This is a genomic window from Cellulomonas cellasea (genome assembly GCF_006538745.1).
In the GTDB taxonomy this organism is placed as follows: domain Bacteria; phylum Actinomycetota; class Actinomycetes; order Actinomycetales; family Cellulomonadaceae; genus Cellulomonas_A; species Cellulomonas_A cellasea.
Genome location: NZ_BJLR01000018.1, coordinates 1 through 113,896, shown reverse-complemented (window position 1 = coordinate 113,896; position 113,896 = coordinate 1). Strand labels below are relative to the sequence as shown.

The 113,896-nt window shown below is 75.2% G+C and carries 101 protein-coding genes and 1 tRNA gene (1 of these 102 cut by a window edge); 27 read left to right on the top strand and 75 right to left on the bottom strand.

Going from position 1 to position 113,896, the window contains the following annotated elements; all coding sequences use genetic code 11:
* The 6 genes from CCE01nite_RS10680 to CCE01nite_RS10655 all read right to left on the bottom strand — a co-directional run.
* On the bottom strand, positions 1 to 186 hold the 5' portion of the coding sequence (locus CCE01nite_RS10680) for an HPr family phosphocarrier protein (RefSeq protein ID WP_034629146.1). The gene continues 90 nt to the left of window position 1, outside the view; 186 of the gene's 276 nt are visible here — the first part of the coding sequence; its start codon is at positions 184 to 186; its stop codon lies beyond the left edge, outside the window.
* A 107-nt stretch (positions 187 to 293) separates the two neighbouring features.
* Complete coding sequence (gene pfkB / locus CCE01nite_RS10675) at positions 294 to 1,244, bottom strand: 1-phosphofructokinase (RefSeq protein ID WP_034629148.1); 951 nt, start codon at positions 1,242 to 1,244, stop codon at positions 294 to 296.
* A gap of 85 nt (positions 1,245 to 1,329) precedes the next feature.
* Positions 1,330 to 1,767 (bottom strand): PTS mannitol transporter subunit IIA, encoded by a 438-nt coding sequence (locus CCE01nite_RS10670; protein WP_034629151.1) that lies wholly within the window; start codon positions 1,765 to 1,767, stop codon positions 1,330 to 1,332.
* A complete protein-coding gene (locus CCE01nite_RS10665) occupies positions 1,764 to 3,263 on the bottom strand; it encodes a PTS mannitol transporter subunit IIBC (protein ID WP_084142650.1) in 1,500 nt (499 codons plus the stop codon). Before CCE01nite_RS10665 ends, CCE01nite_RS10670 begins: the two co-directional genes overlap by 4 nt.
* A 252-nt stretch (positions 3,264 to 3,515) precedes the next feature.
* The gene (locus CCE01nite_RS10660; protein ID WP_034629157.1) at positions 3,516 to 4,556 is read right to left on the bottom strand and encodes a zinc-dependent dehydrogenase; all 1,041 of its coding nucleotides are present in this window, start codon (positions 4,554 to 4,556) and stop codon (positions 3,516 to 3,518) included.
* A 77-nt stretch (positions 4,557 to 4,633) separates the two neighbouring features.
* Positions 4,634 to 5,395, bottom strand: a complete 762-nt coding sequence (locus tag CCE01nite_RS10655; RefSeq protein ID WP_034629160.1) for a DeoR/GlpR family DNA-binding transcription regulator — start codon at positions 5,393 to 5,395, stop codon at positions 4,634 to 4,636.
* Between the two features lie 213 nt (positions 5,396 to 5,608).
* Here CCE01nite_RS10655 and CCE01nite_RS10650 point away from each other — a divergent pair, with 213 nt between their 5' ends.
* The gene (locus tag CCE01nite_RS10650; RefSeq protein WP_034629165.1) at positions 5,609 to 5,878 is read left to right on the top strand and encodes a DUF4031 domain-containing protein; all 270 of its coding nucleotides are present in this window, start codon (positions 5,609 to 5,611) and stop codon (positions 5,876 to 5,878) included.
* 13 nt (positions 5,879 to 5,891) lie between these two features.
* On the opposite strand, the gene atzF is transcribed toward CCE01nite_RS10650, so the two are convergent.
* The 11 genes from atzF to napA form a co-directional block, all read right to left on the bottom strand.
* The gene (gene atzF / locus CCE01nite_RS10645; protein WP_034629170.1) at positions 5,892 to 7,679 is read right to left on the bottom strand and encodes an allophanate hydrolase; all 1,788 of its coding nucleotides are present in this window, start codon (positions 7,677 to 7,679) and stop codon (positions 5,892 to 5,894) included.
* The gene (gene uca, locus CCE01nite_RS10640) at positions 7,676 to 11,383 is read right to left on the bottom strand and encodes an urea carboxylase (protein WP_034629175.1); all 3,708 of its coding nucleotides are present in this window, start codon (positions 11,381 to 11,383) and stop codon (positions 7,676 to 7,678) included. The genes atzF and uca overlap by 4 nt, the downstream gene beginning before the upstream one ends.
* Positions 11,384 to 11,602: 219 nt before the next feature.
* Positions 11,603 to 12,319, bottom strand: a complete 717-nt coding sequence (locus CCE01nite_RS10635; protein WP_034629180.1) for a GntR family transcriptional regulator — start codon at positions 12,317 to 12,319, stop codon at positions 11,603 to 11,605.
* Positions 12,320 to 12,407: 88 nt separating this feature from the next.
* The gene (gene urtE / locus CCE01nite_RS10630; protein ID WP_034629186.1) at positions 12,408 to 13,103 is read right to left on the bottom strand and encodes an urea ABC transporter ATP-binding subunit UrtE; all 696 of its coding nucleotides are present in this window, start codon (positions 13,101 to 13,103) and stop codon (positions 12,408 to 12,410) included.
* Positions 13,103 to 13,924 (bottom strand): urea ABC transporter ATP-binding protein UrtD, encoded by an 822-nt coding sequence (gene urtD, locus CCE01nite_RS10625; RefSeq protein ID WP_084142645.1) that lies wholly within the window; start codon positions 13,922 to 13,924, stop codon positions 13,103 to 13,105. The genes urtE and urtD overlap by 1 nt, the downstream gene beginning before the upstream one ends.
* Positions 13,921 to 15,102: an urea ABC transporter permease subunit UrtC gene (gene urtC / locus CCE01nite_RS10620; protein WP_084142646.1), complete on the bottom strand. Its 1,182-nt coding sequence runs from the start codon at positions 15,100 to 15,102 to the stop codon at positions 13,921 to 13,923. The genes urtD and urtC overlap by 4 nt, the downstream gene beginning before the upstream one ends.
* The gene (urtB, locus tag CCE01nite_RS10615; RefSeq protein ID WP_034629190.1) at positions 15,099 to 15,983 is read right to left on the bottom strand and encodes an urea ABC transporter permease subunit UrtB; all 885 of its coding nucleotides are present in this window, start codon (positions 15,981 to 15,983) and stop codon (positions 15,099 to 15,101) included. The genes urtC and urtB overlap by 4 nt, the downstream gene beginning before the upstream one ends.
* A 133-nt stretch (positions 15,984 to 16,116) precedes the next feature.
* Positions 16,117 to 17,352 carry an urea ABC transporter substrate-binding protein gene (gene urtA, locus CCE01nite_RS10610; protein ID WP_246056438.1) on the bottom strand — a complete coding sequence of 412 codons (1,236 nt, stop codon included), beginning with the start codon at positions 17,350 to 17,352 and terminating at the stop codon, positions 16,117 to 16,119.
* 341 nt (positions 17,353 to 17,693) lie between these two features.
* A complete protein-coding gene (gene groL / locus CCE01nite_RS10605; protein ID WP_034629198.1) occupies positions 17,694 to 19,319 on the bottom strand; it encodes a chaperonin GroEL in 1,626 nt (541 codons plus the stop codon).
* A gap of 270 nt (positions 19,320 to 19,589) precedes the next feature.
* Positions 19,590 to 20,222: a LytR C-terminal domain-containing protein gene (locus CCE01nite_RS10600; RefSeq protein WP_034629201.1), complete on the bottom strand. Its 633-nt coding sequence runs from the start codon at positions 20,220 to 20,222 to the stop codon at positions 19,590 to 19,592.
* Positions 20,223 to 20,330: 108 nt separating this feature from the next.
* Positions 20,331 to 20,663 (bottom strand): nucleoid-associated protein NapA, encoded by a 333-nt coding sequence (gene napA, locus CCE01nite_RS10595; RefSeq protein WP_034629204.1) that lies wholly within the window; start codon positions 20,661 to 20,663, stop codon positions 20,331 to 20,333.
* Positions 20,664 to 20,841: 178 nt separating this feature from the next.
* On the opposite strand from napA, the gene CCE01nite_RS10590 reads away from it, so the two are divergent.
* Together CCE01nite_RS10590 and CCE01nite_RS10585 are read left to right on the top strand one after the other, a co-directional pair.
* Positions 20,842 to 21,519 (top strand): uracil-DNA glycosylase, encoded by a 678-nt coding sequence (locus CCE01nite_RS10590; protein ID WP_034629208.1) that lies wholly within the window; start codon positions 20,842 to 20,844, stop codon positions 21,517 to 21,519.
* Between the two features lie 136 nt (positions 21,520 to 21,655).
* The gene (locus tag CCE01nite_RS10585) at positions 21,656 to 22,510 is read left to right on the top strand and encodes an SGNH/GDSL hydrolase family protein (RefSeq protein WP_034629211.1); all 855 of its coding nucleotides are present in this window, start codon (positions 21,656 to 21,658) and stop codon (positions 22,508 to 22,510) included.
* Positions 22,511 to 22,533: 23 nt separating this feature from the next.
* On the opposite strand, the gene CCE01nite_RS10580 is transcribed toward CCE01nite_RS10585, so the two are convergent.
* The 5 genes from CCE01nite_RS10580 to CCE01nite_RS10560 all read right to left on the bottom strand — a co-directional run bounded on the left by CCE01nite_RS10580 (position 22,534) and on the right by CCE01nite_RS10560 (position 26,798).
* On the bottom strand, positions 22,534 to 22,953 hold the full coding sequence (locus tag CCE01nite_RS10580; protein WP_034629214.1) for a hypothetical protein: 420 nt from the start codon (positions 22,951 to 22,953) through the stop codon (positions 22,534 to 22,536).
* Between the two features lie 141 nt (positions 22,954 to 23,094).
* Positions 23,095 to 23,946, bottom strand: a complete 852-nt coding sequence (locus tag CCE01nite_RS10575; RefSeq protein WP_141372326.1) for a hypothetical protein — start codon at positions 23,944 to 23,946, stop codon at positions 23,095 to 23,097.
* Positions 23,943 to 24,479 carry a signal peptidase I gene (locus CCE01nite_RS10570; protein ID WP_034629221.1) on the bottom strand — a complete coding sequence of 179 codons (537 nt, stop codon included), beginning with the start codon at positions 24,477 to 24,479 and terminating at the stop codon, positions 23,943 to 23,945. The genes CCE01nite_RS10575 and CCE01nite_RS10570 overlap by 4 nt, the downstream gene beginning before the upstream one ends.
* 251 nt (positions 24,480 to 24,730) lie before the next feature.
* On the bottom strand, positions 24,731 to 25,144 hold the full coding sequence (locus CCE01nite_RS10565; protein ID WP_141372325.1) for a hypothetical protein: 414 nt from the start codon (positions 25,142 to 25,144) through the stop codon (positions 24,731 to 24,733).
* A gap of 427 nt (positions 25,145 to 25,571) precedes the next feature.
* Positions 25,572 to 26,798 (bottom strand): sensor histidine kinase, encoded by a 1,227-nt coding sequence (locus CCE01nite_RS10560; protein WP_141372324.1) that lies wholly within the window; start codon positions 26,796 to 26,798, stop codon positions 25,572 to 25,574.
* A 76-nt stretch (positions 26,799 to 26,874) separates the two neighbouring features.
* Here CCE01nite_RS10560 and CCE01nite_RS10555 point away from each other — a divergent pair, with 76 nt between their 5' ends.
* Both CCE01nite_RS10555 and CCE01nite_RS10550 read left to right on the top strand, forming a co-directional pair.
* On the top strand, positions 26,875 to 27,546 hold the full coding sequence (locus CCE01nite_RS10555; protein ID WP_141372323.1) for a response regulator transcription factor: 672 nt from the start codon (positions 26,875 to 26,877) through the stop codon (positions 27,544 to 27,546).
* A 115-nt stretch (positions 27,547 to 27,661) separates the two neighbouring features.
* On the top strand, positions 27,662 to 28,063 hold the full coding sequence (locus tag CCE01nite_RS10550; RefSeq protein WP_141372322.1) for a hypothetical protein: 402 nt from the start codon (positions 27,662 to 27,664) through the stop codon (positions 28,061 to 28,063).
* A gap of 11 nt (positions 28,064 to 28,074) precedes the next feature.
* Here the strand turns inward: CCE01nite_RS10550 and CCE01nite_RS10545 are convergent, their stop codons facing one another.
* The 5 genes from CCE01nite_RS10545 to CCE01nite_RS21650 all read right to left on the bottom strand — a co-directional run bounded on the left by CCE01nite_RS10545 (position 28,075) and on the right by CCE01nite_RS21650 (position 32,632).
* Positions 28,075 to 28,578, bottom strand: coding sequence for a cupin domain-containing protein (locus CCE01nite_RS10545; RefSeq protein WP_141372321.1), 504 nt, complete (start codon positions 28,576 to 28,578; stop codon positions 28,075 to 28,077).
* Positions 28,579 to 28,712: 134 nt separating this feature from the next.
* Positions 28,713 to 28,789: transfer RNA gene (locus tag CCE01nite_RS10540), tRNA-Thr, on the bottom strand.
* Between the two features lie 41 nt (positions 28,790 to 28,830).
* Entirely contained in the window at positions 28,831 to 29,694 is an 864-nt protein-coding gene (locus CCE01nite_RS10535) for a DsbA family protein (RefSeq protein WP_141372320.1), read from the bottom strand.
* Between the two features lie 38 nt (positions 29,695 to 29,732).
* Complete coding sequence (locus CCE01nite_RS10530) at positions 29,733 to 30,368, bottom strand: hypothetical protein (protein WP_141372319.1); 636 nt, start codon at positions 30,366 to 30,368, stop codon at positions 29,733 to 29,735.
* Positions 30,369 to 30,517: 149 nt separating this feature from the next.
* Complete coding sequence (locus CCE01nite_RS21650) at positions 30,518 to 32,632, bottom strand: protein kinase domain-containing protein (RefSeq protein WP_084143001.1); 2,115 nt, start codon at positions 32,630 to 32,632, stop codon at positions 30,518 to 30,520.
* 139 nt (positions 32,633 to 32,771) lie between these two features.
* Here CCE01nite_RS21650 and CCE01nite_RS10520 point away from each other — a divergent pair, with 139 nt between their 5' ends.
* From CCE01nite_RS10520 to CCE01nite_RS10490, 7 genes are all read left to right on the top strand, one after another.
* On the top strand, positions 32,772 to 34,238 hold the full coding sequence (locus CCE01nite_RS10520) for an alpha,alpha-trehalose-phosphate synthase (UDP-forming) (RefSeq protein WP_371861031.1): 1,467 nt from the start codon (positions 32,772 to 32,774) through the stop codon (positions 34,236 to 34,238).
* On the top strand, positions 34,231 to 35,082 hold the full coding sequence (gene otsB / locus CCE01nite_RS10515) for a trehalose-phosphatase (RefSeq protein WP_084142999.1): 852 nt from the start codon (positions 34,231 to 34,233) through the stop codon (positions 35,080 to 35,082). The genes CCE01nite_RS10520 and otsB overlap by 8 nt, the downstream gene beginning before the upstream one ends.
* Positions 35,083 to 35,169: 87 nt before the next feature.
* Positions 35,170 to 36,639, top strand: coding sequence for an outer membrane protein assembly factor BamB family protein (locus CCE01nite_RS10510; RefSeq protein WP_034635410.1), 1,470 nt, complete (start codon positions 35,170 to 35,172; stop codon positions 36,637 to 36,639).
* Positions 36,640 to 36,779: 140 nt separating this feature from the next.
* Positions 36,780 to 38,366, top strand: a complete 1,587-nt coding sequence (locus CCE01nite_RS10505) for an outer membrane protein assembly factor BamB family protein (RefSeq protein ID WP_034635408.1) — start codon at positions 36,780 to 36,782, stop codon at positions 38,364 to 38,366.
* 74 nt (positions 38,367 to 38,440) lie between these two features.
* On the top strand, positions 38,441 to 40,036 hold the full coding sequence (locus tag CCE01nite_RS10500; protein ID WP_141372318.1) for an outer membrane protein assembly factor BamB family protein: 1,596 nt from the start codon (positions 38,441 to 38,443) through the stop codon (positions 40,034 to 40,036).
* A 248-nt stretch (positions 40,037 to 40,284) separates the two neighbouring features.
* Positions 40,285 to 41,415, top strand: coding sequence for an ABC transporter ATP-binding protein (locus tag CCE01nite_RS10495; protein WP_034634041.1), 1,131 nt, complete (start codon positions 40,285 to 40,287; stop codon positions 41,413 to 41,415).
* A gap of 152 nt (positions 41,416 to 41,567) precedes the next feature.
* Positions 41,568 to 42,848, top strand: a complete 1,281-nt coding sequence (locus tag CCE01nite_RS10490; RefSeq protein WP_034634039.1) for a DUF4032 domain-containing protein — start codon at positions 41,568 to 41,570, stop codon at positions 42,846 to 42,848.
* A gap of 25 nt (positions 42,849 to 42,873) precedes the next feature.
* Here the strand turns inward: CCE01nite_RS10490 and CCE01nite_RS10485 are convergent, their stop codons facing one another.
* From CCE01nite_RS10485 to CCE01nite_RS22110, 8 genes are all read right to left on the bottom strand, one after another.
* Positions 42,874 to 43,446, bottom strand: coding sequence for a GNAT family N-acetyltransferase (locus CCE01nite_RS10485; RefSeq protein ID WP_034634037.1), 573 nt, complete (start codon positions 43,444 to 43,446; stop codon positions 42,874 to 42,876).
* Between the two features lie 74 nt (positions 43,447 to 43,520).
* Entirely contained in the window at positions 43,521 to 44,054 is a 534-nt protein-coding gene (locus CCE01nite_RS10480; protein WP_034634034.1) for a GNAT family N-acetyltransferase, read from the bottom strand.
* A 74-nt stretch (positions 44,055 to 44,128) separates the two neighbouring features.
* Complete coding sequence (gene rlmB, locus CCE01nite_RS10475; RefSeq protein ID WP_034634031.1) at positions 44,129 to 45,157, bottom strand: 23S rRNA (guanosine(2251)-2'-O)-methyltransferase RlmB; 1,029 nt, start codon at positions 45,155 to 45,157, stop codon at positions 44,129 to 44,131.
* Positions 45,157 to 46,626 (bottom strand): cysteine--tRNA ligase, encoded by a 1,470-nt coding sequence (cysS, locus tag CCE01nite_RS10470; RefSeq protein ID WP_034634028.1) that lies wholly within the window; start codon positions 46,624 to 46,626, stop codon positions 45,157 to 45,159. The genes rlmB and cysS overlap by 1 nt, the downstream gene beginning before the upstream one ends.
* A gap of 195 nt (positions 46,627 to 46,821) precedes the next feature.
* On the bottom strand, positions 46,822 to 48,006 hold the full coding sequence (locus tag CCE01nite_RS10465; protein WP_034634026.1) for an alanine racemase: 1,185 nt from the start codon (positions 48,004 to 48,006) through the stop codon (positions 46,822 to 46,824).
* Complete coding sequence (locus CCE01nite_RS10460; protein WP_084142903.1) at positions 48,003 to 49,238, bottom strand: MFS transporter; 1,236 nt, start codon at positions 49,236 to 49,238, stop codon at positions 48,003 to 48,005. Before CCE01nite_RS10460 ends, CCE01nite_RS10465 begins: the two co-directional genes overlap by 4 nt.
* 73 nt (positions 49,239 to 49,311) lie before the next feature.
* Positions 49,312 to 49,632, bottom strand: a complete 321-nt coding sequence (locus CCE01nite_RS22115) for a hypothetical protein (RefSeq protein WP_052104401.1) — start codon at positions 49,630 to 49,632, stop codon at positions 49,312 to 49,314.
* A gap of 12 nt (positions 49,633 to 49,644) precedes the next feature.
* Positions 49,645 to 50,037, bottom strand: a complete 393-nt coding sequence (locus tag CCE01nite_RS22110; RefSeq protein WP_052104400.1) for a TetR/AcrR family transcriptional regulator — start codon at positions 50,035 to 50,037, stop codon at positions 49,645 to 49,647.
* 158 nt (positions 50,038 to 50,195) lie between these two features.
* On the opposite strand from CCE01nite_RS22110, the gene CCE01nite_RS10450 reads away from it, so the two are divergent.
* Complete coding sequence (locus CCE01nite_RS10450) at positions 50,196 to 51,542, top strand: D-arabinono-1,4-lactone oxidase (protein WP_034634022.1); 1,347 nt, start codon at positions 50,196 to 50,198, stop codon at positions 51,540 to 51,542.
* Between the two features lie 193 nt (positions 51,543 to 51,735).
* On the opposite strand, the gene CCE01nite_RS10445 is transcribed toward CCE01nite_RS10450, so the two are convergent.
* Positions 51,736 to 52,647, bottom strand: a complete 912-nt coding sequence (locus CCE01nite_RS10445) for a LysR family transcriptional regulator (RefSeq protein ID WP_141372317.1) — start codon at positions 52,645 to 52,647, stop codon at positions 51,736 to 51,738.
* Between the two features lie 72 nt (positions 52,648 to 52,719).
* Between CCE01nite_RS10445 and CCE01nite_RS10440 the strand changes: the two genes are divergently transcribed.
* Positions 52,720 to 53,814: an EamA family transporter gene (locus CCE01nite_RS10440; RefSeq protein ID WP_141372316.1), complete on the top strand. Its 1,095-nt coding sequence runs from the start codon at positions 52,720 to 52,722 to the stop codon at positions 53,812 to 53,814.
* A 39-nt stretch (positions 53,815 to 53,853) separates the two neighbouring features.
* Here the strand turns inward: CCE01nite_RS10440 and CCE01nite_RS10435 are convergent, their stop codons facing one another.
* From CCE01nite_RS10435 to CCE01nite_RS10425, 3 genes are all read right to left on the bottom strand, one after another.
* A complete protein-coding gene (locus CCE01nite_RS10435; RefSeq protein WP_034628857.1) occupies positions 53,854 to 54,165 on the bottom strand; it encodes a hypothetical protein in 312 nt (103 codons plus the stop codon).
* 128 nt (positions 54,166 to 54,293) lie between these two features.
* Positions 54,294 to 55,478, bottom strand: coding sequence for a 2-C-methyl-D-erythritol 2,4-cyclodiphosphate synthase (gene ispF / locus CCE01nite_RS10430; RefSeq protein ID WP_211254543.1), 1,185 nt, complete (start codon positions 55,476 to 55,478; stop codon positions 54,294 to 54,296).
* Positions 55,479 to 55,847: 369 nt separating this feature from the next.
* The gene (locus tag CCE01nite_RS10425; protein WP_013769765.1) at positions 55,848 to 56,330 is read right to left on the bottom strand and encodes a CarD family transcriptional regulator; all 483 of its coding nucleotides are present in this window, start codon (positions 56,328 to 56,330) and stop codon (positions 55,848 to 55,850) included.
* Between the two features lie 337 nt (positions 56,331 to 56,667).
* On the opposite strand from CCE01nite_RS10425, the gene CCE01nite_RS10420 reads away from it, so the two are divergent.
* A complete protein-coding gene (locus CCE01nite_RS10420) occupies positions 56,668 to 57,234 on the top strand; it encodes a hypothetical protein (RefSeq protein WP_034628860.1) in 567 nt (188 codons plus the stop codon).
* Positions 57,235 to 57,355: 121 nt separating this feature from the next.
* Here CCE01nite_RS10420 and pstS (CCE01nite_RS10415) read toward each other — a convergent pair whose 3' ends face one another.
* The 7 genes from pstS (CCE01nite_RS10415) to CCE01nite_RS10385 all read right to left on the bottom strand — a co-directional run bounded on the left by pstS (CCE01nite_RS10415) (position 57,356) and on the right by CCE01nite_RS10385 (position 64,965).
* Positions 57,356 to 58,495: a phosphate ABC transporter substrate-binding protein PstS gene (pstS, locus tag CCE01nite_RS10415; RefSeq protein ID WP_246056436.1), complete on the bottom strand. Its 1,140-nt coding sequence runs from the start codon at positions 58,493 to 58,495 to the stop codon at positions 57,356 to 57,358.
* A 169-nt stretch (positions 58,496 to 58,664) separates the two neighbouring features.
* Positions 58,665 to 59,441 carry a phosphate ABC transporter ATP-binding protein PstB gene (gene pstB / locus CCE01nite_RS10410; protein WP_034628862.1) on the bottom strand — a complete coding sequence of 259 codons (777 nt, stop codon included), beginning with the start codon at positions 59,439 to 59,441 and terminating at the stop codon, positions 58,665 to 58,667.
* A 55-nt stretch (positions 59,442 to 59,496) separates the two neighbouring features.
* Entirely contained in the window at positions 59,497 to 60,438 is a 942-nt protein-coding gene (gene pstA / locus CCE01nite_RS10405) for a phosphate ABC transporter permease PstA (RefSeq protein WP_084142625.1), read from the bottom strand.
* A complete protein-coding gene (gene pstC, locus CCE01nite_RS10400) occupies positions 60,435 to 61,424 on the bottom strand; it encodes a phosphate ABC transporter permease subunit PstC (RefSeq protein ID WP_034628863.1) in 990 nt (329 codons plus the stop codon). Before pstC ends, pstA begins: the two co-directional genes overlap by 4 nt.
* A gap of 180 nt (positions 61,425 to 61,604) precedes the next feature.
* The gene (gene pstS, locus CCE01nite_RS10395; protein ID WP_034628864.1) at positions 61,605 to 62,741 is read right to left on the bottom strand and encodes a phosphate ABC transporter substrate-binding protein PstS; all 1,137 of its coding nucleotides are present in this window, start codon (positions 62,739 to 62,741) and stop codon (positions 61,605 to 61,607) included.
* 161 nt (positions 62,742 to 62,902) lie between these two features.
* The gene (locus CCE01nite_RS10390; protein WP_034628865.1) at positions 62,903 to 63,622 is read right to left on the bottom strand and encodes a response regulator transcription factor; all 720 of its coding nucleotides are present in this window, start codon (positions 63,620 to 63,622) and stop codon (positions 62,903 to 62,905) included.
* Positions 63,619 to 64,965 (bottom strand): sensor histidine kinase, encoded by a 1,347-nt coding sequence (locus CCE01nite_RS10385; RefSeq protein WP_084142626.1) that lies wholly within the window; start codon positions 64,963 to 64,965, stop codon positions 63,619 to 63,621. Before CCE01nite_RS10385 ends, CCE01nite_RS10390 begins: the two co-directional genes overlap by 4 nt.
* 163 nt (positions 64,966 to 65,128) lie before the next feature.
* Between CCE01nite_RS10385 and phoU the strand changes: the two genes are divergently transcribed.
* Complete coding sequence (gene phoU, locus CCE01nite_RS10380) at positions 65,129 to 65,788, top strand: phosphate signaling complex protein PhoU (RefSeq protein WP_034628866.1); 660 nt, start codon at positions 65,129 to 65,131, stop codon at positions 65,786 to 65,788.
* Positions 65,789 to 65,915: 127 nt separating this feature from the next.
* Here the strand turns inward: phoU and CCE01nite_RS10375 are convergent, their stop codons facing one another.
* The 8 genes from CCE01nite_RS10375 to CCE01nite_RS10340 form a co-directional block, all read right to left on the bottom strand.
* Entirely contained in the window at positions 65,916 to 66,656 is a 741-nt protein-coding gene (locus CCE01nite_RS10375; RefSeq protein ID WP_034628867.1) for a phosphoglyceromutase, read from the bottom strand.
* A gap of 60 nt (positions 66,657 to 66,716) precedes the next feature.
* Positions 66,717 to 68,033 carry a D-inositol-3-phosphate glycosyltransferase gene (gene mshA, locus CCE01nite_RS10370; RefSeq protein ID WP_034628906.1) on the bottom strand — a complete coding sequence of 439 codons (1,317 nt, stop codon included), beginning with the start codon at positions 68,031 to 68,033 and terminating at the stop codon, positions 66,717 to 66,719.
* A 359-nt stretch (positions 68,034 to 68,392) separates the two neighbouring features.
* The gene (locus CCE01nite_RS10365; RefSeq protein ID WP_084142627.1) at positions 68,393 to 69,568 is read right to left on the bottom strand and encodes a lactonase family protein; all 1,176 of its coding nucleotides are present in this window, start codon (positions 69,566 to 69,568) and stop codon (positions 68,393 to 68,395) included.
* A gap of 158 nt (positions 69,569 to 69,726) precedes the next feature.
* Positions 69,727 to 70,263 carry a glycosyl-4,4'-diaponeurosporenoate acyltransferase CrtO family protein gene (locus CCE01nite_RS10360; RefSeq protein WP_034628868.1) on the bottom strand — a complete coding sequence of 179 codons (537 nt, stop codon included), beginning with the start codon at positions 70,261 to 70,263 and terminating at the stop codon, positions 69,727 to 69,729.
* A gap of 153 nt (positions 70,264 to 70,416) precedes the next feature.
* Positions 70,417 to 71,640, bottom strand: a complete 1,224-nt coding sequence (gene mmsB / locus CCE01nite_RS10355) for a multiple monosaccharide ABC transporter permease (RefSeq protein WP_034628871.1) — start codon at positions 71,638 to 71,640, stop codon at positions 70,417 to 70,419.
* Positions 71,637 to 73,187 (bottom strand): multiple monosaccharide ABC transporter ATP-binding protein, encoded by a 1,551-nt coding sequence (gene mmsA / locus CCE01nite_RS10350; RefSeq protein WP_034628873.1) that lies wholly within the window; start codon positions 73,185 to 73,187, stop codon positions 71,637 to 71,639. Before mmsA ends, mmsB begins: the two co-directional genes overlap by 4 nt.
* Positions 73,188 to 73,297: 110 nt before the next feature.
* Positions 73,298 to 74,431 (bottom strand): multiple monosaccharide ABC transporter substrate-binding protein, encoded by a 1,134-nt coding sequence (gene chvE / locus CCE01nite_RS10345; RefSeq protein ID WP_034628875.1) that lies wholly within the window; start codon positions 74,429 to 74,431, stop codon positions 73,298 to 73,300.
* Positions 74,432 to 74,776: 345 nt separating this feature from the next.
* Complete coding sequence (locus CCE01nite_RS10340; RefSeq protein ID WP_169744013.1) at positions 74,777 to 76,123, bottom strand: ROK family transcriptional regulator; 1,347 nt, start codon at positions 76,121 to 76,123, stop codon at positions 74,777 to 74,779.
* A 76-nt stretch (positions 76,124 to 76,199) separates the two neighbouring features.
* Here CCE01nite_RS10340 and xylA point away from each other — a divergent pair, with 76 nt between their 5' ends.
* Positions 76,200 to 77,387 (top strand): xylose isomerase, encoded by a 1,188-nt coding sequence (gene xylA, locus CCE01nite_RS10335; protein WP_034628877.1) that lies wholly within the window; start codon positions 76,200 to 76,202, stop codon positions 77,385 to 77,387.
* 119 nt (positions 77,388 to 77,506) lie between these two features.
* On the top strand, positions 77,507 to 78,991 hold the full coding sequence (locus tag CCE01nite_RS10330; RefSeq protein ID WP_034628880.1) for a xylulokinase: 1,485 nt from the start codon (positions 77,507 to 77,509) through the stop codon (positions 78,989 to 78,991).
* Positions 78,992 to 79,157: 166 nt separating this feature from the next.
* Here the strand turns inward: CCE01nite_RS10330 and CCE01nite_RS10325 are convergent, their stop codons facing one another.
* The 4 genes from CCE01nite_RS10325 to nadC all read right to left on the bottom strand — a co-directional run bounded on the left by CCE01nite_RS10325 (position 79,158) and on the right by nadC (position 82,432).
* Positions 79,158 to 79,511 carry a histone-like nucleoid-structuring protein Lsr2 gene (locus CCE01nite_RS10325; protein WP_034628881.1) on the bottom strand — a complete coding sequence of 118 codons (354 nt, stop codon included), beginning with the start codon at positions 79,509 to 79,511 and terminating at the stop codon, positions 79,158 to 79,160.
* A gap of 131 nt (positions 79,512 to 79,642) precedes the next feature.
* Complete coding sequence (locus tag CCE01nite_RS10320) at positions 79,643 to 79,831, bottom strand: hypothetical protein (protein WP_034628885.1); 189 nt, start codon at positions 79,829 to 79,831, stop codon at positions 79,643 to 79,645.
* Between the two features lie 50 nt (positions 79,832 to 79,881).
* Positions 79,882 to 81,339 carry a lysine--tRNA ligase gene (gene lysS, locus CCE01nite_RS10315; RefSeq protein ID WP_084142628.1) on the bottom strand — a complete coding sequence of 486 codons (1,458 nt, stop codon included), beginning with the start codon at positions 81,337 to 81,339 and terminating at the stop codon, positions 79,882 to 79,884.
* 154 nt (positions 81,340 to 81,493) lie between these two features.
* On the bottom strand, positions 81,494 to 82,432 hold the full coding sequence (gene nadC, locus CCE01nite_RS10310; protein ID WP_141372315.1) for a carboxylating nicotinate-nucleotide diphosphorylase: 939 nt from the start codon (positions 82,430 to 82,432) through the stop codon (positions 81,494 to 81,496).
* A 202-nt stretch (positions 82,433 to 82,634) separates the two neighbouring features.
* Here nadC and CCE01nite_RS10305 point away from each other — a divergent pair, with 202 nt between their 5' ends.
* Complete coding sequence (locus CCE01nite_RS10305; protein ID WP_141372314.1) at positions 82,635 to 82,955, top strand: rhodanese-like domain-containing protein; 321 nt, start codon at positions 82,635 to 82,637, stop codon at positions 82,953 to 82,955.
* Between the two features lie 131 nt (positions 82,956 to 83,086).
* Here the strand turns inward: CCE01nite_RS10305 and CCE01nite_RS10300 are convergent, their stop codons facing one another.
* The 15 genes from CCE01nite_RS10300 to dacB all read right to left on the bottom strand — a co-directional run bounded on the left by CCE01nite_RS10300 (position 83,087) and on the right by dacB (position 99,883).
* Positions 83,087 to 84,859, bottom strand: coding sequence for an L-aspartate oxidase (locus tag CCE01nite_RS10300; RefSeq protein WP_141372313.1), 1,773 nt, complete (start codon positions 84,857 to 84,859; stop codon positions 83,087 to 83,089).
* On the bottom strand, positions 84,856 to 85,347 hold the full coding sequence (gene panD / locus CCE01nite_RS10295; RefSeq protein ID WP_141372312.1) for an aspartate 1-decarboxylase: 492 nt from the start codon (positions 85,345 to 85,347) through the stop codon (positions 84,856 to 84,858). Before panD ends, CCE01nite_RS10300 begins: the two co-directional genes overlap by 4 nt.
* Complete coding sequence (gene panC, locus CCE01nite_RS10290; protein ID WP_141372311.1) at positions 85,344 to 86,306, bottom strand: pantoate--beta-alanine ligase; 963 nt, start codon at positions 86,304 to 86,306, stop codon at positions 85,344 to 85,346. The genes panD and panC overlap by 4 nt, the downstream gene beginning before the upstream one ends.
* Positions 86,303 to 87,394, bottom strand: a complete 1,092-nt coding sequence (locus tag CCE01nite_RS10285; protein WP_141372310.1) for a Rossmann-like and DUF2520 domain-containing protein — start codon at positions 87,392 to 87,394, stop codon at positions 86,303 to 86,305. The genes panC and CCE01nite_RS10285 overlap by 4 nt, the downstream gene beginning before the upstream one ends.
* Positions 87,391 to 89,040: a PH domain-containing protein gene (locus CCE01nite_RS10280; RefSeq protein ID WP_246056435.1), complete on the bottom strand. Its 1,650-nt coding sequence runs from the start codon at positions 89,038 to 89,040 to the stop codon at positions 87,391 to 87,393. Before CCE01nite_RS10280 ends, CCE01nite_RS10285 begins: the two co-directional genes overlap by 4 nt.
* The gene (locus CCE01nite_RS10275) at positions 89,037 to 89,546 is read right to left on the bottom strand and encodes a PH domain-containing protein (protein ID WP_141372309.1); all 510 of its coding nucleotides are present in this window, start codon (positions 89,544 to 89,546) and stop codon (positions 89,037 to 89,039) included. Before CCE01nite_RS10275 ends, CCE01nite_RS10280 begins: the two co-directional genes overlap by 4 nt.
* A gap of 138 nt (positions 89,547 to 89,684) precedes the next feature.
* Entirely contained in the window at positions 89,685 to 90,185 is a 501-nt protein-coding gene (locus CCE01nite_RS10270; RefSeq protein ID WP_141372308.1) for a DUF3180 domain-containing protein, read from the bottom strand.
* On the bottom strand, positions 90,185 to 91,804 hold the full coding sequence (gene folK, locus CCE01nite_RS10265) for a 2-amino-4-hydroxy-6-hydroxymethyldihydropteridine diphosphokinase (RefSeq protein WP_246056432.1): 1,620 nt from the start codon (positions 91,802 to 91,804) through the stop codon (positions 90,185 to 90,187). Before folK ends, CCE01nite_RS10270 begins: the two co-directional genes overlap by 1 nt.
* Complete coding sequence (folP, locus tag CCE01nite_RS10260; RefSeq protein ID WP_246056430.1) at positions 91,801 to 92,709, bottom strand: dihydropteroate synthase; 909 nt, start codon at positions 92,707 to 92,709, stop codon at positions 91,801 to 91,803. The genes folK and folP overlap by 4 nt, the downstream gene beginning before the upstream one ends.
* 21 nt (positions 92,710 to 92,730) lie before the next feature.
* Complete coding sequence (folE, locus tag CCE01nite_RS10255; protein ID WP_141372307.1) at positions 92,731 to 93,375, bottom strand: GTP cyclohydrolase I FolE; 645 nt, start codon at positions 93,373 to 93,375, stop codon at positions 92,731 to 92,733.
* Between the two features lie 5 nt (positions 93,376 to 93,380).
* Entirely contained in the window at positions 93,381 to 95,426 is a 2,046-nt protein-coding gene (gene ftsH / locus CCE01nite_RS10250) for an ATP-dependent zinc metalloprotease FtsH (protein WP_141372306.1), read from the bottom strand.
* Between the two features lie 117 nt (positions 95,427 to 95,543).
* Positions 95,544 to 96,098 (bottom strand): hypoxanthine phosphoribosyltransferase, encoded by a 555-nt coding sequence (gene hpt / locus CCE01nite_RS10245; RefSeq protein WP_141372305.1) that lies wholly within the window; start codon positions 96,096 to 96,098, stop codon positions 95,544 to 95,546.
* A 5-nt stretch (positions 96,099 to 96,103) separates the two neighbouring features.
* On the bottom strand, positions 96,104 to 97,261 hold the full coding sequence (tilS, locus tag CCE01nite_RS10240; protein WP_141372304.1) for a tRNA lysidine(34) synthetase TilS: 1,158 nt from the start codon (positions 97,259 to 97,261) through the stop codon (positions 96,104 to 96,106).
* Between the two features lie 5 nt (positions 97,262 to 97,266).
* On the bottom strand, positions 97,267 to 98,415 hold the full coding sequence (locus CCE01nite_RS10235) for an Rv3626c family coenzyme F420 biosynthesis-associated protein (RefSeq protein WP_141372303.1): 1,149 nt from the start codon (positions 98,413 to 98,415) through the stop codon (positions 97,267 to 97,269).
* 55 nt (positions 98,416 to 98,470) lie between these two features.
* Complete coding sequence (gene dacB, locus CCE01nite_RS10230; RefSeq protein WP_141372302.1) at positions 98,471 to 99,883, bottom strand: D-alanyl-D-alanine carboxypeptidase/D-alanyl-D-alanine endopeptidase; 1,413 nt, start codon at positions 99,881 to 99,883, stop codon at positions 98,471 to 98,473.
* 230 nt (positions 99,884 to 100,113) lie between these two features.
* Between dacB and CCE01nite_RS10225 the strand changes: the two genes are divergently transcribed.
* On the top strand, positions 100,114 to 100,611 hold the full coding sequence (locus CCE01nite_RS10225) for an inorganic diphosphatase (protein WP_141372301.1): 498 nt from the start codon (positions 100,114 to 100,116) through the stop codon (positions 100,609 to 100,611).
* Between the two features lie 96 nt (positions 100,612 to 100,707).
* On the opposite strand, the gene CCE01nite_RS10220 is transcribed toward CCE01nite_RS10225, so the two are convergent.
* A complete protein-coding gene (locus CCE01nite_RS10220) occupies positions 100,708 to 102,177 on the bottom strand; it encodes a C40 family peptidase (RefSeq protein ID WP_141372300.1) in 1,470 nt (489 codons plus the stop codon).
* Between the two features lie 489 nt (positions 102,178 to 102,666).
* On the opposite strand from CCE01nite_RS10220, the gene CCE01nite_RS10215 reads away from it, so the two are divergent.
* The 7 genes from CCE01nite_RS10215 (at position 102,667) to CCE01nite_RS10185 (ending at position 112,563) form a co-directional block, all read left to right on the top strand.
* Positions 102,667 to 103,983, top strand: coding sequence for a bifunctional o-acetylhomoserine/o-acetylserine sulfhydrylase (locus CCE01nite_RS10215; protein WP_034634549.1), 1,317 nt, complete (start codon positions 102,667 to 102,669; stop codon positions 103,981 to 103,983).
* A gap of 83 nt (positions 103,984 to 104,066) precedes the next feature.
* Positions 104,067 to 105,317 (top strand): homoserine O-acetyltransferase MetX, encoded by a 1,251-nt coding sequence (gene metX, locus CCE01nite_RS10210; protein WP_084142942.1) that lies wholly within the window; start codon positions 104,067 to 104,069, stop codon positions 105,315 to 105,317.
* A gap of 123 nt (positions 105,318 to 105,440) precedes the next feature.
* Positions 105,441 to 107,966 (top strand): glycoside hydrolase family 3 N-terminal domain-containing protein, encoded by a 2,526-nt coding sequence (locus CCE01nite_RS10205; RefSeq protein WP_084142941.1) that lies wholly within the window; start codon positions 105,441 to 105,443, stop codon positions 107,964 to 107,966.
* A 145-nt stretch (positions 107,967 to 108,111) separates the two neighbouring features.
* Positions 108,112 to 108,849 (top strand): maleylpyruvate isomerase N-terminal domain-containing protein, encoded by a 738-nt coding sequence (locus tag CCE01nite_RS10200; RefSeq protein WP_034634548.1) that lies wholly within the window; start codon positions 108,112 to 108,114, stop codon positions 108,847 to 108,849.
* A 91-nt stretch (positions 108,850 to 108,940) separates the two neighbouring features.
* Positions 108,941 to 110,509, top strand: a complete 1,569-nt coding sequence (locus CCE01nite_RS10195; RefSeq protein WP_034634547.1) for a histidine kinase N-terminal 7TM domain-containing diguanylate cyclase — start codon at positions 108,941 to 108,943, stop codon at positions 110,507 to 110,509.
* 36 nt (positions 110,510 to 110,545) lie between these two features.
* On the top strand, positions 110,546 to 111,514 hold the full coding sequence (locus CCE01nite_RS10190; protein ID WP_141372299.1) for a zinc-binding dehydrogenase: 969 nt from the start codon (positions 110,546 to 110,548) through the stop codon (positions 111,512 to 111,514).
* Positions 111,515 to 111,609: 95 nt separating this feature from the next.
* Complete coding sequence (locus CCE01nite_RS10185; protein WP_307722738.1) at positions 111,610 to 112,563, top strand: alpha/beta hydrolase; 954 nt, start codon at positions 111,610 to 111,612, stop codon at positions 112,561 to 112,563.
* A gap of 156 nt (positions 112,564 to 112,719) precedes the next feature.
* Here CCE01nite_RS10185 and CCE01nite_RS21325 read toward each other — a convergent pair.
* A partial coding sequence (locus CCE01nite_RS21325; protein WP_503826229.1) for a restriction system modified-DNA reader domain-containing protein occupies positions 112,720 to 113,896 on the bottom strand: 1,177 nt, incomplete at its 5' end.

Genomic DNA, 113,896 nt, shown 5'->3' with positions numbered 1-113,896 from the left:
GACCTCCTCGCCGAACTTCGCGCCGAGCGTCATGACGCGCAGGATGCTCGACGCGTCGACGGGCGTGCCGCCGTTCTTGGCGATGAGCACCTTGGTGCCGGTCGCGGCAGCGGCGGCCGTGAAGAGCTTCGCGGGCCGGGCATGCAGGCCGACCTTCGATCCGATGGTGACGGTGCGCTGGGACATCAGGGAGTTCCTTCCGGGTGACGCCGCAACGGTGCGGCGAACGGGTGCGGCGAACGGGTGCGGCGAACGGGTGCGGCGAACGAGTGCGGCGAACCGGTGCGGGTCGGTCACAGCTCCTTGAGCGCGACGTTCGGCGGGGGCGACTCGACGACGCGCACCTCGTCGAGGCGCACGTCAGCCGGGGTCGGCACGGCGGTGCCGGGGAGCAGGACGGCGGCGCGTCCCCAGGCGACGGCGGTCGCGAGCCGGACCTGCGGCTCCTCGTCGACCGCGGAGAGGAAGCCCGCGAGGGTCGCGTCGCCGGCGCCCACCGTGGACGCGGGCACGAGCGGCGGGCCGCCGGCCCACCACACGGACGTCGCGTCGACGAGCAGCGCCCCGTGCGCCCCGAGGCTCACGAGCACCTGCCGCGTGCCGCGGTCCACGACGGACCGGGCGGCGTCGACCACGTCGCCGACGACGACCATGTCGCGGCCGACGAGGGCGCCGAGCTCCTCGTCGTTGGGCTTGACCACGTCGAGCCCGCCGGCGTCGACCGCCGCGACGAGCGGCTCGCCCGAGGTGTCGAGCGCGCACGGCACCCCGTGCCGACCCGCGAGCGCCGAGAGCCGCACGAAGAAGTCGGCCCCGGCCCCGGCGGGGAGGCTCCCGGCACCGACCACGAGCCGCGCGCCCGCGGCGACCTCGGCCTCGACCGCGTCGAGCAGCGCCGTGACGTCGTCGGGCCCGAGCGCCGGGCCGGGGGCGTTGACCTTGGTCGTGACGCCCGTCCGCTCGACGAGCGTGATGTTCGAGCGCGTCTCCCCGGTCACCGGCACGGCGTGCGCGGGGACACCCTGCTCCTCGAGCAGCCGGACCAGGAGCTCACCGTCGGGACCGCCGGCGGGCAGGACGGCCCGGGTCGGGTACCCGTGGGCGACGAGCGCCCGGGACACGTTGATGCCCTTGCCGCCCGCGTGCACGTGGGTGTCGTGCGCCCGGTTGACCTCACCCACCGCGAGCTGGTCGAGGTCCAGCGCACGGTCGACGCTGGGGTTGGGGGTGACCGTGACGATCATCGGTGTCTCCTGGCTGCTGTCGGCGTTCGGCGGGTCGGGGCGACGGCCCTCGGTGGTGTTGTGCGCACCACCGAGGGCCGCGTCCTCACTCCTCGTTCACCTGCTGGAGGACGGCGTACAGCTCGGCGGCCGTCGGCGCGTCGAGCACGCGCTGCACCTGCTCCATGTCGGCGAAGACCAGGGCGATCTTCGACAGGATCTCCAGGTGCTCGTCCCCCACCCCGGCGATGCCGACGACGACGCGGACGGGTTCGCCGTCCCAGTCGACCGGCTCGTCGTAGCGCACGAGGCACAGCGCCGAGCGCGTGATGGCGCCCTTCGCCTCCTCGGTGCCGTGCGGGATGGCGAGGAAGTTGCCCATGTACGTGGACATCGACCGCTCGCGCTCGAGCATCGCGTCGACGTACGCCGGCTCGACGGCGCCGGCCCGGACCAGGACCGCGCCCGCCTCCCGGACGGCGTCGGTCTTGGTGGCCGCGGACGCCGCGAGGACGACGTCCCCGGGCGCGAGGATCTCCGTCATGCCTTCGCCCCCTCGCTGTCGACGGCGAGCTCGCGCACGATGTCGTCGTACACGGGGCTCGAGAGGAAGTTCTCGACCGAGACGTGCCGCGCCGTCGGAGCGTGACCCCGGGCCCGGTCGGTGAGCTCGCGGTGCGTGATCACGAGGTCGGCGGAGTCGTCGAGCTTGGCGACCGCGCGGTTGACCACGGTGATGTCGGTGCGGCCGGCCTTCTTGAGCTTGTCGCGCAGGATGCTCGCGCCCATCGCCGAGGAGCCCATGCCCGCGTCGCACGCGAACACGATGGAGTGGACGGTCCGAGCGGGGTCGGCCGCGGTGGCCGACGTCGCGCCGGTGGAACCGGCGAGCGCGCCGAGCGCCGAGCTCGACTTGCCCTTGTTGGCCTCGGTCTGCGCGATGGCCGCCGCGAGCCGGTCCGCGTCGTCGCCCTTCGCGAGGTCACGTGCCCGCGAGGCGCGCAGGATGACCGCCGCGATCACGAACGTCACGGCGAACGAGAAGAGGACGGAGGCCGTGACCCCGAGGTAGGAGTCACGCGAGGTGTTGGCGAACACCGCGATGATCGACCCCGGTGCAGCGGGGGCCGTGAGGCCGCTGCCGAACGCCGCGTTGGTCGCGACGCCGGTGGCCCCGCCCGCGATGGCCGCGATGATGAGCGCCGGCTTCATGAGGACGAACGGGAAGTACACCTCGTGGATGCCGCCGAAGAACTGGATGAGCGCGGCGCCGGGGGCGCTGCTCCTGGCGGCACCGATGCCGAAGAACGTGTACGCCAAGAGGATGCCCAGGCCCGGGCCGGGGTTGGCCTCGACGAGGAAGAGCAGCGACTTGCCGCTCTCCACGACCTGCTGCGCGCCGAGCGGGACGAGTGCGCCGTTGCCGATCGCGTTGTTGAGGAACAGCACCTTGGCGGGCTCGACGATGATGCTCATGACCGGCAGGAGGCCGCGGTCCGCGAGCCAGCCGACCTGCTCCCCGAGCCAGGTCGAGACGTTGGTGATGATCGGCGCGAAGCCGAAGAACGCCAGCACGGCCATCGCCGCGGCCGCGATGCCCGCAGAGAACATGCTGACGAGCATCTCGAAGCCCGCCTTGATCTTGCCCTCCCAGAGGGCGTCGATCTTCTTCATGACCCAGGCCGAGAGCGGGCCGACGATCATCGCGCCGAGGAACATCGGGATGGTGCTGCCGGTGATCATGCCGACGGCGACGATCGAGCCGACCACGGCACCGCGCTCGCCGTAGACGACGCGCCCGCCGGCGTTCGCGATGAGGAGCGGCAGCAGGTAGGTGATCATCGGGCCGACGAGGCCCAGGTACTGGCGGAACGTCGTGCCGTCCTCGGCCTCGACGAGCTGCGTCGCCGCGCCCTGCCAGCTGCCGGTGTCGGCATTGCCGTAGCCACCGAGGATCTCGTTGGGCCACCAGCCCACGGCGATGAACAGGCTGGTGATGAAGCCCCAGGCCAGGAAGGCCGGGAGGTTGGGCATGATCATGCTGCTGGCGAAGGCGCCGAACTTCTGGAGCTTGACCTGGATGGCCTTGCCCCGGGTGGCGGTGCCGGCGGCCGGTGCCGTCGTAGCGGACACGGGCTCACACTCCCATCGTGGTGGTGCGCGTCCGGGCGTCGGTGCCCGGGTGGCGCTGATCGTCGTTGACCTGGTTCTTCGCCCCTGCGACCGGCCCGCCGGGTGGCGGGCCGGGTCCTCGTCAGCCGCCGGCCGGTGGGTGGTGGCCGGCGTCGTGCGTCACGGCTCGACCGTGACCTTGATCCCCGCGCCGGACCGCACGATCTCGATGCCCTCGACGATCTGGTCGAGCGGCAGGCGGTGGGTGATGAGGTCGGCGACGGGCACGCTGCCGTCGGCGATGTAGGCGAGCGCCTGGCGGTTGTGCGCCGGGCTGGAGCCGTTGGCGCCCACGATCGTGAGCTCCTTGTAGTGCACGAGGTTCGAGTCGAGCGTGATCGTCGGCTTGTCCTTGGGCAGCCCGCCGAAGAAGCTGATGCGGCCCTGCGGCGCGAGCATGAGCAGCCCCTGCTCCTGTGCGGCGCCCGACGCGGCGGCGGTGATGACGACCGTCGCGCCCTTGCCGTCGAAGAACGCCTTGACGGCCTCGATCGGGTCCTCCTCCGCCGAGCACACGGCCAGGTCGGGGTTCACGACGGCCGAGGCGAGGTCGAGGCGCGACCGGCTCAGCTCGACGAGGACGACGCGCTTGGCGCCGCGGGCCCGGGCGAGGCGCACGTGCAGGCAGCCGATCGGGCCGGAGCCGACGACGACGACGTCGTCGCCCTCGTGCACGTCGACGATCTCCTGGGCGTTGATCGCGCAGGCGAACGGCTCGGCGACGCTGGCCTCGGCGAACGAGACGTTCTCGGGGATCCGGTTGAGGCCGTCGACCGCGAGGACCTCCTTGGGGACGATCGTGTACGGCGCGAAGCCGCCCTCGAAGTCGTAGCCCATCGAGACCTGGTTCGGGCAGATCGTCATGGCGCCCGCGGTGCAGAAGTCGCAGGTGCCGCACGGGATCGCGGCGATGACCTGGACGCGGTCGCCCGGGACCCAGCCGTCGACGCCCTCGCCGACCTCGACGACCTCGCCCGCGATCTCGTGGCCCATGATGCGCGGGGGCACGATCCGCTGGTGGCCGGCGGTCGAGATCTTGACGTCGGTGCCGCACATCGAGCAGGCGCGCACACGGAGCTTGACCTCGCCGGGCCCGACCTGGGGCTCCGGGGCGTCCTCGAGGCGGACGTCGCCGGGGGCGTAGAAGCGGAAGACGTTCATCGTTCTCCTTCGTGTGACGTCGGGGGACGTCGGGGTGGGGTCGGTCGCCGGGGGCGCCGCCGGACCGGTGGCGGCGCTCATGCGCGCACCACCCGCGGGCCGGCGGCCTCGATCTCCTCGGCGAGGTCGGGCTCGAGCTGGGAGTCGGTGATGAGGGTGTCGACCGCAGAGAGCGGTGCGACCTGGGCGAAGTCGACGCGGCCGAACTTCGTGTGGTCCGTGAGGACGACGGTGCGGCGCGCGGCGGCCACGAGCGCGCGCTTGACGCGGGCCTCGACGAGGTCCGGGGTCGTGAGCCCGCGCTCGGTCGTGATGCCGTTGGTGCCGAGGAACGCGACGTCGGCGTAGACGTCGGCCATGGCGCTCTCGGCCCACGGGCCGACGGCGGCGAGGGTGCGTCCGCGGACGGTCCCGCCCAGCAGGTGCAGCGTGATGTTGGGGCGCGTGGCGAGGAGCATCGCGACGGGCAGGCTGTGCGTGACGACGGTCAGCTCGCGCTCGGTGGGCAGCATCTCGGCGAGGCGGATGGTCGTGGTGCCGGCGTCGAGGATGATCGAGCCGCCGTCGGGCAGCTCGTCGAGCGCGGCCTTGGCGATCCGCTCCTTCTGGCCGGCCATGCGGGCCTCGCGGTCGGCGACGGCGGGCTCGATGCCGAGGCGCTCGACGGGGATCGCGCCGCCGTGCACCCGGCGCAGCAGGCCCCGGCGCTCGAGCGCGGTCAGGTCGCGGCGCACCGTCTCCGGCGTGACGTCCAGCGCGTCGGCGAGGTCCTTGACCTCCGCGCGGCCGTCACGGCGTGCCCAGGCCAGGATCTCCTGCTGACGCTCCGTCGCGTACACGAGTGCCCCTCACCGCGCTGTGGGATGGTCCGTTTCCGCCGGATCCATCTGTGTAAGGGCTTGTCTAGTTCCGTTTCAGCCTGAAGTCAACATTCCGAAGGCTCCGTTTGGGCTTGGACATGTCCGGATGTGTGGTTTCACGCCTATGCGGACCGTGCGGGCGGGACGAAGGACCCACGAACGCCGTCCGCGGCGCGGACGTAGGCTCGGGGCGTGACCGTGCTCGTCGACCCGCCCATGTGGCCGCAGCACGGCCGCCTCTGGGGCCACCTCGTGAGCGACACGTCGCTCGAGGAGCTGCACGCGTTCGCCGAGCGCGCCGGCATCCCGCGCCGCGGGTTCGACCGCGACCACTACGACATCCCCGACGAGCGCTACGACGAGCTCGTCGCGCTCGGCGCCGAGCCCGTGGGGCCGCAGGAGCTCGTCCGGCGGCTGCGCGCGTCCGGCCTGCGCGTCACCGCACGCGAGCGCCGCGGCTGACCCGCGGCGGGCGTCACGGCGTCGGCGCGGCGCTCCCGACCGGGGTCCGGCTCGCGAGGTAGGCCGGCCAGCTCACGTGCTCGGTGATGTCCTGCCCGGCCGACGCGGCGTCGAGCGCGCAGCCGAAGCCGACGACCCACGTGCCGTCGTCGAGCTCGACCGGCCCGAGGAGCATCGGCGCGGGCAGCGTCGCGAGCAGGCGCCCGAGGCCCGCGAACGACACGAGCCACGCCTCCCCGGCGATCGACGCGCCCTCCCCCGGACCCGCGCGGACGAGCCCGGGCTTCGGCGGGACGGTGTCGAGGGCGGCGAGGCGGTAGGCGTCGGACGTCGCGACCCCCCGGACGAACCGCGCGCCGAGCTCGTGGAGCTGGCCGTTGAGCGGCTGCCCGCGCAGGTGCGCGCCGAACACGGCGACCTCGACGCCGGTGTCCACGACCAGCCCGTCGCCGGCTCGACCCGGGGACCCGACCGCCACCGACACCCCGGGGCCTGAGTCCGCCTGCGCGTCGAGCACCCGCGCCGCGAGGTCGAGCGCGAGCTGGTCGTCGAACGCGCGGGCCAGCACCGTGACCCCGAACGGCCCGCCGTCGGCCTCGCCCGCGGGCACCGCCACGGCCGCGAGGTCGAGCAGGTTGACGAAGTTCGTGTACGTCCCGAGGCGCCGGTTGATCCCGACGGGGTCGGCCTGCACCGCGGCGATCGTCGGGTGCTCGGTCGTCGTGGGCAGCAGCAGGAGGTCGGAGCCCGCGAGGGTCGCGAGCGCGTCCGCGCGGGCGCGGTCGAGGGCCTCCCGGTCGTGCACGTACGCGGCGGCGAGCACCTCGCGTCCGCCGAGCACGATGCGGGCCACCACGGGGTCGACGCCCGGGTCGCCCGCCGCGTGCGCGCGCTCGAGGAACTCCCCCACGGCGGCGTACCGCTCGGCGACGATCGCGCCGTCGTACAGCAGCCGGGCGGCCTCGAGCATCGGGGACACGTCGACCTCGACGACGCGCGCCCCGGTGCGCCGGACGGCGTCGACCGCCTCCGCGAACGCGGCCCGCCACCCGGCGGACAGCGGGGTCAGGTCGGCCGGGCGGGGGACGGCCACGACCGGGTCCGGCCGCAGCCCGAGGCGCACGTCGGCGGGCCACACCCGTCCGGTGGGGTCGGCGGCGTCGGGGCCGACCATGAGGCGCGTCGCGAGCGCACCCAGGCCGAGGTCGCGCGTGAACGTCGTGACCACGTCGTAGGACCGGCACGCGGGGACGACGCCCGCGGTCGGGACGAGGCCGAGCGTCGTCTTGATCCCGACGATGCCGTGGAACGCCGCCGGGACCCGGCCCGAGCCGGCGGTGTCGGTGCCGATCGCGACGTCCGCGACGCCCAGCGCGACGGCGACGGCCGACCCCGAGCTCGACCCGCCCGAGACCCGCTCGGGCAGCGTCGCGTGCCGCACGGCGCCGTACGGCGAGCGGGTGCCGACGAGGCCGGTCGCGAACTGGTCGAGGTTGGTCTTGCCGAGCACGACGGCCCCGGCGTCGACGAGCCGCTGGACGGCGGGGGCGGTCCGGGTCGCGGGCGCGACGCCGTACGACGGGCACCCCGCGGTCGTCGGGAGGCCCGCGACGTCGACGTTGTCCTTGACCGCGAGCGTCGTCCCGGCGAGCGGCAGGTCCTCCCCGGCGCGGACGCGGGCGTCGACCTCGGCCGCCGCGGCGAGCGCCTCCGCCTCGGGCCGCAGGGCGATCCACACCTCAGGGCGGTCGACCTCGTCGATCCGCCGGTACGCCGCACGGACCCGCTCGACGGCGCTCACGCCCCCACCTCCACCACGACGAGCGGCGCACCGGGGGCGACGTGCTGCCCCGGTTCGACGAGCACCTGCCGGACGCGTCCCGTGACCGGCGCGTCGACCGCGAGCTCGAGCTTCATGGCCTCGAGCGCGACGAGCGGGTCGCCGGCGTGCACCTGCTCGCCCGCGCGCACCTCGACGCGCCACACGCTCCCGACCATGGGCGCCTCGACGAGGACGCAGCCGTCGGGCACCGCGAACGCCGGGCCGCCCGCCGCCCCGCCCGGCGCGTGCGCCCCCCCGGCCTCGTCCGCGGGCTCCTCGACCGCGAACTCCCCCGCGGCCTCCCACGCGGCGCGCTCGGCGGCGAACGCCTCCGCCTGCCGGGCCTGGAACTCGGCGATCGAGTCGTGCTCGGCCGCGAGCATCGCGAGGTGCTCGGCGTAGGAGAACGTGCCGTGCTCGACCTCGACGTCGAGCCGCCCGGCGGCGAACGCGGCGCGCTGCTCGAGCAGCTCCTCGGGGCCGACCGGGTGCCACACGATGCGGTCGAAGAACCGCAGCAGCCACGGCGTGCCCGGCTCGAAGACCCCGCGCTGGCGGTGCCCCGACCAGATGGGCACCGTGCGCCCGACGAGCTGGTAGCCGCCCGGGGAGTCCATGCCGTAGACGCACAGGTACGTGCCGCCGAGCCCGACGGTGTCCGCCGCGGTCCACGTGCGCGCCGGGTTGTACTTCGTGGTCATGAGCCGGTGGCGCGGGTCGAGCGGCACCGCGAGCGGCGCCCCGAGGTAGACGTCCCCGAGGCCCAGCACGAGGTACTCCGCGTCGAACATGGTCCGGTGCACGTCGTCGGCCGAGCGCAGGCCGTTGACGCGGCGGACGAACTCGATGTTCGACGGCAGCCACGGCGCCTCCGCCCGCACCCCGGCGGCGTACCGGGACGTGGCCTCGGCGATGACCGGGTCGTCGAACGACATCGGCAGGTGGATGCGCCGGCTGGGCACGACGAGGTCCGCCGTGGGCGGCAGCGTCGCCTCGAGCTCCGCGAGCACCGCGACGAGCGCGCGCACGCCGAGCACGTCCGGGTCGACGTGCACGTGCAGGCTCCGCACGCCGGGCGTGATGTCGACGACCCCGGCGAGCCCGGCGTCGGTGCGCGCCCGGAGCGCCTCGCCCAGCGCGTGCACGCGCAGCCGCAGCCCGAGGTCGAGCGTCATCGGGCCGTACTCGACGAGCACGTTGTCGTCCGCGCCGCGCAGGTAGACGACCTCCGGGCGGCCGAGCGGGTCGGCCGGGTCGCCGGCGATCCGGTGCAGCACGCCGTCGTCGCCGTCGGGCCCGGTCGCGAGCGCGGCGCCGGCGGCCGCGGTTCCCGGCCCGTCGGGCGCTGCGCCCGCCTCCGCGCCGATGCGGTCGAGCCCGCGCAGCGCGTCGGACCTCCGCAGCGCGTCCGCGGTCCCCTCGGGCACCGGGACGAGCCGCACGGTGTCGCCGGGCCGGATCTGGCCCATCTTCCAGCGGTGCCCGGCGACCACGGTGACCGGGCACGCGAAGCCGCCGAGGCTCGGGCCGTCGGGCCCGAGCAGGATCGGGGTGTCGCCGCTGACGTTCAGCGCGCCGACCGAGTACGGGTTGTCGTGCAGGTTCGACGGGTGCAGGCCGGCCTCGCCGCCGTCGGGCCGCGCCCACTGCGGCTTCGGGCCGGTGAGCCGGATGCCGGTGCGGTTCGCGTGCGTCTGCACCTGCCACGTCGCGGCGTAGAGCATCGCCATGTCCTCGGGCGTGAAGTACGACGGCGCGGGCTGCGGGCCCTCCTGCACCGCGACGTGCCACTCGTGCACGAGCTCGGGCCGCAGCTCCGCGGCGACGGCCACCGCGGCCGGCGCGTCGTCGGCCACGGCCGCGGGGACCAGGACGTCGCCGACGACGAGCGCGCGGCCGGTGTACCCGCCGAAGCCGCCGAGCGAGAACGTCGACGCCGAGCCGAGGTACAGCGGCACGTCGAGCCCGCCGCGCAGCAGCACGTACGTCCGCAGGCCCGCGCCGTGCGGCGCGCCGACGTCGAGCACCGCGCCCGCGGGGACGGTCACGGGCTCCCACTGCGGGACGGGCTCGCCGTCGACCGTCACCGGCGCGGGCGCGCCCGTCACGCACACGACCGCCTCGTGGCTGAACCGCAGGCGCGGGCCGGTCAGCGTGCACTCGAGCCCCGGCGCGCCCTCGGGGTTGCCGAGCGCGCGGTTGCCGAGCCGGAACGACAGGTCGTCCATGGGGCCCGACGGGGAGATGCCGACGTCCCAGTGCCCGAGCCGCCCGGGCCAGTCCTGCACCGTCGTCATGACCCCGCCGCGCAGGACCTCGACGTGCGGCTCGTCGTCGGTGACACCCGCGAGCGTCGCGGTGGTGTGCGTCGCCGCGACGACCTCGGGGACGGCGACGGCGGCCCGCAGCAGCGGCAGGTTCGTCTGCACGCCCGTCACGCGGGTCCCGGCGAGCGCGTCGGCGGCGGCCACGAGCGCGGCGTCCCGGTCCGCGCCGTGCACGATCACCTTGGCGAGCATCGGGTCGTAGTGGGTCGTGACCTCCTGCCCGGTCTCGGCCCACGCGTCGACGCGCACGCCCGCGGGGTACCGGACGTCGGTGAGCAACCCGGCGCTGGGCCGGTAGTCGTGCCGCGGGTCCTCGGCGTACACCCGGGCCTCGACGGCGTGCCCGCGCAGCTCCGGGCCGGTCTCCGGCAGCGCCGCGAGCTCGTCGCGGAAGTCGGCGTCGCCCTGCGCGAGCCGCAGCATCCAGGCCACGAGGTCGACGCCGGTGACCTCCTCGGTCACGGGGTGCTCGACCTGGAGGCGCGTGTTGACCTCGAGGAACGAGACGTCGCCCCGGTCGACGTCGTACACGTACTCGACCGTGCCGGCCGAGCGGTACCCGACCGACGCGGTGAGCGCCCGCGCCGAGGACTGCATGCGCATCCGCACGTCGTCGGGCAGGTTCGGCGCCGGGGCCTCCTCGAGCACCTTCTGGTGCCGGCGCTGGAGCGAGCAGTCGCGGTCGCCGAGGCTCACGACGCGCCCGTCCCCGTCGCCGAAGACCTGGACCTCAAGGTGCCGGGCCCGCGCGACGAACCGTTCGAGGAAGACCCCGGCGCTGCCGAAGTTGGCCGCGGCGATGCGCTGCACCTTCTCGTAGGCGCCCGCGAGCCCGGTCGCGTCCGCGCATGCCTGCATCCCGATGCCCCCGCCACCGCCCACGGCCTTGAGCATCACGGGGTACCCGACGGCGTCGGCCGCGGCGAGCGCGTCCGGCAGGGACCCGAGCAGCCCGCTGCCCGGCACGAGCGGCACCCCGGCCGCCTCGGCCGCGACGCGCGCCCGGTGCTTGTCGCCGAACACGTGCAGGTGCGCCGGGGTCGGGCCGACGAACGCGAGCCCGGCGGCCTCGACCTCGGCGGCGAAGACCTCGTTCTCGGACAGGAACCCGTAGCCGGGGTGGATCGCGCCGGCGCCGGTGGTCAGCGCGGCGTCGAGCACGAGCTCGGAGCGCAGGTAGCTCTCGGCCGCGGGGGCGGGCCCGAGGCGCACCGCGACGTCGGCCATGCGGACGTGGGGGGCCGCGGCGTCGGCGTCGGAGTACACCGCGACCGTCTTGAGGCCGAGTCCCTTCGCCGTGCGCAGGATGCGGCAGGCGATCTCGCCTCGGTTGGCGACGAGCAGCGTCTCGAACACGGGGGCTCCCACGGGCGTGAGGGGCGGTCGGGCGGTGGGCCGCCGGGTCCGGGTCCCGAGCCGTCCGGCCCGGGTCGTCGTGGCGCTCCACCGCCGGATGCGGAGGTGTATACACGTCCGTATCCGCTCTCGAACCGTAGGGAGGCGGTGTTTCCCGCAGCGGGTGCGGGCGTAAACGCTGAGTTACGCGAGCGCCCTGCGCGCGCCCCGGCGGGGCCGTCAGCCCGCGAGCGCCATCCGCGTCATCGCGCTCGTCGCGCGCTCCATGACGACCTCGAGCGACTCCCCCACGTGCTTGTGCAGCGCGGTCAGCGCCGCCGCGAGGTCCCGTGCCAGCACGAGGTCGAGGATCTCGATGTGCTCGTCGATCGTCGTGACGATGCGCCCGGTCTCGACGAAGTCGTGCATGCGGACCGCGCGGATCTTCTGGTTGACGGTCACGAGCGCGTCGGTCAGCTGGGCGTTGCCCGACGAGCGGGACAGCGCCAGGTGGAAGCCTTCGTCGAGCAGCACGAACGCCGGGTCGGGCTCGGGCGGGGTGTCGCGCAGCTCCTGCCAGCGGGCCAGCTCGGCGCGGACCTGGTCCTCGTCGTGGCGCACGCCCGGGTTCTCGATCGCCCGGGCGATGCCGCGCAGCTCGAGCGTGACGCGCAGCTCGTAGAGGTTGCGCAGGTCCTCGAGGCTCGGCACGACGACCGCGTAGCCGTAGTCGGTGCGCTCGACGAGCCCGTCAGACAGCAGCCGGGACAGCGCCTCGCGGACCGGGGTGCGCGAGACCTCGAACGCCTTGCCGAGCTTGGGCTCGGTGAGGCGCTCGCGCGGGGAGACGCGGCCGTTGAGGATGTCGTCGCGCAGGCGCTCGTAGACCACGTCCCGCAGCGACCGCGACGCGCCCGCCGACACCGTCGCGGTGCCCGGGTCCACGTCAGCGCTCATACCCACGGAGCGTATCCCTCCCGGCGGGGCGTCCCGGGCGCCCCCCTCGGCGTCGGGCCGCTTCCGGCGCTCGCCCGCGCGCCCGGTGTCAGAGCGCCATCGCGGCACGGACCTGCGCCTCCTGCTCGATGCCGCCCTCGCCGGACGCCACGACCCGTCCGGACTCGAGCACCGCGAAGTGCGACGCCGCCCCGAGGGCGAACCCGACGTGCTGCTCGACGAGCAGGACCGCGAGCCCGCCCGCCGCGGTGAGCGCGAGGACCGCGTCCTCGATCTCGGCGACGACCGACGGCTGGATGCCCTCGGTCGGCTCGTCGAGCACGAGCACCCTCGGGCCGGTGATGAGGGCCCGGGCGATCGCGAGCTGCTGGCGCTGACCGCCCGAGAGCAGCCCCGCGCGCCGCCCGAGCAGGCCGCGCAGCGCCGGGAACAGGTCGAGCGCCTCGTCGGTGCGCCGGCCGCCTGCGGCGCCCTGGCCGTCGGCGACGAGCTGGAGGTTCTCCCGCGCGGTGAGCTGCCCGAACGACTGCTGCCCCTGCGGCACGTACGCGAGCCCGCGCCGGACCCGCTCGTGCGGGCGCAGCCGCGTGACGTCCTCGCCCGCGAGCCGGACCGTCCCCGCCCGGACGGGGAGCAGGCCGACGGCCGCGCGCAGCAGCGTCGTCTTGCCCGCGCCGTTGTGGCCCATCACGGCGGCGATCCCGCCGTCCGGCACCCGCACGTCGACGCCGTGGACGACGGACGTGCGCCCGTACCCGACGTGCACCCCCTCGAGCTCGAGCATCACCGCTCCTTCCGTCCGCTGCCCAGGTACACCTCGACGACGCGCGGGTCCGCCTGGACCTGCGCGACCGTCCCCTCGCTCAGCACGCGGCCCTGGTGCAGCACCGTGACCGACGACGCGAACGAGCGCAGGAACTCCATGTCGTGCTCGACGACGACGACCGTCCGCTGCGCGCCGATCCGCTGCAGCAGCAGGCCGGTCTGCTCACGCTCGGCGTGGCTCATCCCCGCGACGGGCTCGTCGAGCAGGAGCAGCCGCGAGTCCTGCACCAGGAGCATCCCGATCTCGAGCCACTGCTTCTGCCCGTGCGCGAGCACGCCCGCGGGCGCGTCCCGCAGCGCGGTGAGCCCGACCGTCTCGAGCGCCTGCTCGACGACCTCGGGGACCGCCGACCGGCGCCGCAGGAGCGTGCGGGCCTTCCGCCGGGACCCTGCGGCGATGTCGAGGTTCTGCAGGACGCTGAGCTCGTCGAAGACGCTCGCGGTCTGGAAGGTGCGCCCGACGCCGGCCCGGGCGACGCGGTGCGACGCCTTGCCGAGCAGCTCGACGCCGCCGAACCGGACCGAGCCGCTCGCGCGGGCGAGGCCGGTGATCGCGTCGACGATCGTGGTCTTGCCGGCGCCGTTCGGCCCGATGAGGAACCGCAGGTCGCCCTGGGTGACCGTGAGGTCGACCCCGTCGACGGCCACGAAGCCGTCGAACTCGACGCGCAGGCCCCGGACCTCGAGGTAGTCGTGCCGGAACCGGTCGCCGGGCCCCGCGAGCACCTGCTCGAGCGCGTCGGGGTCGAGCACCTGCTCCGGCTGGGGGATGTCGGTCATGGGGTGCTCCCGGACGTGACGGTCTCGGACGGCGTGGTGGGTGCCTGCGCCGCGCGCGCCGGGACCTCGTCGGGCACGTCGTCCCGCTCCGCCCGGCCGGCGCGCCACCGCCGCCGAACGCCCCCGAGCGACGCGAGGCCACCCGGCAGGAACGCGACGACGACGATGAACAGCGCGCCCTGGAAGTAGGTCCAGAACGACGGGAACTGCTCCGACAGCGAGGTCTGCGCCCACGAGACGGCGAGCGCCCCGAGCACGGGCCCGAGCAGCGTCGCGCGGCCGCCGATCGCGACGCCGACGAGGAAACCGATGGACGGCACGACGCCGACGTCCGCGGGCGAGATGATCCCGACGATCGGCACGAACAGCGCCCCGCCGATCCCCGCGAACGCCGCCGCGACCGCGTACGCGACGACCTTGACGGCCGCGGGGTCGTAGCCGAGGAACCGGACGCGGTTCTCCTGGTCGCGCACCGCGACGAGCAGCTCGCCGAAGCGCGAGCGCATCAGGAGGCGCACGATCGCGACCATCGCGAGCAGCGTCCCGGCGGCGATGAGGTACAGCATCTCCTTGTTCACCGGGTCGGCGAGGTCGTACCCGAAGAACGACCGGAACCCGTTGAGCCCGTTCGTCCCGCCGGTGACCTTCTGCTGCCCGACGAGCAGGATCGCGAACGCCGCCGCGAGCGCCTGCGACAGGATCGCGAAGTACGCCCCGCGCACGCGCCGCGTGAACACCGCGAACCCGAGCGCCGAGGCCAGCGCGACCGGCACGAGCACGATCGCGACGACCGTGACGACCGGGCTGCGCAGCGGCTCCCACCAGCCCGGCACGGTCCCGTCGCCGTAGAGCAGCATGAAGTCGGGCACCCCGCCCGGCCCGGCGTCGGCGAGCTTGAGGTGCATGGCCATGAGGTAGCCGCCGAGCCCGAAGTAGACGCCCTGGCCCAGCGTGAGCATCCCGCCGCGCCCCCACGCGAGCCCGATGCCGACCGCGACCATCGCGAGGCAGCAGAACTTGGCGAGCAGCCCGAGCCGGAAGTCGGAGAGCAGCGCGGGCGCGACGCCGAACAGCGCGACCGCGGCGACGGCGAACCCGGCGAGGGTGCGGACGCGCTCGCCGGTCAGCAGCCGGCCCACCGCACCGCCGCGGCGCTCCGCGGTCCCCGCCGGGCTCACGCGAGGCTCCGCGTGCGCAGCGACACGAGCCCCTGCGGCCGCACCTGGAGGAACGCGACGATGACGACGAACAGCAGCACCTTGGCGATGCTCGCGGTCGTCGAGTACTCGAACGTCGCCTGCAGCAGCCCGAGCGAGAACGCCGCGATCACGGTCCCCTTGAGCTGCCCGATGCCGCCCGCGACCACGACGAGGAACGCGTCGACGATGTAGGCCGTGCCGAGCGTCGGGCCGATCGACCCGAGCAGCGTGAGCGCGACGCCCGCGACCCCGGCGATCCCGGAGCCGACGAAGAACGTGAGCCGGTCCGTCGCGCGCGTCGAGATGCCCGACGTCTCCGCGAGGTCGCGGTTCTGCACGGTCGCGCGGATCCGACGACCGAGCGGCGTGAGCTTGAGGACGAGCGCCAGCGCGGTCACGCACACGACCGCGACCAGCAGGATGAACAGCCGCGTCCGGGGCACCCCGAGCCCGAACAGCTCGACCGCCCCGGACAGCCACGCCGGCGCCCGGACGTCGACGTTCGGCGCGCCGAAGATGTCGCGCGCCGCCTGCTGGAGCACGAGCGCGACGCCCCACGTGACGAGCAGCGTGTCGAGCGGCCGCCGGTACATCCGCGAGACGAGCGTGACCTCGAGCACGAGCCCGAGCAGCCCGCCGACGAGGAAGCCGACGACGAGCGAGACGAGCAGCGAGACCCCGGCGTCCGCGATCAGGCTCTGCACGACGTACGCGGTGTACGCGCCCGCCATCATGAACTCCCCGTGCGCCATGTTGATGACGCCCATCTGACCGAACGTGAGCGCGAGCCCGAGCGCCGCGAGCAGCAGCACCGACCCGAGGCTCAGCCCGGCGAAGAGCTGCGAGAACAGGGCATCCATCCCGGCCCCCTTCCGTGCGGGCCCCGCCGGCGGCCGGCGCTCCGGGCGAGGGAGCGCCGGCCGGCGTGCGGGGCGGGCTGGTCGTGCCGCGTCGGTCGTCCGCCGGTGGCGGTGGCGCGGCCCGCTGGTCAGGTCAGGACAGGCCCTCGGCCCAGTCGTAGCCCTCGAGGAACGGGTCGGGCTCGATCGCCTCGTCCGAGCTCCACTCGGTGTAGATGAGGCCGTCGGCGCCGATCTTGCCGATGAGCGCCGTCTTGGCGATGTGGTGGTTCTCGCCGTTCACGGTCACGGTGCCCTCGGGCGCCTCGAACGTGACGCCGTCGGCCGCGTCCTGCACCGCCGCGACGTCGAACGACTCGGCCTTCTCGACCATGCCCTTCCACAGGTAGAGCGACGTGTACGCGGCCTCCATCGGGTCGGACGTCACGCGGTCCTCCCCGTACTTGGCCTTGAACGCCTCCACGAACGTGGTGTTCGCGGGGCTCTCGACCGTCTGGTAGTAGTTCCACGCCGTGAGCTGGCCCTCGATGTTCTCGACGCCGATGCCGCCGACCTCCTCCTCGGCGATCGAGACCGAGACGACCGGGGTCGTGTCGACCCCGAGGCCGACGTTCTTGTACTCCTTGAAGAACGCCACGTTGGAGTCGCCGTTGAGCGTGTTGAACACCGCGTCGGCGCCCGACGCCTTGAGCTTGTTGACGATCGTCGAGAAGTCGGTGTGCCCGAGCGGCGCGTACTCCTCGCCGACGATCTCGATGCCGTTCGCCTCGGCGTAGGCGTTGATGATCTTGTTCGCCGTCCGCGGGAACACGTAGTCGGAGCCGACGAGGAAGACCTTCGTCTTGCCCTGCTCCTTGAGGTAGTCCATGCCCGGGACGATCTGCTGGTTCGTCGTCGCGCCCGTGTAGAAGATGTTCGGCGACGCCTCCAGGCCCTCGTACTGCACCGGGTAGAACAGCAGCGCGTCCTTGCTCTCGAACACCGGGAGCATCGCCTTGCGCGACGACGAGGTCCAGCCGCCGAACACCGCGGCGACGCAGTCGGACGAGACGAGCTTCTCGGCCTTCTCCGCGAAGACCGTCGGCTCCGAGGCGCCGTCCTCGCCGACGACCTCGAGCTGCTTGCCGAGCACCCCGCCGTCCGCGTTGATCTCCTCGGCGGCGAGGTCGAGCGCGTCGCGGACGGTCTGCTCCGAGATCGCCATGGTGCCCGACAGCGAGTTGAGGAAGCCGATCTTCACGGAGTCGCCCGACGTGTCGACGCACGAGGCGGCCGCGTCGCCGGACGAGGTGCTGCCACCGGAGGACCCGGCGTCGGTGCGCGCTCCGCCGCAGCCGGTGAGGCCGAGCGCGACGGCGAGTGCCGCCACGGGGAGAGCGAGTGCGCGCGTGCGTGATGTGGTCAACGGGGTGCCTTTCGCTGCGGTTCGCGGGAGGGGTTCGCTCCCCTGGCTCCGGGCCGCAGGACCGCGTGACACCGCACTGTGTCCCGCTGTGTATACATCCCTGTGCCCATGACCGAGGACGCTAGGGACCGGGTGTTTCCACGGGGCACGCGCAGCCGTGAACGGTGTGTTTCGCCTCGGTCTCGATCCGCCTCACCCGCGGCGAGCCCGGACGCACGAACGGCGACGGGCCGGCCACCCGAAGGTGACCGGCCCGTCGCCGTGTGCTGTCAGCGGCTCATCGCCGCCGGGTGAGGCTCAGCGGATCAGAACCCGCCGCCGAAGTCCTCGCCGCCACCGCCGGCCGGAGCAGCGTGCTTCTCCGGCTTGTCGGCCACGACGGCCTCGGTGGTGAGGAACAGCGCCGCGATCGACGCCGCGTTCTGCAGCGCGGAGCGCGTGACCTTGACCGGGTCGTTGACGCCCGCGAGGAGCAGGTCCTCGTAGGTGTTCGTCGCGGCGTTCAGGCCGTGACCCGTCGGGAGGTTGCGCACCTTCTCGGCGACGACGCCACCCTCGAGGCCCGCGTTGATCGCGATCTGCTTGAGCGGCGCGTCCAGCGCGATGCGGACGATGTTCGCACCGGTCGCCTCGTCACCCTCGAGCTTGAGGCCCTCGAACGCGAGCTTGCCGGCCTGGATGAGCGCGACGCCACCACCGGCGACGATGCCCTCCTCGACGGCGGCCTTCGCGTTGCGGACGGCGTCCTCGATGCGGTGCTTGCGCTCCTTGAGCTCGACCTCGGTCGCCGCGCCGGCCTTGATGACGGCCACGCCGCCGGCCAGCTTCGCGAGGCGCTCCTGGAGCTTCTCGCGGTCGTAGTCCGAGTCCGAGTTCTCGATCTCGGCGCGGATCTGGGACACGCGGCCCGCGATCTGCGACGCGTCGCCCGAGCCCTCGACGATCGTGGTCTCGTCCTTCGTCACGACGATCTTGCGCGCCGTGCCGAGGACCTCGAGGCCCACCGTGTCGAGCTTGAGGCCGACGGTCTCCGAGACGACCTGACCGCCCGTGAGGATGGCCATGTCCTGCAGCATCGCCTTGCGGCGGTCGCCGAAGCCGGGCGCCTTGACGGCGATCGACTTGAACGTGCCACGGATCTTGTTGACGACGAGCGTGGCCAGGGCCTCGCCCTCGACGTCCTCGGCGACGATGAACAGCGGCTTGCCCGACTGGATGACCTTCTCCAGCAGCGGCAGCAGGTCCTTGACGTTCGAGATCTTCGACTCGACGAGCAGCACGTAGGCGTCCTCGAGGACGGCCTCCTGGCGCTCGGGGTCCGTGACCATGTACGCCGACAGGTAGCCCTTGTCGAAGCGCATGCCCTCGGTCAGCTCGAGCTCGAGGCCCAGCGCGCTGGACTCCTCGACCGTGATGACGCCTTCCTTGCCGACCTTGTCGAGCGCCTCGGCGATGAGCTCGCCGATCGCCGTGTCGCCGGCCGAGATCGAGGCGGTCGCGGCGATCTGCTCCTTCGTCTCGACCTCCTTGGCCTGCGAGAGGAGCTGGGCCGTGACGGCCTCGACGGCGGCCTCGATGCCCTTCTTCAGGGCGATCGGGTTGGCGCCGGCGGCGACGTTGCGCAGGCCCTCGCGCACGAGCGCCTGGGCGAGCACGGTGGCGGTCGTGGTGCCGTCACCCGCGACGTCGTCCGTCTTCTTGGCGACCTCCTTGACGAGCTCGGCACCGATCTTCTCGAACGGGTCCTCGAGCTCGATCTCCTTGGCGATGGAGACGCCGTCGTTCGTGATCGTGGGGGCACCCCACTTCTTGTCGAGGACGACGTTGCGGCCCTTCGGGCCGAGCGTGACCTTGACGGTGTCGGCGAGGACGTTGAGTCCGCGCTCGATACCGCGACGGGCCTCCTCGTTGAAGGCAATGATCTTGGCCATGGGGCGGTGATCCTTCACTGTGCTCGTGGGTGGCCGGTCGGTGCCCGCGACGGACGGCCCACCTCGCGCGGTCATGTCCCGTGCGGCGTGGACCTCACCGGTCGGCCGGTTGATCCTGTCACTCTCCACCGGAGAGTGCTAAGTCAATGGTTAGCACTCGACCCCGGAGAGTGCAAGACGCAACCCGCCGCCCTGGGGACGCGCACGCACCTCCGGGCAGCCCTGGACCACCCGGTCGCGCGGGTCCGCGGGCGCGCGCGGCGGCCCGCGTCAGGACTGGTAGTCGGCCTCGAGGACGACCGCGATGCCGGCGGCCGCCTCGGTCGCCGACGGCAGCACCTGGGTGATGCCGAGGGCCTGCGCGACCGCGTCCGCCGTCGCCTTCTGCGCCTCGCCGGCGTAGAAGACGGTCGTGCCGTTGACGCCCGCACCGGTGTGGTTGCCCGTGTCGACGTTGGTGAACCCGGCGCCCGTGAGCTTCTCGGCCGTCTCGCCCGCGAGGCCCGCGACCTTGGCGGCGTTGAACACCGTGACCGCCGTCGCGAGGTCCGGCTCGGGGGCCGCAGGCTCGGTCGCGGGGGGCTCCGCAGCGCCGCCGTCCGCGGGGTCGGTGGGCGCGGCACCGTCGTCCGGGGCGGCGTCGCCCTCGCCCTCGGTCGCGCCGTCCCCGCCGTCGTCGCCCGCCGTCGTGCCGCTGCCGAGACCGGCGGGCAGCGTGACGTCCGAGTTCGCGAGGTAGAGCAGGACGCCCGCACCGAGCCCGGCGAACACGACGAGCACGACCGCGAACGGCAGCAGCGCCCGCCACCGTGAGCGGGGAGCACGGTGCACGCCGCGGGGGCCGTCGAGGTCCTCCGCAGCGTCGAACTCGTCCTCGGGGTACGGGTAGCTGCCCTTGCTCACGGCGGACAGGCTAACGGCTGAGGCTGGGCGCAGAGGCCGGATCACCCGCGTGCCGCCCGAAAGGTGCGATCAGCACCGGGTCGAGCGCACGGGTCCCGGGGCCTCGGCTCAGGAGTCGCCGCCGAGGCGGCGGGCCGTGCGGGCGCGCTGGCGCGTCGAGCGCATCCGTCGCAGGCGCTTGATGAGCATCGGGTCGTGCGCGAGGGCGGCCGGGGAGTCGATGAGGCTGTTGAGCACCTGGTAGTACCGGGTCGCCGACATGTCGAACAGCTCCCGGATCGCCTGCTCCTTGGCGCCCGCGTACTTCCACCACTGGCGCTCGAACGCGAGGACCTGCTGGTCGCGCTCGGACAGGCCGGCGGCCTCGGCGTCGTGCGCGGTCGTGGCGGCGGTCTCGGGGGTCTCCTGCGCCGAGGAGCCCGTCAGCGTGGCGGCATCCATCGCGTCCTCCGGGGGGGCTCAGGCTCCGCATGGGGAGGGCTGGGGGCGGGCTGGGGGTGCTTCGTGAACCTCGCCATCGTAGGCGCGAATGACACGCGTGTCATTCAGCACCCCCGCCCGCGGACCCGCTCCTGCGGCGCTTCACCCGGACCCGCGCGCGCTCGGTACCCTCGCCCCCGTGAACCCCGCTCCCCTGGACCAGCTCGTCGCACCCGACTGGGCGCAGGCGCTCGCCCCCGTCGAGCCGCAGCTGCGCGCGGCCGGCGACTTCCTGCGCGCCGAGGTCGCCGCGGGGCGCGGGTACCTGCCCGACGGGCCCTCGGTGCTGCGCGCGTTCCAGCGCCCGCTCGCGGACGTGCGCGTGCTCGTCGTCGGCCAGGACCCGTACCCGACGCCCGGGCACGCGATGGGGCTGTCGTTCTCGGTGCAGCCCGACGTGCGCCCCGTGCCGCGCTCGCTCGCCAACATCTTCACCGAGCTCGTGGCGGACGTCGGCGCCGCTCCCCCGACGTCCGGCGACCTCACGCCGTGGGCAGACCAGGGCGTCATGCTGCTCAACCGGGTCCTCACCGTGCGGCCGGGCGCACCGGCGTCGCACCGCGGGAAGGGCTGGGAGGCCGTGACCGACCGGGCCATCGAGGCGCTGGTCGAGCGCGGCGGACCGCTCGTCGCGGTGCTGTGGGGGCGCGACGCGCAGTCGCTGCGCGGCGCCCTCGGGAGCGTCCCGCGCGTCGAGAGCGTGCACCCGAGCCCGCTGTCCGCGCACCGCGGCTTCCTCGGGTCGCGCCCGTTCTCGACCGTCAACGCGCTGCTCGTCGAGCAGGGGGCCGAGCCCGTCGACTGGTCCCTGCACTGAGCGCGGGCGCGGGACGACGAGCGGCGGCGGGCGCGGCACCGGCCTCGACCGCGCGCCGGCCGACGGGTCGGGCGGCGGGGCCCGCGACGGGACGGGCGGACCTGGACGCGTCGGTGGCCGGCGGCACAATGGGACGGTGAGCACCCCCGCGCAGAGCACCTCACCCGCCACCCCCACCGCCGTCGCTCCCGTCCCCTGGCGGAGCTACGTCGCGATCGGCGACTCGTTCACCGAGGGCCTGTGGGACCAGCCCGCACCCGACGGCGAGTGCCGCGGCTGGGCGGACGTGCTCGCGCTCCACCTGTCGACCCGCCGCACGGCCGCGGGCGACGACCCGCTCGTGTACGCGAACCTCGCGATCCGCGGCCGGCTGCTGCGCCCGATCCTCGCCGAGCAGCTGCCCGAGGCGCTCGCGATGCAGCCGGACCTCGTGAGCCTCGTCGGCGGCGGCAACGACATCCTGCGCCCGCAGGCCGACGTCGACGCGCTCGCCCGCTCGCTCGAGGACGCCGTCGTGCGGATCCGGGCCACGGGCGCGGACGTGCTGCTCTCGACGGGCGTCGACGCCGCCGACAGCCCCATCGTGCGCCGCACCCGCGGACGCGTCGGGATCTACAACACGCACGTGTGGTCGATCGCGCGGCGCCACGGCGGGCACGTGCTTGACCTGTGGGGCATGCGCTCGCTCAAGGACTGGCGCATGTGGGCCCCGGACCGCATCCACCTGACCTCCGACGGCCACGCCCGGGTCGCGCAGGCCGCGCTCGTCGGGCTCGGGCTCGCGCCCGACGACGCCGCGTGGGACGACCCGCTCGCGCCGCTGCCCTCGCCGCCACGCCTGCAGAAGGCCCGCGAGGACGCGCAGTGGCTGCGCGAGCACGTCTACCCGTGGGCGACGCGGCGGCTGCGCGGGCGCTCGTCGGGCGACGCGCGCGCGGCGAAGCGGCCGCACCTCGAGCCCGTCGAGCAGCGGGGCGAGCAGGCCGGCTGACCTCGGGGCGCGGCGACGCCCGCCTACGGCGCGTCGCGCAGCACGGCGGAGACCCCCGCGACCGCCGAGGCGGGGACCGCCGGGTCGAGCGGCCCGCCCACGCGCACGCCTGGCGACCCAGGTGTGGTCCGCACCTCGGCGAGCGTCGAGCCGTCGTCGGCGGTCAGGGCCACCCACAGCTCGCGGTCCGCGCACGACGCGGGGAGTCCCGAGACGCGCACGCCCGAGACGGCGTACCCGCCGAGCGCGGGCTCGAGGACGACGTCGTAGGAGACGTCGAGGGGCGCGCCGGCGCACGCGTCGGCCAGGCCGAGCCGCGCGGCGGCGGACGGGAGCAGGCCCGCGGCAGGCGGCAGCAGCCCCGCGGCGGGCGCGAGCACGCCGGAGCCGGACATGACCGCGACGACGACAGCCGTCACGACGCTCCACCGCATCATCCCCATGGGCACCCGCTTCCTGCGCACGCCGTGGTCGATCCTTCGACCTGTCCCTCTGATCGACCGGGGGCCGGCGCAGATGACGCGCGCGCGGGTGTGCCACCCGATCGGCGCACGTCACCCGCGCGGGCGGGGGGCCGGGACGGGTCAGGGGCAGGTGAGCAGGCTGCCGGTGCCCCGGGTCTGGCCGGAGACCTCGAGGCGGTCGCTGCGGCCGGCGTGGACCGTGCCGTACGAGCCCCACGCGGTCGTCCCGCGCACGGTCACCGTGCGCGGCGTCGCGGCACATCCGCTCGTCGAGACCAGCACGAGGCCGCCCTGGACGTCGGAGAACGCGGAGGCGACGAACGGGAACTGCGCGCCGTCCGACAGGTCGAACGTGAGCTCCCACGTCACGGGCGTGCGCGACGGCGTCGTGACCTCGAAGCGCCGCTGGTAGTTCCCCGCCCAGTCGGCCGAGCCGCCCGGGAGCAGCGTCGCGGTGCAGGTCGCGGCCGGGTCCGCCGGGACACGGCACGCCACGCCGGGCGAGCTCGCCGACCACGCGGTGCGCAGCCCCCACGTCGAGACGGTCAGCGCGACGCCGCTCGCCGCGCGCACCTCGTAGGCGGGCACGCGCACGGTTGCCGTCGTGCCGGACGACGGGAGCGTCCCCGTGGTGTCGGTGGCCGCGAGCGCCGCCTGGACCCCGTGCACCCGCAGCGCGAACGGCCGGCCGAGGCACGCCGGCGGCAGGCCGGTCAGCACGACCTCCTGCGAGGTGCCGTTGTCGACGGCCCCGGGGCGCACCGCGAGCGGCGTGGTCGTGCAGCGGTCGGCGGCGACGAACGCCGTCAGCGAGCCCGCGCGCAGGGGGACGCCGGCCGCCTGCGCGACCGAGAGCCCGGCGCCGAGCACCACGAGCAGCCCGCACACCGCCACGGCCAGCGCACGCCGCGCGGCGCACCCGGGCTCGGCCGTCAGTCGCGCGGCGCACCCGGGCCGAGCCGGGAGTCTCACGGCGCACCCGGGCCCGGGCGGGAGTCGAGGCGCGGCAGCGTGAGGAGGACGGCGAGGCCGCGAGCGTCGTCGGGCTCGTCGTCGGGCACCGGCTCGTCGCGCCCGGGCCACAGCAGCAGCGCGCCGCCGAGCACGAGCACCGACGCCCACGTGAGCGGGGAGAGCAGCACCGCGGCGACCGTCCCCGCGTGCGGGACGTGCACGCGGGCGATGCCCTGCACCTCCTCGCCGCGCGGCGACCACGGGTCGGTGAAGTCGTTGTTGTCGCCCTGCATGCGCCAGCCCGACTCCGCGTCGCCGCCCACGACCCGGTGGATGACCCGCCCGCCGTTCTCCCCGGCGGGCCGGTACACCACGACGTCCCCGACCCGCGGCTCGCCGCAGCGCGAGACGACGAGGTCGCCGGTCACGTACGTGGGCTCCATCGAGTGCCCGGAGACGATGGTCACGGTCGTGCAGCCGCCGAGGGTCGACGGCCACACGAGCCACGCCAGCGCGGCCACGGTGGCGAGCACCGCGGCGTCCCGCAGCACGCCGGACAGCCGACGGGCGCGGGGCTCGTCGGCTGCCTGGGTGCGCGCACGGGGCGTGCGCGCGGGCTGCGTGCGGATGGGGGCTCCTGACGGATCCGGGCGGACGGGTGGTCACCGGCCGGGCGAGGTCCCCTGGTCGGGACCGGCGGTCGGGTGCGCCGGCCGGCGGACGGGCGGGGGCTCGGGCCGGCGGGTGGGCGGTCCGGGCCGGCGGGCGGGCCGGTCTGGGCCGGCGAGCGGGCCGGCGCGGGTCAGTCGGAGATGACGACCGCGACCTTCTCGACGGCAGCGGCCGCGATGCCCGCGGGCACGGAGGCGAGGGTCGTCGTGCCGGTCGCGGCCTTGCCGGCCACCTCGCCGAGCACCGCGTCGCCCGCGCCGAGGAGCGTCACCCGGACGTCCTTGGCGGCGCACGCGGCATCGACGCTCTTGAGCTGCACGCTCGCGACCTTGTACGACGGCGACGTCGCGACGCTGAAGGCGGTCGTGAAGCCGACCGTCACCGGGGTCGCGGTCGGCTGGCACGAGGCGACCGTCGCGGTGTTCGCCGCGAGGGTGCTGCCGCTCAGGTTGAGCGTGGCCGCGGAGGCGAGCGAGAGGCCGGCGAGGCCGACCACGGCGAGGGCGACGGCGGAGGCCTTGCGGCGGTTCGAGGCGGACGACATGGGGGTGCGCTCCAGGTGGGGGGTCGTGCGGCGGCCGGGGCGACCCGGCACGGCCCGGTGCTCCGGGCAAGGTTCTGACGGGGACACTGTCGGACGGTCGTCCAGGAAGGGCCTGGGTGCTGGCACCCACCCGACCGGTTGGTCCGTTTCTTTCACCCGAACCGATCCGGACGGGCCGGGAGGATCCGGACGACGGGGCGCGTGAGGCGGGAGCGCGACCACCGGACAAGCCGGGACGGAGGCCGCCCCGATGTGCCCGACGTGCCCGGCTCCGTCCCCCGGTCAGGCGTGAGGGCACCCGCTCCGGACCCGGTCGGGGGGCGAGGCGCTGGCTTCGCCCCCGGTCAGGCGCGAGGTCCCCGCTCCGTTCCCGGTCCGCCGGCGAGGTCGCGCTCCACACCTGGCCGTCCTCCCGGACCCTGACCTGTCAGGACCCGAGGGCCCGGACCGGGACGTGCGCCTCCACGCGCGTCCCCCGGCCCGGCGCGGAGCCCACGTCGAGCGACCCGCCGACGATCTCCAGCCGTTCGCGCAGCCGCGCCAGCCCCGACTCGGGGGACCGCCGGTCCGCCGCGGGGTCGTCCGCCGCGAAGCCCGCCCCGTCGTCCACCACCGACACCGCGAGCCGGTCGCCCGCGAGCGTGACGCCGACCTGGAGCGACGCCGCTCCCCCGTGCCGCAGCGCGTTCGTGACGGCCTCCTCGACGACGCGCACCGCGAGCAGCCGCTCGGCGCGCGTGAGCACCGGCGCCGCGGGGTCGTCGAGGCGCCGGACGTCGTCGGGCACCGTGAGCCGCGTGGCGATGCTCGACGGGAGCCGGCCGAGCAGCGTGCGCACCGCGGGGACCATGCCGACCTCGAGCTGCTCGGGGTAGAGCATCCGGCTCATCTCGCGGACGTCACCGACGCGCACGTCCTCGAGGTCGGCGCGCAGGACCCGCAGGAGCTCGGCGTCGGCCTCGGTGACCCGGTCGTGCTCGAGGTGGTCGAGCACGCGGTCGAGCCGCGCGACCGCGAGCACGAGGCGCTGCTGCAGGCTCCCGTGCAGGCCCTCCGCGACCGCCCGGCGTACCCGCACCTCCTCGTGCTGGAGCGCCTGCAGCGCGACCTCGATCTGCATGCGGGCGCGCGCGGCCTCGTGGACCTCGTCGCGCAGCCGGCGCTGGGACTCGGTGAACGCCGCGCCGACGAGCCCCGCGACCACGGCGCAGGCCGTGCCGCTCGCGAGCTCGGTCACGAGCACCCCGTCCCACGCCGAGGAGTGGACGCCGAGCGCCACCTGGGCCGCGACGCGCGCCGACCCGGCGACGAGCGCCGCCGCGGCGACCCCGGCGAGCACGCGCGGCCGGCGCCGCTGCCGGTGCACCCGCAGCGCCGCGAGCACGACCGCCATCACCGCGACCGCGAGGAAGTTGGCGGTGATCCGCGCCCACAGCGCGCCGTCGCCCGTCGCCGCGCCCAGCACGTACGCGGTCTGCACCGCGGCGCCGACCGCGAACACCGACAGCACCGCCGACGTCGCGAGGAGGAGCGAGCGCCGGTCCGCCGCAGCCGGGGTCGCGGGCGCAGCGGCCGTGCGCGACGGCCACGAGCCGCGCGGGGGCCGGCCGCGGCCCGTTCCCCGGGGGCCGCGCAGACCGGTCGTGGACGTCATCGTCGTGGTGCACCCGCTCCGTGTGTCGCGCGCCGGCTCGGGTCCGGCCGACCAGGGAGCGACCATACTTCGGAGGATGACCGCCACCGAGGGCGCGCCGATCCGTGTCGGGATCGTCGAGGACCAACCACTCTTCCGGTCCATGCTCGAGGTCACCCTCGGCACCGTCCCGGGACTCGAGGTCGTCGCCGCGGTCGCGACCGTCGCCCAGGCGCGGCGCGCGTTCCCACCCGGCGCCGTGGACGTCGCCGTGCTCGACATCGACCTGCCCGACGGCAACGGCATCGCCCTCGGCGTGACGCTGCGCCGCGGCCAGCCCGGCCTCGGCATCCTGCTGCTCTCCGCGCACGACGCGATGGACCTCCTGCTCGACCTGCCCCCGGACGTCAAGCACGGCTGGAGCTACCTGTCCAAGACCTCCTCGACCAGCTCGGACGCGCTCGTCGCGGCCATCCGGTCGACCGCCGAGGGCCGCACGACGCTCGACCCGGCGCTGCTCGAGCGCATGGAGCCGCGCGCCGGCTCGTCCGTCGCCGGGCTCACGGACCGGCAGTACGAGGTGCTGCGGGTGCTCGCGCAGGGGCTCTCGAACGCGGGCATCGGCGAGGCGCTCGGCATCACCGAGAAGTCCGTGCAGAACCACATCAACGCGATCTACGCGGGCCTCGGCATCGACGCCGACCCGTCGCGCAACCCGCGGGTGACCGCCGCGCTGCGCCTCCTGGAGGAGACCGGCCCCGTCGCGTGACCCCGCGCGGGTGAACCGCAGCCGGACCGCCCACGCGCACGCCCGCACGCTGTCACGATGTCGAGCCGGCCGGCCGGCACGCCCGGCCGCACGGCGGGACCGACGGGAGGACAGCGTGGGGTACTTCGGGGTGCACCTGCACACCGACGGCGCGTGGCGCGACGACGCCGCGCCCGGCGCGCCGTTCCTGCGCGTCGAGATCCACGACTCGGACCTCGCGATCGTGTCCTTCTGGAGCGCCGGCGCCGCGGGCCTGTTCTACCTGGGCTACCAGCCGCGCGACTACTTCGACGACCCCGCGGCGAGCCGGGCCGTCGACAACGACACCGAGACCGCTGCCTTCGTCGTGTGGGCGCGCGTCGTGCTCGGCGTGACGCTCGACGCGGGCGCCGTGCGTCCGCTGCTCGCCGACGTGGGCGCCGACGAGGATCCGGTCGACGTCTTCGTCGAAGCCACGCTCGCGCGCCTGCTGCAGATGCTGCGCCTGCCGCTGCCGTCGGAGCTCGCGGACGACTGAGCCGGCGCGCCTCAGGAGCAGCGCGGCGCCGGCTCGTCGATCCGGCCGATCGTGCTGGCCGTCGGGTAGATCCGCGTGATCGACAGCACCGCGTCGACCTCGCCCGCGTTGCTCACGTGGTGCGGGCCGGTCTCGGTGAACGCCTGCCCCTCGCCGAAGACCTCCCCGGCGCCGCACCCGGTCCGCCGCTCGACGGCGCCCTCCTTCACCACCGCGACGACGATCCCGGGGTGCGAGTGCCACCCGGAGTACGAGCCCACGGGGTAGGTGAGCTCGAACGTGGTGACGGTCGTCTCGGTCTTCGTCTTGAGCTCGACGCCGTCCTGCGACACCTTCTCCGGGCCCTCCTCGCTGCCGACGAGGACGCCGCTGACTGTGTTCGCGGAGCTCGGGGCGGACGGGCTGGGCGCCGGCGGCGTCGCGACGGCGGTCGAGCCGGCCGAGGCCAGGTACGCGCCGGTCGCCAGCACGGCGAGGGCGAGCGGGACGCCGAGCGTCAGGCGGGTTCTCTTCATGACAGCCTCCCCCAGGGTGAGGCTGCCATCGTCGCGCGCACGGCCCGCGGCGGACCGGCCGGGGCGGTGGCGCTGCACGATCGTGCACGTGCTGCGGCGGGGCGGGCTGCGCGCGGGGACGGCCGCCGCGGCGCTGGAGCCCCCTATCGGATTCGAACCGATGACCCCCTGTTTACAAGACAGGTGCTCTGGCCAGCTGAGCTAAGGAGGCGCGGCGCCGGGGTTTCCCCCAGCGCCGCGCCCAGCCTAGCGTCAGCCCTTCGCGGCGGTCACCGCCTGGGTGAGCGACCCCGGCTCCTGCCAGTTGCCCTCCCACCGCTCGCCGTCGATGACGATCGCGGGCGTCGTGAACTCGCCGCTGCCGCCGGCGGACGCGAGCGTCGTGCCGGCGTTGTCCGTGAGGCTCGCGACGTACGGGGCGAACACGCGCCACTCCTCGTCGCCGTCGGCCGCGGTGAACCGCGAGACGACCTCGTCCGGGACCCCGGCGTCGCGGGCGAACTGGGCGATCTCCTCGTCGGACAGGCCCTCGGTGTTCTCGGCCGGCTGGTTCGCGAACAGCGCGGCGCTGAAGTCGAGGAACTGCTCGGGCGCCTCGTCGGCGACGACCGCGGCCGCCACGGCCGCACGCGTCGAGTACTCGGAGCCGTTGGAGAAACGGTCGAGGATCGACGTCGGGTGGTAGACGACGGTCACGTCGCCGGACGCGCGCAGCGCAGCCAGCTCGGGCTCGTTGGACTCCTCGAACTGCGCGCAGAACGGGCACATGAAGTCGAGGTAGACGTCGACGACGGTGGCGTCCTCCGCGGGCTCCTCGCCCGCGACACCCTCGGCGCCGACGGGGATGCCGCCGGACTCGAGCGCGGTCGACGGGGCCTCGACCTCGGCGATCGCCACCGGGTCGCCGGTGTACGCCGCGCCGGCGGCGACGTCCTTGCCCTGGCTGAGGATGAGCGTCACGACGACCGCGAGCACGGCGACCGCCGCGACGAGGCCGCTGATCGCGACGATCCGGTTGCGCTTCTCGCGCTTCTTCTGCTCCGCCTGCAGCTGGAGCGCCTTCTGGCGTGCCTCGTCGCGGCGCTCGGCCTTCGACTGGCGGGGTTCGTTGGGCATGGTCCTGCTCTCGTTGTCCGGGGTGGTGGGTGGGCTGCTCACGCGGGCGCGAGCGGCGGCCCCCGGTGCGGGTGGAGCCGCAGACTGCGGCTCCCCGGCGGGCGCACGTCGGGGTCCCCGACGACGACGAGGCGCCGCGGCGGCGTCGACGCGACGCGCGGGCGCACGGGCAGGCGCACCAGCACGGCGCCGAGCAGGGCCCCGGCGGACGAGGCCGCGCGCACGAGGAGCGCGGTCAGGCCCGCCCCGAAGACGGCGACGACGACGTGCGCGACGAGCACGGGCGCGGCGACGCTCAGCACGAGGATCGCGCCGTGCGTCGCGGCGTCGCTCACGGCGAGCGTGCCCTCGGGGCAGTCGGTCGCGCTGGTCAGGAGCGCGAGGCGCACGCCGAGCTGGCCGAGCGGGCCGTCGGCGCTCACGCACGGGTGCAGCAGGAGCCGCCCCTGGACGACGAGCACGCCGAGCACGACCGCGAGCAGGCCGACGCCCGCGAGCGCGAGCGCGAGGGTCCGGTCGAGCGCCGCCGGGCGGGCGGGGCGCGCGGCGCGAGCCGGCGGACGGCGGGACGCACGGCCCGGTGCACGGCCCGGTGCACGGCCCGGTGCACGGCCACGCGGCGAGGACGGGCGGCGCCGCTGGGGCACCGCCACGCGCGCGCGTGGGCCGGTCATGGGGTCAGGGTACGGGCTCGACCTGTGCGTCCCGGGTGCTTCCGCGCCGGGGTCGCGGGGGTCCGACTGCCGCGTGCAGGCGTCGCGCGGGGACCGACGGAGGTTGCGGCGGTCGCGGCGGTGGCGGCGGTGGCGGCGGTCGCGCCGGATCAGGGCAGCCGCGGCTGGGGCAGCGGGGACCACACCACCTGCGGGTCCCCGAGCGTCTCGAGCACCAGGACCGCGGCGACCGCGAGCGCGACGAGCGTCAGGACGAACGCGCCCGCACGCCCCGGCGCCACGACCGACAGCACGCGGCGGGCGCCGATGCGGGTCGTGAGCGCGATGGGCCCCCACCACAGCGTCACGAGGCCGAGCACGAACACCCCGGCGACGATCGCGGACGCGATGATCCCGGTCGGCTCGCCGCCCCGGACCCCGTCGGGCGCCCAGTACCCGCCGGTCAGGAGCCACCACAGGACGCCCAGCACGATGAGCACGAGGCACCCCGCGACGAGGACCGCGGGGAGCAGGCCCAGCACCGCGAGCACGAGGTGCCACGGCGTCGACACCACGGCGCGCAGCGTGTCCGTGCGCCGCACGCCGTTGCGCTCGCGGCGCGCGTACATCGCCTCGACCGTCGAGCCGGCGGTGCGCACGAGCACGAGCAGCACGCCGAGCACGACGAGCGTCCAGCCCGGGTAGAGCGCGGCGGCGGCGGTCGCGAGGAGCCCGAGGGCCAGCAGGCTGCCCCACCGCCGGCGCGCGAACGGGCGCTCGTACCCGGCGTCGTCCTCGAGGTCGGCGTCGTAGCCCGGCGGGTCGGCCCACGCGTCGTCGTCCGCGTCGCCCCCGCCGTCGTCGTACGCCACGTCGTCGTACGCCGGGCCGTCGGCCGTCCGGGGGTCCGCGGCCACACCGCCGGCGACGACGTCGTGGCGGTCGGCCCGGGGCGTGACCGGGACGGACGGCGGCGCGGCGACCGGTGCGCGGAGCACCTGGGTGTGGCCGTCGTTCGTCAGGACCGTCGAGCTCGCGACCGCGCCGACCGCGGTGCCGGTGGCTCCGAGCAGGACGGTGTCCTGCGCGTCGTCGGCCCAGGCCTCGTCGTCCTCGTCGTCGTCCGGCCCGGCGCCCTCGTCGTCGTCCTGCGCATCGGCGTCCGGCTCGTCGTCGTCCGCGGGCGCCCCGGCCGCGATCCCGGCCGCACCGGCGAGACCGGCCGCCGCGACGGCGGTCCCGGCGCCGGCGGCACCGGCCGCCCCCACGGCGACGGGGGCGCGCTTCGTGAGCAGGACCGTCGCGACGGCGTCCTCGGCGTCGTCGTCGCTGTCCGCATCGTCGCCGTCGCCACCGTCGTCGTCCGCGTCGTCGGCCCGCGCGTCGTCGTCCGCGTCGTCGGCCCGCGCGTCGTCGTCCGTGCCGCCGCCCGCACTCGCGACCACGGCACCCGCACCCCCCGGCTCGACCGGGTCCCCGTCCGCGACCGCCACCTGCAGCGCCGCGACCACGTCGGCCGGCGTGAGCCGTGCGTCGGGGTCGGCCGCGAGCGCCCCGCGCAGCGCCCCCGCGGTCAGCGGACCGATCCCCGCGACGTCCGGGTCGCCCGAGCGCGCCTTCGCGAGCACCTGCTCGAGCGGCCGCAGCCCGAACGGCGCACGGCCGGTCGCCGCGAACGCGAGCAGCGCGGCCCAGCCCCACCAGTCGCTGCGCGCGGTCGGCTCGGCGCCGTCGAGCAGCTCGGGCGCGAGGTAGCCGGGCGTCCCGATGACGAGGCCGGTCGACGTGACGCGCGCGTCGTCGGCCGCGTGGGCGATCCCGAAGTCGATGAGCACCGGGCCGTGCTCGGTCACGAGGACGTTGCTCGGCTTGAGGTCGCGGTGCACGACGCCGGCCTCGTGGACCGCGGTGAGCGCGCTGCGCAGGCCCTCGGCGACCTCGTGCAGCGCCGCGGCGTCCAGCGGCCCGTGCGCGCGCACGTGCTCCTCGAGGTTCACCCCGTCGACGAGCTCGGTGACGATGAACGCCTCGGTCGAGTCGGCCTCGGCGTCGAGCACCGCGGCGACCGCCGGGTGACGCAGCCGCTGCAGCGCGAGGACCTCGCGGCGCAGGCGCTCGCGGGCCTCGGTGTCGGTGTCGTCGGCGCCGTGCAGCAGCTTGAGCGCGACCGCCGCCCCGCCCCCGTCGAGGGCCCGGTACACCGTGCCCATGCCGCCCGACCCCAGCGGTGCGACGATCGAGTACCCACCGACCTCTGACCCCGGGGTCAGGCCCTTGCGCTCCATGCCCGGACAGTAGCGGGACGCGCGCGCCCAGGTGCGCAGCGCGCACGCGGGCACGCCGCCTCCACGACCACCTCACGGTATGGTCGAAAAAACCCCAAGGAGCTGATCGACGGTGGGAACTGCCGGTTATGACCTCGTGGTGGTCGCGAACCGACTGCCCGTGGACGTCACCCTCGGCGAGGACGGTGAGCCGACGTGGACGCGGTCGCCGGGTGGCCTCGTCACCGCGCTCGAGCCGGTGATGCAGAACGCGGACGGCGCGTGGGTGGGCTGGGGCGGCTCGCCCGACCTCGAGCTCGACCCGTTCGACGCCGACGGGATGCGGCTCGTGCCCGTGCCGCTGTCCGAGCGTGAGCTCGAGGACTACTACGAGGGCTTCTCGAACGACACCCTGTGGCCGCTGTACCACGACGTCATCGAGCCGCCGCAGTTCCACCGGCAGTGGTGGGAGTCGTACCGCAAGGTCAACTGGCGGTTCGCGACGGCGGCCGCCGAGCAGGCCGCGCACGGCGCGACCGTCTGGGTGCACGACTACCAGCTCCAGCTCGTCCCGGCGATGCTGCGCCAGCTCCGCGCCGACGTGCGGATCGGCTACTTCCACCACATCCCGTTCCCGGCGCTCGAGATCTTCGCGCAGCTGCCGTGGCGCAAGCAGGTCGTCGAGGGCCTCCTCGGCGCGGACCTGATCGGCTTCCAGCGGGCGGGCGACGCGTCGAACTTCGTGCGGGTCGTGCGCCGGTTCACGGACCTGACGACGCGCGGCCAGGTCGTCACGATCACGAAGCACGGCAAGGTCGAGCGCCACGTGCGCGCGGCGGCGTTCCCGATCTCGATCGACTCGAAGAAGTTCGACGCGCTGGCCCGCACCCCTGAGGTCCAGCAGCGCGCCAAGGAGATCCGCACCGAGCTCGGCGACCCGAAGGTGCTGCTCCTCGGCTGCGACCGGCTCGACTACACCAAGGGCATCCGGCACCGCATCAAGGCGTACGGCGAGCTGCTCGAGGACGAGCGCCTGTCGGTCGCGGACACCACGCTCGTGCAGATCGCGAGCCCGAGCCGGGAGAACGTCGGGGCGTACCAGCAGCTGCGCGACGACGTCGAGCTGCTCGTCGGGCGGATCAACGGCGACTACGGCGAGCTCGGCCACGCGGCGATCCACTACATGCACCACTCCTACCCGATGGAGGAGATGGCGGCGCTGTACCTCGCGGCCGACGTCATGCTCGTGACGGCGCTGCGCGACGGCATGAACCTCGTCGCCAAGGAGTACGTCGCGGCGCGCTCGGACGACCGCGGCTGCCTCGTGCTCAGCGAGTTCACCGGCGCGGCGGACGAGCTCACGGGCGCGATCCTGGTGAACCCGCACGACATCGCGGGCCTCAAGGACGCGATCACGTACGCGGTGCACCTCGACCCGCGCGAGGCCCGCAAGCGGATGCGCCGGCTGCGCAAGCGCGTGCTGGAGAACGACGTGGCGCTGTGGTCGGAGTCGTTCCTCGCGGTGCTGACCGCGGTCCCGGTGCGCGGCGAGAGCGGCACGACGACGCACGGCGAGTCGTCCGACTCCGTGCACGCCGGCTCCGCGGGGCGGGGCGACGATGTCTGAGCCGCGCACGGCGACGACCTCCCCCACCGGCTCCGGCCCGGACGACGACCGGTCCACGACGCTCGCGGCCCTGTCGGCGCTCGCCGCGGACACCACGCGCCGCCCGCTGCTCGTCGCGCTCGACTTCGACGGCGTGCTGGCCCCGCTGCAGGACGACCCGTCCGCGTCGCGCATCCTGCCGCGCGGCGTCACGGCGCTCGAGGCGCTCGGGGCGCTGCCCGACGAGGCGCGCGTGCGCATCGCGCTCGTCTCCGGGCGCGCGATGGCGGACCTGCACGCGCTCGCCCAGGTGCCGCCCGGCACGTTCCTCGTCGGCAGCCACGGCGCCGAGCGCGCACGGGTCACGACGTTCGGGCTCGACCGCGACGTCGTGCAGCTGAGCGACGAGCAGGCGGACCGCCTCGCGGCCCTCGGCGCGCAGACCGCGTCGGTCGCGCGCGGCCGGGACGGGGTGTGGGTCGAGACGAAGCCGACCGCGGTCGTCGTGCACACCCGGCTCGCCGAACGGGACGTCGCCGAGACCGCCGAGCGGGAGGCGCTGGCGATCGGCGCCGAGCTCGGCTCGGGCGTGCTGCACGGCAAGGACGTCGTGGAGATCTCGGTGCTGCACGCGAGCAAGGGCGAGGCGATCACCGCGCTGCGCACCGAGCTCGGCGCGGACGTCGTGGTCTACGCGGGCGACGACGTGACCGACGAGCACGCGTTCGCGGCGCTCGGGCCGGACGACGTGACGGTCAAGGTCGGCGCGGGCGACACCGTCGCCCGGTTTCGGCTCGCGACTCCCGACGACGTGGTCGAGGCGCTCGACCTGCTCTCGACGGACCTCGGGGCCCCGCGGGGCTGACGGGCGACGGAGGTGGCGGCCGGCGGAGCACCGGACCGGCCGCCGCCCGCTGAGCCGGTCCGCGCGCCGCGGCGTAGGTTGCGGGGCATGGGCCGTGGCGACATGCAGGCGGTCGAGCTCGTCCCCGGGGACGCCCCGGACCCGGTCCCGGCCGCGCCCCCGGAGGCGGACCGTCCGCGCCTGGGCCGCCGCGCGCGCCGCAGGCTCGTCGTCGTCGCCCTCGTGCTGTGCGCGGCGCTCGTCGGGACGCAGCTCGTGCTCGACGCCCGCGAGCGCACCCGGCTCGCGCGCCTCGCGACGGTCCCCCACGTGCTGGCCCCGCTCGGGGACGCGCTCGAGGTGCGGTGGGAGTCCGACGGCGTCGTGGGGCACCTCGTGCGCACCGGCGTGCGCTCGGGCGACCTCCTGGTCGGCACGTTCGTCGGCGACGACGGGGTCCCGACCGTGCGCGCCGTCCGGGCGCCGACCGGCGAGCAGGCGTGGTCGACGGCGCTCGGCGCGTCGTCGCCCGGCGCGGTGCTCGACCCGGGGTCCGGACCCGCGTGCCAGGCCGACGAGGAGCGCCCGGGTGGCCCGGTCGTGTGCCTCGTCACGGGCGTCGCGGAGGTCGACGGCGACGCGCGCCCCGGCGTCCCGAGCTGGGCCGAGGTCGTCGTCCTCGAGCCGACGACGGGCGAGGTCCTCGCGCGCCGGCCCACGGAGCCGAGCACGCGCGTCGCGGTGCTCGGCGAGGCCCTCGTGCGGGCGCGCGGCGACGAGTCGGGCCGGCTCCTGGTGACCGCCGAGGACCCGCTGACCGGCACCGAGCGGTGGCGCTTCTCGGTCCCCGAGCCGCTCGCGGTCGACCGCAGCTTCGGCGTCCTCCTCTCGCTGTGGGTCACCGGCGGCCACCTGCAGATCGCCGAGACGCAGGGCCGCACGTGGCTGCTGTCCCCCGACGGCCGGCTGCTGCACGCGACGACGACGGGGTCGGAGGTCGTGGCGTGGCCCGAGGCGCTGCGCGGCGGCCGCGTCGGGCTGGTGTCGTACGAGGGCTCGGGGTCGACGCGGCTGCTGCTCGAGGACGGCTCACCCGGGCCGCTGCTCCCCGGCGTCCCGGCGTTCACGTCGGTCGACGACGGGTCCGCGCCCGGCCTCGTGCTGACCGCGGACGAGCGCTTCCACGCGTGGGACGCCCGCACGGGCGCGGCGGTGTGGCAGAGCGAGCGGATCGGCGACGGCGCGGTCCCCTGGACCGACACGATCCTGCTCGACGGCGCGCTGTACGGGGCCGACGCCTCGGGGCGGATCGTCGCGCTCGACGCGGCGACCGGCTCGACGCGCTGGACGGCGACGTTCACGCCGAGCGCGGACCGCAGCGTCTGGACCGACGGGCGGATGGTCCTCGTGCTCGAGCTCACCGCGGACGGCAGCCGCCGGCTCAGCGGGTTCGCCTTGGCCGACGGCAGCCGGGTGTTCACCGGGGCGCTCCCCGACGTCGAGGTGCTGACCTCGAGCGGGCGGCTGCTGTTCGGGATCCCCGACTTCGGATCCGACCGCGTGCTCGCGCTGGGCTGAGCCCGGGGGCGACGCACACGCCGCGCGCACGCGACCCGCGCGTCGCCTGCACGGAACCGCGCCCGCGGGGGCGGCCCGGGTGAGAACCTGGCGCGAGGGGCGCCGGCGCACGGGCGGGCGCCCGCGGACGAGGGGGCACCGTGGCGCGGGACCCGATGGTCGAGGTCGAGCTCGTGGCGGCGCCCGGGTCCCCATCCGGCGCCCCGACCGGCGCCCACGCACCCGTTGCGTCCACGGACCCCTCGCCGGACCGCACCCGTGACCGCCGCCGCGGACGCCTGCTCGTCGCCGGGGCCGCCGCGGTCGCCGCCGGCCTGCTCGTGACCCAGGCGGTGCTCGACGCGCGCGAGCGTGCGGCGTACGCGCGCGTCGCCGACCTCCCCGGCGTCCTGCTGCCGGTCGGCGACGGGCTCGAGCCGCTGTGGCCCGCGGACGGCGCGGCCACGGCCGGCGAGTGGGCCGTGACCACCTGGAACGGCCCCCGCGGGCGGAGCGACGGCCTCGCGCTCGGGGCGACGTTCGACGCCGACGGCGTGCCGCGTGCCGGTGCGTTCGACGCCACGACCGGCGAGGTCCTGTGGTCGGTCGAGCTCGCCGAGCCCGACCCGGTCCTCGCGGCCGAGGGCACCGAGTGGTGGATCCACTGCGAGTCGACGCCCGCGGGGCGCCACCTGCTCGCGTGCGTCGTCCCCCAGCAGCACGTCGCGGCGCAGCCCGACGAGGATCCCGACGTCGTCGAGGGCGACCGCCCTCCGGTGCCCACCGCCGCGGAGCTCGTCGTCCTCGACGCGCGCACGCACGAGGAGGTGCTCCGCGTCGCGGTGGCGCCGCTCGCGACGCTCACGCTCGTCGGCGACCTCGTCGTGACGGCGCACGCGGGACCGGACCGCAGCATGACCGTCGCCGCGCGCGACCTACGCACCGGCGCCGACGTCTGGTCGCACACGACGCCGCCGGGCACGGCGCGGGAGCCCCGGCACGGCGACCCCCGCGAGTCGACGCCGATGCTCGGGCGCCTGGGCGAGACCGTCGTCGTGCAGGGCGGCGCCTCCGTCGTGCGCCTCGCGGCGGACGGGAGCCTCGTGTCCACGAGCCCCCTGGACGCCGGCGAGCAGGACTTCGCCTACGTGCACGTCGCGCGCGAGCGCCACGCCGTGCTGCAGGTCTACCCGCGCGAATCGGGATCGGGCCGGGCGCACCTGCTCGACGCCGACGGCGCCTGGGTCGACCTGCCCGTCACCGAGCCCGTCCGGCTGCCCGTCGACGACGGCTCCGAGCCGGACCTCCTGCTCCTGTCGGGGTCCGACGGGATCGTCGCGTACGACGTCCGCGCGCGCGAGGTCCGGTGGGAGCTCGCGTCCACGAGCGGCGACGTCGCCCTCGTGCTGGGCGGCAACCTCTACCTGTCGACCCGGCAGGGCGGGCTCGTCGCGCTCGACCTCGCGGACGGCACCGAGCTGTGGCGCGCGGAGCTGGGGCCCGACGAGCGCTGGCCGGGCGGCTACTCCCCTGAGATCGCGACGGACGGCCGGGCGGTCCTCCTGCTGCACGACCAGGACACGGGAGGACCCGGGCAGGGCCCGACGGTCACCGCGCACGCGCTCGCCGACGGGCGCCGGCTCTGGTCGCAGCCGCTGCCCGACGGGGTCGACTACCTCGGCCCCGCCGGGCGCGTGCTGATGGGCCGCGGCGGGGACGACGGCCGCGTCGTGCAGGCCTTCGGGTAGGGGCGCGAGGTGAGAACCTGGACCGACAGCGCCGCCGGGGGCACGGGAGCGGCCGTCGAGGACGGGGGCGGGCCGTGAACCGGGACCCGAAGGTCGAGGTCGAGCTCGTCGACGTCGACACGCCCGGACCCGCCGGCCCGGGCGGCCCGGGCGCCCCTGGGGTCCCGCCCGGCACCGACGGACCCGCGGCCGAGCCCGGGGCGGGCGCGACCGAGCCGCCCGGCACGCCGCCCCGACGTGTCCGGACGCGGACGGTCGTGGCCGCCGCCGTCGTCCTCGCCGCCGCCCTCGCCGGGACCCAGGCGGTGCTCGACGCCCGCGAGCGCGCCGAGGTGGCTCGCTGGGCGCAGGTCCCCGGCGTCGTCCCCGCGCTCGGCGACGGCCTCGAGGCGCGCTGGGAGCCCGAGCTGGGCGACGTGCTGATGATGTACGCCGGCGCCGAGGTCGACGACCTGGCCGTGGGCGCCCGCTTCGAGGACTCGGGCGCCCAGAGCGCCGTCGCGCTCGACCCGCTCACCGGCGACGTCGCGTGGCGGACGCCGCTGACCGAGCCCGAGCCGCTGCTGGTCGACGCCGCGGAGAACTTCCAGGCGGTCCCGTGCGACGCGACGACCGGGGACGAGCCCTTGCTGGTCTGCCTCGTCGGCGACCGGTACGCGCGCGCCTCGGTGCGGCCGGAGACCTACGGCGGCGACACCTCCCTCCCGGCGCCCGTGGCGCAGGAGGCCGAGCTCGTCGTGCTCGACGTCGCCACCGGGGAGGTCGTCCGCCGCACGCCCGCGACGCCGAGCACCGGCATGCGGGTCGCCGACGGCACCGTCCTGACCGCGAGCTCGTCGAGGGACGGCAGCGCCGAGGTGAGCGCCCACGACGTCCGCACGGGCGAGGTCCGGTGGGAGCAGGAGCTGCCGTCGGGGACGGGCGAGCGGGAGTGGGCCGAGTCGGGCGAGCCCCCGTACCTCGAGCCCGTGGGCGACACGGTGCTCGTCGTCCTCGGGACCGCCGCCGCACGGTTCGCCGCGGACGGCACGCTCCTCGGCACGGTCCCCGCGAGCGCCCTGGAGATGGGCACGGCCATCCTGCCCGCACGCGGCGACCGGGTCGTGCGCCAGGACTTCGGTGCGGCGGGCGGCGAGGCGCTCGCGGTGCTCGCCCCCGACGGCACCGCGACCCCCCTGCCCGAGGGACGGCTCCTGACGCCCACGGTCGACGACGGCTCCGAGCCCGACGTGCTGCTCCTGACCGGGGCGCCGGACGCGGCCGGCGGCCTGCTCGGCTGGGACGCGGCGACCGGCACCGAGCGCTGGGTCGTCGAGGACCTGCTCGTGTCCGACGTCGTGGTCCTCGGCGGCGCCGCGTACGTCGTCGGGTTCGACCGCTCGCTGCGGGCCGTCGAGCTCGACGACGGGTCGACCCGCTGGCGCACGGACCCCCCGCCGCCGGTGCCCGGCGAGGACCCGGTCACGAGCCCGACGCTGCTCACCGACGGCCGCTCGCTCGTCGTCGTCGGCCGCCGCGGCGAGGAGACCGGCGTCCAGGCGTACGCGCTCCGGGACGGACGGCCCACCTGGGACGGCACCCTGCCGTTCGAGGTCGAGGGCGTGCAGCCCCTCGGGGGCCGTGCGGTCGCGTGGTCATCCGCCGCCGACCGCTGGACGGTCCTGGGCTGAGGGCCGGCCGCGCAGTCCGCCGACGACCCGCCCACCTGCCGCAGCACGTCGTGTGGCAGGATGGGCCGCGGACCGAGGGCGACGACGCCGACCGTGTGCGCACCCGCGAGCTTCCTCCAGCAGGCGCGAGCAGGTGCGCACCGGATCAGTACGGCGACGACTGCTCCCGGTCTGTGTCAGCGGCGACACTTCTGACACTCTTCACTACGGATCGTCCGGCACGTACCTGCCGGTGAAGGGAACACACCATGGCTACGGTCACGTTCGACAACGCCACCCGGGTCTACCCCGGCACGGAGCGCCCCGCGGTGGACGCGCTCAACCTGCACGTCGAGGACGGCGAGTTCCTCGTCCTCGTCGGCCCCTCCGGCTGCGGCAAGTCGACCTCGCTCCGCATGCTCGCGGGCCTCGAGGACGTCAACGCCGGTCGCATCCTCATCGGCGACCGCGACGTCACGGACGTCCAGCCCAAGGACCGCGACATCGCGATGGTCTTCCAGAACTACGCGCTGTACCCGCACATGACGGTCGCCGACAACATGGGCTTCGCGCTCAAGATCGCCGGCACCCAGAAGTCGGAGATCCGCAGCCGTGTCGAGGAGGCCGCCAAGATCCTCGACCTCACCGAGTACCTCGACCGCAAGCCGAAGGCCCTCTCGGGTGGCCAGCGTCAGCGCGTCGCGATGGGCCGCGCGATCGTGCGCCAGCCCCAGGTGTTCCTCATGGACGAGCCGCTGTCGAACCTCGACGCCAAGCTCCGCGTCCAGACGCGCACGCAGATCGCCTCGCTCCAGCGCCGCCTGGGCGTCACGACGGTCTACGTCACGCACGACCAGACCGAGGCCCTGACGATGGGTGACCGCATCGCGGTCCTCAAGGACGGCCTCCTGCAGCAGGTCGGCACGCCGCGCGACATGTACGACACCCCGAAGAACGTCTTCGTCGCCGGCTTCATCGGCTCGCCGGCCATGAACATCGGCACGTTCCCGGTGCTCGAGGGCTACGCGCAGGTCGGCAAGGCCCGCATCGCCGTCCCGCGCGACGTCGTCACGGGTCTCACGGCCGAGGACAAGGGCCACGTCACGATCGGCTTCCGTCCCGAGTCGCTCGACGTCGTCCCGCAGGGCACGCCGGACGCCATCCCGGTCGAGGTCAACCTCGTCGAGGAGCTCGGCTCGGACGCGTTCGTCTACGGCTCGCTGACCAACGAGTTCGGCGCCGCGGCCACCGTGCACTCCGGTGCCGGGGACGCGCAGGTCGTCGTCCGCGTCGACCCGCGCCAGGTCCCGGCCAAGGGCGAGACGATCTGGGTCCGCATCCGCACGGGCGAGCAGCACCTGTTCCACGCCGGCTCGGGCGAGCGCATCTCGCACGTCTGACCTGCACCTGACACACCCGTGAGGGCGGACCGGCACCTGCCGGTCCGCCCTCACGGCGTTCCGGGGGCTTGTCGGTGTCGTCCGGGTGGGGGCTGTGCGCGCTGTCGGTGCTCGCACCTCCCCGCGTCCGACCGTGGTGAGAGGATCGGGGCATGAGCCAACGCCCGCCTGCGCGCCTGCAGATCACGACCGCGGCGCCCGACCCGGCGCTCCTCGACCTCCCGTGGCACGTCCCGCTCGAGGACTGGCCGGCCGAGACGCTCGCCGCCCTCCCCCGCGGCATCTCGCGGCACATCGTCCGGTTCGCGCGCCTGTCCGGGCGGGTCATCGCGGTCAAGGAGATCGGCGAGACCGTCGCGTACCGCGAGTACGAGCTCCTGCGCCAGCTCAGCCGGATCGACGTGCCGAGCGTGGACCCGATCGGGGTCATCACGGGCCGCACCGCGCCCGACGGCGAGCCGCTCGAGGCCGTGCTCATCACCGAGCACCTGTCGTTCTCGCTGCCGTACCGCGCGCTGTTCAGCCAGTCGCTGCGCCCCGACACGGCGACCCGGCTCATCGACGCCCTCGCGGTGCTCATGGTGCGCCTGCACCTCATCGGCTTCTACTGGGGCGACGTCTCGCTCTCGAACACGCTGTTCCGGCGCGACGCCGAGACGTTCGCGGCCTACCTCGTCGACGCCGAGACGGGCGACCTGCACGACCGGCTCACCGACGGCCAGCGCGCGTACGACCTCGAGGTCGCGCGGGTCAACATCATCGGCGAGCTCATGGACCTCCAGGCCGGGGACTTCCTCGAGGAGGAGGTCGACGCGGTCGCGATCGGCGCGATGCTCGTCGAGCGGTACTCCGAGCTGTGGACGGCGCTGACCGACGCGGAGTCGTTCACGCTCGGCGAGCGCTGGCGCTTCCAGGCACGCATCCAGCGGCTCAACGACCTCGGGTTCGACGTCGGCGAGCTCGACATCACGACGGACGTCGACGGCACGACCGTGAGCATCCAGCCCAAGGTCGTCGACGCCGGCCACCACTCGCGCCGCCTCATGCGGCTCACGGGGCTCGACGTCCAGGAGAACCAGGCCCGGCGCCTGCTCAACGACCTCGACGCGTTCCGCGCGGCGACCGACCGGCAGAACGAGGACGAGTCCTTCGTCGCGCACGACTGGCTCACCGGGATCTTCGAGCCGGCGGTCCGGGCCGTGCCGCGTGAGCTGCGGCTCAAGCTCGAGCCGGCGCAGGTGTTCCACGAGCTGCTCGACCACCGCTGGTACCTCTCGCAGCAGCAGGGGCGCGACGTCCCGATGACGGAGGCCGCGCAGAGCTACGTGCGCGACATCCTCCCCTACCGGCCCGACGAGCAGGCGATCCTCGGGGTCAGCGCCGCCGACCTGCACGAGGACGCCGACGTGGTCCCGGCGCCGCGGCGGGACTGACCCGAGCGGGGCCGGAGGCGGTGCGTCAGCGCGTGCCGAGGGCGTCGACGCGGTCGAGGCCCACGATCGGCCAGACGGTCGACGTCGGCGCCGGGTCGGTCCGCAGGCGCGCGTGGGTCTCGACGTCGAAGCGCTCGGTGCCGTACCGGAGCTTGCGGCGCTCGGTGCCCTCGACGACGAACCCGGCGCGCGCGGCGACGTGGCACGACGCCGGGTTGTTGACCCGGTGCCCGAGCTCGAGCCGGAACAGCCCGAGGCTGTCGAACGCCCACGCGGCGACGGTCGCGACCGCCTGCGTCGCGAGCCCGCGTCCCCGGTGGTCGGCCGCGAGCCAGTAGGACACCCACGCCGAGTCGTGCACGTGCTCGACGTGGCTCAGGCTCACGGCGCCGACCGCGGTCCCGTCGACGCTGATCGCGAACGCGTAGTGCGCCGGGCCCCAGGAGTCGAGCTGCGCCGCGATGAGCCGCTCGCACGCCTCGAGGTCACGCGGGTCGGTGCCGCCCCCGAGCTGGACGGCGAGGTCCGCGCTCGCGGCGAGGGCGGCCTGCAGCGCGGGGGCGTCGCGGAGGTCCCAGCGACGCAGCTCGGTAGTCATCGGTCCCATCGTGACACGGCCGACCGTTGCCTGCGGCCACCACCGGCGTGCTGACCCGTCGGGCAGGGGCGCCCTCAGTGCCCCGTGCCCACGTGGTACCGCCGCACCGGCCCGTGCTCGGTGTCCACGACGTCGACGAGCACGCCGCCGCAGCGCTCGATCACCCGGGCGGACGCCACGTTCCCGTCGTCGCACGTCACGAGCGCCACGTCGACGCCGACGTCCCGCGCCACGCCGAGCGCCCGCCGCAGGGCCGCGGTCGCGTACCCCCGGCCCCGGTACGGAGCGCGCACGGCGTAACCGATGTGCCCGCCGTCGACGGCGAGCGCCGGGGTCAGGCGGTGACGGACCGACACCCGGCCGACGAACCGCCCGCCGACCTCGATGACCCGGAACGTCGCCGGCACGTGGCCGTCGGGCAGGTCCGCGCCGTCCCCCGCACGCGCGGCCGCCGCGAGGTACTCGCCCCAGTCCTGCCCCGGCTCGAAGCCGAACAGGAACGTGAAGCCCTCGGCCGCGAGCTCGAGGTGCGCGGCGGTCGCCTCGGCCTCGTCGGCGGGCGCGAGCGGACGCAGGCGGACGGTCTCGACGCGTTCATCGGGGAGCACGCGCCCAGGATGCCAGCACCGCGCACGCACCACGACGGCATTCCGCCGCCGCCGCGCCCCGCGACCTCCCGGCGTCAGGCCCCGCGCTGCCGCGCGACCTCGTACAGCGCGATGCCCGCGGCGACACCGGCGTTGAGCGACTCGACCGCGGAGCCGATCGGGATGGACGCGATCGCGTCGCAGTGCTCGCGCACGAGCCGCGAGAGGCCCTTGCCCTCGGAGCCGACGACGATGACGAGCGGGTCGTTCGCGTAGGGCAGGTCGCCGACCGGGGTGTCCCCGCCGCCGTCGAGCCCCACGACGAAGCACCCGGCGCTGCGGTACTGCTCGAGCGTGCGCACGAGGTTCGTGGCGCGGGCGACCGGCACGCGCGCCGCGGCACCGGCCGAGACCTTCCACGCCGAGGCGGTGACCCCGGCCGCGCGGCGCTCGGGCACGAGCACGCCGTGCACGCCGAACGCCCCGGCCGAGCGGAGCACGGCCCCGAGGTTGCGCGGGTCGGTGATGCCGTCGAGCGCGACGATGAGCGGCGGCCTGCCGGACGCCTCGGCGACGTCGAGCAGGTCGTCGGGCTCGCCGTACGCGTACGGCGGCACCTGGATCGCGACGCCCTGGTGGACCGAGCCGTCGGTCAGGCGGTCCAGCTCGGGCTTGGTGACCTCGAGCAGCGGGTAGCCGCGCTCGGTGACGGCGCGCAGGATCTCCCGCGTGCGGTCGTCGGCCTCGAGCCGGGCCGCGATGTACACGGTCGAGACCGGGATGCCGGCGCGGATGGCCTCGACGACCGAGTTGCGGCCGTTGACGATCTCGTGGGTCGCGGAGACCCCGCGCCCGCCCTTGGTGCCGCCCGCGCTGCGCGAGGCACGCGCCCCGCCACCGGCCACGCGCGCGCCCGCCGACGGCCCGCGGTCGGTCCCCGTGGCCGCACGGCGCTCGGCAGCGATCTTCTTCTTGCCCGCGGGGTGGTACGGACGGTCCTCGGCCTTCGGGGTCGGCCCGCGGCCCTCGAGCGACTGGCGACCCTTGCCCCCCGAGCCGATGCTCGCGCCCTTCTTCGATCCCGGCTTGCGTGTGGCGCCCCGGCGCTGCGAGTTCCCTGGCATCAGTCGTCGTCCTCGGTACGTGGTGGTGCTGCGAGCGACCAGCGGACGCCGGTCGCGGAGTCCTCGACGACGACCCCGGCGGCGGCGAGCCGGTCCCGGATCGCGTCGGAGGTGGCGAAGTCGCGTGCGGCGCGCGCGTCGGCGCGTGCGGCGAGCTCCGCGGCGACGAGGGCGTCGAGCGCCTCGGCGTAGCGGCTGTCGGTCCCGTGGCCGCCCCACTGCGGGCCGCCCGGGTCGAGCCCGAGCACGTCGAGCATGCCGCGCACCGCGACGAGCTCGGTGCGCACCGCCGGGGTGTCGCGGGCGGCGAGCGCGCTGTTGCCGGCGCGCAGGTGCTCGTGGACCACGGCGAGCGCGGCGGGCACGTTGAGGTCGTCGTCCATCGCGGTCACGAAGTCCGCGGGCAGCTCGCCCGTCGCGACCTCGTCGGGCGTCACCGCGGCGCCCGGCCCGAGGCGCTCGGCCGCACGCTCGACGAACCCCGCGAGCCGGTCCCACGTGCTCTCGGCCTCGCCGAGCGTGTCGGGCGTCCACTCGAGCATCGAGCGGTACTGGACCGAGGTGAGCGCGTACCGCAGCACCGCGGGGCGCACGGTCTCGAGCAGCACGCTCACGAGCAGCCCGTTGCCGAGCGACTTGCTCATCTTCGCGCCGCCCTGCGTGACCCAGCCGTTGTGCAGCCAGAACTGCGCGAAGCCGAGCCCGGCGGCGCGCGACTGGGCCTGCTCGTTCTCGTGGTGCGGGAACCGCAGGTCGAGCCCGCCGCCGTGGATGTCGAACGTGTCGCCGAGGTAGCGCTGCGCCATCGCCGAGCACTCGAGGTGCCACCCGGGCCGGCCGCGCCCGAACGGGGTCGCCCACGACGCGGTCCCGGGCTCGCCGGGCTTCGGGGCCTTCCAGAGCGCGAAGTCGCGCGGGTCCTTCTTGACGACCGTCGGCACCTCGCCGTCGGTCGGCGCGCCGTCGGGCGCGGGCACCATGTCGTCCAGCCGCTGGTTCGTCAGCGCGCCGTACTCGGGGTAGGAGCGGACGTCGAAGAACACGTCGCCGTCGCCCGCGACGTAGGCGTGACCGCGCTCGACCAGGGTCTCCATGAGGTCGACCATCGCCGGCACGTGGCCCGTCGCGCGGGGCTCGTACGTCGGGGGCAGGACGCCGAGGGCGTCGTACGCGGCGGTGAACGCGCGCTCGTTCTCGAGGGCCCACGCCCACCACGGCCGGCCGGCCTGGTCGGCCTTCGCGAGGATCTTGTCGTCGATGTCGGTGACGTTGCGGACGTACGTGACGTCGTTGCCCGCGCGCCGCAGCCAGCGCACGAGCACGTCGAACGCGATGCTCGACCGCACGTGCCCGATGTGCGGGGGCGACTGCACCGTCGCGCCGCACAGGTAGATGCCGACGGAGCCCGGGCGGACGGGCACGAAGTCGCGCACCCGGCGGGTCGCTGTGTCGTACAGGCGCAGGCTCACCCCGCAAGGTTACCGGCGAGTGGCGTCCGCACCGGCCGGACGGGGTGACGGGCCTGGTCGGGAGCGAGCCGGGGCACCCGGTCACCCGACGCCGGGCTGGTCGGGAACGACCCCGGGGCACCTGGTCACCCGGTCACCCGACGCCGGCCCGCACGACGCGCGATCCAGGCCGGCCGTGGGGGCCGCGCGCGAGGGTCAGCCGAACGTCCGGCCCTCGCCGCGGTATGTCGGGACGGTGCGCTCGAGCCTCTCGCCGCGCACGAGGTGCACCTCGGGGAAGCGCTCGTAGACCTCGCCGGCCTTGGCGTGCCGGAACCACACCCGGTCGCCGACCGACAGCCCGGCGACGCCGCTCCCGCGCAGGGGCGTCTGCACCTCGCCGGCACCCTCGCGGGGCGTGAGCGTGAGGCCGCCGGGAGAGACGGGCCGCGGGAGCCGCGAGCGCGTCGCCGGGCCGGACGCGACGTACCCGCCGCCGAACGCCGTCGCGAAGCCCGGGCCGGGCAGGCGCACGACGTCGAGACCGAAGAACGCCGCGGGCCGGGGCTCGAAAGCGCGGTACCCGTCGAACAGCGTGGGCACGAGCAGCCCGGAGCCGGCGGTGACCTCGGTGACCGCCGGGTCGGCGGCGCTCGTCCCGACCGAGCCGGAGCCGCCCGAGTTGACCAGCCGCAGCGGCTCGCCGGTCGCCTGCTGCACGGCGTCGACGACCCGGGCCCGGCGCCGGTCGAGCTCGCGGACCGACGCGCGCTTGACCGCCCGCACCAGGGCGTCGGAGTCGGGCAGCCCGGCGACCTGCGCCTCGTAGAACATGACGCCGCGCACCTCGAGGCCGGCGCGGCGGGCGACCGCGGCGGCGAACACCTCGGCCTGCCGCGGGGTGTGCAGCGGCGAGCGCCGGACGCCCAGGTGGAGCACGGCGCGGCCGACCCCGACGCGCAGCGACGCGTCGATGTCGAGGCACACCCCGATCGGGTTCCCGCCCGCCGCGGCGGCCCGCTGCGCGCGGTCGACCTGGCCGGCGTGGTCGACCATGAGCGTGACGGCGGCAGCGGCGCGGGCGTCCCGGCCGAGCTCGAGCAGCGCCGCGGTGTCGACGGTCGGGTAGCCCATCAGGACGTCGTCGACGCCGTTCTCGACGAGCCACAGCGCCTCGCGCAGCGAGTACGCCATGACGCCCGCGAAGCCGGGGGTCGCGAGCGCCGCGGCGACCAGGTGCCGCACGCGCACGGACTTGCTCGCGACCCGGATCGGCACGCCGCGCGCGCGCCGGACGAGGTCGGCCGCGTTGGCCTCGAACGCGTCGAGGTCGACGACCGCGAGCGGCGCGGGCAGCCCGCGGGTCGCGGCGTCGAGGCGAGCCCCGAGCGTCGTGCTCACGCAGCCGTCCGGCGGCTCGCGAAGCGCGGCGCGAGCAGCACGACGACGACGGCGAGGACGAGCGGGACCGCATACCCGATGCGCAGGGTCGAGCCGACGCCGATCGCGCCGACGAAGACCCCGCCGAGCACGGCGCCCAGGTAGTTGAAGCCGTTGAGCCGGGCGACGACCGCGTCGGCGTGCTCGGGCGCGAGGTTCCCGGCGGCGGCGAAGCACAGCGGCACCACGACGCCGAGCCCGAGCCCGGTGAGCGCGAGGCCGCCGATCGCGACGGCCGCGTTCGGCGCGAGCACGACGGCGAGCAGCCCGAGCGCCCCGACGAGCCCGGCCGTCCGCACGACCGCGACCCGTCCCCAGCGCCGCACCGCGAGGTCGCCGGCGAGCCGCGACACGAGCGTGGTCGCGAGGTACGCGCCGTAGCCGAGCGGCGCGACGTCGTCGGCCGCGGCGAGGACGTCCCCGAGGTAGATCGTGCTCCACGTCGCCGCGGCGGAGTCGACCACGAAGTACGCGGCGACGGCGACCCCGAGCACGGTGATCGCGCCCCAGGGCAGCGGGCTGCGCCGCCCGTCGCCGGACTCCGCGGGCGCGCCGAGCGGGGCGTCGTGCGCGCGCCACCCGCGCCGCAGCACCAGGAACCCGATCACCGCGACGAGCACGGCGACGACCGGCAGCGCGACCTGCTGCGGCACGTCGCGCGAGACGTACTGGCCGACGTAGACGGTCGCGAGGATGCCCGCGATCGACCACGCGGCGTAGAAGCCGGTGAGGATGCTGCGCCCGTACGCGCGCTGCAGCGCGACGGCCTGCATGTTGGTGCCCGCGTCGACCTGCCCGAGCCCGAAGCCGTAGAGCGCGAAGCCGACGAGGAACACCGGCAGGCTCGGCGCGAGCGCCACGACGAGGATCGCGAGGGCGATCCCCGCGAGCCCGGAGACGAGCACCGCACGCGAGCCGGGGCCGCGCGCCTGCCGCTCGGACACCACGGTGCCGACCGCTGCCATGAGGCACACGCCCAGGACGACGAGCGTCACGACGTCGTCGCCGATCCCGAACCGGTCCTTGAACCCCGGCAGGCTCGTGATGAGCGCGCCGTACGCGAGCCCCTGCGCACCGAACGCCAGCGCGACGACGACCCGGGCCGCGCGCGCCGCCGCGGGGAGCGCGGCAGGTGCGGTGCCGCCGAGGTCGAGACCGGCGGGTGCGCCGGGGACTGACGTCCCGCCGCTCACGCCGGCACCCCGGCCGGGACCGCCCGGCCCGACCCGGCGCGGGGTCGGACCGGGTGCCCGATGTCCGTGCGGGTCACGCGTGCGAGCTCGCGTGCTCCGGGAGCGTCGCGCTCGCGCCGGGCTGGCCGCTCGCGCCGAGGTAGGTGAGCGGGGCCGACGGCTCCGCCCCCTCCGACGCGGCGGGGCCGTCGATCAGCTCCCGGGGAAACGTCGCGGCCTGCGAGGCGAGGAAGTCCGCGAACCCCGCGAGCGTCGTCGTCGCCGCCACGTCGTCCCCGTCGACGAGCCACGCGAGCGCGATCCCGTCGACGACGGCGACGAGCGAGCGCGCGAGGCGCTCGCGCGGCACCAGCCAGGTGATGCCGACCGCCTGCTCGATGTTCTCGAGGAACACCTCGGCGGAGTTCTACTGACCCCGGTACTGCGCGATCGCGACCTGGTTCAGCTCGGCGTGCCGGAGCGACGTCGTCGTCAGCTCGTAGCTCAGGAGCTGGGCACCCCGGTTCGCGCGGATGTTGTCCCACAGGCTCTCCACCGCCGCGCGGAACGTCGTGCGCAGGTCGGCGTCCACGGGCAGCCCCATCTCGGCCGCCTGCCGGTTCTGCACCGTGATCGCGTCCGCCACGGCGCGGAGCAGCTCGTCCTTGTCCTGGAAGCAGTAGTGCACGACCCCCAGCGAGACGCCGGCCTCGGCGGCGACGGCACGTACCGTCGCCGCGTCGATCCCGTCCCTGCTCGCGACGCTCAGCGCCGCCTCGATCAGCTGCTCTCGCCTCGCGGCGACAGGCATGCGGTTCATCGGTCCCCCGTTCGATCCCCTCGTTCGCCCGGGCTCCGCGCGACACGGGGTCTGCGGTGCCCGTGCGCCCCCTTGACCCCATCTCAATGTGCGTCGTGACAATAGTCAAGCGTGCAGAGCACTTGACTTGGACGGCCGACCAGATCGACAGTCACCCCATGAACTTCGGGGGGAACCGTGGGGAATGGCAGAACTGGGCGCGCACCGCGCAGTCGAACCCGGTGCGCCGGGTCCGGCCGCGCGACGAGGAGGGGCTCGCCGCCGTCGTGCGAGGGGCCGGTGACCTGCGGGTACGTGCGGTGGGAGCGGGTCACTCGTTCACCGGGGCGGCGGTCACCGACGGCATCCTGCTGAGCCTCGACGCGATGACCGGCATCGAGCGGGTCGAGCGCCGGGCCGACGGGACCGCCCGTGTGACCGTCCTCGCCGGGACGCGCCTGGGTGATCTCAACGCGGGGCTCGCCGCGCACGGGCTCGGGCTGCGCAACCTCGGGGACATCGACCGCCAGTCCATCGCGGGGGCGATCTCGACCGGGACGCACGGCACCGGGATCCGGCTCCCGGGCCTCGCTGCGCAGGTCGCCGGCGTGCGGCTCGTGACTGCGGCGGGCGACGTCGTCGAGGCCTCCCCCGAGCACCGGCCCGAGCTGTTCGAGGTCGCCCGGCTCGGCCTCGGCAGCGTCGGCGTGCTCTCGGCTGTCACGCTCGACGTCGTGCCCGCGTTCCGGCTCGAGGCCGTCGAGGAGCCCTGGCCGCTCGACCGCGTGCTCGAGCAGCTCGACGGCCCCGACGGCCTCGTCGAGGCCAACGACCACTTCGAGTTCTACTGGTTCCCGCACACGCGGCGCACGCTCACCAAGCGGAACAACCGCGTGCCCGACGACGACGTCCGCCCGCTGTCCCGGGTCCGCGCCTGGGTCGACGACGAGCTGCTCTCCAACGGCGTCTTCGCGGCCACCAACACGCTGACCGCGGCGGTCCCGGCGCTCACCCCGTCCGTCAACGGCATCGCCGCCCGCGCGCTCGGCGCCCGCACCTACACGGCCGCGTCGCACGAGGTGCTCGTCTCGCCGCGCCGCGTGCGGTTCCGCGAGATGGAGTACGCGATCCCGCGCGCCGCCGTCCCGCAGGTCCTCGCCGAGATCGAGCGCTGGCTCGCGGCCAGCGGCGAGCGCATCCCGTTCCCGCTCGAGGTCCGCTACACGGCGCCCGACGACGTGTGGCTGTCGACCGCGTACCGGCGCGAGACCGCCTACGTCGCCGTGCACCAGTACGTCCGCCTGCCGTACCGCCGCTACTTCACCGCCGTCGAGCGGATCGTCGCGCAGGTCCAGGGCCGGCCGCACTGGGGCAAGCTGCACTGGCTCGGGCCCGAGGAGCTCGACGCGCTGTACCCGCGGCTCGCGCAGGCCCGCGCGGTGCGCGCCGAGGCCGACCCCGGCGGGCGGTTCGCGAACGCCTACGTCGACCACGTCCTCGGGGCGCCCGCCGAGCGCGCGGCCTGACGCGCGCCGCGGGTCGGCCTGGGCGCGGGTCGGCCTGGGCGCGGGTCGGCCTGGGCGCGGGCCGGTCTGGGCGCGGGCCGGCGTCGGCGCGGGTCGGCCTCGGCGCACGGCGGCGGCGCACGCGGACCTCAGGGTGGGGCCGCTGACGTCCTCGAGTCCCGCGGCCGTCCCGCCCGGCGGGCCGGAGCCGCCGTCAGGTCGCCGCGGCCCGTTCGATCTCGCGCGCCAGCGTGCGGAGCTCGCCGAGCACGCGCTGCACGACGACGCGCTCGGCCCGGTCCGGACGCAGCAGCGCGTCGATCTGGCGGCCCGCCCGGACGCCGGCGAGGGGCACGAGCCGCAGCCGGTCGGGCGCCGCCCCCGTCGTGTAGCGCGGCAGCAGCGAGATGCCGTGGCCGGCGGCGACCAGGGCCTCGACGACGTGGAAGTCGTTGATGCGCTGCACGATCCGCGGCGGGGAGCCGGCGATCGCGGCGAGCTCGCTGAGCACCGCGGCGACCGGGAAGCCCTCGCGCACCGCGATCCAGTCCTCGCCGGCGAGGTCGCCGGGCTCGAGCGTGGCGCGCTGCGCGAGCGGGTGCCCCGGCCACAGCGCGACGTCGAGGGGCTCCCGCAGCAGCGGCTCGACGCGCAGCCCGCCGCCCCAGCCCGCGGCACGGTCGGGCCGGTGCGCGACGACGACGTCGAAGTCCGCGGTCAGCGCGCCGAACTCGGCCTGGGCCACGTCCTCGTCGCTGCACTCGAGCGCGATCCCGCCGAGCCGGGCCACGCGCGTGAGCAGCCCCGGCAGGAGCATCTGCGCGGCGCTCTGGAACGCGCTCACGCGCACGGTCCCGGTCGGCTCGGCGCGGTGCGCGTCGACCGCCGCCCGCGCACGCTCGACGGCGACCGCGACGTCGACGGCAGCGGCGGCGAGCGCCGCACCGGCCGGCGTGAGCCGGACCCCGCGCCCGGCGCGCTCGAGCAGCACCGCTCCGACCTCGCGCTGCAGCACGCGCACCTGCTGCGAGACCGCCGACGGGGTGACGTGCAGCGCGGCGGCGGCGGCGGTGACCCCGCCGTGGTCGTGCACCGCGCGCAGCGTCTCGAGCAGGCGTGCGTCCATGAAGCCACGCTACAGAGTCGGCGCAGGACATTTCGATGGTGCTGCGCGCCGGTGAGGAAGGACCATCGACGCATGCCACCCCGGGACCGCCTCCTCGCCGCCGTCGTCGCGCTCACGTGGGGGCTGAACTTCACGGCGATCCACGTCTCGCTCGAGCACTTCCCGCCGTTCTTCCTGGCGGCCCTCCGGTTCGCGGTGCTCGCCGTGCCGACGATCCTGCTCGTCCCCCGGCCGGCCGTGCCGTGGCGGTGGATCCTCGGCTACGGGCTCGGGTTCGGCATCCTGCAGTTCGCGTTCCTGTACCTCGCGATGGACGCCGGGATGCCGACCGGGCTCGCCTCGCTCGTCCTCCAGTCGTCCGCGCCCTTCACGGTCGTCCTCGGCGCGGTGTGGCTGCGCGAGCGGCTCAGCGCCCGGCAGGGCGTCGGCATCGCGCTGGCCGTGCTGGGCCTCGCGGGCATCGCCGTGCACCGGGCCGAGCTCGGCGGCTCCGCGACGCTCCTGCCCGTCCTCCTGACCCTCTGCGGGGGTCTCGGGTGGGCGTTCGGCAACGTCTGCAACCGGCAGGCCCGCAGCGGCTCCCCGCTCGCGCTCCTGCTGTGGATGTCCGTCGTCCCGCCGCTGCCGATGCTCGCGCTCGCACTGGTGGTCGACGGCCCCGCGGCGATCGGCACGTCGCTCACGACCCTCGGGACCCCGGTCGGCCTGCTCGCGCTCGCCGGGCTCACCTACACGGTCCTCGTCGCGACCCTCCTCGGCACGGGCCTGTGGACCGCGCTCATGTCGCGGCACCCGTCGAGCACCGTCGCGCCGTTCTCGATGCTGGTGCCCGTCGTCGGCGTCGCGGCGTCGTGGCTCCTGCTGCGGGAGCCGACGCCGGTCGTGGAGCTTGCGCTCGGGACGCTCGTGGTGGGCGGGGTGCTGCTCGGCAGCTCCGGTCCCCGGCGCGCCGCACCCGCGCGGGACGCGGCTCCCGGGACCGTCGCCGGCGGCACGCCGGCCGTCGCCGGCGCGGACGGGCGCGACCACGACCGCACGGTCAAGAGCGTCCCGGCTGCTGCGGACGGACTCGATCACGCCCGTGCGGCCGCCGGCACGCCCGCTGCCGTGGGCGGGCCCGACCGCCCCCACGCGGCCGAGGCCTCGCCGGCTGCCGCGGTGCGCTAGCCCGCCGCGAGCGCGCGGTGCCGGTCCGCTTCCGCCGGGTCAGCTCCCCGGCGTCGGGCGCCGGACGCGCGTGACCGGGATGGCGCCCGTCGCGAGCTCCGCGCTCACGGGCGGCGGCGGCGCCGAGGCGGCCTCGCTCTCGGACAGCTCGGGCGCGCGGTGGTCGTCGAGCTGGGCCAGTCCGTCGATCGTGGCGGCCAGCACGTCGGTCGGGATGCGCACGCGCAGGCGCACCCGGTTGACGCCCTCGCGCTGCGGGAGCGGTGCGGGCCCTTCCGGTGCAGCCCCGTGACCCGGCAGCGCTCTCACGCGCTCGACCGGGCGGGTCGGGGGGCGGTGCGTCTTCGTCACGAAGCGGGACGGTACAGACATTCCGACCGTGATGCGACCCCCCGCCGCCTGCGCGTGCCGCTGCGTGCACAGTCGGCGGCCGCCGTGTCCCGCGCACGGGTGACACGGTCCCGGGCACCGGGCCGGTGCTACGGGACGGACGGGAGCGCGACGACGAGAGCCGTCGCGACCGCCGCGACGCCCTCGCCCCGGCCGGTGAGCCCGAGGCCGTCGGTCGTGGTCGCGGAGACGCTCACGGGTGCGCCGGCGGCCGCGCTCAGCGCCTCGACGGCCTCCGCGCGGCGCGGACCGAGGCGCGGCCGGTTGCCGATCACCTGGACGGCGACGTTGCCCACCTCGAAGCCCGCGGCGCGCACCCGGCGCGCGGCCTCCGCGAGCAGCACCGTGCCCGCGGCGCCCTTCCACCGCGGCTCCGAGGTCCCGAAGTTCGAGCCCAGGTCCCCGATCCCGGCGGCCGACAGCAGCGCGTCGGCCGCAGCGTGCGCGGCGACGTCGGCGTCCGAGTGCCCCTCGAGCGGACGCTCGCCGGGCCAGGCGAGCCCCGCGAGGTGCAGGACGTCGCCGTCGCGCGGCTCGGCGGCGTAGGCGTGCACGTCGACGCCGATCCCGGTGCGCGGAAGGGCGGACGGCTGGGGCGCCGTGGCGTCGGCGGTCACGGGTCGGGCCTCCTGGGCGGTCGGGGCGTCGTGCGCGGCCGCACGCGCGGCGAGCACGAGCTCCGCGAGCGCGAGGTCCCGGGCGGTCGTGACCTTGAACGCGTCGTCGTGCCCCGCCACGACGTGCACCGGCAGCCCGAGTCGCTCGACGAGCCCGGCGTCGTCGGTCGCGGCGTTCGCCTCGTCGCCCGCCGCGGCCTGCGCCTCGTGGTGCGCGCGGTCGAGCGTCGCCCGGTCGAAGCCCTGCGGCGTCTGGACCGCCCGCAGGTCGGCACGCGGCACCGTGCCCGCCGCGGAGCCGTCGGTGCGCACGCGCGTGAGCGTGTCCGTCACGGGGACGGCGGGGACGACGGCGGGGTGCCCGGCGCGCACGGCGTCGACCACCCGGTCGACGGTCGCGGCGGGCACGAGCGCGCGCGCCGCGTCGTGCACGAGGACGATCGTGGCGTCGGGCGGGACGACGGCAAGCCCCGCGGCGACGGAGGCCTGACGCGTCGAGCCGCCCGGGACGACGCGGATCGGGACGCCGAGACGGGCGTCGTCCAGCAGCGTCGTGAACTCCGCGACACGGTCGCCCGGCGCGGTCACCACGAGCAGGCTGACGCCCGGCCGCGTCACCGCGGCACCGAGGGCCCCGTCGTCGGCGTCCCCGCTCACACCCGGTTCCCCGGATGCGCCCGGTTCCCCGGATGCGCCCGGCTCCCCGGATGCGCCCGGCTCCCCGGATGCGCCCGACTCCCCGGATGCGCCCAGCTCCCCCGACCCGACCGGCTCGCCGGACCCGGGCGACGCGACGCCGCCCGCGGCCAGGAGGCTTCGGGCGGCGAGCACGACGAGCGGGACTCCCCCGACGGGGACCAGTGCCTTGGGCAGGGTGTGCCCGAGGCGGGTCCCGCTGCCGGCGGCCGTGAGGACCGCCACGACCCGGTCAGGACGTGCGCCGGGCCGGGGGTCGTCGCGCGAGGCGCGCGGCACCGCGGCGGCGTTCCCGGTCACGGGGCGTCGAGGAGGTCGTCGGAGGACGCGTTACGAGGCGAGGACCTCGTCGAGGATGGCCTCGGCCTTCTCCTCCTCGGTGTGCTCGGCGAGTGCGAGCTCCGAGACGAGGATCTGACGGGCCTTGGCGAGCATGCGCTTCTCGCCCGCCGAGAGCCCACGGTCCGCGTCGCGGCGCGAGAGGTCGCGCACGACCTCGGCGACCTTGATCACGTCACCCGAGGCGAGCTTCTCGAGGTTGGCCTTGTAGCGGCGCGACCAGTTGGTCGGCTCCTCGGTGTACGGCGCACGCAGCACCTCGAAGACGCGGTCCAGGCCCTCCTGGCCGACGACGTCACGCACACCCACGAGGTCGACGTTCTCCGCCGGGACCTCGATCGTCAGGTCACCCTGGGCGACCTTGAGCTTGAGGTAGATCTTGTCCTCGCCGCGGATGGTCCTGGTCTTGATCTCTTCGATCAACGCTGCACCGTGGTGCGGGTAGACAACCGTCTCCCCAACAGTGAAAGTCATCTGCAGGTGTCCCCTTTCGCGGACCCCCATTCTATCACGCTATTGTTCGCCCCCTTTCGCCCGCCCGAAGCCGCCCGGCCCGTTTGCGCAGGTCACGCACACGGCTCCACGGGCGTCCGGCGGGCGGTCCGCGAGGCCCGACCCCGCGACGCCGACTAGGCTGTGGACCTGCGGTCCGCGCCGTGCGCGGAGCGTCACCCAGCACACGTCAGCACCCGTCAGCACCCCGCAGGTCCTCGCCACGCCGGCACCCGCCGGCCGCGCGGGCGCCCGGGGCCCAGCACGTCGTCAGCACCGCCGGCCGACGCCGGCACCCGTTCCGCCCCGAGGAGTCACCGTGACCCGCGTCCGCCCGTCCCTGCACCTGCGCCTCTCGGCGACCGTCGCCGTCGCGCTCGTCGGCGCCGGTCTCGCCGGCTGCTCGGCGACGAACCCGATCACGACCCAGGAGCCCTACGCGCCGTCCGACGGCGTGCGCGTCGGGCTCGGTGACCTCACGGCCGAGAACCTGCTGGTCCTCACGTCGGGCGAGGGCGAGCCGGCGAGCCTGCACGGCGCGGTCCGGAACCGGGGCGGCGAGGACCTCGAGGTCACCTTCACGCTCGAGGACGGCACCGAGGTGGGCACGGTCGAGGTCGCCGCGGGCGACGGGGTGCTGCTCGGCGGCACCGACGGCGAGCAGCTGCTCTTCACGGCCACCGACGTGCCGGGCTCGACGACCGACCTGGCGATCTCGACCGCCGCGGGCGGCGCCGAGACGGTCCCGGTCCCGGTCCTCGACGGCACGCTGCCCGAGTACGCGGACGAGGTCCCGACGGAGGGGCCGAGCACGACGCCGTCCGCCCCCACGGGCGTCGACCCGACGCTCGAGCCGACCCCCACGCCGACCGCGACCGAGGGCTGACCACCGCACACCTGCACCTCGGGCTCCCGCACGCCCGGCACGACCCACGACGCAGCACGGCCCCCGGGGGACTCCCCCGGGGGCCGTCGTGCGTCCGGGGACTCCCCCGGAACCGCCGAGGTCAGCCGAGCGACCCGATCGCGTCGAGCACGTCCTCCCGCACGGACGTCGGGAGCGGCGCGTACCCGATGTCGGCGAGGCTCTGCTGCACCTCGGTCGACGCGAGGTGGCGCAGGAACGCCCGGACCGCCGCGGCGGTGGGCTCGTCGAGCCCCGTCGAGCAGACGACCTCGTACGTCACCAGCACGATCGGGTAGGCACCCGGCTCGCGCGTCGCGTGGTCGAGCCGCAGCGTGAGGTCGTCGCCCGCGCCGGTGCGCTCGGCGGTCGCGACGGTCGCCCCGACGCTCTCCGCTGTGAGCTCGACCGGCCCGGAGCCGTTGTCGATCTTGGCGACGCCGAGCCGGTTCTCCTTCGCGTAGGACCACTCGACGTAGGTCAGGCTCGACGGGGTCGTGGCGACGGCCTCGGCGACGCCGGCCGACTTCTCCCGGCCCTCGCCCACGCCCTCGACGGGCCAGGTCTTCGCGGGCGCGTCCGTCCACACGTCGGCCGCAGCGGTCGCGAGGTACCGCGTGAAGTTCTCGGTCGTGCCGGACTCGTCGGCCCGGAACAGGACCTGGATCTCCTCGGCGGGCAGGAGCTCGCCGGGGTTGAGCGCGGCGATCGCCGGGTCGTCCCACGACACGATCTCGCCCCGGAAGATCCGCGCGGTCGTCGCGGCGTCGAGCACGAGCTGGCCGACCGTGTCGAGGTTGTACGCGAGGGCGACGGGCCCGGTGACCATCGGCAGGTTCCAGGCGGGGGCACCGCCGCAGCGGGCAGCGGCCGCGTCGACCTCGCCCTTGCCGGCGTTGAGCGCCGAGTCGGAGCCCGCGAAGGCCACCTCCCCGGCGGTGAACCGGGTGATGCCCGCGCCCGAGCCGCTCGCGTCGTACCGCACGACGACGTCGGGGCACACCGTCGCGAACGTGATGATCGCCTGCTCGACCGCGTTGCGCTGGGCCGAGGAGCCGGCCGCGTCGATCGTCCCGCTGCCGCACTCCGCGGCCGCCGCGGCGGCCTCCGTGGCCGACGTCGAGGGGACCGCCGAGGCACCGCTGCCCGGGGTCGCCTGCGAGCCGCACCCCCCGAGCGCGAGCCCCAGGACGAGTGCGACGCCGACCAGGCCGACGTTCCGTGCGCGCTGCCGTACCACCACGTGGATCCTCTCCCCCTGCAGACGTCGTCCCCGGCGCACCGGCCCGGGCGGGCGGCGGCGCGTCGGGGACGCGGACATGACGGCACCAGGGCCGGCACCGTCGTCTGGCCCTGGCCCTGGTGCGGCGGTGAGCCGCGGCCGGTCCGCCGGGGCGGACCAGCCGGGCGGCTCAGCCGAAGCGGCCCGAGATGTAGTCCTCGGTGGCCTGCTCGCGCGGCGAGGAGAACATCGTCGCGGTCTGGTCGACCTCGATGAGCTTGCCCGGCGCCCCGGTCCCCGCGATGTTGAAGAACGCCGTCCGGTCGGACACGCGCGCGGCCTGCTGCATGTTGTGGGTCACGATGACGATCGTGTAGTCGTTCTTGAGCTCGGAGATGAGGTCCTCGATCGCGAGCGTCGAGATCGGGTCGAGCGCCGAGCACGGCTCGTCCATGAGGAGCACCTGCGGGCGCACGGCGATCGCGCGCGCGATGCACAGGCGCTGCTGCTGGCCGCCCGAGAGGCCCGCACCGGGCTTGTCGAGCCGGTCCTTGACCTCCTTCCAGAGGTTCGCGCCCTGCAGCGCCCTCTCGACGACGTCCTGCAGCTCGCTCTTCTTCTTCATGCCGTTCAGGCGCAGGCCCGCGGCGACGTTGTCGAAGATCGACATCGTCGGGAACGGGTTGGGGCGCTGGAACACCATGCCGATCGTGCGGCGGACCGCGACGGGGTCGACGTTCTTGTCGTACAGGTCGGCGCCGTCGAGCAGCACCTCGCCGTCGACGCGCCCGATCGGGAGCACCTCGTGCATGCGGTTGAGCGTCCGCAGGAACGTCGACTTGCCGCAGCCGGACGGGCCGATGAAGGCGGTCACGGAGCGGGCGTCGATCCCCATCGTGACCCCCTCGACCGCGCGGAAGTCCCCGTAGTAGACGTTCAGGTCCTTGACGTCGATGCGCTTGGCCACGGCCCTCAGCGCTCCTCTCGTGGCAGTGCGGCGGGGGTGACGGAGGCGGGGGCCGTCATGACTTGACCTTGCTGAAGTGGCCGATCGCGCGGCCCGCGATGTTCAGGGCCATGACGATGAGGATGAGCGTGAGCGCCGCACCCCACGTGCGCTGGACCGCGGCGTCGAGGAACTCGGTCCGGTCCTGGTTGATCATCGTCGGCAGCGACGCCATGTTGCCGTTGAACAGGTCCATGTTGATGGACTTGGTGTACGGCCCGAGGATCAGCAGCGGAGCGGTCTCGCCCATGACGCGCGCGAGCCCGAGCAGGACGCCGGTGATGATCCCGGAGAAGGCCGTCGGCAGGACGATCTTGACGATCGTCTTCCACTTGGGGACGCCGAGCGCGTAGCTGGCCTCGCGCAGCTCGTTGGGGACGAGCTTGAGCATCTCCTCGGTCGAGCGCACGATCGTCGGGACCATGAGCAGCACGAGCGACAGGCTCACGGCGAACCCGACCCGCGAGAAGCCGAACGTCGAGATCCAGAGCGCGTAGACGGTCAGCGCGGCGACGATCGACGGGATGCCCGTGAGGATGTCGACCATGAAGCTCACGGCGCGCGCGAGGCGGCCGCGGCCGTACTCGACGAGGTAGATCGCGGTGAAGACGCCGAGCGGGACCGAGATGAGCGCGGTCACGGCGGCCTGCATCACGGTGCCGGCCATCGCGTGGTACGCGCCGCCCCCGAAGTCGCGCACGGTGACCCCGCGCTGCGAGTTCGTCCACCACGTCGACTCGAGGAGCATGTGGTAGCCCTGCGAGACGACGGTCCACAGGATCCAGACGAGCGGGATCACGGCGACCAGGAACGCGAGGTGCATGACGACCGTCGCGATGCGGTCCTTGACGCGGCGCGACCCGGAGCCGCCGCCGTTCAGGGTGCGCAGCTCGTCGCCCGGCGACGCGTCGCCCGGGTCGGCTGCGGCGAGGCTCGGGGTCAGGGACGTGGCGCTCACTCGGTGAACCCCTTCCGGCGGTCGATGATGACCCGGGCGATCGCGTTGACGGCGAACGTCAGGAGGAACAGCACGAGCCCGGCGGCGATGTAGGCGCCGGTCTTCGAGGGGCTGTCGAACTCGGACGCGGCGTTGGCGATCTTCGAGGCGAACGTCTCCCCACCGAAGAACAGCGACCAGCTGAACGCGCCCGTCGTGGTCGACAGGATGATCGTCACGGCGATGGTCTCGCCGAGCGCCCGGCCGAGGCCGAGCATCGCGGCGGACACGACGCCGGGCCGGCCGAACGGGAGCACCGCGGTGCGGATCATCTCCCAGCGCGTCGCGCCGAGGGCGAGCGCGGCCTCCATGTGCCCGACGGGCGTCTGCCGGAAGACCTCGCGCGAGAGCGCGGTGATGATCGGCAGGATCATGATCGCGAGCACGATCGACGCGAGGAAGATCGTGCCGGCCTGCACGGCGGTGGGCGCGAACAGCGGGAACCAGCCGAATGCGCTCTTGAGGGCGTCCTGGAAGGGCTGCACGTACGGCATGAGCACGCGCGCGCCCCAGAGGCCGAACACGATCGACGGCACCGCGGCGAGCAGGTCCACGAGGTACGCGAACGGCTTGGCGACGCGCGGCGGGGCGTAGTGCGTGAGGTAGAGCGCGACGCCGATCGCGACCGGCACGGCGATCGCCATCGCGACCACCGACGAGATCACGGTGACCCACAGCAGCGGCGCGATGCCGAAGCGCAGGGCGTCCGGGTCGGCGACGCTCCACTCGCGCGACGTCAGGAAGCTCGCGCCGTTCGCGGCGAGCGAGGGCCACGCCTTGCTGATGAGGTACACCCCGACGATCACGACGAGCGCGACGACGACGGCGCTCGACCCCCCGGCGAGCATCTTGAAGGCACGGTCGGGCCCGCGCGACAGGCCCTGCTTCAGGCCCTCGGGGCCCGGCGGCGCGTCGGGAACGCGCGGCGTGCTGGTGGTCGTGGCCATCGGCGTCCTTCACTCGGTGGTGCTGGGCGGTGCTGGGGTCGTGCGTCGGGCTCTGCGGCGGTGCGGCCCCGAGTCGTGCGTGCCGCCGTCCCGGCCCTCCCTCGTGGGGTGGACCGGGACGACGACGACCCGTCCGGTGCTGCCGGGCCGGGTGCGGCCCGGCAGCGCGTGGAGGTCAGGTCAGGCGATGGCCTCGATCGCGGCCAGGACGTCGGTCTGCACGTCCTCCGGCAGCGGCGCGTAGCCGATCTCGACGAGGCCCTCCTGGACCTCGGGCGAGGCGAAGTGCGTGAGGAACGCCTTGACGCCGGCCGTGGCGGCCTCGTCGAGGCCCGCCGAGCAGACGATCTCGTAGGTCACGAGGACGATCGGGTAGGCGCCCTCCTCCTGCGTCGCGTAGTCGAGCTTGAGGGCGAGGTCGTTGCCCTCGCCGACGCGCTCGGCCGTGGCGACCGAGGTGGCGACCGTCTCGGCCGTGAGCTCGATCGGGCCGGAGCCGTTGTCGATCTGCGCGATGCCGAGGTCGTTGTCCTTGGCGTAGGACCACTCGACGTAGGTGATGCCACCGGCCGTCGTCTTGACGCCCTCGGACACGCCGGCCGACTTCTCGCGGCCCTCACCGACACCCGAGGACGGCCACGACTTGCCGTTGGGGTCCGTCCACACGCCGCCCGAGGCCGCGTTGAGGTACTTCGTGAAGTTGTCGGTCGTGCCCGACTCGTCGGAGCGGAAGAACACGTGGATCTCGTCGCCCGGGAGCGTCGCGCCCTCGTTCAGCGCGGCGATGGCGGGGTCGTTCCACGTCGTGATCTCGCCGCGGAAGATCTTGGCCGTCGTGGCCGCGTCGAGCACGAGCTCGTCGACGCCCTCGAGGTTGTAGGCCACCGCGATCGGGCCGGTCACCATCGGGATGTTCCACGCCGGGCCGGCCTCGCAGCGCGCCTGCGCCGCCTCGACCTCGCCCTTGTCGGCGTTGAGCGCCGAGTCCGAGCCCGCGAACTCGACCTGACCGGCCGTGAACTGCGTGATGCCCGCGCCGGAACCGGTCGGGTTGTAGTTCACGGTGATGTCGGGGCAGACCTCCTCGAACGAGGCGATGGCCTGCTCGATCGCGTTCTTCTGTGCGGACGAGCCCTCGGCGTTGAGCGTGCCGCCCTCGCCGCACTCGATGTCGCTGCCCCCCGCGGTCACAGCGGCGGAGTCCGCCGTCCCCTCGTCACCGGCGTTGTTGTCGGACCCGCAGGCCGCGAGCGCCAGAGACGAGACGAGCACGAGACCGACAAGTCCGGTCTGTCGTGCGAGCTGTCGAACCTTCACGGGAATCCCTCTCCTGATGCTTCGTCGTAGACCCACCGGACCCCGGGGGCCTCGGTGCGCCACTGACGCTAAGGAGAGGAAGTGACCGCGTGGCCCGCCGGAGGTGAACCCCCGGTGAACGGTGGTCGACGACTACCGGCCAGGCCTTGCGGCGCGGACCCTCAGGACGCTTCGTCCGTGTCCGCGATCTTGTAGCCGAGCCCGCGCACGGTCTGCAGCATCGTCGGGTTGGCCGGGTCGTCCTCGATCTTGGCCCGCACGCGCTTGACGTGCACGTCGAGCGTCTTGGTGTCGCCGACGTAGTCCGAGCCCCAGATGCGGTCGATGAGCTGGCCGCGCGTGAGCACCCGGCCGGCGTTGCGCAGCAGCAGCTCGAGCAGCTCGAACTCCTTGAGCGGGAACGCGACGAGCGCGCCGCGCACGTGCACGGTGTGCCGCTCCACGTCGAGCCGGACGGGGCCGACCTCGAGCGTGCCGTCGTCGAGGTCGTCGTCGGCCGGGGCGCTCGCGGCGGCCGGTGCGCCGCGGCGGCGCAGCACCGCGCGGACGCGCGCGAGCAGCTCGCGGAACGAGTACGGCTTCGTGACGTAGTCGTCGGCGCCGATCTCGAGCCCGACGACCTTGTCGATCTCGCCGTCCTTCGCGGTCAGCATGATGACGGGGACGTCGCTCGTGCGGCGCAGCTCGCGGCACACCTCGGTGCCCGAGAGGCCCGGGAGCATGAGGTCGAGCAGCACGAGGTCGGCGCCGCCGTCGGCGAACCGCTCGAGCGCCTCGGGGCCGGTCGCGGCGGTCACCACCTCGAAGCCCTCGCGCTCGAGCTGGTACGTGAGCGGGTCGCGGTAGGACTCCTCGTCCTCGACCAGCAGGATCCGGGTCACCGGGCGGCTCCTTCGTGCGCGGGGCCGTCCCCGCCGGCGGCGGGGGCCCGCGCGGGTGCGGGGGTGGTGGTCGCGGGGGTGGTGGTCGCGGGGGCGGGCGCCGTGGGGCTGCCGGGTGCGGGTGTGGCGGGTGCGGTCGCGCCGGGGGCCGACGACGGGGTCGGCAGCGTGCCGATCGTGCGGGCCGCGGGCGGGGTCGCGAGCAGCTGGTCCGGGACCGCGCCGACGGGCAGGCGCAGCGTGAACGTCGAGCCCTTGCCGGGCCGCGACCACACGGTGACCTCGCCGCCGTGGTCGGCCGCGACGTGCTTGACGATGCTCAGGCCGAGCCCGGTGCCGCCCGTGTCGCGCGAGCGTGCGGGGTCGACGCGGTAGAACCGCTCGAACACGCGGTCCTGCTCGTCGGACGCGATGCCGATGCCCTGGTCGACGACCGCGACCTCGACGAGCCCGTCGACCGCGCGGACCCCGATCCCGACGTGCGCGCCCTCCGGGGAGTACGCGACCGCGTTGTCGAGCAGGTTGCGCACCGCGGTCACGAGCAGGGCGTGGTCGCCGTACACCGTCAGGCCGCGCTCGCCGCCGACGTCGAGGCGGATCTGCTTGGCGCTCGCCGCGGTGCGGGCCCGGTCGACGGACTCCTCGACGACCGCGTCGACGTCGACGACCGCGATGTCCTGCAGCGCGCCCGCGACCTGGAGCCGCGAGAGCTCGATGATCTCGTGCACGAGCGCCGAGAGCCGGGCGGCCTCGCCGCGCATGCGCCCGGCGAAGCGGCGGACCGCCTCGGGGTCGTTCGCGGCGTCCTGCACGGTCTCGGCGAGCAGCGACAGCGCGCCGACCGGGGTCTTGAGCTCGTGCGAGACGTTGACGACGAAGTCGCGCCGGATCGCCTCGAGGCGCCGGGCCTGCGTGCGGTCCTCCGCGAGCACGAGCAGGTGGCGCGGGCCGACCTGCGCGACCCGGACCTGGAGCATGAGCGTGCCGGGCCCGACGGGGCCGCGCGGCAGCTCGAGCTCCTCGTCGCGGATCACCCCGGAGCGGCGCACGTCGGCGATCAGGTCGCGGATCGCGGCGTGCACGACCTGCCCCTCGCGCACCACGCCGAGCGCGTACGCGGGCGGGCTCGCCCGGACCACGCGGTCGTCGTCGTCGAGCACCACGGCGGCCGAGCGCAGCACCGCGAGCACGCGCACCAGACCCTCGTCGAGCTCGCGCTCGGGTTGCGCGGGGACGCTGTACTGCGCACGCTCGCTCCACCGGAACGCCGCCACCGCGACGACCCCGACGACGAGACCGAGCAGGCCGGCGACGATCGCCACGACACCATCAGGACCATCCACGTCTGCCAGCGTACGGTCGCCCCCGGAGCGTCCCGCACGAGGACGGCCCGTGCGGGCCGATGGCTTCCGGATGTTCACCGATGTTCATCTGGGCGCGGGGAGCCGTTCACCTCCGGGTGCGAACGTGACGGTCGCGCGCACCAGCACGCAGAGAGTAGGGACCATGCGGCAGATCTTCGAGGCCGAGCTGACCCAGCTCGGCGACGACCTCGCGGCGATGAGCCGCCTGGTCGAGCACGCCATCACCAACGCGGGGATCGCGCTGCTCACGGCAGACCTCCAGCTCGCCGAGACCGTCATCGCCGACGACGTCGCGATCGACGCCATCGAGCGCGACCTCGACGAGCGCTGCGTGCACCTCCTCGCGCAGCAGCAGCCCGTCGCGACCGACCTCCGCGTCGTCGTCTCGGCGCTGCGGATGAGCTCGACGCTCGAGCGCATGGGCGACCTGGCCCGGCACATCGCGCAGGTCGCGCGCCGCAGCTACCCCCGTGTCGCCGTCCCGAACGCGCTGTCGGGGACGTTCACCGAGATGCACGAGGCCGCGGTGCGCGTCGCGAAGCGGACGACCGCCGTGCTCACGACGCGTGACCTCGAGGTCGCGCAGAGCATCGAGCGCGACGACGACCTGCTCGACGCGCTGCACGCCGACACCTTCACCGCGCTGCTCGGCGTCGGCTGGAACGGCAACCCGCAGGAGACGGTCGACGTCACGCTGCTCGGCCGGTACTACGAGCGCTTCGGGGACCACGGGGTGTCGGTCGCGCGCCGCGTCACGTTCCTCGTCACGGGGACCTTCGAGGACACCCGCGCCGGACGCTGAACCTGCTCGACCCCCCGGGGTCGGGGCCCGTCACGAGGCGCTGGGGGCGCCGACGAGGCCCACGACCCCGGGTACGACGAACGCCGCGGTGCACCGGAGGGGTGCGCCGCGGCGTTCGTCGTCGGGGCTACTTGCCCTGGTTCGCCACCGCCGCGATGGCCGCGGCCGCTGCGTCGGGGTCCAGGTACTCGCCGCCGCGCGTCACGGGCTTGAGGGTGTCCTCGTCGAGCTCGTAGCGCAGCGGGATGCCGGTCGGGATGTTGATGCCGGCGATCGTCGCGTCGTCGACGTCGTCGAGGTACTTCACGATCGCGCGGATCGAGTTGCCGTGCGCCGCCACGAGCACCGTCTTGCCGGACTGCAGGTCGGGGACGATGTCGCTGTGCCAGTACGGCAGCGCGCGGTCGAGCACGTGCGTGAGCGCCTCGGCACGCGGGATCGGCTCACCGGCGTAGCGCGCGTCGGCGTCCTGCGAGAACTCCGAGCCGAGCTCGATGTCCGGCGGCGGGACGTCGTACGAGCGGCGCCACAGCATGAACTGGTCGTCGCCGTACTCGTCGCGGATCTGCTTCTTGTCCTTGCCCTGCAGGGCGCCGTAGTGGCGCTCGTTCAGGCGCCAGCTGCGCTTGACGGGGATCCAGTGGCGGTCGGCGGCGTCGAGCGCGAGGTTCGCGGTGGTGATCGCGCGGCGCAGGAGCGACGTGTGCACGACGTCGGGCAGCACGCCCGCGTTCGTCAGCAGCGTCCCGCCGCGCTTGGCCTCCTCGACCCCCTTCTCGGAGAGCTGGACGTCGACCCAGCCGGTGAAGAGGTTCTTGGCGTTCCACTCGCTCTCGCCGTGGCGGAGCAGCACGAGGGTGTAGGTCATGGGTTCATCCTGCCGCACCCGCGCGCGAGCGCACCGGGGACGTTCGGCCCGTGAGCAGCGTCAGGACCGCCGGCGCGCGGCCGCGAGCGCGTACACCTTGAGGACCTGCTCGGCGGCGCCGTCCCACCCGAAGCGCTCGGCGTGGCGCCGGGCACCGAGCCCGAGCGTCGCGCGCGCGGCGTCGTCCGCGAGCACCTCCTCGATCGCGTCGGCCCAGACCGCGGGGTCGTGCCCGTGCACGAGCCGGCCCGACACCCCGTCGGTCACGACCGAGCGCAGCCCGCCCACCGCGGACGCCAGGACCGGCGTGCCCGACGCCTGCGCCTCGACCGCGACGAGCCCGAACGACTCGCTGCGCGACGGCATCGCCACGACGTCGGCCGCCCGGTACCAGCGCGCCAGCTCGGCGCGCGGGACGGGCGGGCGGAACAGGACGTGGTCGGCGAGGCCGGTCGTCGCGGCGAGGGCCTGGAGCTCGCGGACCGCGGTCGGGCGACCGCTCGGGCCGCCGAGCACGACGAGCAGCGGGACGCCGCGGCCGGCGCCCGGACGCTGCGCGAGCACGCCGAGCGCGCGCACGAGCACGTCGGGCGCCTTGAGCGGCTGGACGCGGCCGGCGAACAGCACGACCTGCCGGTCGAGCGGCAGCCCGAGCGCGCGGCGGGCCTCGGCGCGTCCGTCGGGGCCGCCCGGCGCGAACAGCTCGAGGTCGACGCCCGGGGCCACGACGTGCACGCGCTCGGGGTCCGCGTCGTAGAGCGCCACGAGGTCGTCGCTCTCCTCCGCGGTGCTCGCGACGAGCGCGTCCGCCTCGGCGACGACCTGCTCCTCGCCGATGATCCGGCCCGTCGGCTCGGCGGAGTCCCCGGGCGCGAGCGACGCGTTCTTGACTCTCGCCATGGTGTGCATCGTGTGGACGAGCGGCACCTCCCAGCGGTCCGCCGCGAGCCAGCCGACCTGCCCCGAGAGCCAGTAGTGCGAGTGCACGACGTCGTACCAGCCGGGCCGGCGCGCGGCCTCCGAGCGCAGCACCCCCGCGGTCATCGCGCACAGCTGGCCGGGCAGGTCGTTCTTGTCGAGGCCCTCGAACGGGCCCGCGGGCACGTGGTGGACCAGCACGGGCGGCACGACGCCGGGCTCGACGTGCTCGGCGAGCAGCACGCGGCGGGAGTCCTCGCGCGAGAGCGCGTCGCCGCGCGCGTCGGTCCCCGGCAGCACGACCGTCTCCGGGAGGGCCGACGACGTGGCACGCGTGAAGATCTCGACGCGGGCGCCCCGGCGCGCGAGCGCGCGCGACAGCTCCGAGACGTAGACGTTCATCCCGCCCGCGTCGCCCGTGCCGGGCTGGTCGAGCGGCGACGTGTGCACCGAGAGCATCGCGACGCGCGGCAGCTCGGAGGTCACGGGCGCTCCAGGGGGCGGGTCGGGTCGGACGGAGGGCGGGCCGGTCGCGGTGCCGGGCGCTTCCAGCGTGCACCCGGGCGACCTCGGGGGCCCGCCGTGCGCCCATTGTCTCGCCTTCCGGACGCCCGGTCGTCGCCGGGGGCAACCGGGAGGGCGGGATCACCCGGGCGGACCACACGCGGACCGTCGCCGTCACGCTCGGACGACCCCGGACCGGTACGCACCCGCCGACCGGGCCCCCGGGCTCGCGCGACGGCGACCGCACACGACCCGGCAGACCACGGGCCGACCGGGCGGACCGTCCTGGACCCCCGCGGACCGCGGGGACCGCCTCAGACGACGGCGACCACGCAGGCGGGGGCCGGCAGGCGCAGGACCGTGCCCGGCTCGCTGCCCGGGGCGAACGTCACCAGGGCGCCCGCGACCTGCTCGGCGACGACCGTCCAGCCGTCGACCACGGCGTGGTGGCGCGGCCAGGCGCCCGCGCCGAGCGGCAGGTCCCGGACGGGCGTCAGCAGCCCGTCGGCTCCCACGGCGAGCTCCGCGAGCACGCCGGCCGCGCGGACGCCGACGAGCAGCCGGTCCCCGTCGAGCGTGACGTGCGAGGGCAGCACACGCGGCGCGACCCCCGTCGCCGCGTCGGCCGCCGCCGCCGTGCCGCCCGCGGGCAGGACCTGGACCGGGCGGCCGGTCGCCGTCGCGGCGTCCCACGCGAGGACGTGCACGGTGACGTCGAGCTCGCCGACGAGGTAGGCGAACCGCCCGTCGGCGGAGAAGACCAGGTGGCGCGGGCCCGTCCCGGGCGGGAGCGTCGCGGCGATGCCGTCGTCCGTGAGCCGGCCGTCGGCCTCGACGCGGTAGCGCCGGACCTCGTCGGTCCCGAGGTCGCACACGAGCACGTGCCCGGCGCCGGGCGCGAGCGCGACGAAGTGGGCGTGCGGGGACTCCTGGCGGCTCTCGTCGGGCCCCGTGCCGGTGTGGCCGAAGACCTGCGCGGGGGCACCGGACGCGAGCACCTCGGGCGCGAACCCGCCGTCCGCGTCGAGCGGCAGGACGGCGAGCGTGCCCGACGAGTAGTTCGCGACGAAGAGCGTGCGCGCGTCCGGGGAGAGCAGGAGGTGGCACGGGTCGGCGCCGCCGGACGCGACGGTCGCGAGCGGCTCGAGGCGCACCGCCTCCGGCCCGTCGGCGCCCTCGGCGTGGACCTCGAACGCCGTGACCGTGCCCTCGGACCGCTCCCCCACCGCGTACAGCACGCGCCCCGACGGGTGCACCGCGACGAACGACGGCGCGGGCGTCTCGACGACCTGCCGCGCCGCGCGGAGCCCGCCCGTCGCGACGTCGAGCGTCACGCGCCAGACGCCCTCGCCGAGCCCTGCGGGCGTGCCGGCGCCCGCGGCCGGGTACGTGCCGACCCAGAGCTCGCGCGACCCCGCGGACGGGGCGGGCGCCGGCGCGGAGCCGGTCGCCGGGGTGGTCGTGGGACGGGTGCTGGGCTGCTCGGTCACGGGAGCCGAGCGTAGGCGGTGCGCGCGGCTCGGACCCGACGCGTCCGGCGGCGTCGTCCAGCGGCGCAGTCCAGCGGCGCAGTCCAGCGGCGCAGTCCTGCACCGTCGTCCGGCACCGTCGTCCGGCGGCGGCGTCGTCCGGCGGCGCCGGCCCGACCTCAGCCCGCCCGCAGCGCCGCGAGCCGCTGGAGCCGGTACCGCGTCGTGCGCTGGAGCATCACCGGGTACACGTGGAAGGGCACCGCGAGCACGGCCGACCAGACCGCGACCCCGGGGCGCCCGAGCACGAGCCCGGCCCCCGCCAGCAGCACGGTGAGGCCGAGCAGCAGCAGGTGCGCGCCCTCCGACCGGCGCGTCCCCGCCTCGAGGGCGTCGAGCGTCGCGCGGGTGCCGTCGAACCCGCGGCCCGTGTCGACCGCTCGGTTCCAGCCCACCGCACCGAGCGCGCGCCGGAACAGCCCGACCCCGCAGCGCCGGTACCAGCGCACCTCGTCGGCACCGACCCGCACCCGGGGACGCGGCAGCCACCGCTGCGGCTCGCGCAGGACGAGCGCCGCCCAGCACAGCCCCGTCCACTGCGCGCCCCACGCGAGCACACCCGCCTCGACGACCGTCCAGGCGAGCACCAGCAGGACGACGGCCGCGAGCGTCACGGCGACGTCCACGACGGCGCGCAGCCGGGTCCGCGGAGGCATGCCCTCTTCTACCGCGCCCGCGCTGCAGACGGCGAACCGGCGCAGGGCTCGCGCTCGTCGTGCACCGCCGCCCGGACGCGACGCACCCGCGCCGACCTGACCCCGCGGGGCCGGTCGACGCGGGTGCGTCGGGAGAGCGGGAGCGCCGGTGGCTCAGCGCGAGCCGCCCGCGCGGCGCTTGTTGATGAGGTCGAACGCGACGGCGAGCAGGAGCACGAAGCCCTTGATCGCCTGCTGCACGGCCGGGTCGACCGAGAGGATCGACAGGCCCATGTTGAGCACGCCCATGATGAGCGCGCCGATGATCGCCCCGGAGATCCGGCCGACGCCGCCCGTGACCGCCGCGCCACCGATGAAGCACGCCGCGATCGCGTCGAGCTCGTAGTTCTGCCCGGCGGCCGCGACCGCCGCACCGGCGCGCGAGGTCACGACGACCGACGCGACGCCCGCGAGGAAGCCCATGTTGACGAAGATCCAGAAGTTCACGTTGCGCGTGTTGACCCCGGACAGCACCGCCGCCTGGACGTTGCCGCCGATCGCGTAGATGTGCCGGCCGAACACGGTGCGCCCCATGAGGAACGTGTACGCGAGGATCAGCGCGCCGACGATCACGAGCACGATCGGCGTCCCGCCGGCGCTCTGCGACAGCACCCAGGTGACCGCCCCGATGCCGACCGTGATGAGCACGACCTTGGTCAGGAACAGCGGCACGGCCTCGGTCTTGAGGTCGTGCTTCTTGAGCACCGAGCGCGCGCGCACCTGGCTGCCGACGAGCGCGGCGATCACGATCGCGCCGAGCACGAGCGTCACGGCGTCCGCGTTCCCCGCGAATCCGAGGAAGTTCGGGATCGAGCCGCCCGAGATGTCGATGAACGGCGCGGGGAAACCGGCGACCGTGACACCGACGAGCAGGATCGCGAAACCGCGGAAGATCAGCATCCCGGCGAGGGTGACGATGAACGCCGGGATCCCGATGTACGCGATCCAGAATCCCTGCCAGGCGCCGACCACCGCGCCGATCGCGACTCCGAGGAGCACCGCGACGAGCCACGGCAGGCCCATGTCCTTCATCATCAGCGCGACGAGCCCGCCGATGAATGCGACCTGGGAACCGACCGACAGGTCGATGTGCCCGGCGACGATCACCATGACCATGCCGATCGCGAGGATCATGACGTAGGCGTTCTGCTGGATCAGGCTCGCGACGTTGTTGGGCAGCAGCAGCTTGCCGTCGGTGAGCACCTGGAACAGCGCGACGATCACGACGAGGGCGCCGAAGATGCCGTACTGGCGCATGTTCCCGCCCATGCCCTGGAGGCGCGCGAGCGGCGAGACCCGGGCCTGCGCCGGCGTCTCGGGTGTCATGGTGGTGCTCATCGGGCGGCCCCGTCCTTCTCCATGGTCATGTAGTGCATGAGGGTCTCCTGGGTCGCGTCCTCGCGGGACACCTCACCCGTGATGCGGCCCTGCGAGAGGGCGTAGATGCGGTCGCACGTGCCGAGCAGCTCGGGGAGCTCGGAGGAGATGACGATGATCGCCTTCCCCTGGGCCGCGAGCGCGTTCATGATCGTGTAGATCTCGTACTTCGCGCCGACGTCGATCCCGCGGGTCGGCTCGTCCAGGATGAGGACGTCCGGGTCGGCGAAGATCCACTTGCTCAGGACGACCTTCTGCTGGTTGCCGCCGGAGAGCTTGCCGACGAGGGCCTCGACCGTGGGGGTCTTGACGTTGAGGTCCTTGCGGTACTGCTCGGCGATCTTCGTCTCGCCCTCACGGTCGACGACGCCGAGGCGGGCGACCTTGTCGAGCGCGGCCGACGACACGTTGCGCTTGATCGTGTCGATGAGGTTGAGGCCGTAGCGCTTGCGGTCCTCGGTCGCGTACGCGATGCCGTGCCGGATCGCCTCGCGCACCGAGCCGACGTGGATCTGCTTGCCGTCCTTGAGGATGCGGCCCGAGATGTTGGAGCCGTAGGCCCGGCCGAAGACGCTCATCGCGAGCTCGGTGCGGCCCGCGCCCATGAGGCCCGCGATGCCGACGATCTCGCCGCGGCGCACCGAGAGGTTCGCGTGGTCGACGACGACGCGGCCGTGGTCCACCGGGTGGTGCACGGTCCAGTCCTCGATGCGCAGGACCTCCTCGCCGATCACGGGCTCCCGGTCGGGGAACCGCGCGTCGAGCGAGCGCCCGACCATCGCGCGGATGATCCGCTCCTCGGAGACCGGCTCGGCGCCGTGCATCTCCATCGTCTCGATCGTGCGGCCGTCGCGGATGACGGTCGTGGTGTCGGCGATGGCGTGGATCTCGTTGAGCTTGTGGCTGATGATGATCGACGTGATGCCCTGGCCTTGGAGGCTGCGGAGCAGGTCGAGCAGGTGCGCGCTGTCGTCGTCGTTGAGCGCGGCCGTGGGCTCGTCGAGGATGAGCAGCTTGACGCGCTTGGACAGCGCCTTGGCGATCTCGACGAGCTGCTGCTTGCCGACGCCGATGTCCATGATCTTGGTGTCGGGGCTCTCGGTGAGCCCGACGCGGGCCAGCAGCTTGGCGGCCTCGGCGTTCGTGGAGTTCCAGTCGATGACGCCGCGCTTCGAGCGCTCGTTGCCGAGGAAGATGTTCTCGGCGATCGACAGGAACGGGCTCAGCGCGAGCTCCTGGTGGATGATGACGATCCCGCGCTCCTCGGAGTCACGGATGCCCTTGAACTCGCAGGGCTCGCCCTCGAAGAAGATGTCGCCCTCGTAGGTCCCGTGGGGGTACACGCCCGAGAGGACCTTCATCAGGGTCGACTTGCCGGCCCCGTTCTCCCCGCAGATCGCGTGGACCTCGCCGCGCCTGACCTCGAGGGTGACGTCCTGCAGCGCCTTGACGCCCGGGAACGTCTTGGTGATGCCCCGCATCTCGAGGATCGTGTGATCGCCTGTCATGTCTGCTCGCAGTCGTGTTCGTCGGTGGACCGCCGGACGCCCGGCGCGGTCCGGGCGGAGGCCGGTCGGGGCGGCGTGCGCCGCCCCGACCGGCCGACCGGTTCCGGGTGTCAGAGACCGAGGTCGCTGGCCTTGTAGAAGCCGGACTCCACGAGCACCGACTCCACGTCGTCCTTCGTCACGACCTGCGGGGGCAGCAGGTAGGTCGGGACGACCTTGTTGCCGTTGTCGTAGGTCTCCTCGTCGTTGACCTCGACGTCCTCACCCGTGACGATCTGGTCGACCATCTTGGCGACCTGGTCACCGAGCGTGCGGGTGTCCTTCCAGACCGACATCGACTGCTTGTCGGCGAGCATGTTCTGCACGTTGGCCTTGTCGGCGTCCTGGCCCGTGATGAGCGGCCAGTCGGTGCCCGGCGTGTAGCCGGCACCCTCGAGCGCCTGCTGGATGCCGAGCGCGAGCGAGTCGTTCGGGGAGAGCACGACGTCGACCTTGGTGCCGCCGGCGTAGAACGAGTTCAGGCGGTTCTCCATCTCGGACTGGGCGTCGTCGGAGCCCCAGCCCTGGATGCCGATGCTGGTCCACTCGTCGTTGCTCTTCGGGGCCTTGCCCGACGGCGTGACGAGCTTGCCCTCGTCGACGTACGGCTTGAGGACGTCCCACGCGCCGGAGAAGAAGAACTTGGCGTTGTTGTCGTCCGGCGAGCCGGCGAACGGCTCGAGGTTGAACGGGCCCGCCTCGGTCTCGAGGCCGAGCTGCTCGACGATGAACTCGCCCTGGAGCTTGCCGACCTCGTAGTTGTCGAACGTCGCGTAGTAGTCGACGTCGTCGGTGCCGTTGATCAGGCGGTCGTAGGCGATGACCGCGATGTCCTTCTCCTTCGCCTGCGCGAGCACCGGGCCGAGCGCGGTGCCGTCGATCGAGGCGACGACGAGGACCTCAGGGTCCTGGTTGATCATGTTCTGGAGCTGCGTGATCTGCTGGTCGACCTGGTTGTCGGCGTACTGCAGCGTCGTCTCGTAGCCCGCCTCCTGGAGGAGCTCCTCGAGGTGCGCGCCGTCCTTGTTCCAGCGCTCGAGGCTCTTCGTCGGCATCGCGATGCCGATGAGGCCGCCCTCGGCAGCGGCGGCGCCGTCGCCCTCGGGGGTCTCGGCGGCACGCTCCTGGCTGCACGCCGCGAGGCCGCCGACGAGGAGTGCCGCGCCGGCGAACGCCGCGACGACCTTGGTGGTTCTGAGAGACATCGTTGTCGACCCTTCGTCCGACCGCCGGACTGCCCGGCGGTGAGGTGACGCGTCCTCGCGTCGGGTTCGGGGTACCCCGTGACGACCTGCGGTCGCCGTCAGGCACCCTCGCCTGATGTGCACTCGGGTCGGCCGACCCGAGTTTGTTGTCGCGATGAATTTAGGATGTGGACCCATCCTGCGCAAGGACAGTACAACTGTTGAAGGTCACGATTGCACAACGGCCCGATCACATCCCGGTGACGATGCCCGGATCTCTCGATGTGAGCGGTCACATGGACGAATCGGGCACCCGGCTGCCGCACCGCGTCACCCGGACGAGCGAGGGGCCGCGGCCGGCGGCCGTCACCCTCCTGCGCGGGCGAGGGTGTCCTGCCCCGTGCCGGACCAGCCGATCGGGTCCGCGGCGACCGCGCGCAGCACCGCGAGGGCGCCCCCGGTCATCGCCGGGTACTCCCCCGCCCGGGCCTCGCTCAGCTCCACGGGTGACCACCCCCCGAAGATGACACAGCGGTCGAGCTGCTCCGCGACCGCGTCGCGCACGTGCGGGTAGATCTGCCCGAACGTGCCGCCGAGGACGACGAGCCCGACGTCGACGACGTTGACGACGTTCGCGAGCGCGACGCCGAGGGCCGTGCCGCCGCGGCGCAGCGAGTCGAGCGCCGCCCGGTCGCCCGCGTCGGCCGCCGCGACGAGGTCCGCGAGCGGCGCGCCCGACTCGAGGCCCGCGCCGCGCACGAGCGCGTCGAGCCCGGCGTACTCCTCGAGCGTGCCGCGACCCGGGCCGAACGGGTCGAGCACGGTGTGCCCGAGCTCGCCGCTCCACCCGTGCCGCCCGAGGAAGATCTCGCCGTCGAGGACGATCGCCCCGCCGATGCCCACCTCGCCCGAGACGTACACGAAGCTCGGGCGGCCCGCCGACCTGCGCGCATGCGCCTCAGCGCGCGCGGCGAGGTTCGCCTCGTTGGCCAGGCGCGGCGGGAAGCCCGCGAGCACCGGGTGGGTCGTGAGGTGCGCGACGACGTCGACGTCCCGCCACCCGAGGTTCGGCGCGACGCGCAGGGGGCCGGTCACGCGGTCGACCAGCCCGGGCAGCGCGAGCGCGGTGCCGGCGACCCGGACGCCGTCGGCGCTGAGGTTCGCCGCGACCCGGCCCGCCATCTGGGCCAGGCGGTCGAGCACCGCCTCGGGCCGGCTCCCGCGTAGGTCGCCGAGCTCGACGCGCTCGGTCAGCACGCGGCCCGCGAGGTCGAGCGCGCGCACCCCGACGTAGTCGACGTTGACCTCCATCCCGAGCGCCGCGACCGTGCCCCGCGCCGGTGCGAGCGGGACCGCCGGGCGGCCGGCGCGCTGGGACGCGAGCGGCTCGAGCTCGACGACGAGCTGCGCCTCGATGAGCTGGTCGACGAGACCCGAGACGGTCGCGCGCGCCAGGCCCGTCGCGGACGCGATGTCGGCGCGCGAGAGCGGGGCGTGCGCGTCGAGGACGTGCTGGAGCGTGAGGCTCAGGTTGTGCTCGCGCAGCGAGGCCTGACCCGCGGCCCGGCGCGGTGCACGCACGCGCGTCGCGGAGGGCCGGCCGGCGGCCGAGAGCGCCCCGGCGCCCCGGGCCCGGCGGACGACCGGTGCACCCGCGGACGCGGCGGCCGACGCGCGGGACGGCGCGGCGGCATCGCTTCGATCGGGGGCCATGACTTGACCCTAGCCGCTCGCGCGCATAAGTTCACTCGTACAACAAATTCCCCCGGCTCTCGTGGAGGAGAACCCGATGGCGCCCAAGGCCACCCCCGCAGACAAGTTCTCGTTCGGTCTCTGGACCGTCGGGTGGGAGGCGCGCGACCAGTTCGGCGACGCGACCCGCCCGTGGCTCGACCCGGTCGAGTCCGTGCACCAGCTCGCCAAGCTCGGCGTCGCGCACGTGACGTTCCACGACGACGACGTCGTCCCGTTCGGCTCCGACGCGAAGACCCGCGACGAGATCCTCGCCCGCTTCAAGGGCGCGCTCGACGAGACCGGCATCACCGTCGAGATGGTCACGACGAACACGTTCACGCACCCGATGTTCAAGGACGGCGCGTTCACCTCGAACGACCGCCGCGTGCGCCGCTACGCGCTGCGCAAGATCGTCCGCAACGTCGACCTCGCCGCCGAGCTCGGCGCCGACACCTTCGTCATGTGGGGCGGGCGCGAGGGCGCGGAGTACGACTCCGCGAAGGACCTCAACGCCGCGCACGACCGCTACGCCGAGGGCATCGACACCGTCGCCGCGTACATCAAGGAGAAGGGCTACGGGCTCAAGATCGCCATCGAGCCCAAGCCCAACGAGCCCCGCGGCGACATCATCCTCCCGACGATCGGGCACGCGCTCGGCTTCATCGCCAAGCTCGAGCACGGCGACATCGTCGGCCTCAACCCGGAGACGGGCCACGAGCAGATGGCCGGCCTCAACTACACGTCGGGCATCGCCCAGGCGCTGTGGGCGGGCAAGCTGTTCCACATCGACCTGAACGGCCAGCGGTCCATCAAGTACGACCAGGACCTCGTCTTCGGTCACGGCGACCTGTTCTCCGCCTTCGCCACGGTCGACCTCGTCGAGAACGGCTTCCCGAGCGGCGGCCCGCGCTACGACGGCCCCCGCCACTTCGACTACAAGCCCTCGCGCACCGAGAGCATGGAGGGTGTCTGGGCGTCCGCCGAGGCGAACATCCGCACCTACCTGCTGCTCAAGGAGCGTGCGCTCGCGTTCCGTGCGGACCCCGAGGTCCAGGCGGCGCTCGAGGCGTCCGGCGTGCTCGAGCTGGCGCAGCCCACGCTCGGCGAGGGCGAGACCCTGGCCGACCTCCTGGCGGACCGCTCCGCGTACGAGGACCTCGACGTCGACGCCGTCGCGGCGCGCGGCTTCGACTTCGTGCACCTCAACCAGCTCGCGCTCGAGCACGCCATCGGCGCGCGCTGACCGCTGCTGACCGGCCCAGCACGACTGCACGACCGCACGACCCGAGAAATCCCGGCCGGGCCCGGCGACCGCACCCCGCGGACGCCGGGCCCGGCTCCTCGCACGAAGGGCACACGCACATGACGCTCGTCGCCGGGGTGGACTCCTCCACCCAGTCCTGCAAGGTCGTCGTCCGCGACGCGCAGACGGGGGCGCTCGTCCGCTCCGGGCGCGCCTCGCACCCCGACGGCACCGAGATCGACCCCGCCCGCTGGTGGGACGCGCTCCAGGCCGCGATCGCGGACGCGGGCGGGCTCGACGACGTCGACGCGATCGCCGTCGGCGGTCAGCAGCACGGCATGGTCGCGCTCGACGCCGACGGGAACGTGGTCCGCGACGCGCTGCTGTGGAACGACACGCGCTCGGCGCAGGCCGCCCTCGACCTCATCGGCGAGCTCGACGGCACGCCGCGCGACGGCGCCGTCGGTGCGTCCGAGGGAGCCCCGCTGCTGGACGGTGCCACCGCGTGGGCGCAGGCGACCGGCTCGGTGCCCGTCGCCTCGCTGACCGTGACCAAGCTGCGCTGGCTGCGCGACGCCGAGCCGGAGAACGCCGCGCGCGTCGCCGCCGTCGCCCTCCCCCACGACTGGCTCACGTGGCGCCTCGCGGGCCACGGGCCGGGCACCGGCCGCACCGGGCTCGAGGCGCTCACGACCGACCGCTCCGACGCCTCCGGCACGGGCTACTGGTCCCCGTTCACCGACGACTACCGCCGCGACCTCCTCGAGCTCGCGCTCGGCCACGACGCGGTGCTGCCGCGCGTGGTGCGCCCCGGCGAGCCCGCCGGGACCTCGGCGGTCGGTGCGCGCGGCCCGCTGCTCGGCGCCGGTGCGGGCGACAACGCCGCCGCCGCGCTCGGCCTCGGTCTCGTGCCCGGTGACGTCGCCATCTCGATCGGCACGTCCGGCGTCGTCTCGGCGATCGCCTCCGCGCCGAGCGCCGACGGCTCGGGCCTCGTGACCGGCTTCGCCGACGCGACCGGCGCGTTCCTGCCGCTCGCCTGCACGCTCAACGCCTCGCGCGTCCTGGACGCCGCCGCGCGCATGCTGGGGGTCGACCACGCGGGGCTCTCCGAGCTCGCCCTCGCGGCACCCGCGGGCGCCGACGGCCTCGTGCTCGTGCCGTACCTCGAGGGCGAGCGCACGCCGAACAAGCCCGACGCCACGGGCGCGCTGCACGGCATCCGGCTCGCCAACACGACCCCGGCGCACCTCGCGCGCGCGGCCGTCGAGGGCATGCTGTGCGCCCTCGCGGACGGCCTCGACGCGCTGCGGGCGCAGGGCGTGCAGGTCGAGCGCGTGTTCCTCATCGGCGGCGGCGCGCAGTCCCAGGCGGTGCGCGAGATCGCCCCGAGCGTCCTCGGGCTCGACGTGACCGTCCCCACCCCCGGCGAGTACGTGGCCGACGGTGCCGCGCGTCAGGCGGCCTGGGTGCTCTCGGGCGAGCCGACGCCGCCCGCGTGGACCGGTGCCGGCGAGTCGACCGTCTACCGCGCCGAGCCCGCGCCGCGCGTGCGGGAGCAGTACGCGGCCGTTCGCGAGCTCACCGGGACCCGTCCCGCCTGAGCCGACCGACGCGCGTCCGCCCGGTGCGGGGCGGCGCGCGTCCCGCCCGGCCCGGGTGCCCTCCCACCCGGCCCGGACGCACGAGTGCCCGGCACCCATGGGGTGGTGCCGGGCACTCGTCGTTCTTCGGTGCACCGCGGGCGACCGCGGCAGGGTCGAGCTGGGGTCAGTGCGCAGCCTCGTAGGCGGCCTTGACGTCCGCCGAGATGCGGCCGCGCTCGGAGACCGGGTGGCCGTTGGCCTTCGCCCAGTCGCGGATCGCACCGGCGTCGCCGCTCGAGGACGAGCCCGACGAGCGACGCGTGCTGCTGCGCCCGCTGCGACCGGCCGACGAGGACGCCCGGCCGCCCGTCTTGCGCGCGTGGCCCACCCACGTCGCGAGCGACTCGCGCAGCTCGTTCGCGTGCTCCGACGTCAGGTCGATCTCGTAGGACACTCCGTCGATCGAGAAAGAGACGGTCTCGTCGGCGGTGCCGCCGTCAATGTCGTCGACGAGCAGGACCTGGACCTTCTGGGCCATTGTTCTTCTCCTGGTGCGAGGGGGGATTCTCACGGGGTGTTGAACGCAGCATCGCACCATTCGAAAGTTGCGTCAAAGGGAAGCCGCGTGCACCAGAAGGATCGCTGCGCCCGCACCAACAGACCGGTGTATCAGCTATCTGATTCAGACCGAGCAGATTTGGCCTTCGCGGCGCGCTCCGCATCCTGCGCGTCCATGCGCGCCAATGCCGCACGTTCCGTGCGGTCGGCATTCACGAGCGCCCGCATCACATACCAGAAGATCGCGCCGACGCCCAGCGAGGGCAGCAGCGCGGCGAGGGCGAGAAGGAAGCCGTTCATCGCGACAAGTCTACGCCCGGCGATCTCGCCGGACGCCCGACGGCAATTCCTCAGGCCTGCGGCTTCACGAGCGGGAACAGGATCGTCTCGCGGACGCCGAGCCCGGTCAGCGCCATGAGCAGGCGGTCCACGCCCATCCCCATCCCGCCGGCCGGCGGCATCGCGTACTCGACGGCGGTGAGAAAGTCCTCATCGAGCTGCATGGCCTCGTCGTCGCCCGCGGCCGCGAGCAGGGCCTGCGCCTCGAAACGCTGGCGCTGGATCACCGGGTCGACGAGCTCGGAGTAGGCGGTCGCGAGCTCGAAGCCGCGCACGTACAGGTCCCACTTCTCGACGAGCCCGCGCTTCGTGCGGTGGTCGCGCGTGAGCGGGCTCGTCTCGACCGGGAAGTCGCGCACGAACGTCGGCGCCCACAGGTCGTTGCCGACGTGGTGCTCCCACAGCTCCTCGACGAGCTTGCCGTGGTTCTGCCGGCGGGGGTCGATCTGGATGTCGAACTTCTCCACGAGCGTCGTGAGCCGCTCGTCGGGGGTGTCGTGCGTGATCTCCTCGCCGAGCGCCTCCGAGAGCGATTCGTACATCGACAGCTGCGTCCACTGCCCGCCGAGGTCGTAGTCCTCGCCGTTCGGGAGGATCACGACCGTGCCGCCGAGGGCGTCGTTCGCGGCGGTCTGCACGAGGTCCTGCGTGAGCGTCGCCATCGTGTCGTAGTCGCCGTAGGCCTCGTACGCCTCGAGCATCGCGAACTCGGGCGAGTGCGTGGAGTCGGCACCCTCGTTGCGGAAGTTCCGGTTGATCTCGAAGACGCGCTCGATCCCGCCGACGACCGCGCGCTTGAGGAACAGCTCGGGAGCGATCCGCAGGTACAGCTCGATGTCGAACGCGTTCATGTGCGTGACGAACGGGCGGGCTGCGGCGCCGCCGGCCTGCGTCTGCAGCATCGGCGTCTCGATCTCGAGGAACTCGCGCCCGTGCAGGTTGTCGCGCAGCGAGCGCACGACGGCGGCGCGCAGCCGGGCGGCGTCGCGCGCGGCCGGGCGGGCGATGAGGTCGACGTAGCGCTGACGGACGCGGGCCTCCTCCGAGAGGTCCTTGTGCAGCACCGGGAGCGGGCGCAGCGCCTTGGCCGCGATCTGCCAGTCGTCCGCGAACACCGAGAGCTCGCCGCGGCGCGAGGAGATGACGCGCCCGTGCACGAACAGGTGGTCCCCGAGGTCGACGAGCGCCTTGAAGCGGCCCAGCGACTCCTCGCCCACCTCGGCGAGGCTCAGCATGACCTGCAGGCGGGTGCCCTCGCCGTCCTGCAGCGTCGCGAAGCACAGCTTGCCGGTGTTGCGCAGGAACACCACGCGCGCGGCGACGCCCACGACGTCGTCGGTCTCGGTGCCCGGCTCGAGGTCGGGGTGCGCCGCACGGACCTGCGCGAGGGTGTGGGTGCGCGGGACCGAGACGGGGTACGCCTCGCCCTCGGCGAGCAGGCGCTCACGCTTCTCGCGGCGGACCCGCATCTGCTCGGGGAGGTCCTCGGTCTGCTCGTCGTCCGCCCCGGCGGGCACGCTCTCGGTCACCGGACGATCCTACCGACCGGCGCGCCCGCTCCCGGCGCCCGGGGGTCCGGGCGGACGCCGGGGCCGGGGCGCCCAGCAGGGAGCCCGTCCGGCGTCAGGATGTCGCGGCCGGCGTCAGGTCGAGCGCGACGTCCAAGATCGGGCTGGAGTGCGTCAGCGCCCCGACCGAGAGGTAGTCGACCCCCGTGCGGGCGACGTCGGCGGCCACGTCGAGCGTCAGGTTGCCCGTCGCCTCGAGCTCGACCCGGCCGGTGCGCGCCTCGCCCGCCCGGACCGCGGCGACGACCTCGGCCAGCACCGCGGGCGGCATGTTGTCGAGCAGCAGGAAGCGCGCGCCGACCTCGACGGCCTCGAGGGCCTGCGCGAGCGTGTCCGCCTCGACCTGGATCGTGACGTGGGGGAAGCGTGTGCGGACCGCCTCGACCGCCGCGGCGACCGAGCCCGCCGCCACGACGTGGTTGTCCTTGACCATCGCGACGTCGTACAGGCCCATGCGCTTGTTCGTGCCGCCGCCGCAGCGCACCGCGTACTTCTCGAGCGCGCGCAGGCCCGGGGTCGTCTTGCGGGTGTCGAGCACCTGCGCGCCCGTGCCGCCGAGCGCGTCGGCCCAGCGGCGTGTGTGGGTCGCGACCCCCGACGCGCGCGAGACGAGGTTGAGCAGCGTCCGCTCCGCGACGAGCAGGACCTGGACGGGGCCCGCGATCGTCGCGAGCACGTCCCCGCGGCGCACGCGCGTCCCGTCCGGCACGCGGAGGTCGACCGTCGCGGGCGCGAGGCCCAGCCGGGTCGCGACCTGGTCGAGCACCTCCGCGACGACGACGAGCCCGGCGACGACCCCGTCGGCGCGCGCCACGACGTCCGCCGCGCCCGTCTCGTCCGCGGGGACGGTGGCCTGCGTCGTCACGTCGCGGCCGGGCGCCGGGCCGAGGTCCTCGTCGAGCGCGACGCCGACGAGTCGGGCGAGCCACGCGGCGTCGGGCGCGTCGTGCGGGGTGGCGGGGGTCGAGGCGGCGGGCGGGGTCTGCGCGGTCACGCCGCCACGGTAGCCGCGCGCGGGCGGCCGAGGGCCGGCGTCCCGCGGGGGCGTCGCGGCGGCAGGAGCGGGCGGCGCGGCGCGACCCGGTGCCGGGTCGGCCCCGTCGCTTCCGTTCCGGCCGCGCGCACCGCATCCTGGGACGCGGCCGCGCGCCGTCGGCCCCGGCGCACCACCGCCGCCCACCCCCAGGAGGACCCGCGTGAACGAGATCGACGTCGCCCGGCTGCACGCGCTGCTGAGCGAGGACCCCACCGCGACCGTCGTCGACGTGCGGGAGGCCGACGAGTACGCCGGTGGGCACGTCCCCGGGGCGCTGTCGGTGCCGCTGTCGGAGCTCGTCGCGCGCGCGCCCGAGGTCCTCGGGCTGCCGACGCCGGTGCACCTCGTATGCGAGTCGGGCGGGCGCTCGGCGCAGGCCGCGGGCTGGCTCGAGGCGCAGGGCGTCGAGTCCGTCAACGTCGTGGGCGGCACGAGCGCGTGGCGTCGGGCCGGGCTCCCCGTGGACGTGCCGGGGCGCTGACCCCGGCGTCCCCCGCCGACGTCCCGGCGGTGCGGCGCCGACGGCCCGGCGGTCCGGCGCCGACGGCCCGGCGGTCCGGCGCCGATGGCCCGGCGTCCGCCGCCGACGGACCCGGCGCCCGACCGCCGTCGTCAGGCGGGCGGGACGTCCCCGGCGAGCGGCACCCGCTCGGTCACGAGCCGGCCGTCGGCGTCGAGGCGCGCCTCGATCCGCAGGCGCCACGCGTCGTCGGGCACGGGGAAGTCCGTGCGCGCGTGACCGCCGCGGCTCTCCTCGCGCTCGAGCGCCGTCGCGGTCAGCACGGTCGCGACCTGGTGCACGTTCGTGGTCTCCCACTCGGCGGTCTGCGGGTCGGCGACGACCCCCGAGGACCCGTGCGAGACGACGTGCGCGTCCGTCCGGACGCCCGCGAGCCCCTCGGCGGCGGCCCGCAGCCCGTCGCCGGAGCGCAGCACGCCCGGTCCGGACGACGCGAGCCGCTGGATGCGCGAGCGGCTCGCGCCCGCGACCAGCGCGGCACGGCCGGGACGCTGCTCGGGGTCCTCCGGGACCAGCTCGCCCGCGCCGACCCGCTCGGCGATGTCCCGCGCGGCGCGGTGCGCGAACACGAGCCCCTCGAGCAGCGAGTTCGAGGCGAGCCGGTTCGCGCCGTGCACGCCGGTGCACGCGACCTCGCCCGCGGCGTAGAGCCCGCGCAGCGACGCCCGGCCCACGAGGTCGGTGACGATGCCACCCGAGTGGTAGTGCTGCGCGGGGGCGACCGGCACGAGGTCCGTCGTCAGGTCGATGCCGTGCTCGAGGAGGCGTTCATGGATCGTCGGGAACCGCCGGCGCAGGAAGTCGCCGCCCAGGTGCCGCGCGTCGAGCAGCACGTGCTCCGAGCCGGTCCGGGCCAGCTGCGTGACGATCGCGTGCGCGACGACGTCGCGCGGCGCGAGCTCGGCCATCGGGTGCACCGCGGGCATGAACCGCACGCCGTCGGTGTCGAGGAGGTAGGCGCCCTCGCCGCGCACGGCCTCCGAGACGAGCGTGAGCTGCCCGCGCACGCCCGAGCCGAGCCACAGCACGGTCGGGTGGAACTGCACGAACTCGAGGTCGCCGAGCCGGGCGCCGGCCCGCAGCGCCGCGGCGATCCCGTCGCCCGTCGCCTGCACGGGGTTGGTCGAGGAGCGGAAGACCTGCCCGATCCCGCCGGTCGCGAGCACGACCGCGGGGGCCAGCGCCGCACCGACGCCGTCGCGCGTGCCCTCGCCGATCACGTGCAGCGTCACGCCGCAGACCGCGCCGGGCTCGCCGTCCGGCCCGGCCGGGCCCGTGAGCAGGTCGAGCACGAGCGCGTGCTCGATGACCTCGATGCCGGGGTCGGAGCGCACCGCGTCGAGCTGCGCGACGAGCGCGCGGGAGATCTCCGCGCCGGTCGCGTCCCCGCCCGCGTGCGCGATCCGGTCCGCGTGGTGGCCGCCCTCGCGGGTCAGCGCGATCTCGCCGTCGGCGGCCCGGTCGAACACCGCCCCGCCCGCGACGAGCTCGCGCACGCGCGCGGGGCCCTCGGTCACGAGCACCTCGACCGCGCGCGGGTCGCACACGCCGGCCCCGGCGACGAGCGTGTCCGTGAGGTGCGCCGAGGGCGAGTCGCCGGGGTCGAGCGCGGCCGCGATGCCGCCCTGCGCCCACAGCGTAGACCCCGACGCGAGCACGCCCTTGGTCACGAGCAGCACGCGCGGCACGCGGGTGCGCAGCTCGAGCGCCGCGGTCAGGCCCGCGATGCCCGAGCCGACGACGACCGCGTCGGCCCGCGCGGTCCACCCCGGCTCCGGCGCCGCGAGGTGCGAGGCGAGGACGACGCCCTCCCCCTCGCGCGCCTCGAGCCCGTGCGGGTTCGCCGGCGCCGGGGCGAGCGTCATCGGGGTGCGCCGGGGATCGCCGGGTGCGGGCCCTGGACGAGGCTGCGGCCCTGCGCGAACGGCACCCCGCTCGGCTCGAGCCCCGACAGCTCGGTCCACTCGGGCGGCACCTGCCCGGGGTCGTCGCCCGCCCCGACGATGCGGTTGTCCGCGTCGACGAGCACGACGTGCGGGGAGTACGTGCGCGCCTCGGCGTCCGAGAGCATCCCGTACGCGATGAGGATCACGACGTCGCCGGGGTGCACGAGGTGGGCCGCGGCCCCGTTGATGCACACCTGGCCCGAGCTGGCCTCGCCCGCGATCGCGTACGTCGTGAGGCGGGCACCGTTCGTCACGTCGACGACGTCCACCTGCTGCCCGGGGAGCAGGTCCGCGGCGGCGAGCAGGTCGGCGTCCACCGTGATCGACCCGACGTAGTGCAGGTCGGCCTGCGTCACGGTCGCACGGTGAATCTTGCCGATCATCATCGGTCGCTGGAGCGAGGTCATCGGGTCCCCTCGGGTCGGTCGGGCCCGGCCCCCTCGGGGTCTCCGAGGGTCAGCCGGACGTTGTCGATGAGCCGGGTGGAGCCTACGCGGGCGGCGACCGCGAGGACCGCGGTGCCGGCGAACCCGGGTCGCACGTCCTCGAAGCCTGCCGCGTCGACGAGCGCGACGTAGTCCACGTCCACGACGCCGGCCTGCGCGAGCGCCGCCTGCACGGCGTGCACGACGTCGCCGGGGTCCTTGCCCGCCTCGGCCAGGTCGCGAGCCTCCACGAGCCCGCGCGAGAGCGACAGGGCCTGCGTGCGCTCTCCGGGGCTCAGGTAGGCGTTGCGCGACGACAGGGCCAGGCCGTCGACGTCGCGCACCGTGGGCACGCCGCGGACCTCGACGGGCACGTCGAGGTCGTGGACCATGCGGCGCACCGCGCTGAGCTGCTGCGCGTCCTTCTCGCCGAACAGCGCCACCGACGGGCGCGTGAGGTGCAGGAGCTTGAGCACGACGGTCAGCACGCCGTCGAGGTGGCCCGGGCGCGAGCGCCCCTCGAGCACCTCGCCGATCCGCCCGGCCGCGACGCGCACCATCGGGTCGCCGCCCGGGTAGACGACGTCCGGGGTCGGGGCGAAGACGACGTCGCCCGGGCCCAGCAGCCCGTCGCCCGCGAGCAGCGCGAGGTCGCCGTCGAGGTCGCGCGGGTAGCGGTCGAGGTCCTCGCCCGCCCCGAACTGCAGCGGGTTGACGAAGATCGTCACGACGACGTGCCGGGCGGCGGCGCGGGCGGCGCGCACGAGCTCGAGGTGCCCGGCGTGCAGGGCGCCCATGGTCATCACGACCGCGCGGGCGGGGAGGTCGGCGGCGTCGGTGCCGGCGCCGCCGCCCCCGGCGTCCTGGGCCGCGAGCGCCGCGGCCAGCTCCGCCCGCGTGCGGACCAGGGCCGGCCCGCTGCGGTGCTCGTGCGCGGTCATGCGTCGTCCTCCTGCGTGCGGTCGTCGTCGGGGTCCGGCGCGTCCTGCGCGGCCCCGTGGTCACCCGGGCCGTCGGCGCCGGGCGGTCCCACCCCGTCCAACGCTGCGCGGTCCTCCGGCATGCCCGCCACCCGGGGCGGCTCGGTCAGCGCGTCGAGCAGCGTCTGCGCGGCCCCCGCGTCGAGCAGGCCGGCCGCGAGCGCGCGCGACGTCGCCGCCCGGGCGAGCGTGCGGTAGCTCAGCGGGACGTCGACCGCGCCCGTGCCGGCCCCGAGCGCACCGAGCACCTCGACGTGGTCGCGCACCGTGCCCGCGTCGCCGCGCCGCACGGGTCCGGTGAGCGCGGTGATCGCGCCCGGCCCGCCGCTCGCCACGCCGCCGGGCGACGCCGGTGCACCCGCCGAGGCGGCGCGCAGCGACCCGTCGAGCGCGGCGGACAGCAGGGGCCCGAGCACGCGGCCGGGGTCGTCGACGCCGGCGGCCGCGAGCGCCTGCGCGGCCTGCGCGACGAGCACGACGAGGTGGTTCGCGCCGTGCGCGAGGGCCGCGTGGTAGAGCGGGCGGGCCTCCTCGGCGACGACGACGGGCTCACCGCCGACCTCGACGACGAGCGCCTGGCCGATCGGCAGCACCGGGCCCGGCGCGGTCACCGCGAACGTGCAGCCGACCAGCCGGGCGAGGTCCAGCGACGTGCCCGTGAACGTCATCGCGGGGTGCAGCGCGAGCGGGATGACGCCGGCCGAGCGTGCGGCGGCGAGCACGCCGACCCCGTACCGCCCGGACGTGTGCGCGACGATCTGGCCCATCTGCCACGCGCCGACGTCTGCGAGCCCCGTCACGAGCCCCTCGAGCGCGTCGTCGGGCACCGCGAGCAGCACGAGCTCGGAGCGCCGCACGACCTCGGGGACGTCGACCACGGGCACGCCTGGCAGCAGCTGCTCGGCGCGCTCGCGCGACTCCGCCGAGATGGCGCTGACGGCCACGACGGGGTGCCCCGCGGCGCGCAGCGCGCTGCCGAGCACCGCACCGACGCGGCCGGCACCGACGACCCCGACGCCGAGGCGCCCGGGCCGGCGCTCACCGCTCACGCCGTGCCCTCGCGCCGCATCCACTGCTCCGGCCCCGCGTTCGCCCGGGCCGTGCGCGCGCGCTCCGCCTGCTCGTCGAGCAGCGCCGCCGCGACCGCGGCGTCGAGGTGGTCCACGCGCGGGCTGACCGGTCCGGGCGTCGAGTGCACGACGAGCGACGCGACCCCGAACCGCCGCTGGAGCGGGCCCTGGTCGAGCTGCAGGGACTGCGTGCGCTCGTGCGGGACGACGACGAGCCGCCGGATGAAGCGCCCCGAGCGCACGAGCAGGGCGCGGTCGGTCACGAGCACCCCGCGCCGGTTCCACGCGAGCAGGTCGAGCAGGCGCGCGCGGCGCGGGACGGTCAGGAAGCCGAACGCGTCGTCCGCCGCCGAGCCCGAGAGCCCCGCCTCGACGACCGCGCGCGGGTCGGCCACCCCCAGGTCGGGCAGGACGAGCCACAGCGCCAGCACCGCGTCGTCGCGCGTGCCCACGGGGAGCAGCACGTTCTCCGTCTGCTGCTCGCCCGCTCCCCCGTAGCCGGCGACGTTCATCTGCACGCGCCACCAGTCCTTGCCGCGCCACAACGGGCCCTGCGTGATCGCGAGCGCCTGGACGCGGCCCGGCGGCACCGTCTGCGCGCGCGCCTCCGTGAGGCCGTGGCGCAGCCGGATGCCGTCCGGCGAGATGGCGGCGCGGAAGTTCGCGCCCTGGTTGATCGCCGACCAGATGGCCCCGGCGATCCCGAAGAACGCGGGCACCATGATGAACACGGCGCCCGGCTCCCGCGTCCAGACCACGCCCACGATCACCGGCACGACGAACACGCCGGCCCAGAGGGTCACGCCCGAGCGCAGCACCGACTGCACGAGCCGCGCCATCGGGACCTCGAAGACCTGGTGCTCCGGCGCCGCCTCGACCACGGGACCGCCCTGCGGCGCGCCGGCCCCGACGTGCAGGCCCGCGGCGCGCGCGAGCAGCTCCGAGCGCAGCGCCTCGGCCTCGTCCTGCTTGAGGAACGCGAGCGAGACGGCGGAGCCGGAGCCGCCGGCCACCTCAAGCTTGAGCTCGGCGAGGCCCGTGATGCGCGCGAGCAGCGGCTGCACGACGTCGACCGCCTGGAGCCGGTCGAGCCGCGCCTGGCGCTGCTGGCGGAACAGCACGCCGGTGTGCAGGTGCACGGCCTGGTCCGTCACCGCGAACCGGGTCATGCGCCACGCGAGCAGCGCGTACACGAAGCCGACCGCGGCGACGAGCACGAGCCCGCCGACCACGAACCGCCAGCGGCCGTCGCCGACGAGCTCGGCGGCGTTCCGGAGGTCGTCGCCGAACTGGTAGCCCAGCACCGCGATCGCGCCGACGAGCACGCGCCAGCCCTTGATCGCCGGGGTCACGGGGTGCATGCGGCGCCAGACGCGCGAGTCCGCCGCAGGCTCGGGGAGCGCGACGGCGGCGGCGGGGTCGGCGTCGAGGGCCGCGTCCCCGGGTGCCGGCACCGGCTCGGTCGGGACGGGCTTCGTGAGGTCGGGCCGGGCGGACGCGGCGCCCACGGGCACCGGCTCGGCGGGCACGGGCGTCGCCACGTCGGGCCGCGTCCGTGCGCCGTCGACGGGCACCGGCTCGGGCGGCGCGGGCTCGGTGAGCTCGGGCCGGGCGGGCTCGCTCACAGCCCCGCCAGCTGCGCCTCGCCGCGCGACGCGAGCTGGTCGCGCAGGCGCGCGGCCTCCTCGGGCGGCAGGCCATCGATCGTCGCGTTGGTGTTCGGCGACGCGGTGTGGAGCTGCACGGACGCGATCCGGAACCGCCGCGCGAGCGGTCCGGCGGTCACGTCGACGTACTGCATGCGCCCGTAGGGCACGACGACGAGCTGGCGGAAGAGGATGCCCTTGCGCACGAGCAGGTCGTCCGCGCGCTCGGCGTACGCGTGCGCGCGCACCTGCCGCGGCACGAGCACCGCCGCCCACAGCATCGGCGCGACGACGACGGCGGGGAACGCCCACGTCCACGCCGCGCCGGTGAGCAGCGGGATCGGGACGAGCACCAGCAGCACGATCGCCGTGGTGATCCCCATGGCCGTGAGCCGCGCCCCGGCGAGCCGGCTCGACACGGGGGTCCAGGTCACGCCGGTCGGGTCGAACGGGCCGCCGGCCGCTCGCTCGGGTGCAGTGGTCATGCGCTCATCCTTCCACCGTGGCCGGGGCCGCCGGATCGGTCGCGCGGTGGACGCCTGTACCGACCCAGGGCCACGGCGGTGCGTCCGAAGGGCTACGCGCCCCGCGGACGGTCCGCGACCCGGACGCACCGGCCACGGTCAGCCGGCGGCGGGGTCCGGTGCGGGCTCGCGCGGGCGCGACGGGTCGTCCTTCGCCCCGTCCTCGGGCGGCGGGACCCGGCAGAACCACTCGACGACGAGACCCACGACGGCGAGCACCACGGCACCCAGGACGGCGAGCCCCGCCGCCGCGGCACGGGCCCGCTGCGGCTCGATCTCGAGGTCGCCGAGCACCGCGAGGACCTGGCCGCCGTACCAGCCGACGAGCACGGCGCCCGTGTAGCAGGACGCCTTCGCGAGCACCGCGGTCCGCGCCGCCCGGATCGGCGACAGGTCGGGCCGCTTGCCCTGCAGGAACTGGCGCACCGCCCAGCCCATCGAGAGCACCACGCCCGCGATGAGGAGCTCCACGGCGACGACGAGCCACGGGACCTCGGGCACCTGGATCCCGCGGCCCGCGAGCGCCCGGACCAGCAGCGAGCTCACGGCGGTCGTGGCGACCGCCCACAGCGCGAGCGTCTGCCATCGCGTGCGGTGCATCACGGGTGCGGCCCCGACCCCGGGTCGCCCCCGGCCGGCTCGGGCTGCACGGCGGGGACCGGCACGGTGAGCCAGTCGAGCGCGAGCCAGCGGATCCCGTCGCGGTCCGGCGCGGTCGCGGCGAGCGCGGCGACGGGCCCGCCCCCGAGCCCGGGCAGCACCGCGTCGGGCGCGACCTGGGCCCACGGCTGCAGGACGAAGGCGCGCTCGTGCGCCCGCGGGTGCGGCAGCTCGAGGTCGTCGGTGACCGCGAGCGTCGTGCCGTACACGACGATGTCGACGTCGAGCGTCCGGGGACCCCAGCGCTCGTGCCGCTCCCGGCCGTGGATCTGCTCGACGGCCTGCGTCGCGCGCAGCAGGTCGCGCGGGGAGAGCGTGGTCCGGGCGAGGACGACGGCGTTGAGGAAGTCGGGCTGGTCCGGGCCGCCGACGGGCGCGGTGCGCGCGAGCGGCGAGACGTCCACGACCTCGATGCCCGGGACCTCCGCGAGGTCGTAGACCGCGTCGCGCAGCGTCTCCTGCGCGGCGCCGAGGTTCGAGCCGAGCGCGAGCACCACGTCGACGGGGCCCCGGGGCGCCTCGTCGAGCGCGTCGCTCACGAGCTCGCCGTCGACCACGTCGTCCTGCGCCGCCGGTCCGGCGAGCAGCTCGGGCCGGGTCGAGCGGACGTGCGCCGCGAGCTCGGGCGCCGGGACCGGGGGCAGGCCGGCCTCGCCGTGCCGCGCCGGGGCGACGCCGTCCACGCGCACGGGCCCGGAGTGGTGCGTGCCGGGGGTCTCGTCGGCGTCCGCGTACGACTCCGGCGCCGACACCTCGGGCCGGTACGGGAGCGGCACGTACGGGCCCTCGTCGTAGGGGAACGGCGCCCGGCCCCCGAGCGGGTCCGTCGGGTCCGCGGGCGACGGCGCGCCAGGGTGCGGACCGGTCGGGACCGGCGGCAGCGGGGCGGGCGGGTGCGGCGTGGGCGGGTGCGGGGTCGGCGGGTGGGGGTCCGGGACGGGCTCGGCGGCCCGCGGTCCGGACGGGACGGCGGCGGTCGCCGAGGCCGCGGCGGGCACCGTCGGGAGCTGCGCGGTCACGGTGCGCACCGGGGCGGACGGGACCGCGGCCCGCTCGCGGCCGTCCTCGGCCGCGGGGCGCCACGGCTCGGCTGCGGGGAGCTTGTCCCGGTCGCGGTAGATCTCGACGACGACGTCGTCGAACGGCACCGGGATCGGGGCGCGCGGCTTGTGCAGCGCGACGTCGACCGCCACGGCCTGCGGGAACGCGAGCACCGTCGCGGCGATCCGCTCGGCGACGGTCTCGATGAGGTCTGCCGGGTCGCTCGAGAGCACCCCGGCGACGTGCTGCGAGAGCGTCCCGTAGTCGAGCGTGAGCGCGAGCTCGTCGCGGGCCGCGGCCCGCCGGGTGTCGAGGTGCACGACGACGTCCGCGACGAACTCCTGCCCGTCCCGGCGCTCGTGCTCGAAGACCCCGTGGTAGCCGATCGCGGAGATCCCGAGCACCCGGATGCGGTCGAGCCGCCGGCCCGACGCGTCGTGGGCGACCGCCGCGCTGAGCGCGTAGGCGCCCTGCTCGCGGGCCGACCGCCCACCCTCACCGTTCGCGTGCACGTTCACCGCTCGCCTCCCGTCGTCTGAGCCCGTCGCCCACCGCCGTCCGCGGCTGCCCCCCGCCACGCCGCGGCGACGCGCACGGCGTCCGCCGAGCCTGCCACCTCGTGCACCCGGACGCACCAGGCTCCCGCGGCCGCCGCGAGCGCCGAGATCGCCGCCGTCGCGCCGTCGCGCGCGAGGGGCGGGGCGGGCGTGCCGTCCGGCCGGGCGAGGAGGTGCCCGAGGAAGCGTTTGCGGGAGGCGCCGACGAGCACCGGGAAGCCGTCCGCCACAAGCTCCGGCAGTCGCGCGAGGAGCGGCCAGTTGCTCGCCCCCGGCTTCGCGAAGCCGAGGCCCGGGTCCAGCACGACCTGCTCGTCGCGCACCCCCGCGGCGCGCAGAGCGTCGACCCGCTGGGCGAGCTCGCGCCGCACGTCCGCCACGACGTCGTCGTAGTCGTCGCGCGAGTCCATGACGTCCGCGTGCCCGCGCCAGTGCATCGCGACGTACACCGCCCCGGTCTGCGCGACCGTGGCGAGCATCGCGTCGTCGGCCAGGCCGCCCGAGACGTCGTTGACGATCGAGGCGCCCCGCGCGACGGCCTCACGGGCGACCTCCGCGCGCGTGGTGTCGACGCTGACCGTGGCCCCGCGCTCCACCAGCTCGGCGACGACCGGGAGGACGCGCTCGAGCTCGTCCTCGACCGCGACCCGCCGGGCGCCCGGCCGCGTCGACTCACCGCCCACGTCGAGCACGTCCGCGCCGGCCTCGACCAGCGCGAGCCCGTGTGCGACCGCCGCACCGGGTGTGAACCACCGGCCGCCGTCCGAGAAGGAGTCCGGGGTCACGTTCACGACGCCCATCACCAGCGTGCGACCCGCGCCCGTGAGGTGCTCGGGCAGGGGTGCTGGTCGTGCTCCGGTGCTCACGGGGGCGAGCCTAGGCCCCGGTCAGCGTCCGATGACGAGACTCATCGCCTCGGCCCGCGTGGCGACGTCACGCATCTGCCCGCGCGCGGCCGACGTGACGGTCCGCGAGCCGGGCTTGCGGACCCCGCGCATCGACATGCACAGGTGCTCGCACTCGATGACGACGAGCACGCCCTTGGGGTCGAGGTGCTCGACGAGCGCGTCGGCGATCTGCGACGTGAGCCGCTCCTGGACCTGGGGGCGGCGCGCGAACACCTCGACGAGCCGCGCGAGCTTGCTCAGCCCGGTGATGCGCCCCTCGGAGCTCGGGATGTACCCGACGTGCGCGACGCCGTGGAACGGCACGAGGTGGTGCTCGCACGTCGAGTACACCTCGATGTCCTTGACCAGGATCATCTCCTCGTGGCCGAGGTCGAACGTCGTGGTCAGGACGTCCTCGGGCTCCTGGCGCAGGCCCGCGAAGATCTCGCGGTACGCCCGGGCGACCCGGGCCGGCGTGTCGCGCAGGCCCTCGCGCTCGGGGTCCTCCCCGACCGCGAGCAGCAGCTCCCGGATCGCGGCCTCGGCGCGGGCGGCGTCGTACTCGGGCACCAGCCGACGCTCCGGTGCGGCGACCGGCGCGGGCAGGAGCTCGCGCAGGGCGTCGTCGTGCTCGTCGACGGTCATCGCCGTCAGCCCTGCGCGTTCGGGTCGGGAGTGCCGTCCCACGGGAGCTGGACCGGGATCTCGGCCGGGTGCTCCGGCTTGGCGTCGGCCGCGATGTCCTCAGGGATGATCGGCGCGCCGTTCTGCGCGGCCTTCTCCCCCTTGGTCATCACCGGCGGGCGCTTCGAGACGGCGCGCTCCTCGCTCGACAGCCAGACCTGGCGCGGCTCGCGCTTGACGACCGGCTGGAAGATCTCGGCGAGCTCGGCCTGGTTGAGCGTCTCGCGCTCGAGCAGCTCGAGCACGAGGTGGTCGAGCACGTCGCGGTACTGGACCAGGATCTCCCACGCCTCGTCGTGCGCGGCGTCCATGAGCTTGCGGACCTCGACGTCGACCGTCGCCGCCACCGACTCGGAGTAGTCGCGCCCGTGGCCCATGTCGCGGCCCATGAAGACCTCGCCCGAGTCCTGGCCGAGCTTGACGGCGCCGATGCGCTCGCTCATGCCGAACTGGGTGACCATCTTGCGGGCCGTGGCCGTGGCCTTCTCGATGTCGTTGCTCGCGCCCGTCGTCGGGTCGTGGAAGACGAGCTCCTCGGCGACGCGGCCGCCCATGGCGTACGCGAGCTGGTCGAGCAGCTCGTTGCGCGTCGTGGAGTACTTGTCCTCGAGCGGCATGACCATCGTGTACCCGAGGGCCCGGCCGCGCGGCAGGATCGTGACCTTGGTGACCGGGTCGGTGTAGCGCAGCGCCGCGGCGACGAGCGCGTGGCCGCCCTCGTGGTACGCCGTGATCTTCTGCTCCGAGACCTTCATGATCCGGGTGCGCTTCTGCGGGCCGGCGATGACGCGGTCGATCGCCTCGTCGAGCTCGTGGTCGCCGATGGTCTGGCCGCCCGTGCGGGCCGTCAGCAGCGCGGCCTCGTTGAGCACGTTCGCGAGGTCGGCACCCGTGAAGCCCGGCGTGCGGCGCGCGACGGCCTCGAGGTCGACGTGCGGGGCCATCGGCTTGCCCTGCGCGTGCACCTGCAGGATCCGCGAGCGGCCCTTGAGGTCCGGCGGGTCGACCGAGACCTGGCGGTCGAAGCGGCCCGGGCGCAGCAGCGCGGGGTCGAGGATGTCGGGGCGGTTCGTCGCGGCGATGAGGATGACGTTCGTCTTGACGTCGAACCCGTCCATCTCGACGAGCATCTGGTTGAGCGTCTGCTCGCGCTCGTCGTGCCCGCCGCCCATGCCGGCGCCGCGGTGGCGGCCGACGGCGTCGATCTCGTCGATGAAGATGATCGCCGGGGCGTTCTGCTTGGCCTGGTCGAACAGGTCACGCACGCGGCTCGCGCCGACGCCGACGAACATCTCGACGAAGTCCGAGCCGGAGATCGAGTAGAACGGCACGCCCGCCTCGCCGGCGACGGCCCGCGCGAGCAGGGTCTTGCCGGTACCCGGCTGGCCGTAGAGCAGAACGCCCTTGGGGATCTTGGCGCCGACCGCCTGGAACTTGGCCGGCTCGGCCAGGAACTCCTTGATCTCGTGGAGCTCCTCGACCGCCTCGTCGACGCCCGCGACGTCCGCGAACGTGACCTGCGGGGACTCCTTGCTCACGAGCTTGGCCTTGGACTTGCCGAAGCTCATGACGCGCGAGCCGCCGCCCTGCATGTTCGACATGAGGAACCAGAAGACGGCCAGGATGATGATGAACGGCACGATCAGCGTCAGCAGGCTGCCCCACCACGACTGACGCGGGACCTCGGACGTGAACCCCTTCTCGGGGTCGGCCTCGGCGATCGCGCTCACGACCGTCTCGCCCTGCGGCTCGACGTAGTAGAACTCGACGTTCTTGCCGAGGTTGTCGTCGCCCTGCATGTGGTCCTCGGACAGCGTGAGCTGGACGCGCTGCTCACCCTCCGTGACCTTGACCTGCTCGACCTTGCCCTTGTCGAGGAGCTCGAGCCCGACGGACGTGTCGACCCGCTGGGTGCGCGGGGAGCCGAAGATGGTGCCGAGGCCGATCCAGACGATGACGGCGGCCAGCACGATCCACACGGCGGGGCCGCGGGTGAGTCGCTTGAGATTCATGGGCAGCGGGGGTGGTGCCCCCTCATCCCTCCGGGTTGCAGGGCAGCAGGTGGCGTCGAAGTTACACGCTGGACCTGGGATCGGCCGTGTCTGTTCGCCCAGGGCAGGAAGGGCGCCTCAGTGCGAGTAGACGTGCGGCGCGAGCGTGCCGACGAACGGCAGGTTGCGGTACTTCTCGGCGTAGTCGAGCCCGTAGCCCACGACGAACTCGTTCGGGATGTCGAACCCGACGTAGCGCACGTCCACGTCGACCTTGGCGGCCTCGGGCTTGCGCAGCATCGTCGCGATCTCGACGCTCTCGGGCCCACGGCTGCGCAGGTTCGCGAGCAGCCACGACAGCGTGAGGCCGGAGTCGATGATGTCCTCGACGATCAGCACGTGGCGCCCGGTCAGGTCGGTGTCGAGGTCCTTGAGGATCCGCACGACGCCCGAGGACTTGGTCCCCGAGCCGTACGACGACACGGCCATCCAGTCCATCTGCACCGTGGAGTGCAGGCGGCGCACGAGGTCCGCCATGACCATCACGGCACCCTTGAGCACCCCCACGACCAGGAGCTCCTTGCCCGCGTAGTCCGCGTCGATCTGTTCCGCCAGCTCGTCGAGGCGCGCACCGAGCTGGGCCTCCGTGAGCAGCACGCGCTCGAGGTCGTCACCCATGTCCGCAGGATCCACGGTCGTCATTCTCCTTCGTGCGTTCGGGGGTGGAGCCTCAGCCTGCCACACGCGCGGGACGCGACCACGGGACCCGGCAGGTCGGCCGGACCCTGCCCGTGCCACGCGGTCACGAGCGCGTCGACCGCGAGGACGTGCGCCCGGGTGAGGCTCCCGGGCGGGCTCCCGGCACGCGCCGCGGCCTGCCGCAGGGCCCGGCGGCGCACGGCGGGGAGGGCGCGGGCGAGCGTCGTGACGTCGAGCACGACGCCCGGGCCCGCGGGGGGCTGCTCGGTCGCGGGAGCGTCGGCGGGACCGGGCGTCCCGGGCGTGTCGGCGTCGCCCGCCGGCCCAGGCGCGTCGGCGTCACCCGCGGGCCCGGTCGCCGACGCGTCGGCCGCAGCCAGCGCCGCCTCCGCCAGGAGCTCCGCCGCGAGCGCGTCGAGCGCGTCCGCGTCCTCGCGCAGCAGCGCGGCCGTGCGGGCGAGCGCGACGGCGACCCCGGGCCCGAGCACGTCCTCGAGCACCGGCAGGGCCTCGCCACGCACGCGGGACCGGACGGGCGCCGCGCGGTCACCGGGCGCCGGGGTGTTGGTGGGGTCGTGCCACGGCGTGAGCCCGTGCGCCGCGCACACCGCCTCGGTGTCGGCGCGCCGGAGCCCGAGGAACGGCCGGCGCAGCAGGTCCCGGCGCGCCGCCATGCCCGCGAGCGAGCGGGCGCCCGAGCCCCGCGCGAGCCCGAGCAGGACGCCCTCGGCCTGGTCGTCGAGGGTGTGCCCGAGCAGCACCGCGGCCGCGCCGAGCCGCTGGGCGGTCGCGGCGAGGGCGGCGTACCGCACGTCGCGGGCGGCGGCCTCGGGACCGCCCGGACCGCCGGCGTCGACGCGGACCACCTCGACGGGGTCGAGCCCGAGCACCCGGCACGTGACCGCCGCAGCGGCCGCGACGTCGGCGCTGCCGGGCTGCAGGCCGTGGTCGACGACGACGGCGCCGGCCCGCAGCGCCCGCGACCCGCGCGAGCCGCGCGAGCTGCGCTCGGCGACGAACGCCGTCGCGGCCGCGAGCGCGAGGGAGTCGGCGCCGCCCGAGCACGCGACGAGCACGAGCGACCCGGCGGGCACGTCGTCGAGCGCGCGGGCGACCGCGGTGCGGGCGGCCGCCACGACGGGTGCGGGTCCGGCCATGCCGGTCAGCCGTGCACGCGACGCACCCAGGCGCCGGGCTCGGCGATCTCGCGCGCCGACGGCAGGTGCTCGGGCGCGGCCCACACGGCGTTGAGCCCGTCGGTCCCGACGGCGGTGCGGACCGCGCGCACGAACGCCGCGCCGTCGCGGTACTGCGCGAGCTTGGCGTCGAGCCCGAGCAGCCGGCGCACGACGCGCTCGGGGCCGCGGGACCGGGCCCCGGCGTCCCGGCGGGCCTCGAAGCGGGCGCGGATGCGGCGCACGGACGGCACGACCGAGCGCCCGACGGCGTCCATCGCGACGTCCGCGTGCCCCTCGAGCAGCGCCATGACCGCGCCCACCTCGTCGACGAGCTCGCGCTGGCCCGGGGGCAGCAGGTCGAGGATCCCGCGCCCGTCGTCCGGGCCGCCCAGCGCGCCGGCGACGCGCTGCAGCAGGTCGAGCAGCGTCGGGTCGTCGTCGTGCGTGCCGTGGCCCCTGCGGCCCTTGTCCCGGGTCCGCTCGGCGTCGCCCGAGAGGCCGGCGAGCAGCGTGCCCGAGCGCGTGCGCAGGTGGTCGGCGAGCCACGGCGCCGCGGCGAACTGCAGCGCGTGCGTCTGCTCGTGCAGGCAGACCCAGAGCCGGAAGTCGGCGGGGTCGAGCCGCATCGCCCGCTCGGCCTGGAGCACGTTGGGCGCGACGAGCAGCAGCCGGCCGCCGGGCGCCTGCGCGTCGGCGGTGAACGGGTCGAACTGCCCGAGGACCTTGCCCGAGAGCAGCGCGAGCACCGCGCCCACCTGCGTCGCGGCGGCGAGCCGGGCGGGGGCGGGCACCGGCCGGGGCACGGGGACGTCGCGCGTCATGCTCGCCATGAGGCGGGTGTTGGCCCGCGCCCAGGCCGGGCGGTCGACGACGTGCACGGTCGCGGGCGACCGTCCGGGCGCCGGCGTCAGGCCCGTGATGCGGGCGACGTGCCCCGGGGCGGCGTCGGCCGCGGCGCGCAGCCCCTCGACGAGCGCGGCGGCCTCGTCGCGCGTCGTCCGGGGGCCGGGGGTCGCGAGCCGGCCCGCGAGGCGTGCGGCGACGTCCCAGTCGACGAGCGCGTGCGGCCCGGGTCCGGTCGTGCCGGGCTCGGCGTCGACGCGGTCCGGGTTCGCTGCTCGACGCGGTGCCACGCGCCCACCGTAACCGCCGGTCCGCCGCGCGCCCGCCGGTCGGTGGCGGAGGTCCTCAGCGGCAGCCGCACTCCGCGAGGCGCGCCACGAACCCGTCGATCGCCGCGCGCGGCGCGGGCTGCCCGCCGCCGGGCGTCTGGTCGGCGAGCACCGCGAACAGGAGCTGGCGGCCGTCGGCGTCGACGACGGTGCCCGCGAGCGACGTGACGCCCGGCAGGCTTCCGGTCTTCGCGCGCACGAGACCGCGCGCCGACGTCGTCGTGTACCGCTCGGCCAGGGTCCCGGTGAGCCCGGCGACGGGCATCCCGGTCGCGATCTCCCGCAGCTCGGGCCGCGCGGGGTCGGTCACGAGGCGCAGGAGCCCCAGGAGCAGGTCGGGGGTCAGCAGCGAGCCCGCGCCGAGGCCCGAGGCGTCCACGAGCTGGGCCCCGGACGTGTCGACCCCGAGCTGCGCGGCCTCGCGCAGGACCGCCTGCGACGCGCCCTCGAAGCTGCCCGGGAGCCCCGAGCGCACCGCGACGAGGCGCGCGACGACCTCGGTGATGGTGTTGTCCGACGTGTCGAGGAAGTAGTGCACGACGTCGGACAGGGGCGCGGACCGCACGAGGCCGAGCTGCTCGGCACCCGCGGGCGTCGGGCCGACGGGGCCGACCTCGGTCACGGTGATCCCGTTCTCGGCGAGCCGCTCCGCGAACGTCTGAGCGGCGTGGCGCTCGGGGTCCGGGTGCCGCGGCGGATACTCCCCCGGCCGGATCTTCGCGATGTCGACCGCGAGGCTCGTGACGGGGGCGACGAAGCCCTGGTTGACGTCCGACGGCTTCCACGTCGGGCTGAGCGCCGGCCCGGAGAACAGCGAGCCGTCGTAGCCGAGGCGCACGGACGTCGTCCCCGTCGAGGTCAGCACGCCCGCGACCTGGGTCGCGAGGTCGCCGAGGCCCGCGTGCCCGACGACCGCGTCGGCGTCGCCCCCGCCCGGCGCGAGCATCATGTCGCCGCCGCCGACGAGCACGACCTGGTCGCCCTCGCCGCGCACGACGCGCGTGTCGAGCGTCGACGCCGGGTCGAGCGTCGCGAGCGCGGCGACGCCGGTCACGAGCTTCGCGGTCGACGCGGGGACGCGCGGCTGGTCCGACGCGTGCGACGCGAGCACCTCGCCGGTGATCTGGTCGGCCACGACGACGCCGACCGCGGGCCCGATGCGCCCGTCGGTCACGAGGCCCTGGACGAGCGCGGCGACCTGCGCGGCGTCGGGCACGGGAGCCGCGGCGTCGAGCGGGCCGAGCGCCGGGGCGACCGCGGGCGGCTCGGCGGCACCCGGGACGGCCGGGAACGGCTCGGGGTCCGGGGGCACGGGAGCGAGCGTGACGACCCCGGGCACGACGTCGTAGGCGTCCGCCGTCCCGTACGCGGCACCGCCCAGGACGAGCACGAGCAGGCTCACCCCGACCACGCGCGCGCCTGTCGACATGCGCCCTCCCGTCCGTGCGTGTCGCGCGTGTCGCGCGTGTCGTTGGTCTCAGTCGGCTGCTCGACCGGGCACGGTGTGGACCGCGCGCGGGAGCAAGTCGTCCCGGTGCGTCACACTAGGTCACGTACCAGGGGGGCGTCCCACGTCGGCACGCCGCCACAGGCATGTTGGAGACACGTGTGGACAGGTCGCGCCCACCGGCGCTCCCGCCGCACGGGCGGAGGAGAGCTGTGGAGTTCGACGTCACGATCGAGATCCCCAAGGGTCAGCGCAACAAGTACGAGGTCGATCACGCGACGGGGCGGATCCGCCTCGACCGCATGCTCTTCACCTCGACGCGCTACCCCGACGACTACGGCTTCATCGAGGGCACCCTCGGTGAGGACGGCGACCCGCTCGACGCCCTCGTGCTCCTCGAGGAGCCGACGTTCCCGGGCTGCCTGATCCGGTGCCGCGCGCTCGGGATGTTCCGCATGCGCGACGAGGCGGGCGGTGACGACAAGGTGCTGTGCGTGCCGACCGGCGACCAGCGCGCCGCGTGGCGTCAGGACATCGACGACGTCTCGGACTTCCACCGCCTCGAGATCCAGCACTTCTTCGAGGTCTACAAGGACCTCGAGCCCGGCAAGTCGGTCGAGGGCGCGCACTGGACCGGCCGCCAGGAGGCCGAGGACGAGATCGAGCGCTCGCGCCAGCGGGCCATCGACGCGGGGTACGACCACCACTGAGCCGGACGCGGGCCGCCCCTCGGGGCGGCCCGTCCTGCTCGTGGGGTGCCGGTCCGCACGGACGGACCCGCCGGGCGACGTTTCCGGGCGGACGTCTCAGGGGCGACCGGCGTACGGCATGGTGCCCGACCAGCGCATCGACGCCAGGCGCACGGGCACGCCCTCGCGCGCGGCCTCCATGATCTGCCCGCCGCCGACGTACAACGCGACGTGGTGGATCTTGTCGGGGTTGTTCGGGTCGGTCGACCAGAACACGAGGTCGCCAGGGCGCAGCGAGTCGTAGCTGATCTTGAGCACCTGCTTGTACTGGTCGCGCGACGTCCGGTTGAGGTTGACGCCGGCGCTGCGCCACGCGCCCCCGGTGAGGCCCGAGCAGTCGTAGCCGCCGGGACCCGTGCCGCCCCACAGGTACGGGATGCCAGCCTGCGTGCGCGCCCACGCGGAGGCGGCCTCGCCCTGGCCCGCGCTGCCGCGTGAGCGTCCGGTGCCGAGGCCGTAGGGGTTGCTCGGCGCCGGGGCGGGCGCGGGCACGGCCGGTGCGGGCGCCGGTGCGGCCGGTGCGGGCGCCGGTGCGGCCGGTGCGGGCGCCGGTGCGGCGGGAGCGGGTGCCGGCGCCGCCGGGGCGGGCGCCGCAGGAGCCGGGGCCGCCGGGGCCGGGGCTGCCGGAGCGGGCGCGGCGGGAGCCTGGGCGGCGGGAGCCTGCGCCGAGGACGGGGCGGGGGGAGCCTGTGCTGCCGGACCGGCGGCGGGCGCGGGCGTCGCGGTGCGGCGGGCCTGCGCGGCGGCGTTCTCGCGGGCCCGGCGCTCGACGTCGAGGGCGTCCTGGCGCGCGCGCTCGACCTCGGCGCTCGTGCTGCGCGCCGCGGCGAGCTGGGCGATGAGGCCCTCGCGCTCGACGGTGGCGGCCGCGACGGCGTCGTCGGCCTCCTCCTGCACGGCCTTCGCCTCGGCGAGCGCGTCCTGCGCGGCCTCGGCCGCCTCCTCCTGCGCCGCGACGGCTGCGTCGGCCCGATTCTTCAGCGTCGTGGCGACGAGCTGGGCGGCGCGGTACTCCTGGACGGCGGTGTCGGCCTTGGTGCTGACCCGGGCGAGCGCGGTGCTGCGCTCGACGACCTGGTCGAAGCCGTCGGCCGAGAGGAACGCCTGGACGGTGTCCATCGAGCCGCCGGAGCGGGCGCTCTGACGGGCGATGGCGACGAGCGTGCGACGGGCGGCCTCGGCCTGCTCCTGCGCGACGCGGTGGCTCTCCGCGGCGGTCGTCGCGGCGGCGGCGGCGGCCTCGGCGTCGACCTGGGCCTGCGTGTACGCCTCGGCGGCCTGCTGCACGCGCACGAGGGCGGCGTCGCGCTCGGCGCTCTGCTGGGCGAGGCGCACCTCGATGGCGGCGACGGACGACTCGGCCCCCGCGACCGCGCGGCGGGCGTCGCGCACGTCCTGGTCGCTCGGTGCGGCGGGGACGGCGGTGGCCGCGACCGGGGTCAGCACGAGCAGGGCCGCGGCGAGCGTGGCCGCTGCGGAGCGGCGGAGCTGCGGCACCGTGCGGCTGCGCGGGTGGGGGTGGGTCACGTCATGTCCTTCGTCGTCCGAGGGCGCGACCTTGAGCCGTCGGGGGCGCCCGTCGGCACGCTACCGGCGGGATTCTCAGAAGTGAACACCAGTCACACCCGTCACAGGAGTCACACGGATGTGGTTCGGGACCGACCCGGACGAAACGACCGGGTGAAGCTGCCCGTACGGGCGACGGCCGGGAGGCGGGGTGAAGTCGTCCCGCATCGCGAGACCGCCGTTTCACATGCGGGACGGCGCTCGTACTGTTCGAGACATGTCCCGCCGAATGTGTCGCTGACCAGCGCACGCTCGGCTGTGCCCGGTGACCGGTCACCTGAGCCCCTCCCCCTCCCCGCGTGAGCACGCGGGCGACGGGCACCGGGGCTCCCGGTCCTGATCGGGCCGCTCCCCGGCACCGCGGCAGCGTGCGCCCCGCCCCCGCCCCTGCGCACCCCGCGTCCCCCGCCCACGGCGTCCCGCCGCCGGGCCCGCCCTGAGGAGAGCCCCATGAACAACGCCTGGTCCTTCGAGACCCGCCAGGTCCACGCCGGCCAGACCCCGGACGCCGCGACCGGCGCCCGCGCGCTGCCGATCTACCAGACGACGTCGTTCGTCTTCCCCGACGCCGGCGTCGCCGCCGACCGCTTCGCGCTCAAGGACCTCGGCCCGATCTACACGCGCATCGGCAACCCGACGCAGACGGCCGTCGAGGACCGGATCGCCTCGCTCGAGGGCGGCGTCGGCGCCCTCCTGGTCGCGTCCGGCCAGGCCGCCGAGACGCTCGCGATCCTCAACATCGCCGAGGCCGGCGACCACGTCGTCGCGAGCCCGAGCCTGTACGGCGGCACGTACAACCTCCTGCACCACACGCTGCCCAAGCTCGGCATCCAGACGACGTTCGTGACCGACCCCCACGACGCCCAGGCGTGGCGCGACGCGGTCCGCCCGAACACGAAGCTCTTCTTCGCCGAGTCGATCCCCAACCCGCGCGCCGACGTGCTCGACATCGAGCTCGTCGCGGGCATCGCGCACGAGAGCGGCGTCCCGCTGCTCGTCGACAACACCGTCGCGACGCCCTACCTGATCCGGCCGTTCGAGCACGGCGCCGACGTCGTGATCCACTCCGCGACGAAGTACCTCGGCGGGCACGGCACCGCGATCGGCGGCGTGATCGTCGACGCCGGCACGTTCGACTACGCGCAGCACCCCGAGCGGTTCCCGAACTACAACGAGCCGGACCCGAGCTACCACGGGCTCGTCTACGCGCGCGACCTCGGCGTCGGCAGCGCGTTCGGCGCGAACCTCTCGTTCATCCTCAAGGCCCGCGTACAGCTCCTGCGCGACCTGGGTGCGGCGATCTCGCCGTTCAACGCGTTCCTCATCGCGCAGGGCATCGAGACGCTGTCGCTGCGGGTCGAGCGCCACGTCGAGAACGCGCAGAAGGTCGCCGAGTGGCTCGAGGCGCGCGAGGACGTGCTCGGCGTGCACTACGCCGGGCTGGCGTCGAGCCCGTGGAACGCGAACGCCCGCAAGTACGCCCCGCGCGGCGCCGGTGCGGTGCTGGCCTTCGAGATCGACGGCGGTGCCGCGGCCGGGCAGGCGTTCGTGTCCGCGCTCGAGCTGCACTCGAACGTCGCGAACATCGGCGACGTCCGCTCGCTCGTGATCCACCCGGCCTCGACGACGCACAGCCAGCTCACGCCCGAGGAGCAGGCGCTCTCCGGCGTGACGCCCGGGCTCGTGCGCCTCGCGGTCGGCATCGAGCACATCGACGACATCCTCGCCGACCTCGAGGCCGGGTTCCGGGCCGCCAAGGGCGCCTGACGGCACTGCCCCGGGCGCGACGCGCACGTCGCGCCCGGGGCCCCACGCGCAGCCCGCGGCACGCCCCCGTAGATTGGACAGCCATGCCGACCGACCGGCCGAGAGACCGGCCCACGACAGCGACCGACCGGGACCTCCCGGGCGGTGCCGCGCTGCCCACCGCGTTCAGGGCCGCCCCCGCGGGCCCCCGCCGGGTCGCCGCACCGCCCGCCCCCGTGCCGGCGAGCGCCGCGTGGCGCGAGGGCGACCCCGTGGGACGCCGGCAGTTCGCCGACCTCGGTCCGCTGCGCCTCGAGGCCGGCGGACGGCTCGGCGCCGTCCGGCTCGCGTACGAGACGTGGGGCACGCTCAACGAGGCCGGCGACAACGCGGTGCTCGTCCTGCACGCGCTGACCGGCGACTCCCACGTCACGGGCGACGCGGGCCCCGGGCACCCGACGCCCGGCTGGTGGAGCTCGCTCGTCGGGCCCGGCGCCCCCATCGACACCGACCGCTGGTTCGTCGTCGCGCCCAACGCGCTCGGCGGCTGCCAGGGCTCGACCGGCCCGGCGTCGACCGCGCCCGACGGCCGGCCGTGGGGCGGGCGGTTCCCGCACATCACGGTCCGCGACCAGGTCGCCGCCGAGACCCGCCTGACCGACGCGCTCGGCATCGACTCGTGGGCGCTCGTCGTCGGCGCCTCGATGGGCGGGCAGCGCGTGCTCGAGTGGGGCGTGAGCGCCCGTGAGCGCGTCCGGTCGCTCGCGGCGATCGCCACCGCGGCGCAGACGTCGGGCGACCAGATCGCGAGCTTCCACACGCAGCTCGCGGCCATCCACGCCGACCCCCGCTTCCGCGGCGGCGACTACTACGACGCACCGGACGGCGAGGGCCCGCACGTGGGGCTCGGCATCGCCCGGCAGATCGCGCACCAGACCTACCGCAGCGCGCGCGAGCTCGACGTGCGGTTCGGGCGGATCCCGCAGGGCGGCGAGGACCCGCTCGAGGGCGGGCGCTTCGCGGTGCAGTCCTACCTCGACCACCACGGCGACAAGCTCGCGCGGCGGTTCGACGCCAACACCTACGTGACGCTGACCCGCACGATGATCACGCACGACCTCGGGCGCGACCGCGGCGGGGTCGAGGCCGCGCTCGCGAGCATCACCGCGCGCTCGCTCGTCGTCGCGGTCGACTCCGACCGGCTGTTCCTGCCCGCGCAGTCCGAGCGCGTCGCGGCGGGGATCCCCGGCTCGGGCGCGGTGCGGACGATCCGCTCCGAGTTCGGGCACGACGGGTTCCTCATCGAGGCCGAGCAGGTCGGCGGGATCGTGCGGGAGTTCCTCGCGGAACGCTGAGCCCCACCGGCCGCGCGTTCGGCGAAACGTTTCGGCAGTGGTGCACCCGTCGGCGCGGGCCGCAGGATCGGCCCAGCCGGGGTCCGACGACGGGTCCCGCGCGCCCGACGAAGGAGTCGACCGATGCCCCGCTCCGCGCTGCTCGAGGGTCCCGCCGACCGGCCGGCCGCCGACCCGGCCCGCACGTCCCCGCGGCGCCGGCGGGGCGCCGCGCTGCTGCTCGCCGTCGCCCTGACCGCGTCGGGCCTGGGCGTCGCGCAGACCGCGTCGACCCCGACCACCGCCCCCGCGCAGGCCGCCGTGCTGCCGTACCTCGACCCGGCGCTCCCCGTCGCCACCCGCGTCGACGACCTGCTCGGGCGCATGACGCTCGACGACAAGATCGGCCAGATGACGCAGGCCGAGCGCGCGGTCGTCACGCCGGCGGACATGACGACGTACCGGCTCGGCTCGGTGCTCTCGGGCGGCGGGTCGGCGCCGTCGCCGAACACGACCGCGGGCTGGGCGGACCTCTACGACCGGCTCCAGCGCGGGGCCCTCGCGACGCCGCTGCAGATCCCGATGCTCTACGGGATCGACGCCGTGCACGGCAACAACAACGCGCTCGGCGCGACGCTCTTCCCGCACAACATCGGCCTCGGGGCGACGCGCGACCCGCAGCTCGCGCAGGACGTCGCGCGGGCCGTCGCCGAGGAGGTCAGTGCGACCGGCGTGGACTGGACGTTCGCGCCGTGCCTGTGCGTCGTGCGCGACGACCGGTGGGGGCGCACGTACGAGTCGTTCGGCGAGGACCCCGCGCTCGTGTCGTCGATGGCCACGACCGTCACGGGCTTCCAGGGCGAACGGCTCGACGGGCCCACGTCGGTGCTCGCGACGGCCAAGCACTTCATCGGCGACGGCGGCACGGTCGGCGGCGACGACCAGGGCGACGCCCGGATCACCGAGGCCGAGCTGCGCGCGGTGCACCTGCCGCCGTTCGAGGCCGCGATCGACCGGGGCGTCGGGTCGGTCATGGTGTCCTACAGCAGCTGGAACGGCGTGAAGATGCACGGCAACCGGTACCTGCTCACGGACGTGCTCAAGGGCGAGCTCGGGTTCGACGGCTTCGTCGTGTCGGACTGGGCCGCGATCGACCAGCTCGACGGCGCGCGGGGCTTCACCGCGCAGGAGGTCGCGACGTCGATCAACGCGGGCATCGACATGGTGATGGTCCCGAACGACTACCGGACGTTCCTGACGCACCTGCGGCAGAACGTGCAGAGCGGCGCCATCCCCGTCGCGCGGGTCGACGACGCGGTGCGCCGGATCCTGACGAAGAAGGTCGAGCTGGGCCTGTTCGAGCGGCCCCTCGCGGACCGGTCGTCCGCCTCGACGGTCGGCAGCGCGGCGCACCGGGCGCTGGCCCGGACGGCGGTGCAGCGCTCGCAGGTGGTGCTCAAGAACACCGGGGTCCTGCCGCTCGCGCGGACGGGCGGGAAGGTCTGCGTCGCCGGCAAGAACGCGCACGACATCGGCAACCAGAGCGGCGGCTGGACCCTGAGCTGGCAGGGCGCGAGCGGCGCGACCGTGCCCGGCACCACGATCCTGCAGGGCGTCCAGGAGGTGCTCGCGGGCGGTCGGACGACGACGCACGCGCGCGACGCGAGCAACGTCGACGCGTCGTGCTCGGTCGCGGTCGCGGTGCTCGGCGAGACCCCGTACGCCGAGGGCGAGGGCGACCGCCCGGGCGGCCTGTCCCTCGACGCCGCGGACACCGCGGTGCTCGAGCGCATCCGGTCGACGGGCGTCCCGACGGTCGTCGTGCTCGTCTCCGGACGCCCGCTCGACGTCTCCGTGCTCCTGCCCTGGGTCCAGGCGCTCGACGTCGCGTGGCTCCCCGGCAGCGAGGGCGCGGGCGTCGCCGACGTGCTGTTCGGGAAGGTGGCCCCGACCGGGACGCTGCCGGTCTCGTGGCCGGCGTCCGCGACGCAGCAGCCCGTCAACGCGGGCGACGGCCGGACGCCGCTGTTCCCGCTCGGCGCGGGGCTCACGTGGACGCCCGGGGACGGCGGCGTCGTCGTGCAGCCGCCCAGCGCGCCGACCGGCCTGACCGCGGGCCCGACGACGACGAGCACCGTCCCGCTCACCTGGTCGGCGCCGGCCGGCAGCAGCGCCGTCACGGGCTACGAGGTGCACCGCGGCGGGCTGCGGGTCGCGACCACCGCGAGCATGAGGTTCACCGACGCCGGGCTCACGGCCGGCACCGCGTACACGTACACCGTCCGGGCGGTCGACGCCGCGGGCAACGTCTCGCCGCCCTCGGCCGCCGTGACCGCGACGACCCAGCCGGCGACGCCCGGCCCGGCGTCCGGCTGCACCGCGACGTGGCGCACCGAGAACAGCTGGGGCAGCGGGTTCACCGCGTCGGTCACGGTGACGGCGACCGGGACCACGGCGCTGCGGTCGTGGCGCGTGCTGTGGACGTGGCCGGACGGCGTGCAGCTCGCGGGCGGCTGGAACGCCGCCTTCAGCCGCACGGGCGCGACGCAGACCGCGGCGAGCCTCGCGTACAACGGCGCGCTCGCGCCGGCGGCCTCGACGTCGTTCGGGCTCCAGGGCACGACGACGAGCGGGGTCCCGGCACCGGTGCTCACGTGCGTCGCCGGCTGACGTCCCGGGCGGCCCGAGGGGAGGTCCGGCGGCAGGTCCGACGGCCGGTCCGGCGCGCCGGGCCGCGGGTGGGCGGACGCGGCAGGTGCGCCGGGCCGACTCGGACACCTGCCCGACTCGGCCCGGTCTGGGGCACGATGGGCGTATGACGCACCCCTCGTCGACCGACCTCGCCGCCGCCACCACCGCGCTGCACACGCAGTGGGACGTCCTGCGACGGTGGGTCGGGAACGTGGTCGACCCCCGGGCGGCGCGCGCCGAGAGCGTGCTCGACGGCTGGACGGTGGGCGACCTCGTCGCGCACCTCGGCCGCGCGATGGACTCGCTCACCGCGGTCGACGTCGCCCCGCCCGGGACCGTCCCGCTGACGCTCGCCGAGTACCTCGGAAAGTACGCCGACCGGGCCTCGGAGACCGCCGAGGCGACGCGGCAGCTCGCCACCGAGCTCGGCGAGAACCCGCTCGCGGGCGTCGACGCGCTCGCGAAGGCGGCGTTCGCGCGGCTCGACGCGCTCGGCACGTCGGACGTCGTCGTGCTCGCGCGTCGCGGCCCGGTGCTGCTCTCCGACATGGTGACCTCGCGCGTGCTCGAGCTCGTCGTGCACGCCGACGACCTCGCGCGCTCCCTGCGCGACGCCGGGCGCGCCGACCCGTCCGGCGGGGGGCCGGTCGACCGCGCCGCGCTCGACCTCGTCGCGGGCGTGCTGCTGCGCATCGTCGTCGCGCGCGGCGGGTGGAGCCTCGAGGTCGCCAAGCCGCTCACCTGGGTCCGCCTTGCCGCGGGCCGGGTCCCGTACGACGTCGACGTGCTCGCCGACGCGCTGAGCCCGCAGTACACGTCGGACGCCGTGCCGGACCTCGGGCGGATGCTGCCCCTGCTCTGACGCGACCACCCGTTCAGGGGCTCACGGCCGACCGCTCCCTGCCGATCGTGCGGGGGGACAACCCAGGGACCGACGGGAAGGTGGCAGCGCCGTGCTCGCGCTCGTCTATGCCGTCGTCGCGCTCGTCGCCCTCGTCCCCGCGCTGACGTCCTGGCGGCACCGCGCACGCGGGCCCGCCGCCCGGCCGCTCACGCTCCTGCACCTCGGCATCGCCTGGTGGAGCGCCGCCGACGCGATCTCGGTCGCCGCCACCGACCCCGCGCTGTCGTACGCGGCGGGCCTCGCGATCTACCCGGGCGTGTGCGCGGTCATCGCGGGCTTCCTGTGGCAGGCGCTGGTCGCCGCCGGGCACGCCGAGTCGCTGCGCCGCCGGCACGCCGTCCTCCTCGCGGTCGTGCCGGTGCTGACCGTGGCCGCCGCGGCGACCGACCCGTGGCACCACCTCTTCTACGCCTCGGTCGAGCGCGTGCCCGGCGCACCGATGCCGCACGTGGTGTTCGGCCCCCTGTTCTGGGTGCACAGCGCGTACAGCTACGCGCTCAGCACCGTCGCGACCGTGCTGCTCGTGCACGCGATGCGCCGGGCCATCGCCGGCCAGCGCCGCACGTTCGTCCTGCTCCTGCTCGCCGCGGCGGCACCGACCGTGGGCAACCTGGCGACGATCACCGGCGTCGGCGGCAACCAGACCGTCGACCTGACGCCGATGCTGTTCCTCGTCACGGCCGTGTCCTGGTGGCTGCTCGACCGCCGCTGGGGGCAGGGCCTCGCGCTGCCGTCGCTGTCCGCGCGCCAGGTCCTCGCCGCGCTCGGCGACGCCGCGATGGTGCTCGACCCGTGGGGCCGGTTCCTCGACCTCAACCCCGCCGCCGTCCGGCTCCTCGAGCGCGCGCCCGGGCCGACGCGCTCGCCGGTCATCGGCGCACGGTGGCAGGACGTGCTCGGCCCCGAGCTCGCCGCCTCGCTCGACAGCCGCGACCCCGCCACGGTCACCACCGCGCACGGCCAGGTGCTCGACGTGCGGGTCACCGAGATCCGCTCCCGGCAGGGCCGCCTGCTCGGCTTCGTCGCCGTCGCGCGGGACGTGACCGAGCTCGAGCACCTGCGCGCGGACCTCGCCGACCAGGCGTCCCGCGACGCGCTCACGCACGTCCACAACCGCCGCCACCTCGCGCACGCGCTCGCCACGGAGGTCGCCCGGTCGGCGTCGGCAGGCACGCCGCTCACCGTCGTCATGGTCGACCTCGACCACTTCAAGCGGGTCAACGACACCCACGGGCACGCCGTCGGGGACGAGCTTCTCGTGTTCCTCGCGACGACGCTCGCGTCGAGCCTGCGGGGCGTCGACGTCGTCGCCCGGTACGGCGGCGAGGAGTTCGTGGTGGTCATGCCCGGGGCGGACGTCGCCGTCGCGGCCCGGCGCGCGGAGGAGTGGCGCGCGGCCTGCGCGACCGCGACGGTCCCCGCCCCCGGCGGACGCGTCGGCGCGACCATCAGCCTCGGCGTCGCGCAGGCCGTGGCCGTGGACACGCCCGAGAGCCTCCTGCGGCGCGCCGACGACGCGCTGTACCGCGCGAAGAGCGACGGGCGGGACCGCGTGGTCGTCGCCGGCCCCGGGACGTCCTCGCGCGCGCTCGCGCCGGCGCCCTCCGGGTCGCACTGACGCCGTACCCGCTCGGTACCGGGCTACGGTGCTCGCATGCTCGCTGCGTACGTGACCCGCTTCGGCGCCTCGCCCGACGACCTGCTCGACGGCCTCGAGGTGGGTGACCGCCCCGAGCCCGAGGAGCGCGAGCACTGGACGACCGTCGACGTCCGCGCGGCGTCGCTCAACCACCACGACCTGTGGTCGCTGCGGGGCGTCGGCCTGCGCGCCGAGGCGCTGCCGATGACGCTCGGCACCGACGCCGCCGGCGTCACGCCGGACGGGCGCGAGGTCGTGGTGCACGGTGTCGTCGGCGGCGCGCTCGGGCACGGCGTCGGGCCCGACGAGCCGCGGTCCCTGCTGTCCGAGCGGTACCCCGGGACGCTCGCGGAGCGCGTGGCCGTGCCGACGTGGAACCTCGTCGACAAGCCCGCCGGGCTGTCGTTCGTCGAGGCCGCGTGCGTGCCGACCGCGTGGCTGACCGCCTACACGATGCTCTTCACGCGCGGGCGCGCGACGCCGGGCCAGCGCGTGCTCGTCCAGGGCGCCGGCGGCGGGGTCGCGACCGCCGCGGTCCTGCTCGGCGCCGCCGCCGGGCTCGAGGTGCTCGTGACGAGCCGCGACGAGGCCCGCCGCGCCCGGGCCGTCGAGCTCGGCGCCGCCGGGGCGTTCGAGACCGGCGGGCGGCTCCCCGGCAAGGTCGACCTCGTGCTCGAGACCGTCGGCGCCGCGACGTGGTCGCACTCGGTGCGCTCGGTGCGTCCCGGCGGCGCGATCGTCGTCGCGGGCGCGACCTCGGGCGACGCCAGCCCGGCCGAGCTGCAGCGGCTCTTCTTCCTCGAGATCAGCGTCCTCGGGGTCACGATGGGCGCCAAGGAGGACCTCGTGCACCTGCTCGCGATGCTCGACCGCACCGGCGTCCGCCCGCTCGTCGACGCCACGTACCCGCTGTCCGGCGCCCGCGACGGCCTCGACCGGCTCGCGCGCGGCGCCCAGTTCGGCAAGGTCGTCGTCGAGGTCTGACGCGACGCACCGGGCCGCGCAGACGCCGGGCCCGACGAGTGCCGGCGGACGTCCGGCGGGGAGGCAGGCGCGTGGTCGGCCGGTGGGGACCCGACGTGCTCGGCGACGACTTCCGTGCGCGCACGCTGCCGCTCGAGCCCGACGACGAGGGCGACGTCGTCGCGACGCTCGTGCGGTACGCGCCGCCGACGCCCGAGCCGGTGCGGCCGGCACGCGCCGTGCTCTACGTGCACGGGTGGTCCGACTACTTCTTCCAGACCGGGCTCGCCGCGTACTGGCACGCGCAGGGCGCCGCCTTCTACGCGCTCGACCTCCGCAAGTACGGCCGCAGCCTGCGCCCGCACCAGACCCCCGGCTACGTCGACGACCTGCGCACCTACGACGAGGACCTCGACGCGGCGCTGGCCCAGGTGCGCCACGACCTCGGCCCGCGGGCCCGGGTCATGATCATGGGGCACTCGACCGGCGGGCTCGTGGCGGCTCTGTGGGCCGACCGCAACCCCGGGCGCATCGCGGGCCTCGTCCTCAACAGCCCGTGGCTCGAGCTCCAGGGCTCCGCGGTGCTCCGGCACGTCAGCGCGCCCGCGATCGCGCGCATGGCCCAGCTCCAGCCGCGCGCACCGCTGCCCAACATCGACCCCGGGTACTACGCGCGCACGATCCGCGCGGCCGACGGCGGCGAGTGGACCTACGAGGACCGCTGGCGGCCCGTCCCCTCGTTCCCGGTGCGCGCCGGGTGGCTCAGCGCGATCATGACCGGCCACGCACAGGTCGCCCGCGGCCTCGCCATCGACGTCCCCGTGCTCACGCTCGTCTCGGCGCGGACCGTGATCAGCCGGCGCTGGAACGAGGACATGCGGGCGTCCGACATCGTGCTCGACGTCGAGCTCGTCGCACGCCGGGCCGTGCAGCTCGGGCCGGTCGTCAGCGTCGTGCGCGTGGCCGGCGGGCTGCACGACCTCACGCTCTCGCCCGCACCCGTGCGCGCACGGTTCTACGCCGAGATCACGCGGTGGTCGGGCAGCTACGGGTGGGTCGCCCCGGACTGAGCCCGGACTGAGCCCGGACTGAGCCCGGACTGAGCCCGGCGTGCGGGCTCGGCGCGGGGCGGCCGGCCGGTCCGGGGACACCGCGGGTTCCGGCCGACGTCGGCCGACCTCCGCCGGCCGCGGCCCGCGGGCTCGACCAGTCCGGCGGCGTCGCGCTCAGCGGGTGCCGGCCGCCTCGGCGAGCGTCGGGCCGCCGTCGCCCACGCGCCACGAGCCCCACCCGTCGACGGCGCCCTCGGCGTTCGCCGCCTCGGCCGCGGCGAGATCCGGGTCGGCGTGCACGCGACCGTCGGGCAGCTCGATGAGGCCGTCACCGCGCAGCGTCGCGAGCAGCCGCTGGCCCCGGCGCTCCCGGAACCACACGAGCGTCGCGACGGCGCCGCGCCCCTTGGCGAGCGCCGCGAGCGCCGGGTCGGGGCTGAGCGGGCCCGAGGCGCCGGTCAGCGAGGCCGGCCGCAGCGACCCCGTGGGCGGCGTCGGCGGCACGTCGGTGCGCGGCGCGCGGTCGCGCACGGGGAGGTCGTCGTCGGGGACCAGCGCGCGGCCCTGACCGTCGGGGGCGGGGGTCGCCGCGGGGCGGGCGGGCCGCTCGTCGGCCGGTGCGGCGGTCCGGTGCGAGGTCGCCACGGCGCCGTTCGGCGGGGTCGGGACGCGGCGCTCGTCGGTCAGGAACGTCGGCCGGTAGGGCTCGGGCGTCGGGATCGGCGCGGGGGTCGACCCGGCGGGGGTCGCACTCGACGGGGTCGCGCCCGTCGCGGTCGCGCCCGTCGCGGTCGTGGTCGGCACGCGCAGCGGGGTCGGGCCCGACGCCGGCGTGGACGGGCTCGCCCACGCCGCGCTCGTCGCCTCGACCGCCGCAGCGCCCCCCTGGCCCCCCGGGCCGCTCCGGCCGACGGGCGCCGGCGCGGTCGCGCGGTCCGGCAGGAAGATCGGCGCCGTCAGCGGGCTCGGCTCGCGGCGGGCCGGGCGCATCCGCGCGGCGTCGAACGCGCGAGCCCGGGCGAGCGCCTCGTCCGCGGCGCGGAGCTCCGCGGCGTGCACCGCGGGGTCGCGCGGGAGGTCGGTCGTCGTGCTCTCGTCGGCACGTCGCCGGGCCGCGGCACGCTCCTCGGCGGCGCGCTGCTCCTCCGGACGCGGCGCGAACCCGCCCGAGCGGGTCGGGGGCTCGGGCAGCACCTCGTCGTCGTCGAGCGGGACCGGCGCCATGCGCATCGTCATCTCGACGTCGGCGGGAGCGGCGGGGGCCGGGCGCGCGGCCGGCACGGGTGCAGGTGCGTCGGGCACCGGGAGCGGGACCGACACCGCGTCTGCGGCGGGCACCGGGAGCGGGACC

Excerpts from the sequence above, each read along its gene's own strand:
- pfkB (WP_034629148.1), bottom strand. The coding sequence starts at position 1,244 with ATGATCGTCACGGTCACCCCCAACCCCAGCGTCGACCGTGCGCTGGAC.
- CCE01nite_RS10670 (WP_034629151.1), bottom strand. The coding sequence starts at position 1,767 with ATGACGGAGATCCTCGCGCCCGGGGACGTCGTCCTCGCGGCGTCCGCG.
- CCE01nite_RS10665 (WP_084142650.1), bottom strand. The coding sequence starts at position 3,263 with ATGATCATGCCCAACCTCCCGGCCTTCCTGGCCTGGGGCTTCATCACC.
- CCE01nite_RS10660 (WP_034629157.1), bottom strand. The coding sequence starts at position 4,556 with ATGAACGTCTTCCGCTTCTACGCCCCCGGCGACGTCCGCCTCGAGGAC.
- CCE01nite_RS10635 (WP_034629180.1), bottom strand. The coding sequence starts at position 12,319 with ATGAGCGCTGACGTGGACCCGGGCACCGCGACGGTGTCGGCGGGCGCG.
- urtE (WP_034629186.1), bottom strand. The coding sequence starts at position 13,103 with ATGCTCGAGCTCGAGGGGGTGCACGTCGGGTACGGGCGCACGTCCGTC.
- urtD (WP_084142645.1), bottom strand. The coding sequence starts at position 13,924 with ATGACCGACATCCCCCAGCCGGAGCAGGTGCTCGACCCCGACGCGCTC.
- urtB (WP_034629190.1), bottom strand. The coding sequence starts at position 15,983 with ATGGATGCCCTGTTCTCGCAGCTCTTCGCCGGGCTGAGCCTCGGGTCG.
- groL (WP_034629198.1), bottom strand. The coding sequence starts at position 19,319 with ATGGCCAAGATCATTGCCTTCAACGAGGAGGCCCGTCGCGGTATCGAG.
- napA (WP_034629204.1), bottom strand. The coding sequence starts at position 20,663 with ATGGATGCCGCCACGCTGACGGGCTCCTCGGCGCAGGAGACCCCCGAG.
- CCE01nite_RS10580 (WP_034629214.1), bottom strand. The coding sequence starts at position 22,953 with ATGGGGATGATGCGGTGGAGCGTCGTGACGGCTGTCGTCGTCGCGGTC.
- CCE01nite_RS10565 (WP_141372325.1), bottom strand. The coding sequence starts at position 25,144 with ATGTCGTCCGCCTCGAACCGCCGCAAGGCCTCCGCCGTCGCCCTCGCC.
- CCE01nite_RS10560 (WP_141372324.1), bottom strand. The coding sequence starts at position 26,798 with ATGACGTCCACGACCGGTCTGCGCGGCCCCCGGGGAACGGGCCGCGGC.
- CCE01nite_RS10555 (WP_141372323.1), top strand. The coding sequence starts at position 26,875 with ATGACCGCCACCGAGGGCGCGCCGATCCGTGTCGGGATCGTCGAGGAC.
- CCE01nite_RS10545 (WP_141372321.1), bottom strand. The coding sequence starts at position 28,578 with ATGAAGAGAACCCGCCTGACGCTCGGCGTCCCGCTCGCCCTCGCCGTG.
- CCE01nite_RS10535 (WP_141372320.1), bottom strand. The coding sequence starts at position 29,694 with ATGCCCAACGAACCCCGCCAGTCGAAGGCCGAGCGCCGCGACGAGGCA.
- CCE01nite_RS10530 (WP_141372319.1), bottom strand. The coding sequence starts at position 30,368 with ATGACCGGCCCACGCGCGCGCGTGGCGGTGCCCCAGCGGCGCCGCCCG.
- CCE01nite_RS21650 (WP_084143001.1), bottom strand. The coding sequence starts at position 32,632 with ATGGAGCGCAAGGGCCTGACCCCGGGGTCAGAGGTCGGTGGGTACTCG.
- otsB (WP_084142999.1), top strand. The coding sequence starts at position 34,231 with ATGTCTGAGCCGCGCACGGCGACGACCTCCCCCACCGGCTCCGGCCCG.
- CCE01nite_RS10510 (WP_034635410.1), top strand. The coding sequence starts at position 35,170 with ATGGGCCGTGGCGACATGCAGGCGGTCGAGCTCGTCCCCGGGGACGCC.
- CCE01nite_RS10495 (WP_034634041.1), top strand. The coding sequence starts at position 40,285 with ATGGCTACGGTCACGTTCGACAACGCCACCCGGGTCTACCCCGGCACG.
- CCE01nite_RS10490 (WP_034634039.1), top strand. The coding sequence starts at position 41,568 with ATGAGCCAACGCCCGCCTGCGCGCCTGCAGATCACGACCGCGGCGCCC.
- CCE01nite_RS10485 (WP_034634037.1), bottom strand. The coding sequence starts at position 43,446 with ATGACTACCGAGCTGCGTCGCTGGGACCTCCGCGACGCCCCCGCGCTG.
- rlmB (WP_034634031.1), bottom strand. The coding sequence starts at position 45,157 with ATGCCAGGGAACTCGCAGCGCCGGGGCGCCACACGCAAGCCGGGATCG.
- CCE01nite_RS22110 (WP_052104400.1), bottom strand. The coding sequence starts at position 50,037 with ATGAACCGCATGCCTGTCGCCGCGAGGCGAGAGCAGCTGATCGAGGCG.
- CCE01nite_RS10450 (WP_034634022.1), top strand. The coding sequence starts at position 50,196 with ATGAACTTCGGGGGGAACCGTGGGGAATGGCAGAACTGGGCGCGCACC.
- CCE01nite_RS10445 (WP_141372317.1), bottom strand. The coding sequence starts at position 52,647 with ATGGACGCACGCCTGCTCGAGACGCTGCGCGCGGTGCACGACCACGGC.
- CCE01nite_RS10440 (WP_141372316.1), top strand. The coding sequence starts at position 52,720 with ATGCCACCCCGGGACCGCCTCCTCGCCGCCGTCGTCGCGCTCACGTGG.
- CCE01nite_RS10425 (WP_013769765.1), bottom strand. The coding sequence starts at position 56,330 with ATGACTTTCACTGTTGGGGAGACGGTTGTCTACCCGCACCACGGTGCA.
- pstC (WP_034628863.1), bottom strand. The coding sequence starts at position 61,424 with ATGGCCACGACCACCAGCACGCCGCGCGTTCCCGACGCGCCGCCGGGC.
- phoU (WP_034628866.1), top strand. The coding sequence starts at position 65,129 with ATGCGGCAGATCTTCGAGGCCGAGCTGACCCAGCTCGGCGACGACCTC.
- CCE01nite_RS10375 (WP_034628867.1), bottom strand. The coding sequence starts at position 66,656 with ATGACCTACACCCTCGTGCTGCTCCGCCACGGCGAGAGCGAGTGGAAC.
- mshA (WP_034628906.1), bottom strand. The coding sequence starts at position 68,033 with ATGCTCTCGGTGCACACGTCGCCGCTCGACCAGCCCGGCACGGGCGAC.
- CCE01nite_RS10360 (WP_034628868.1), bottom strand. The coding sequence starts at position 70,263 with ATGCCTCCGCGGACCCGGCTGCGCGCCGTCGTGGACGTCGCCGTGACG.
- mmsB (WP_034628871.1), bottom strand. The coding sequence starts at position 71,640 with ATGAGCACCACCATGACACCCGAGACGCCGGCGCAGGCCCGGGTCTCG.
- mmsA (WP_034628873.1), bottom strand. The coding sequence starts at position 73,187 with ATGACAGGCGATCACACGATCCTCGAGATGCGGGGCATCACCAAGACG.
- chvE (WP_034628875.1), bottom strand. The coding sequence starts at position 74,431 with ATGTCTCTCAGAACCACCAAGGTCGTCGCGGCGTTCGCCGGCGCGGCA.
- CCE01nite_RS10340 (WP_169744013.1), bottom strand. The coding sequence starts at position 76,123 with ATGGCCCCCGATCGAAGCGATGCCGCCGCGCCGTCCCGCGCGTCGGCC.
- xylA (WP_034628877.1), top strand. The coding sequence starts at position 76,200 with ATGGCGCCCAAGGCCACCCCCGCAGACAAGTTCTCGTTCGGTCTCTGG.
- CCE01nite_RS10330 (WP_034628880.1), top strand. The coding sequence starts at position 77,507 with ATGACGCTCGTCGCCGGGGTGGACTCCTCCACCCAGTCCTGCAAGGTC.
- CCE01nite_RS10325 (WP_034628881.1), bottom strand. The coding sequence starts at position 79,511 with ATGGCCCAGAAGGTCCAGGTCCTGCTCGTCGACGACATTGACGGCGGC.
- CCE01nite_RS10320 (WP_034628885.1), bottom strand. The coding sequence starts at position 79,831 with ATGAACGGCTTCCTTCTCGCCCTCGCCGCGCTGCTGCCCTCGCTGGGC.
- lysS (WP_084142628.1), bottom strand. The coding sequence starts at position 81,339 with ATGCGGGTCCGCCGCGAGAAGCGTGAGCGCCTGCTCGCCGAGGGCGAG.
- CCE01nite_RS10300 (WP_141372313.1), bottom strand. The coding sequence starts at position 84,859 with ATGACGCTCGCCCCGGCGCCGGCGAACCCGCACGGGCTCGAGGCGCGC.
- panD (WP_141372312.1), bottom strand. The coding sequence starts at position 85,347 with ATGACCTCGCTCCAGCGACCGATGATGATCGGCAAGATTCACCGTGCG.
- panC (WP_141372311.1), bottom strand. The coding sequence starts at position 86,306 with ATGACCGCGCACGAGCACCGCAGCGGGCCGGCCCTGGTCCGCACGCGG.
- CCE01nite_RS10275 (WP_141372309.1), bottom strand. The coding sequence starts at position 89,546 with ATGACCACTGCACCCGAGCGAGCGGCCGGCGGCCCGTTCGACCCGACC.
- CCE01nite_RS10270 (WP_141372308.1), bottom strand. The coding sequence starts at position 90,185 with ATGCACCGCACGCGATGGCAGACGCTCGCGCTGTGGGCGGTCGCCACG.
- folE (WP_141372307.1), bottom strand. The coding sequence starts at position 93,375 with ATGACCGTCGACGAGCACGACGACGCCCTGCGCGAGCTCCTGCCCGCG.
- ftsH (WP_141372306.1), bottom strand. The coding sequence starts at position 95,426 with ATGAATCTCAAGCGACTCACCCGCGGCCCCGCCGTGTGGATCGTGCTG.
- tilS (WP_141372304.1), bottom strand. The coding sequence starts at position 97,261 with ATGGCCGGACCCGCACCCGTCGTGGCGGCCGCCCGCACCGCGGTCGCC.
- dacB (WP_141372302.1), bottom strand. The coding sequence starts at position 99,883 with ATGTCGACAGGCGCGCGCGTGGTCGGGGTGAGCCTGCTCGTGCTCGTC.
- CCE01nite_RS10215 (WP_034634549.1), top strand. The coding sequence starts at position 102,667 with ATGAACAACGCCTGGTCCTTCGAGACCCGCCAGGTCCACGCCGGCCAG.
- metX (WP_084142942.1), top strand. The coding sequence starts at position 104,067 with ATGCCGACCGACCGGCCGAGAGACCGGCCCACGACAGCGACCGACCGG.
- CCE01nite_RS10205 (WP_084142941.1), top strand. The coding sequence starts at position 105,441 with ATGCCCCGCTCCGCGCTGCTCGAGGGTCCCGCCGACCGGCCGGCCGCC.
- CCE01nite_RS10200 (WP_034634548.1), top strand. The coding sequence starts at position 108,112 with ATGACGCACCCCTCGTCGACCGACCTCGCCGCCGCCACCACCGCGCTG.
- CCE01nite_RS10190 (WP_141372299.1), top strand. The coding sequence starts at position 110,546 with ATGCTCGCTGCGTACGTGACCCGCTTCGGCGCCTCGCCCGACGACCTG.